86 protein-coding genes and 2 pseudogenes (1 of these 88 running past the window's edge) are annotated in these 115,343 nt (G+C 66.3%); 44 read left to right on the forward strand and 44 right to left on the reverse strand.

The genetic code is table 11. From position 1 onward, the window contains the following. The 5 genes and pseudogenes from EQZ23_RS19685 to EQZ23_RS00585 form a co-directional block, all read right to left on the reverse strand. Nucleotides 1–432, reverse strand: a pseudogene (locus EQZ23_RS19685) (TolC family protein); the annotation flags it as partial. After that, on the reverse strand, nucleotides 429–623 hold the full coding sequence (locus tag EQZ23_RS20130; RefSeq protein WP_164913347.1) for an efflux RND transporter permease subunit: 195 nt from the start codon (nucleotides 621–623) through the stop codon (nucleotides 429–431). The pseudogene EQZ23_RS19685 and the gene EQZ23_RS20130, both read right to left, overlap by 4 nt. Then, nucleotides 530–1,075, reverse strand: a complete 546-nt coding sequence (locus EQZ23_RS19695; RefSeq protein ID WP_164913348.1) for a TolC family protein — start codon at nucleotides 1,073–1,075, stop codon at nucleotides 530–532. Before EQZ23_RS19695 ends, EQZ23_RS20130 begins: the two co-directional genes overlap by 94 nt. After that, nucleotides 1,072–2,406 carry an efflux RND transporter permease subunit gene (locus EQZ23_RS20535; protein WP_346427802.1) on the reverse strand — a complete coding sequence of 445 codons (1,335 nt, stop codon included), beginning with the start codon at nucleotides 2,404–2,406 and terminating at the stop codon, nucleotides 1,072–1,074. The genes EQZ23_RS19695 and EQZ23_RS20535 overlap by 4 nt, the downstream gene beginning before the upstream one ends. 47 nt (nucleotides 2,407–2,453) lie before the next feature. Further along, nucleotides 2,454–3,353, reverse strand: coding sequence for an efflux RND transporter permease subunit (locus tag EQZ23_RS00585; protein WP_346427803.1), 900 nt, complete (start codon nucleotides 3,351–3,353; stop codon nucleotides 2,454–2,456). 45 nt (nucleotides 3,354–3,398) lie between these two features. Between EQZ23_RS00585 and EQZ23_RS00590 the strand changes: the two genes are divergently transcribed. Next, entirely contained in the window at nucleotides 3,399–4,133 is a 735-nt protein-coding gene (locus EQZ23_RS00590; RefSeq protein WP_240663083.1) for a hypothetical protein, read from the forward strand. 9 nt (nucleotides 4,134–4,142) lie between these two features. Here the strand turns inward: EQZ23_RS00590 and EQZ23_RS00595 are convergent, their stop codons facing one another. Then, on the reverse strand, nucleotides 4,143–5,444 hold the full coding sequence (locus tag EQZ23_RS00595; protein WP_128452565.1) for an SLC13 family permease: 1,302 nt from the start codon (nucleotides 5,442–5,444) through the stop codon (nucleotides 4,143–4,145). Between the two features lie 95 nt (nucleotides 5,445–5,539). Between EQZ23_RS00595 and EQZ23_RS00600 the strand changes: the two genes are divergently transcribed. The 3 genes from EQZ23_RS00600 to EQZ23_RS00610 all read left to right on the forward strand — a co-directional run bounded on the left by EQZ23_RS00600 (nucleotide 5,540) and on the right by EQZ23_RS00610 (nucleotide 8,910). Next, nucleotides 5,540–6,442: a hypothetical protein gene (locus EQZ23_RS00600; protein WP_128452566.1), complete on the forward strand. Its 903-nt coding sequence runs from the start codon at nucleotides 5,540–5,542 to the stop codon at nucleotides 6,440–6,442. 34 nt (nucleotides 6,443–6,476) lie between these two features. Continuing rightward, nucleotides 6,477–7,757, forward strand: coding sequence for a DUF4118 domain-containing protein (locus tag EQZ23_RS00605; RefSeq protein ID WP_164913350.1), 1,281 nt, complete (start codon nucleotides 6,477–6,479; stop codon nucleotides 7,755–7,757). Nucleotides 7,758–7,845: 88 nt separating this feature from the next. Next, nucleotides 7,846–8,910, forward strand: coding sequence for an endonuclease/exonuclease/phosphatase family protein (locus EQZ23_RS00610; RefSeq protein ID WP_240663084.1), 1,065 nt, complete (start codon nucleotides 7,846–7,848; stop codon nucleotides 8,908–8,910). A 66-nt stretch (nucleotides 8,911–8,976) separates the two neighbouring features. Here the strand turns inward: EQZ23_RS00610 and EQZ23_RS00615 are convergent, their stop codons facing one another. The 3 genes from EQZ23_RS00615 to EQZ23_RS00625 form a co-directional block, all read right to left on the reverse strand. Then, on the reverse strand, nucleotides 8,977–10,260 hold the full coding sequence (locus EQZ23_RS00615) for a mechanosensitive ion channel domain-containing protein (protein ID WP_128452568.1): 1,284 nt from the start codon (nucleotides 10,258–10,260) through the stop codon (nucleotides 8,977–8,979). Between the two features lie 321 nt (nucleotides 10,261–10,581). Then, a complete protein-coding gene (locus EQZ23_RS00620; RefSeq protein ID WP_128452569.1) occupies nucleotides 10,582–11,826 on the reverse strand; it encodes a DUF2254 domain-containing protein in 1,245 nt (414 codons plus the stop codon). A 57-nt stretch (nucleotides 11,827–11,883) separates the two neighbouring features. Next, entirely contained in the window at nucleotides 11,884–12,942 is a 1,059-nt protein-coding gene (locus EQZ23_RS00625) for a potassium channel family protein (protein WP_128452570.1), read from the reverse strand. Nucleotides 12,943–13,362: 420 nt separating this feature from the next. Between EQZ23_RS00625 and EQZ23_RS20435 the strand changes: the two are divergent. Together EQZ23_RS20435 and EQZ23_RS20440 are read left to right on the forward strand one after the other, a co-directional pair. After that, nucleotides 13,363–13,734 (forward strand): annotated as a pseudogene (locus tag EQZ23_RS20435) (glycerate kinase); the annotation flags it as partial. Between the two features lie 105 nt (nucleotides 13,735–13,839). Beyond that, nucleotides 13,840–14,193 (forward strand): histidine phosphatase family protein, encoded by a 354-nt coding sequence (locus EQZ23_RS20440; protein WP_276318452.1) that lies wholly within the window; start codon nucleotides 13,840–13,842, stop codon nucleotides 14,191–14,193. On the opposite strand, the gene EQZ23_RS00635 is transcribed toward EQZ23_RS20440, so the two are convergent. From EQZ23_RS00635 to EQZ23_RS00665, 7 genes are all read right to left on the reverse strand, one after another. After that, nucleotides 14,181–14,729 (reverse strand): DUF882 domain-containing protein, encoded by a 549-nt coding sequence (locus EQZ23_RS00635; RefSeq protein ID WP_240663085.1) that lies wholly within the window; start codon nucleotides 14,727–14,729, stop codon nucleotides 14,181–14,183. The genes EQZ23_RS20440 and EQZ23_RS00635 overlap by 13 nt on opposite strands. Before the next feature lie 180 nt (nucleotides 14,730–14,909). Then, on the reverse strand, nucleotides 14,910–16,202 hold the full coding sequence (locus EQZ23_RS00640) for an MFS transporter (protein ID WP_128452571.1): 1,293 nt from the start codon (nucleotides 16,200–16,202) through the stop codon (nucleotides 14,910–14,912). 30 nt (nucleotides 16,203–16,232) lie between these two features. Then, complete coding sequence (locus EQZ23_RS00645; RefSeq protein WP_240663086.1) at nucleotides 16,233–17,624, reverse strand: mannitol dehydrogenase family protein; 1,392 nt, start codon at nucleotides 17,622–17,624, stop codon at nucleotides 16,233–16,235. Continuing rightward, nucleotides 17,621–19,033, reverse strand: a complete 1,413-nt coding sequence (gene uxaC, locus EQZ23_RS00650; RefSeq protein ID WP_128452572.1) for a glucuronate isomerase — start codon at nucleotides 19,031–19,033, stop codon at nucleotides 17,621–17,623. Before uxaC ends, EQZ23_RS00645 begins: the two co-directional genes overlap by 4 nt. Then, nucleotides 19,030–20,211 (reverse strand): mannonate dehydratase, encoded by a 1,182-nt coding sequence (gene uxuA / locus EQZ23_RS00655; protein WP_128452573.1) that lies wholly within the window; start codon nucleotides 20,209–20,211, stop codon nucleotides 19,030–19,032. The genes uxaC and uxuA (EQZ23_RS00655) overlap by 4 nt, the downstream gene beginning before the upstream one ends. Nucleotides 20,212–20,514: 303 nt before the next feature. Next, nucleotides 20,515–23,565 carry a TonB-dependent receptor gene (locus EQZ23_RS00660; protein WP_128452574.1) on the reverse strand — a complete coding sequence of 1,017 codons (3,051 nt, stop codon included), beginning with the start codon at nucleotides 23,563–23,565 and terminating at the stop codon, nucleotides 20,515–20,517. 244 nt (nucleotides 23,566–23,809) lie between these two features. Continuing rightward, entirely contained in the window at nucleotides 23,810–24,556 is a 747-nt protein-coding gene (locus EQZ23_RS00665; RefSeq protein ID WP_128452575.1) for a FadR/GntR family transcriptional regulator, read from the reverse strand. 279 nt (nucleotides 24,557–24,835) lie between these two features. Here EQZ23_RS00665 and EQZ23_RS00670 point away from each other — a divergent pair, with 279 nt between their 5' ends. From EQZ23_RS00670 to EQZ23_RS00695, 6 genes are read left to right on the forward strand one after another with little or no spacing between them, the layout of a single operon-like run. Then, nucleotides 24,836–26,275 carry a DUF1080 domain-containing protein gene (locus EQZ23_RS00670; RefSeq protein ID WP_240663088.1) on the forward strand — a complete coding sequence of 480 codons (1,440 nt, stop codon included), beginning with the start codon at nucleotides 24,836–24,838 and terminating at the stop codon, nucleotides 26,273–26,275. 14 nt (nucleotides 26,276–26,289) lie between these two features. Next, complete coding sequence (locus tag EQZ23_RS00675) at nucleotides 26,290–27,612, forward strand: Gfo/Idh/MocA family oxidoreductase (protein ID WP_128452576.1); 1,323 nt, start codon at nucleotides 26,290–26,292, stop codon at nucleotides 27,610–27,612. Between the two features lies 1 nt (nucleotide 27,613). Then, complete coding sequence (locus EQZ23_RS00680; RefSeq protein WP_240663089.1) at nucleotides 27,614–28,468, forward strand: FAD:protein FMN transferase; 855 nt, start codon at nucleotides 27,614–27,616, stop codon at nucleotides 28,466–28,468. Beyond that, nucleotides 28,465–29,736 carry a Gfo/Idh/MocA family oxidoreductase gene (locus tag EQZ23_RS00685; protein WP_128452577.1) on the forward strand — a complete coding sequence of 424 codons (1,272 nt, stop codon included), beginning with the start codon at nucleotides 28,465–28,467 and terminating at the stop codon, nucleotides 29,734–29,736. The genes EQZ23_RS00680 and EQZ23_RS00685 overlap by 4 nt, the downstream gene beginning before the upstream one ends. Nucleotides 29,737–29,751: 15 nt before the next feature. Next, nucleotides 29,752–30,909, forward strand: coding sequence for a Gfo/Idh/MocA family oxidoreductase (locus tag EQZ23_RS00690; protein WP_128452578.1), 1,158 nt, complete (start codon nucleotides 29,752–29,754; stop codon nucleotides 30,907–30,909). A 52-nt stretch (nucleotides 30,910–30,961) separates the two neighbouring features. Continuing rightward, nucleotides 30,962–31,141 (forward strand): hypothetical protein, encoded by a 180-nt coding sequence (locus EQZ23_RS00695; RefSeq protein ID WP_128452579.1) that lies wholly within the window; start codon nucleotides 30,962–30,964, stop codon nucleotides 31,139–31,141. A gap of 148 nt (nucleotides 31,142–31,289) precedes the next feature. Here the strand turns inward: EQZ23_RS00695 and EQZ23_RS00700 are convergent, their stop codons facing one another. Further along, nucleotides 31,290–34,553 carry a glycoside hydrolase family 2 TIM barrel-domain containing protein gene (locus tag EQZ23_RS00700; protein WP_128452580.1) on the reverse strand — a complete coding sequence of 1,088 codons (3,264 nt, stop codon included), beginning with the start codon at nucleotides 34,551–34,553 and terminating at the stop codon, nucleotides 31,290–31,292. 101 nt (nucleotides 34,554–34,654) lie between these two features. Further along, entirely contained in the window at nucleotides 34,655–37,498 is a 2,844-nt protein-coding gene (locus EQZ23_RS00705) for a TonB-dependent receptor (protein ID WP_128452581.1), read from the reverse strand. A gap of 132 nt (nucleotides 37,499–37,630) precedes the next feature. Here EQZ23_RS00705 and EQZ23_RS00710 point away from each other — a divergent pair, with 132 nt between their 5' ends. From EQZ23_RS00710 to EQZ23_RS00735, 6 genes are all read left to right on the forward strand, one after another. Next, nucleotides 37,631–39,211 carry a tryptophan halogenase family protein gene (locus EQZ23_RS00710; RefSeq protein ID WP_128452582.1) on the forward strand — a complete coding sequence of 527 codons (1,581 nt, stop codon included), beginning with the start codon at nucleotides 37,631–37,633 and terminating at the stop codon, nucleotides 39,209–39,211. Then, nucleotides 39,208–39,942, forward strand: a complete 735-nt coding sequence (locus tag EQZ23_RS00715; RefSeq protein WP_128452583.1) for a SapC family protein — start codon at nucleotides 39,208–39,210, stop codon at nucleotides 39,940–39,942. Before EQZ23_RS00710 ends, EQZ23_RS00715 begins: the two co-directional genes overlap by 4 nt. A gap of 232 nt (nucleotides 39,943–40,174) precedes the next feature. After that, complete coding sequence (locus EQZ23_RS00720; RefSeq protein ID WP_128452584.1) at nucleotides 40,175–40,918, forward strand: dienelactone hydrolase family protein; 744 nt, start codon at nucleotides 40,175–40,177, stop codon at nucleotides 40,916–40,918. 118 nt (nucleotides 40,919–41,036) lie between these two features. Further along, complete coding sequence (locus tag EQZ23_RS00725) at nucleotides 41,037–42,848, forward strand: DUF885 domain-containing protein (protein WP_128452585.1); 1,812 nt, start codon at nucleotides 41,037–41,039, stop codon at nucleotides 42,846–42,848. A 167-nt stretch (nucleotides 42,849–43,015) separates the two neighbouring features. Then, the gene (locus EQZ23_RS00730) at nucleotides 43,016–45,163 is read left to right on the forward strand and encodes a TonB-dependent receptor (protein WP_128452586.1); all 2,148 of its coding nucleotides are present in this window, start codon (nucleotides 43,016–43,018) and stop codon (nucleotides 45,161–45,163) included. A gap of 1 nt (nucleotide 45,164) precedes the next feature. Further along, nucleotides 45,165–46,259 (forward strand): PepSY-associated TM helix domain-containing protein, encoded by a 1,095-nt coding sequence (locus tag EQZ23_RS00735; RefSeq protein ID WP_128452587.1) that lies wholly within the window; start codon nucleotides 45,165–45,167, stop codon nucleotides 46,257–46,259. A gap of 48 nt (nucleotides 46,260–46,307) precedes the next feature. On the opposite strand, the gene EQZ23_RS00740 is transcribed toward EQZ23_RS00735, so the two are convergent. From EQZ23_RS00740 to EQZ23_RS00750, 3 genes are read right to left on the reverse strand one after another with little or no spacing between them, the layout of a single operon-like run. Next, a complete protein-coding gene (locus tag EQZ23_RS00740) occupies nucleotides 46,308–47,132 on the reverse strand; it encodes a CoA ester lyase (RefSeq protein ID WP_128452588.1) in 825 nt (274 codons plus the stop codon). Nucleotides 47,133–47,142: 10 nt separating this feature from the next. After that, nucleotides 47,143–47,700, reverse strand: coding sequence for an acyl-CoA thioesterase domain-containing protein (locus EQZ23_RS00745; RefSeq protein WP_128453507.1), 558 nt, complete (start codon nucleotides 47,698–47,700; stop codon nucleotides 47,143–47,145). Further along, nucleotides 47,697–48,767 (reverse strand): FUSC family protein, encoded by a 1,071-nt coding sequence (locus tag EQZ23_RS00750; protein WP_206364138.1) that lies wholly within the window; start codon nucleotides 48,765–48,767, stop codon nucleotides 47,697–47,699. Before EQZ23_RS00750 ends, EQZ23_RS00745 begins: the two co-directional genes overlap by 4 nt. A gap of 205 nt (nucleotides 48,768–48,972) precedes the next feature. Between EQZ23_RS00750 and EQZ23_RS00755 the strand changes: the two genes are divergently transcribed. Continuing rightward, on the forward strand, nucleotides 48,973–49,458 hold the full coding sequence (locus EQZ23_RS00755; protein WP_128452590.1) for a nucleoside deaminase: 486 nt from the start codon (nucleotides 48,973–48,975) through the stop codon (nucleotides 49,456–49,458). A gap of 93 nt (nucleotides 49,459–49,551) precedes the next feature. Here EQZ23_RS00755 and EQZ23_RS00760 read toward each other — a convergent pair whose 3' ends face one another. Together EQZ23_RS00760 and EQZ23_RS00765 are read right to left on the reverse strand one after the other, a co-directional pair. Continuing rightward, the gene (locus tag EQZ23_RS00760; RefSeq protein WP_128452591.1) at nucleotides 49,552–50,835 is read right to left on the reverse strand and encodes a DEAD/DEAH box helicase; all 1,284 of its coding nucleotides are present in this window, start codon (nucleotides 50,833–50,835) and stop codon (nucleotides 49,552–49,554) included. Between the two features lie 184 nt (nucleotides 50,836–51,019). Then, entirely contained in the window at nucleotides 51,020–52,795 is a 1,776-nt protein-coding gene (locus EQZ23_RS00765) for an EAL domain-containing protein (protein WP_128452592.1), read from the reverse strand. A 239-nt stretch (nucleotides 52,796–53,034) separates the two neighbouring features. On the opposite strand from EQZ23_RS00765, the gene EQZ23_RS00770 reads away from it, so the two are divergent. After that, nucleotides 53,035–54,042: a LacI family DNA-binding transcriptional regulator gene (locus EQZ23_RS00770; protein ID WP_240663091.1), complete on the forward strand. Its 1,008-nt coding sequence runs from the start codon at nucleotides 53,035–53,037 to the stop codon at nucleotides 54,040–54,042. On the opposite strand, the gene EQZ23_RS00775 is transcribed toward EQZ23_RS00770, so the two are convergent. The 3 genes from EQZ23_RS00775 to EQZ23_RS00785 all read right to left on the reverse strand — a co-directional run bounded on the left by EQZ23_RS00775 (nucleotide 54,014) and on the right by EQZ23_RS00785 (nucleotide 58,734). Further along, the gene (locus EQZ23_RS00775; RefSeq protein ID WP_276318447.1) at nucleotides 54,014–55,258 is read right to left on the reverse strand and encodes an MFS transporter; all 1,245 of its coding nucleotides are present in this window, start codon (nucleotides 55,256–55,258) and stop codon (nucleotides 54,014–54,016) included. The genes EQZ23_RS00770 and EQZ23_RS00775 overlap by 29 nt on opposite strands. Beyond that, a complete protein-coding gene (locus EQZ23_RS00780; protein ID WP_128452594.1) occupies nucleotides 55,255–57,546 on the reverse strand; it encodes a TonB-dependent receptor in 2,292 nt (763 codons plus the stop codon). The genes EQZ23_RS00775 and EQZ23_RS00780 overlap by 4 nt, the downstream gene beginning before the upstream one ends. Before the next feature lie 99 nt (nucleotides 57,547–57,645). After that, nucleotides 57,646–58,734, reverse strand: a complete 1,089-nt coding sequence (locus EQZ23_RS00785; protein WP_128452595.1) for a Gfo/Idh/MocA family oxidoreductase — start codon at nucleotides 58,732–58,734, stop codon at nucleotides 57,646–57,648. A 104-nt stretch (nucleotides 58,735–58,838) separates the two neighbouring features. Between EQZ23_RS00785 and EQZ23_RS00790 the strand changes: the two genes are divergently transcribed. From EQZ23_RS00790 to EQZ23_RS00805, 4 genes are read left to right on the forward strand one after another with little or no spacing between them, the layout of a single operon-like run. Beyond that, nucleotides 58,839–59,669, forward strand: a complete 831-nt coding sequence (locus EQZ23_RS00790; RefSeq protein ID WP_128452596.1) for an aldo/keto reductase — start codon at nucleotides 58,839–58,841, stop codon at nucleotides 59,667–59,669. After that, nucleotides 59,666–60,736 carry an LLM class flavin-dependent oxidoreductase gene (locus EQZ23_RS00795; protein WP_128452597.1) on the forward strand — a complete coding sequence of 357 codons (1,071 nt, stop codon included), beginning with the start codon at nucleotides 59,666–59,668 and terminating at the stop codon, nucleotides 60,734–60,736. The genes EQZ23_RS00790 and EQZ23_RS00795 overlap by 4 nt, the downstream gene beginning before the upstream one ends. A 28-nt stretch (nucleotides 60,737–60,764) precedes the next feature. Continuing rightward, entirely contained in the window at nucleotides 60,765–60,932 is a 168-nt protein-coding gene (locus tag EQZ23_RS00800) for a fasciclin domain-containing protein (protein ID WP_240663092.1), read from the forward strand. Between the two features lie 60 nt (nucleotides 60,933–60,992). Continuing rightward, nucleotides 60,993–61,928, forward strand: coding sequence for an FAD-dependent oxidoreductase (locus EQZ23_RS00805; protein WP_128452598.1), 936 nt, complete (start codon nucleotides 60,993–60,995; stop codon nucleotides 61,926–61,928). 8 nt (nucleotides 61,929–61,936) lie between these two features. Here the strand turns inward: EQZ23_RS00805 and EQZ23_RS00810 are convergent, their stop codons facing one another. From EQZ23_RS00810 to EQZ23_RS00825, 4 genes are all read right to left on the reverse strand, one after another. Further along, a complete protein-coding gene (locus tag EQZ23_RS00810; protein WP_240663093.1) occupies nucleotides 61,937–62,854 on the reverse strand; it encodes a Brp/Blh family beta-carotene 15,15'-dioxygenase in 918 nt (305 codons plus the stop codon). A gap of 37 nt (nucleotides 62,855–62,891) precedes the next feature. Continuing rightward, on the reverse strand, nucleotides 62,892–63,659 hold the full coding sequence (locus EQZ23_RS00815; RefSeq protein ID WP_128452600.1) for a bacteriorhodopsin-like: 768 nt from the start codon (nucleotides 63,657–63,659) through the stop codon (nucleotides 62,892–62,894). A gap of 274 nt (nucleotides 63,660–63,933) precedes the next feature. Further along, nucleotides 63,934–64,587 (reverse strand): LuxR C-terminal-related transcriptional regulator, encoded by a 654-nt coding sequence (locus tag EQZ23_RS00820; RefSeq protein WP_128452601.1) that lies wholly within the window; start codon nucleotides 64,585–64,587, stop codon nucleotides 63,934–63,936. A 232-nt stretch (nucleotides 64,588–64,819) separates the two neighbouring features. Further along, complete coding sequence (locus EQZ23_RS00825; protein WP_128452602.1) at nucleotides 64,820–65,728, reverse strand: LysR family transcriptional regulator; 909 nt, start codon at nucleotides 65,726–65,728, stop codon at nucleotides 64,820–64,822. Nucleotides 65,729–65,834: 106 nt separating this feature from the next. Here EQZ23_RS00825 and EQZ23_RS00830 point away from each other — a divergent pair, with 106 nt between their 5' ends. The 6 genes from EQZ23_RS00830 (at nucleotide 65,835) to uxuA (EQZ23_RS00850) (ending at nucleotide 74,831) form a co-directional block, all read left to right on the forward strand. Next, nucleotides 65,835–67,043, forward strand: a complete 1,209-nt coding sequence (locus EQZ23_RS00830) for an MFS transporter (protein WP_128452603.1) — start codon at nucleotides 65,835–65,837, stop codon at nucleotides 67,041–67,043. A gap of 366 nt (nucleotides 67,044–67,409) precedes the next feature. After that, on the forward strand, nucleotides 67,410–70,622 hold the full coding sequence (locus tag EQZ23_RS00835) for a TonB-dependent receptor (protein WP_128452604.1): 3,213 nt from the start codon (nucleotides 67,410–67,412) through the stop codon (nucleotides 70,620–70,622). A 112-nt stretch (nucleotides 70,623–70,734) separates the two neighbouring features. Then, the gene (locus tag EQZ23_RS20135) at nucleotides 70,735–71,451 is read left to right on the forward strand and encodes a glycosyl hydrolase 115 family protein (RefSeq protein WP_240663094.1); all 717 of its coding nucleotides are present in this window, start codon (nucleotides 70,735–70,737) and stop codon (nucleotides 71,449–71,451) included. Beyond that, nucleotides 71,343–72,488 (forward strand): hypothetical protein, encoded by a 1,146-nt coding sequence (locus EQZ23_RS00840; RefSeq protein WP_240663095.1) that lies wholly within the window; start codon nucleotides 71,343–71,345, stop codon nucleotides 72,486–72,488. Before EQZ23_RS20135 ends, EQZ23_RS00840 begins: the two co-directional genes overlap by 109 nt. 252 nt (nucleotides 72,489–72,740) lie before the next feature. Further along, a complete protein-coding gene (locus EQZ23_RS00845) occupies nucleotides 72,741–73,538 on the forward strand; it encodes an FCD domain-containing protein (protein WP_240663096.1) in 798 nt (265 codons plus the stop codon). 114 nt (nucleotides 73,539–73,652) lie between these two features. Next, complete coding sequence (gene uxuA, locus EQZ23_RS00850; protein ID WP_128452605.1) at nucleotides 73,653–74,831, forward strand: mannonate dehydratase; 1,179 nt, start codon at nucleotides 73,653–73,655, stop codon at nucleotides 74,829–74,831. Nucleotides 74,832–74,886: 55 nt separating this feature from the next. On the opposite strand, the gene EQZ23_RS19705 is transcribed toward uxuA (EQZ23_RS00850), so the two are convergent. From EQZ23_RS19705 to EQZ23_RS00865, 3 genes are read right to left on the reverse strand one after another with little or no spacing between them, the layout of a single operon-like run. Then, entirely contained in the window at nucleotides 74,887–75,504 is a 618-nt protein-coding gene (locus EQZ23_RS19705) for an outer membrane beta-barrel protein (RefSeq protein ID WP_164913352.1), read from the reverse strand. A 32-nt stretch (nucleotides 75,505–75,536) separates the two neighbouring features. Further along, nucleotides 75,537–77,198, reverse strand: coding sequence for a glycoside hydrolase family 43 protein (locus EQZ23_RS00860; RefSeq protein ID WP_128452607.1), 1,662 nt, complete (start codon nucleotides 77,196–77,198; stop codon nucleotides 75,537–75,539). An 8-nt stretch (nucleotides 77,199–77,206) separates the two neighbouring features. After that, nucleotides 77,207–79,825, reverse strand: coding sequence for a glycoside hydrolase family 9 protein (locus EQZ23_RS00865; RefSeq protein WP_240663097.1), 2,619 nt, complete (start codon nucleotides 79,823–79,825; stop codon nucleotides 77,207–77,209). 199 nt (nucleotides 79,826–80,024) lie between these two features. Here EQZ23_RS00865 and EQZ23_RS20025 point away from each other — a divergent pair, with 199 nt between their 5' ends. The 6 genes from EQZ23_RS20025 to EQZ23_RS00895 all read left to right on the forward strand — a co-directional run bounded on the left by EQZ23_RS20025 (nucleotide 80,025) and on the right by EQZ23_RS00895 (nucleotide 87,738). Beyond that, nucleotides 80,025–80,327, forward strand: coding sequence for a hypothetical protein (locus EQZ23_RS20025; RefSeq protein ID WP_206364139.1), 303 nt, complete (start codon nucleotides 80,025–80,027; stop codon nucleotides 80,325–80,327). Next, the gene (locus tag EQZ23_RS00875; RefSeq protein ID WP_128452608.1) at nucleotides 80,324–81,043 is read left to right on the forward strand and encodes an acetylxylan esterase; all 720 of its coding nucleotides are present in this window, start codon (nucleotides 80,324–80,326) and stop codon (nucleotides 81,041–81,043) included. The genes EQZ23_RS20025 and EQZ23_RS00875 overlap by 4 nt, the downstream gene beginning before the upstream one ends. 47 nt (nucleotides 81,044–81,090) lie before the next feature. Further along, nucleotides 81,091–82,542, forward strand: a complete 1,452-nt coding sequence (locus EQZ23_RS00880) for a family 43 glycosylhydrolase (RefSeq protein ID WP_128452609.1) — start codon at nucleotides 81,091–81,093, stop codon at nucleotides 82,540–82,542. 191 nt (nucleotides 82,543–82,733) lie between these two features. After that, nucleotides 82,734–85,079: a glycoside hydrolase family 95 protein gene (locus EQZ23_RS00885; protein WP_128452610.1), complete on the forward strand. Its 2,346-nt coding sequence runs from the start codon at nucleotides 82,734–82,736 to the stop codon at nucleotides 85,077–85,079. A 20-nt stretch (nucleotides 85,080–85,099) separates the two neighbouring features. Next, nucleotides 85,100–86,161, forward strand: a complete 1,062-nt coding sequence (locus EQZ23_RS00890; protein WP_346427804.1) for an alpha/beta hydrolase-fold protein — start codon at nucleotides 85,100–85,102, stop codon at nucleotides 86,159–86,161. Nucleotides 86,162–86,169: 8 nt separating this feature from the next. Next, nucleotides 86,170–87,738 (forward strand): glycoside hydrolase 43 family protein, encoded by a 1,569-nt coding sequence (locus EQZ23_RS00895; RefSeq protein WP_240663098.1) that lies wholly within the window; start codon nucleotides 86,170–86,172, stop codon nucleotides 87,736–87,738. A 5-nt stretch (nucleotides 87,739–87,743) separates the two neighbouring features. On the opposite strand, the gene EQZ23_RS00900 is transcribed toward EQZ23_RS00895, so the two are convergent. The 5 genes from EQZ23_RS00900 to EQZ23_RS00920 all read right to left on the reverse strand — a co-directional run bounded on the left by EQZ23_RS00900 (nucleotide 87,744) and on the right by EQZ23_RS00920 (nucleotide 98,993). Continuing rightward, nucleotides 87,744–89,618: an NPCBM/NEW2 domain-containing protein gene (locus EQZ23_RS00900; RefSeq protein ID WP_128453511.1), complete on the reverse strand. Its 1,875-nt coding sequence runs from the start codon at nucleotides 89,616–89,618 to the stop codon at nucleotides 87,744–87,746. Between the two features lie 14 nt (nucleotides 89,619–89,632). Further along, the gene (locus EQZ23_RS00905) at nucleotides 89,633–92,305 is read right to left on the reverse strand and encodes a glycoside hydrolase family 3 C-terminal domain-containing protein (RefSeq protein ID WP_128452613.1); all 2,673 of its coding nucleotides are present in this window, start codon (nucleotides 92,303–92,305) and stop codon (nucleotides 89,633–89,635) included. A 63-nt stretch (nucleotides 92,306–92,368) separates the two neighbouring features. After that, complete coding sequence (locus tag EQZ23_RS00910) at nucleotides 92,369–94,321, reverse strand: sialate O-acetylesterase (RefSeq protein ID WP_128452614.1); 1,953 nt, start codon at nucleotides 94,319–94,321, stop codon at nucleotides 92,369–92,371. A 19-nt stretch (nucleotides 94,322–94,340) separates the two neighbouring features. Next, entirely contained in the window at nucleotides 94,341–95,882 is a 1,542-nt protein-coding gene (locus EQZ23_RS00915) for a tryptophan halogenase family protein (RefSeq protein ID WP_128452615.1), read from the reverse strand. A 63-nt stretch (nucleotides 95,883–95,945) separates the two neighbouring features. Next, entirely contained in the window at nucleotides 95,946–98,993 is a 3,048-nt protein-coding gene (locus EQZ23_RS00920; protein ID WP_206364140.1) for a TonB-dependent receptor, read from the reverse strand. 244 nt (nucleotides 98,994–99,237) lie between these two features. Between EQZ23_RS00920 and EQZ23_RS00925 the strand changes: the two genes are divergently transcribed. Further along, a complete protein-coding gene (locus tag EQZ23_RS00925; RefSeq protein ID WP_128452616.1) occupies nucleotides 99,238–99,924 on the forward strand; it encodes a SapC family protein in 687 nt (228 codons plus the stop codon). Next, nucleotides 99,921–100,937 carry a cupin-like domain-containing protein gene (locus EQZ23_RS00930; protein WP_128452617.1) on the forward strand — a complete coding sequence of 339 codons (1,017 nt, stop codon included), beginning with the start codon at nucleotides 99,921–99,923 and terminating at the stop codon, nucleotides 100,935–100,937. The genes EQZ23_RS00925 and EQZ23_RS00930 overlap by 4 nt, the downstream gene beginning before the upstream one ends. A 17-nt stretch (nucleotides 100,938–100,954) precedes the next feature. On the opposite strand, the gene EQZ23_RS00935 is transcribed toward EQZ23_RS00930, so the two are convergent. Beyond that, nucleotides 100,955–101,518 (reverse strand): DNA-3-methyladenine glycosylase I, encoded by a 564-nt coding sequence (locus EQZ23_RS00935; RefSeq protein ID WP_128453513.1) that lies wholly within the window; start codon nucleotides 101,516–101,518, stop codon nucleotides 100,955–100,957. Nucleotides 101,519–101,781: 263 nt separating this feature from the next. Between EQZ23_RS00935 and EQZ23_RS00940 the strand changes: the two genes are divergently transcribed. Continuing rightward, nucleotides 101,782–102,972: an acyl-CoA dehydrogenase family protein gene (locus tag EQZ23_RS00940; protein WP_128452618.1), complete on the forward strand. Its 1,191-nt coding sequence runs from the start codon at nucleotides 101,782–101,784 to the stop codon at nucleotides 102,970–102,972. A 24-nt stretch (nucleotides 102,973–102,996) separates the two neighbouring features. On the opposite strand, the gene EQZ23_RS00945 is transcribed toward EQZ23_RS00940, so the two are convergent. Both EQZ23_RS00945 and EQZ23_RS00950 read right to left on the reverse strand, forming a co-directional pair. Continuing rightward, complete coding sequence (locus EQZ23_RS00945; protein ID WP_240663099.1) at nucleotides 102,997–104,319, reverse strand: ATP-binding protein; 1,323 nt, start codon at nucleotides 104,317–104,319, stop codon at nucleotides 102,997–102,999. After that, the gene (locus EQZ23_RS00950) at nucleotides 104,316–104,990 is read right to left on the reverse strand and encodes a response regulator (RefSeq protein ID WP_128452619.1); all 675 of its coding nucleotides are present in this window, start codon (nucleotides 104,988–104,990) and stop codon (nucleotides 104,316–104,318) included. Before EQZ23_RS00950 ends, EQZ23_RS00945 begins: the two co-directional genes overlap by 4 nt. A gap of 95 nt (nucleotides 104,991–105,085) precedes the next feature. Between EQZ23_RS00950 and EQZ23_RS00955 the strand changes: the two genes are divergently transcribed. From EQZ23_RS00955 to EQZ23_RS00970, 4 genes are read left to right on the forward strand one after another with little or no spacing between them, the layout of a single operon-like run. Further along, nucleotides 105,086–106,348 carry an efflux RND transporter periplasmic adaptor subunit gene (locus EQZ23_RS00955; RefSeq protein WP_128452620.1) on the forward strand — a complete coding sequence of 421 codons (1,263 nt, stop codon included), beginning with the start codon at nucleotides 105,086–105,088 and terminating at the stop codon, nucleotides 106,346–106,348. Then, entirely contained in the window at nucleotides 106,345–109,536 is a 3,192-nt protein-coding gene (locus EQZ23_RS00960) for a CusA/CzcA family heavy metal efflux RND transporter (protein ID WP_128452621.1), read from the forward strand. Before EQZ23_RS00955 ends, EQZ23_RS00960 begins: the two co-directional genes overlap by 4 nt. Beyond that, the gene (locus tag EQZ23_RS00965) at nucleotides 109,533–110,954 is read left to right on the forward strand and encodes an efflux transporter outer membrane subunit (RefSeq protein WP_128452622.1); all 1,422 of its coding nucleotides are present in this window, start codon (nucleotides 109,533–109,535) and stop codon (nucleotides 110,952–110,954) included. The genes EQZ23_RS00960 and EQZ23_RS00965 overlap by 4 nt, the downstream gene beginning before the upstream one ends. Nucleotides 110,955–110,957: 3 nt before the next feature. Beyond that, entirely contained in the window at nucleotides 110,958–111,587 is a 630-nt protein-coding gene (locus tag EQZ23_RS00970; protein WP_128452623.1) for a hypothetical protein, read from the forward strand. 91 nt (nucleotides 111,588–111,678) lie between these two features. On the opposite strand, the gene EQZ23_RS00975 is transcribed toward EQZ23_RS00970, so the two are convergent. Further along, entirely contained in the window at nucleotides 111,679–112,926 is a 1,248-nt protein-coding gene (locus tag EQZ23_RS00975) for an FAD-dependent oxidoreductase (RefSeq protein ID WP_128452624.1), read from the reverse strand. A gap of 183 nt (nucleotides 112,927–113,109) precedes the next feature. Then, nucleotides 113,110–113,565 (reverse strand): DUF3617 domain-containing protein, encoded by a 456-nt coding sequence (locus tag EQZ23_RS00980; RefSeq protein ID WP_128452625.1) that lies wholly within the window; start codon nucleotides 113,563–113,565, stop codon nucleotides 113,110–113,112. Between the two features lie 220 nt (nucleotides 113,566–113,785). Between EQZ23_RS00980 and EQZ23_RS00985 the strand changes: the two genes are divergently transcribed. Next, on the forward strand, nucleotides 113,786–114,121 hold the full coding sequence (locus tag EQZ23_RS00985; protein WP_128452626.1) for a hypothetical protein: 336 nt from the start codon (nucleotides 113,786–113,788) through the stop codon (nucleotides 114,119–114,121). A gap of 18 nt (nucleotides 114,122–114,139) precedes the next feature. Here EQZ23_RS00985 and EQZ23_RS00990 read toward each other — a convergent pair whose 3' ends face one another. Beyond that, on the reverse strand, nucleotides 114,140–115,343 hold the 3' portion of the coding sequence (locus tag EQZ23_RS00990) for a penicillin acylase family protein (RefSeq protein ID WP_128452627.1). The gene runs 992 nt beyond the window's last position; only the last 1,204 of its 2,196 coding nucleotides appear in the window; the start codon falls outside the window, past its right edge; it ends in the stop codon at nucleotides 114,140–114,142.

Here is a 115,343-nt window from a genome sequence, read left to right on the forward strand (position 1 = left end):
GGTCCCGGGGTTCGTGCCGGTACCCGGGATCGTCCCCGTGCCGCCGGTATTGCCACCGGAGCCGATCGTCGTGATCGTATTGCCGCGCCCGCTGCCCGATCGCACGCCCGACGCATCGAGGCTGATCGTCGGGAACAGGCCGGCGCGTTGTTCGCGCACGACCGCGCGCGCCTGGCGATAATTCGCGTCCGCCAGCGCGATCGACTGGTTGGCGCGGGTCGCCCGCGCGGCAAGCCCGTCGAGCACGGGGTCGCCGAACAGCTTCCACCAGCCGGCGCGATCGAGGTGATCGGCAGGGGTCGCCGCAACCCAGCCGGGCGCGGTCTTGAAGCCGGTCGGCACGGCGGCCTCGGGTCGCGCATAGTTCGGCCCGACCGCGCAGGCGGCGATCGGCAGCGCGAGCAGCGCGGTCAGCAGGTGGATCTTGCTCATGCAGTCTGTATCCGGGGAGGGGCTTCGGCGGATCGGCGCGCGCGCCGGCCGGTAAGGCGATCGAGATAGACGTAAACGACGGGGGTCGTGATCAGCGTCAGCAACTGGCTGGCGATGAGCCCGCCGATGATCGTGATGCCGAGCGGCTGGCGCAGTTCGGAGCCTTCGCCGAACCCGATCGCGAGCGGCACGACGCCGAGCGCCGCGGCCAGCTCCCGGGGTTCGTGCCGGTACCCGGGATCGTCCCCGTGCCGCCGGTATTGCCACCGGAGCCGATCGTCGTGATCGTATTGCCGCGCCCGCTGCCCGATCGCACGCCCGACGCATCGAGGCTGATCGTCGGGAACAGGCCGGCGCGTTGTTCGCGCACGACCGCGCGCGCCTGGCGATAATTCGCGTCCGCCAGCGCGATCGACTGGTTGGCGCGGGTCGCCCGCGCGGCAAGCCCGTCGAGCACGGGGTCGCCGAACAGCTTCCACCAGCCGGCGCGATCGAGGTGATCGGCAGGGGTCGCCGCAACCCAGCCGGGCGCGGTCTTGAAGCCGGTCGGCACGGCGGCCTCGGGTCGCGCATAGTTCGGCCCGACCGCGCAGGCGGCGATCGGCAGCGCGAGCAGCGCGGTCAGCAGGTGGATCTTGCTCATGCAGTCTGTATCCGGGGAGGGGCTTCGGCGGATCGGCGCGCGCGCCGGCCGGTAAGGCGATCGAGATAGACGTAAACGACGGGGGTCGTGATCAGCGTCAGCAACTGGCTGGCGATGAGCCCGCCGATGATCGTGATGCCGAGCGGCTGGCGCAGTTCGGAGCCTTCGCCGAACCCGATCGCGAGCGGCACGACGCCGAGCGCCGCGGCCAGCGTCGTCATCAGGATCGGGCGGAAGCGCAGCAGGCTCGCCTCGCGCACCGCGTCCTCCGCCGACATGCCACGATCGCGTTGCGCACTCAGCGCGAAATCGATGATCAGGATCGCGTTCTTCTTCACGATGCCGAGCAGCAGGAACACGCCGATCAGCGCGATGATCGAGAACTCCATGCCGAGCAGCTGGAGCGCGAGCACGGCCCCGAACCCGGCGGCGGGCAGCGTCGACAGCACCGTCAAGGGATGAATCATGCTCTCGTACAGCATGCCGAGCATCAGGTAGATTGTCACCAGCGCCGCGAAGATCAGCAGCGGCTGTTGAGACAACTGATCGCGGAAGCTCTGCGCGGTGCCGGCGAACGCGCCGCGCACGGTCGAGGGCATCACGATCTCGTCCTGCGCGGCGGCGATCGCGGCCTCCGCATCGCCCAGCGTCGCGCCGGGCGCGAGGTTGAATGAGATCGTCGTCGAAACCTCGCCATTGTCGTGGTTGACCGAGGCCGCGGTCGACGATTGCGTGAACCGCGCGATCGCCGACAGCGGCGTCATCGTCCGCGGTGCGGTGCTGAGCGCAGACCCGGTCGAGGGATCGCGCAGCGCCGGATTGGTGGTGCCGGCCGCAATGGTGCCGAGCGTTGCCGCATTGGACGGATCGCTCGCCGTCGACGTTGCGCCCGACGACAATGTGCCACTGCTGGTCAGCGCACTCGTCGTCTCGGTGGCGGGGGCATCGGTGCGCGCGCCGGTCGGTACATAGACGTCGGCGAGCGCGGCTGGGCCCTGGGTCGCGGTGGGCGGCCATTCGAGGATCACGCTGTACTGGTTGATGTCCTCGTAGATCGTCGCGACCTGGCGCTGGCCGAATGCGTTATAGAGCGCGTTGTCGACGTCGCGCGGCGATATGCCGAGCCGGTTGGCACTGTCGCGATCGATGTCGACGAAGCTCTCGATGCCATTCTCGGCCTGGTCGCTGTCGATGTCGGTCAGCTCGGGATGCCGCTTCATCGCCTCGACGAGTTTCGGCGCCCAGGTCTTCAGCGCGTCGTTATTGTCGGAGATCAGCGAATATTGGTAGGTCGAGTTGGACTGGCGTCCGCCCATCCGCACGTCCTGCACCGGGTTCAGGAAGACCGAGATGCCGGTGACCGGATCGAGCTTTTTCTTCAGGCGCGCGGCCGCATGCCGTCCTCGATATGGCGTTGGATATTCTCGATCATCACGATCGCGTCGTCGACCACGAAGCCGGTCGCGATCGTCAGCGCCATCAGCGTCAGATTGTTGAGGCTGTAGCCGAGCAGATACATGATCGCGCACGTCCCGATCAGCGAGATCGGCACCGCAAGACCTGCAATGATCGTCGCGCGGATCGAGTGCAGGAAGAAGAAGATCACCAGCACGACGAACACGATCGCCAGCAGCAGCTCCATCTCGACATGCGCGATCGATGACCGGATGCTCGTCGTGCGATCGGTCAGGATCGTGACGGTCAGGCCGGCGGGCAGCGCCTTTTGCAGTTCGGGCAACAGCGCCTTGATGCCGTCGACGGTCTGGATGACGTTGGCGCCGGGCTGGCGCTGGACGTTGAGGATGATCGCCGGTTCGAGGTTGGCGAGCGCGCCCAGCCGCTCGTTCTCGGCCCCGTCGGCGACGGTGGCGATATCGCGCAATCGCACGGGCGCATTGTTGGCGAAGGACACGATCAGGTTCGCGTAATCGTCGACCGTCAGCAGCTGGTCGTTGGCGTTGATCTGGTACGCGCGTGTGGGGCCGTCGAAGCTGCCCTTGGCGCTGTTGGCGTTGGCGTTGTCGATGGCGGTCCGCACGGTCGCCAGCGAGATGCCGTAGCTCGCCAGCGCCTGTGTGTCGGCCTGGATGCGGACCGCGGGCTTCTGACCGCCCGACAAATTGACCTGTCCCACGCCCGAGACCTGGCTGATCTTCTGCGCCATCCGCGTGTAGACAAGGTTCTGCGCCTCGGTCAGCGGCATCGTCTTCGAGGTGATGGCGAGCGTCAGCACCGGCGCGTCGGCGGGGTTCACCTTGGCGCGGCGTAACGATGGCACGATCACGCTGACGAACTTGCCGGAACGGGGCCTGAAGGCGACCGTTTGCCTGCCCTCGACCTGACGACCCCGGAGAATCCGCCGTTGCGCAATATCGATTTCAGTTCCTGGCAGAGCCTGCTCGCCACCATGTTCGGGTTGGCGCTGGTGACGCTGATCGGCGTCGGCATTCGCCTTTTGACGATGGTGACGATCCAGCAACGCCGGGAGCGCGCCAACCGCCAGATCAACGAGCGCCTGCGAACGCTGATCGCCGCCTACAAGACGCTGGGCGGATCGTTCACGGGCACGCTCACGGTCGACCCGGCGCACCGCCGCGACCTGCGCCAACGGAGCGTAACTGCGGTCGGGGAGGACGCGGAGGCGCTTGATCTCGGCGCGGCTGATACCGGTTCCGACCGCGCACGCCGGATCCGCGACGCGGTCGAGGCCGCGCTGTCCGACATCATTCTCCTCGGCACCGAAGAGCAGGTCCAGCTTGCCGCACAGGCCGCGCACGAGCTTGTCGCCGGACGCCCCGTGCCGACGCACGCGCTGGTCGTGTCGATGCGCGATTTCATCCGCGAAGCGCTGGATCTCGATCCTATGCCACGCGACCTGGCGTTGCCGGCACAGGGTCCGACGCGACCCTCGAGTTCGGGCGGACGCGGGAAAGGCGAGCAAGGCAAGGCGGAGTCGGCAAGGGGTGGCGGCGGCGGCGGAATGGGAATGGGCGGCGGCTCCGGTGCGACGCCAGCGGACGACCCGCAGCCGAGCGAACCGTCCAGTCCGCGCAGCTAAAGGACAGGCCTAGAACGGGAAAAAGATACGCGTGGCGCTGATCGCGACGACCGCGGTGATCAGGTTGAGCGGGAGCCCCACGCGCAGGAAGTCGGTGTAGCGATAGCGTCCGAGCTGATAGACGATGACGTTGGTCTGGTAGCCGAACGGGGTCGCGAACGAGGCGCTGCCGGCGATCATGACCACGACCAGGAAGGGACGGGGGCTGACCCCGAGGCTTTCCGCCAACGCTACCGCGACCGGCGTTACCAATACCGCGACTGTCGCGTTCGAAAGCAGTTCGGTCAGCACCATCGTCAGGCCGTAGAGCACGATGAGGGCGGTCAGCGGACTGACCCCTTCGAGCGACGATATGAGCGTGGTCGTGGCGGCGCTGGCCAACCCGCTTTGCGCCATCGCGATTCCCAGCACGACCATCCCGGCGATCAGGATCAGGATCTGCGGGCGAAGGCCGCCGTAAGCCTGATCGGCCGAGATGACGCGCAGGAGGATCAGCAGCACCGCGCCCGCGAACGCCGTCGCGGCGATCGGCGCGACGTTCAGCGCGGCCAGCAGGATAGCCCCGACGAACGTCGCCAGCGCGATGGCGGCCTTGGCCGGCTGAAACGGACGGCGTTCGGCGAACACTTCGGCATCGCCCACCTGTCCGCCGGCGGCGTCGATCGTCGTATCCGGACGCCCATCGTCGGGATCGAGCATCCGCGTTCCCATCAACTTGCCGCTGAACAGCAGTAGATAGAGACCGCCGACCAGGGCGACGGGCAAGCCTACGGGCGTGATCTCGAAGATGCCGAAACGGCTTTGCCCGGCGATGCGCGCCATGTCGTCGACCAGCAGGTTCGTCGACGTTCCGAGCAGGGTGCAGCATCCGCCGAGGATCGTGATGTACGATAACGGCATCAGATAGCGTTTGGCAGATAGCTGCAGGCTCGCGGCGACGTCCTTGACGACGGGGGCGGTCAGCACGACGATCGGGGTGCTGTTCAACACGCTGGAGAATAGTCCGGCGATCACCAGCAACAGCCAGACCCCCGTCGCGCCGAGGCGGCGGCACATCCCGACGGCGGCCTCGATCGCGCGATCGAGCAATCCGGACAGTTCGAGCGCATAGGAAATGACGAAGAGCGAGGCGAGCGCGATGATCGCGGGGCTGGCGAAGGCACCCTGGACATCGACCGGGCGAACCACGCCGGTCATCAGCAAGACGGCTGCCCCTGCGAGCGCAACGACGTCGGCGCGAACCTTGTCCCAGATCAGCGCGGCCACCACGCAACCCAGCACGAGCAGTGTAACGATCTGGTCGAGCGTCATAAACGCCTCATCGGCAACCAGAAAACGGCGCTTCTCGTTTTGACCTTCATGCCACGCGGTATGGAGCATCGCGAGATTTTTGCTACAGTTCGCTGATGCATGAGCCATCCCCCCGCACCAGTCGCCTTGTCGTCGCCGGCTCGGCCGCCGCGTTCATCCTCCTTGGCGGTGGCGGATTCCTGCTCGGGCGCAGCACCGCGCCGACTCCTCCGCCGCCAGCCATAACCCCAGCGGCGGTACCAGTTGCAGCACCCGTGGCCGTGCCCGAGGCGCCCGTCGCCCGCGTGCTTTCTCGCGCGGATATCATCGAGATCGCCAATGCCGCTGCCGATGCGACCTCTTCGGGCGCAAAGATGCCCAAGCGAGTCGCCGCCGCGGAGGGCGCACAGTTCGAGGTGGACCTGCCGTTCGGTTGCGACGGCCCGGCGGCTGAAACCAGCCGTGAGCCGTTCAGATGGCGGTATGATGGCGAATCGTCGTCGCTCAGGATCTCCGTCGCACCTGCCGTGTTCGATCCGGGCGAATGGTTGGGCAAGCCGTTATCTGGCAGTGCCGGCACGACGTCCCCCGCCGCAAGCGAAGAGGCCATCGAGGGCTTCTGGATTGCGAGACCGTGGTCGTCGCGAGGTACATGCGAAGCTGGGTCGCCCACGACCGTTCCGCTCGGCATCGACGCCGTGACGCTTCCCGGTCAGACGCTGGGGCTCGCGCAGATTTTCACCGACCAGGACTCGAAAAACGCTAGACGAAGCGGCAAGCCTTACGAAAGCGTACGCCGGATCGGCGAGAACGATCTGAAGATCGATCAGGGATTGCGGGTCCGGCTTCGCGGGCGCGTCGCGCGTTTCCCCGATGGATCGACGGTTCGGTGTCGTCAGCCCGCCGGCAAGGAGCAACGTCCGATTTGCCTGGTTGCCGTGAGCTTCGACGATGTCGGTATCGAGAATCCTTCGACGCAGGATACGATCGCGACCTGGGCATCGGCGAGCCGGACGTGACGCCGATGACCATCGTCGCGAAGTCCGCTGCCGCATGAGCGGTTACGACGAGACCGGTCCGAAGCCACAAACCGCCGTCTCCGAAGTCGAGAAGAGCCCCGAGACCCGTATCCTGGCCGCGGTCAGTGGGTCGGGGAGCGGTCAGCGGGTGGTGGAGATCGCAGCCGATCTGGCCGCCGCGCTGGACGCGAGTTGGCATGCCGTCTTTATCGAGACGCCCAAGTCGGCCCGCGATCCGGCGGTTGCACGGCGGGCGGCAGACGCGCTGTCTTTTGCGGTTCGCCATGGTGCCACGGTCAGCAACGAACCCGACGATGACGTCGTCAGCGGCCTTGTGGCGCATTTAACGGCCATGCCGGCGGACCATCTGGTGATCGGAACCCCGTCTGCGGCAGGTCCCGATCGCTGGCTCCGGCGATCGGTGATGGCGTCGGTCCAAAAGCGATTTCCAGCGCTTACCCTCCACATCGCTCCCGCTGCGGACCTGGCGACCAAGAGCGGCGGTGTGCCGGACGCTGCCCCAAAGCCGAAGCCCGATCTACGGCAGCATCTCTGGGCGCTTGGTCTCGTGGCGATCACGCTTGGCCTTGCTGAGTTGGTCAGCATGCTCCTCGGCGGACGACCGCTGAACCTGTTGTTCCTGTTTCCGGTGATCGCCGCCGCAGCACGCTTCGGGTTGGCTCCGGCCCTGACCGCGACCGTGGCGTCGGTGCTCGGTTTTGATGTCTTCCTGCTCCAACCGCGTTTTCATCTCGAGCCGGCGGCACCGATCATGGTGGTAACGCTGGCCGCGCTACTGGCGGTTGCAGTCTATACGAGCCTCGTGACCCAGGCGCTCCGCGACCGGGTAGCGCTCAGCGATCGTAGCGCGAAGGAAAATGCCCAAATCGCTACATTCTCGCAGATTCTCGCGCGCGCGGCGGACTGGGAAGAAACCGCGGGCGCGATCTGTGAAGAGTTTGCCGCCGTGCTGAAAGCCGAGGTGGCGGTCTTTCGCGAAAACGGCGGCAAGCTGGAGCGTGTCGGCGCGACGATGGAGCCGCTGGTGTGGGGACCGATCGATCAGGCGGCGCTCGAATGGTGCTGGGAACGGGGCGAAGCGGCAGGGCGGGGAACGGCTGCGGTCGCCTCCGCGGAATGGCGGCTCGAACCTTTGCGCACGTCGCTCGGCACGCTGGCTGTCGTGGCCTTTGCGCGTCCCGATGGTCGTGATCCGATCCGGGCCGATCGGGGCGTGTTGTTCAACACCTTGATCAGCCAGGCGGCGCTGGCGCACGAACGGCTGATTCTCGAGGATCGCCTCCGACTTGGGTGATAGCGCCCGACGGGACCGAAATCCGGTGCCGGTCGTTGGCCGTCATGTGCTCCGCGGTCTTCGTCGTCTTCACTTGAAATATCTGGCAGTGATCGGTCTGCTCGCGTGTTCGACGGGGTGTGCGACGCTGCCGCCGGCGCTGATGCAAGAATGCTTGCCGTCCTCGGGGGAGCCGGTGTCGATCTCTGCCGACGGCACCCACGCCAGCACGACGTTCGACGTCCTGACGTTCAATATCGAGGGTTTGGGTTGGCCGGCACGCGGGAAACGCGGTCCGGCGCTGGAGCAGATAAGCGCTGCACTCAGGCGGATGGAGGCGCGGGGTGACGCGCCGGATATCGTCATGGTGCAGGAAATGTTCAGCAAGGCCGCGGTCCGCGCCGTCACGGGCATCGACTATCCCAACATGGTTTCGGGGCCGTCGCGCACGCAAGCCAAGAGCTTGCCGGGGACGGATCGGATGCAGGGGCCGTACCGGTGGAAGAAGGGCGAACTGGGCCTGCACATGGTCGGCTCGGGCCTGGCCATCCTGAGCCGGTATCCGATCCTGGAAACGCGATCGGAACCGTTCGGGCGTCGGCGGTGCGCCGGTCTGGACTGCCTCAGCAACAAGGGTGTGTTGTACGCGCGCGTGGCTATCCCCGGCGTTCCCGGCGCGATCAACCTCTTCAACACCCACCTCAATTCGCAGCGCTCCTCGCGCGTGTCGCCCCGGCGTCATGCCCGCGCGCATCGTCTGCAGGTCGAGGAACTCGGCGCCTTCATCTCGGCGGTGGGGGACCAGAATGTCCCGACGATCCTCGGCGGCGACTTTAACATGAAGGACTCGGCCCTCCGGTTCGAACGATTCCGGAACGTGACGGAGCCGTTCGAGATCGTGCAGGAATGGTGCACGGCCAACCCGCTGCCCTGCGATACGCGGATATCATGGGACGGTGACGAGCCCTGGATGGACACCCAGGATCTCCAGCTCTTCGAGAGCGGCTCGACCGTCGTGGTGACCCCGATCCGCGTCCAAGCGGTCTTCGACGGTTCGGCCGACAGCCCTCGATTGTCGGATCACGACGGTTTCCGGGTTACCTACCGAGCGACTTGGCCAGCGCGCCTTTCTCCGCGGACGGGCGGTATGAAAGCCTTGCCGAGTTGTAGCTGAGAGCACAGAGCGGGGATGACAGGTGTCACCCGCGGTGCTGGCAAGTGCTTCGTATCGGCGGACCCGCTATCCTTCGTGCCGTTCGGTCTTTGTTGCCGGCTGCTGCCCAGGGTGGAAGCGCAGATCGCGCTGCGGCACCGGCATGGTAACGCCGTGTTCCTTGAACAGATCCCAGATGCGAAAGAACACGTCGCTGGTGACGTTGCCCACGCCCGCCTCGGGGCTGTCGATCCAGATCCGCAGATCGAACTCTACCCCATTGTCGCCGAATTCCTTGATCCAGCAGACCGGAGCCGGGTCCTTGAGGACGCGCGGCGAGATGGTCGCGGCCTCCACGGCGAGCCGTTGCGCCAGCCGCAGATCGCAATCGAACGACACCCGAAACCCGACATGAACCCTGACGTCGCGGCTGGAGAAGGACCAGTTCTCGACCTCGTCGGTCATCAGCCGCTCGTTCGGGATCAGATGCTCCTTGCCGTCCCTGGTCAGCACCGAGACCGCGCGGACACCGATCTTGTTGACCCACCCGAAGGTATCGCCGACCGCGATGACGTCGCCGGGCTTGATCGACCGGTCGAGCAGCAGGATCAGACCCGCGATTAGATTGCCGAGCGTCTTCTGCAACCCGAAGCCGATCGCCAGACCGAACGCCCCCGAGAACACGGCAAGCGCGGTCAGGTCGATGCCGAGAAGGTCGATGCCGACGAAAATCGCGACCGTGACGACCGCGATTTGGGCGAGTTTCTGGAACAGCACGCGTTGCGCCGCGTCGAGGAGACGGGACTGTCCGATCCAGCGCAGGATCGAAGCGAGCAGGGCGCGGGCGGCAAGGAACAGCACGAGCGACAAGCCGACCGCGTTGACGATGTCGAGCAGCGAGATGCGGCGGCTGCCGACGCCCATGCTGGCGCGGTCCAACCCCGCGATCAATGGAGCAAGGCCGCCGAGGCGACTTGCGAGCACGATGACGAGCAGCGCGAGCGAAATCAGCGACGCCGCCCTGCTTTGCAGACCAAGCGCTCGGGCGACCTCATAGGCTAGTGCCGCAACTGCGATACCGAGGCCGGCGGCCAGCACGAGATCCGCGCCGGGGTCCAGTCCGCGGATGCCGAGGAAAGCGGTCAGAACGAGTGCGGTCACGCCGGACCGTGTGAGCGCCATTAGTCGCGGCGATATCACGCTGGCATGTCTCGGCGCCAAGGCGGGGATGAGGTATCGACAGGCAAGACGCCCCGCGACGACGCCCAGCAGCAGCGCGACGCTCAGGATCGCGACGGCAGCGATCAGGTCGTGGAACGGCAATGCCGCCCATCGATCCAAAAAGGGCTGCCACCAGGCGTCGTGTTCCAATCCGTCCTCCAATGCGAGCTATTCAGCGCCGTTCGCCGGAGTATTACAACGCCTAGCGAGTCTGTTAGCCAGACTTGGCGCTCCGGTCAGCCCCTGTCGCAGCCTTGACGGTTTTGGGTAGGCGCGCTTTCTTGCACGGTTAAGGGCAGCGTGTCTGCCTGTTCCGGGGCCGAGCTCACGCTGCGTATCAGGCCCAGAACGACACCTCCGGACACAGATTTTCCGTCGCCGGCCCGACCAACGCACAAACCGGTCCGTATCACTAACGAACACCCGCCCGATGCTACGGCATTTTGGTCCTGTTCGAACAACCCGATTTGGCTAGCGTCCGCTCATGCGCATGGCCTGACGGTCGCCATCGAAGGCGAGGGCCTCTGCCGCGCGAAGTTTAGCGGCGTCTGCATGGCGGCGAGCGGTTTCGCCGAACACGTCCGGCGCATGGGTTGCGAGACCGTTCAGGGTCGCGATCAGACGCAACTGCACCTCGATGATGGATGCCCCGTCCCGCGCGATCGGGCGGAAGAAGTCGTCGAACATGTCATCGACCTCAAGGGCAGGCGCGTGCACGCGAAGATGCGCCGCCTCTGCCCCTCGTTTGGTGTCGACCAAGTCGGACAGGACCCGCTGACCCGCCCCCAACACGCGGATGGCGGTTCCCGGATCGTTGACGGCTGGGGACAAGGCGCGGGACGCGATTTCGGACAAGACGATCAGGCCAAAGCGGGGATCCTGTTCGAATTCCCGGTCGGTCAGGATCGAGAACGTCTTTTCGATGGCCGCTCGAACCTGGTCGTCGATCGCACCGGCGACGTGCGCCAAGGCCCGTTCGGTGAAGACGAATGCGCCCGGGAGTTCGGCGATGTGGATCGTCAGCGTATGCTTGTCTGCGATCCGCGCTAGCCCGGCGACGTCGATGTGCGCGACGTAACCGGTTTCGGCCGGATATACCGGCGACGTTTCGGACGGGACGGCGACCGGTGGTTGCGCGCCGAGATGCGGTGCTTCGGCCCAGGCCTGCATGGCCCGACGCGCGATCGTTTCGACCCGCTCGATCGTATCGCGAACCCGGCCGAAGCTGGAGAGGTGCTGGATCCAGCGCAGCAGCGTGATGGCGATCACCGCGACGATCACGATCGTCGCGAAGAACAGCACGACGCGTCCTTCCGCGCCGTACAGGCCGGTCGTGAGTGCGATGATGCCGACGATACTGAACAGGAACGTACCGACGAACGTCGACAGCGCGTTCTGCGTGAAGCGATCGTCGACCAGCAACTGGGTCGCGCGCGGGGTAACGGTGCTCGTCGCCGATCCGTAAGCGGTCACCGAGGCGGACAGCGCGAAGGTCGTGACCGCCAGCATGCTCGATGCCAGGATCGTCAGGATGTTGTCGACCGCCTTTCCGCCGACCCGGAGGCTGAGTTCGTAGGGAATGAATGGCGCGATCCAGGCGGCGACCAAAGCCGTCACGATCGCCGCGACGCTGAACAGCGACGCACGAAACCAGATGCGCTTGGTAATCTGGCGAAGGATATAGAAGCCGTGGCTTGCCAGATACTTGCCCGCCATGCCGTCGATCCTTTTTGAAGTGTGCAGTTGTTGCTGCGGTCAGACGAAGCGGAAGTCTTATCGATCCGTGGTCGGGGCGGATGTCGGGGCAGGGGGATTGCGGGGGACGACTTCGACGATCAGGTCGCCAGCCTCCAGGCGGTGCGCTTCGGGTTCCCAGAAGCCGAAGTCCTGCTGCCCGCGATAGATCCGGTGGCCGAGCCCCGTCGCGATCCCGGCCAGCGGCTTGCCGACCTCGTCCGCGGTCACTGTGCGCTCGCGTAGTGCGACCCGGCCACCCGTCGCGGCAAGGTCGGCCATGTAATCCGCAATGTGCGGACCGTGCGTCGAACCCGCGAGCAGGAGCCCGGCGAAACTGGCCGGATTGATGACCACGGTCGCGCCCGCCTGATGCGCGATCGCTTCGTTGTCCTCGGACCGGATGACCACGCTGATCGGCAGGTCGGGCGCGATCCGGCGCGCCGTCAGCACGATGAGGATCGAGGTGTCGTCGCGCCCTGCGGAGACGATCAGCGCCCGCGCACTCGCGATCCGGGCGGCTTCCAGCGCGGCATTGCGCGTCGCGTTGCCCTCCATCACCGTCGTACCGCAAGCCTCCGCGGTGCGTAGCGCAGCGGCATTTTCGTCGACCACGACGATCATCCCCGGATCCGCGCCGCGCCGGACGAGTTCGCTGACCGCCTCGGATCCGCTGGTCCCGAAACCCGCGACCACGACATGGCCTTTGAGGTGTCGCTGGATCACCGACATACGCCATTTCTCCCAAACGCCCTTGAGCAGGAAATCATACGCCGTCCCCAGAAAGATAAGCCATACGAACAGCCGGATCGGCGTGACCACGAACGTATCGAACATCCGCGCCTGCTGCGTTACCGGCACGATGTCGCCGTACCCGACCGTCGTCACGGTGATCATCGTGAAATACAGGATGTCCGCGAACGTCACCGGCGCGCCCGAGTTCTGGCGCAGGCCATCCCGATCGAACCAGTGGACCGCCAGCGCGATGCCGATCAGCCCCAGTGCGACGAGCGCGCGCCACGACAAAGCCAGCCACGCCGGGGTTCGGCTCTGGCGACGCAGGCGGTAGTGGACGGTGTCGGCATCGTCGGAGTGCATGCGATGCTTGTGCTACGCGAACGCAACGATGTGAAGGTGTGGACGGTTTGCAATCGAAACCGTGTGTCGGTTGTAAGCGGTTTCGCACCACGTAGTCGTCCCTGCATCACGGAAAAGCGGGGGCGCGCGCCGTCGCGCCGTTCGTCGGCCCCATTTTGGCGTGTCGCATAATACTACGAATTTTCAGCGAGATACGGAACGTCGCCTGACAGCGCCATGGCAGGCGCAGGCAAAAGGCGGGGGGGCATGATGAAGACGTTGATCGCGGTACCGCGGCTAGGCGGTGCCTTGCGCCGTCTCATCGGCCAAAGAGCATCCGCGTCTCGCTTATCTGACGCTTCGTCGACGCGGTCGGCGATCTTTCAGGATTACACCGGTCGTAGCCGCGCATGCGCATCGTGATCGCCCCCGTCGGGGTTTAAAGAGAATCTCGATGCCGAGAATGTGGCGTCGGCGATCGCCCGGGGAATCTTGCGGGCCTGCCCGGACGCCGATGTCGTCGAGTTGCCGCTTGCCGACGGGGCCGAGGGGACTGCGCGCACCGTGGCGCTGATGACCGGTGGTTCGGTGAAGGATGTCCGGGTCACGGGCCCCGTCGGTGACTGGATCGACGCCGCCCCCGCGCTGCTCGGCGGCGAAGAGCCTGTTGCCGCCGTCGAGATCGCGATGGCCGCAGGGTTGAAACTCGTTCCCCGTGAACAGCGCGATCCCTGTCGGACGACCATGCGAGGCGTCGGCGAACTTATCGCGCTCGATGCCGGCGTGTCGCGGATCCTCGTCGAGTGTGGTGACACTGGCGTCAATTCGCGCGCTAGTCGAGCGCGATGGCGGAACCTTCGCGTTGCTCAGCGAGGTTGGCAAGGGGGCCGTGGCCCGCCTGTCACTGCCGGTTCGCCGATGAGCCGACTATACCTGATTCGTCATGGCGAATCCGTTTGGAATGCGACGCGACGTTTGCGGGGGCAGGCCGATCCTGACCTCTCACCCCGCGGCGAAAGCCAGGCCCGCGAGCTCGCGACCGTCTTACCGCCCCAACTTCCCCGCGACGCGATCTGCTCCGATCTTCAGCGCGCGAGCCGCACCGCCGCCTTGCTGGGACTCGACGCTCAGCCGGACCGACGGTGGCGTGAAATCGGTGTCGGCGAATGGGAGGGCCAGGACACCGATGACTTGCGCACGCGTGATCCCGCGTGTTGGCGGGCGTGGCGGGCGGGCGACTTCACACCGCGGTACTCGGTTCAGCTCCAATGACGCAGTGCGCCCGTATCCATGTGCACGAACCCGTCGCTCGGGTAGTAGCCGACGCCCCCACCGCGCAGCGACAAGGCTGCGCTTCTGAGATGACTGAGCCCCACCCCGGGGATCGCGATGTCGGTCGCTTTGCCGAGCATGTGCTGGCTCTTGCTGGCGACGCCGTGCGACCGGGCATGGAGCGCGCGGTTGGTCTTCGGGCTCCGATACCCCGACACCAGCTTCAGCGCCTTGCGCGGGGGGACGTCGAGCCGATCACGGACCCGTACCAGCAGGTCGAGGAGGCCGGGATCTATTTTACGCGTCGCTCCCGTACGCCAATCGCGCATGGCGTGGTTGAGTTCGGCGAGGCCGTCCGCGCGATAGCGGCCATTGGCGAAGAAGCACGCGTCGTAGCGTTCGCCGTTGTGCGGATTGACCAGCACGAGCCGGCGTTCGGGCGCGCGCGCGGAAACCCGTTCCGACAAGGCGGCGGTCACGAGCGCGGCGACACCGCCGTTGATCAGATCGCGGCGGGAAAACAAGGCGTTGGACAAAGGTCGGTTCCGGTCAAAGAGTGGCCACGACCTTAGGGCATGACAATGTGCGTGTTCCTTAATCGTGCGCGCTTTCGTCGCATCGATTCCACCGTTCGCCTGATTGTCGGCCGCTGGCGGGGGCGGGAGGGCATGCTGGGCATGGTCACGTCTGTTGCTGCGGCGCGACGCTGCGAGGCTTCAGCCAGGTTTTGCATCTTCCAGATTCGGCAGCAGAAGATGGACGATGGCGAGTGCTATGAAATAGGCGATGCCGGCCCAGATAAACACCGGGACGTAGCTGCCGACGGTTTCGAGCACGTGCCCGACGTAGCGCGCCATGATCATCCCGCCGACCGCACCCGCGGCGCCGCCGATACCCATGACGGAGGCGACCGAACTCTTGGGGAAGGTGTCGGAGACCATCGTATACAGGTTCGACGACCATCCTTGATGCGCCGCCGCGGCAACGCCGATGATCGCGACGGCGGCGAACAGGCTGGAGACGGTACTGGCCAGCATGATCGGCAGCACCAGCACGGCGGAGGCGAGCAGCGCCAGTTTGCGGCCTGCGTTGACGCTATAGCCGCGCTTGATCAGCGCCGACGACAGCCAGCCGCCGCCGATGCTGCCCACGTCCGCTAGCAGATAGACGGCGATCAGCGGTGGGCCAAAGGTCTTGAGGTCCAGGCCGTGGCGCTTGGCGAAGAAGTCCGGTAGCCAGAACAGGAAGAGATACCAGACCGGATCCGTCAGGAATTTCGCGGTGATGAAGGCCCAGGTGCCGCGATAGCGGAACAGGCGGCGCCATGGGATCGGTGCAGTGCCGGCGTCGTTCTGCTGATCGGCCTGGATATAGGCAAGCTCCTGCTTCGATACGCGCGGATGATGTTCCGGCGCACGGTAGACGATCAGCCATGCCACCAGCCAGACAAAGCCGAGCATCCCCGTCACGAGGAATGCCGCGCGCCAGCCATAGGCCAGCGTGATGATCGGGACGACGATCGGTGTGGCGATCGCGCCGACGTTGGCGCCGGCGTTCAGGATGCCTGCTGCCAGCGCGCGTTCCTTCTTTGGAAACCATTCGGCGACCGACTTGATCGCGGCCGGGAAGTTCGCGGCCTCGCCGAGCCCGAGCGCGAAGCGAGCGATCGAGAAGCCGCCGGGACTCCGTACAAAAGCATGCACCAAGGCGGCAAGGCTCCACACCGTGATCGCCGCGGCATAGCCCATCTTGGACCCGATCTTGTCGATCAACGGCCCGCAGGCGAGCAGGCCGATCGCATAGGCCGCCTGGAACCAGAACACGATCATGCCATAGTCGATCTCGGTCCAACCCAGTTCGCCCTGCAGGGTGGGCTTGAGGATGCCGATGACCTGACGGTCGATGTAATTGATCGTCGTGGCGAAGAAGAGCAGCGCGCAGATGACCCAGCGGACATTGCCTCCGGCCTTTTGCGGGCCAGGATCCGTCGCCTGTGTTGAACCGTCCACGCTCGCTCTCCCTTGCGGTTTGTCCGCCTGTTATCGTCTGTCGAATGTCGCCATTCTCTCGGCGAGTATCACGTTGTCCTGCACGCGCGGCCGCCAAACCCCGGCCAGCAGACCGCGTTCGCCGACGATCGCATCGACGATGCCGTCGCGCCCTGCCAAGTCCCATGCCGCTGCCAGCCCCGCCGCGCGCGGGTCGTCGACGGGGCCGCCATCGCCGCGAACGTGCAGCATCCAGGCAGCCAGCGCAGACAATGTTTCGGGGCAGGTCCGTCCGCGCAGGCGATTGGCCTCGAGCGAGGCGAGCCAGCGCTGGGGGATCTTCTGCGATCCGTCGCTCCCGATCTGGCGCAGCGCGTGACGTAGCGTCGAATTGGCAAAGCGGGCCAGCAACGCGTCGGCATACGCAGTCAGATCCTGTCCCGGCGCGGGATCCAGGCCTGCCGCAGCCTCGTCGCGCATCAGGCGCTCGACGGTCGGGCCGATCACGGGATCGCTTATCGCTTCGTGGACATAAGCCAGACCGCGGTGCAACCCGAGATACGCGAGCGCGGAATGCGCGCCGTTGAGCATACGCAGCTTTGCTGTTTCATACGGCGCGACATTGGCGACGATCTGCGCGCCGACCGCGTCCCAGCGCGGGCGACGGCCGGCGAAGTCGTCTTCGATGACCCATTGGGCAAAGGGTTCGGTCAGGACGGCCGCTTCGTCGCGAACGCCGAGCCTCGCCTCGACCGTATCGAGATCGGTAAGCGTGACGGCGGGCACGATGCGGTCGACCATCGTTGACGGACAGGTGCATTCGCTTGCGAACCAACTGCCGAGGGTCGGATCGATATGGTCGAGCCACGCGCCGAGCGAGGCCGCGAGCGCGCGGCCATTGTCGGCAACGTTGTCGCACGAGAGCAGGGTCAGTCCACCGGTCCCGGCGTCCCGACGACCGGCGAACGCCAGCGCGAGGTGGTTGTAGAGCGTGCCGCCCGCCCGTTCCACAGCGGCAAGGTCGAGCGATCCGTCCGGGCGACGGTGATAGCCTTTCTCGGTCACCGTCATGGTCACGATCGCCGTGTCGGGCGAGACGAGCGTGCGGTGGAGATCGTCGTTCGTGGTCGATGCGACGATCACGTCGCGAACCGATCCGATCAGCCGCGTTTGCGGAGCGTCCGTAGCGGTCTCGGTCACCGTGAACAGGCCGTCCTGCGGGTTGAGCATATCGCGGGCGGCAGGGGAACTCAGCGATGCGCCGACGATGCCCCAGTCGCGGTCGCCAGCCGCCATGGCGCGATCGGTGAAGACTGCTTGATGCGCGCGGGTGAAAGCGCCGATGCCGAGATGGACTATGCCGATACGCTGGGCCATGCGGTCATAGTCGAAGCGCGCCACGCTCGCCGGCAGCCGGTCGATCGTGGCGGCGGACAGCCTCACAGGCGGTAGGCCCGGCGCGCAAGCCCGACGGTCAACTCCTGCGCGAGATCGGCGGCCTCCCAATCCGCCAGCCGGTGCTCGGCGACGAGGCGGGCGAGAAACGCACAGTCGACGCGGCGTGCGACGTCGTGGCGCGCGGGGATCGACAGGAACGCGCGCGTGTCGTCGTTGAACCCGACGGTGTTGTAGAAGCCGGCAGTCTCGGTCGTCATCTCGCGGAAGCGACGCATGCCCTCGGGTGAGTCGTGAAACCACCAGGCGGGCCCGAGCCGCAGGCAGGGATAATGACCGGCGAGCGGCGCGAGTTCACGCGCATAGGTGGATTCGTCGAGCGTGAAGAGAATGATGGTGAGGGTCGGGTCGTTGCCCACCACGTCGAGCATCGGGCGCAGGCCGTTGACGAAGTCGACACGGCCGGGAATGTCGGCGCCGCGGTCGCGTCCATGGCTGGCGAACAGGCGCGCGTTGTGATTGCGGACGCTGCCGGGATGGATCTGCATGACCATGCCGTCCTCGATCGACATGCGCGCCATCTCGGTCAGCATCTGCGCGCGGAACAGCTCGGCATCGGCAGGAATCGGGTCGGGACGGATCACGCGCTCGAACAACGCCGCCGCGTTGCCCGCATCTAGGTTCGCGGTACGCGCGGTCGGGTGGCCGTGATCAGTCGCGGTCGCCCCCGCAGCGCGAAAGTCCGCGCGGCGCTTTCGGTGGGCGGCGAGATAGCCGGGCCAGGTCCAGACGTCCTCGCCGGTCAGGGCCGCGAACCGCTCCATCGTCGGGTGGAACGCTTCGTGTTCGACGTCGATCACGCCATCGGGGCGGTAGGTCGTCACGACGCGGCCCGTCCAGCCCGAGTCGCGGATCGCGCGGTGCGCGTCGAGCGGATCGTCGGCGCCTTCGGTCGTCGCGAGAAATTCGATCCCGAACCGCTCGAACAGCGCACGCGGGCGAAAGGCGTCGGTCGCAAGACGCTCGGCGATGCCGTCGAAATACAGGTCGCTCGTCGAGGCATCCAGCGCCACGTCGAAACCCAGGACCTCGGCAAAGACGTGATCGAGCCACGCCTGCGACGGGGTGCCGCGAAACAGATGGTAATGACTGGCGAGCGTGCGCCAGGCTTGGCGCGGGTCGGTGTCGGGCACGCCCTCCCGTGACGGTACGCCCAGTCGATCAAGCGCGATGCCTTGGCTGTAGAGCATCCGGAACAGGTAGTGATCGGGCGCCAGCAACAGGGTGGTCGCGTCGCGCCACGGTTCGTTCGTCGCGAACCAGCGCGGATCGGTATGGCCATGCGGCGAGACGATCGGCAGCGTGGCGATCTCGGCATACAGCGCGCGCGCGATCGACCGCTGGTCCGGATCGCTGGAGAACAGTCGATCGGGCGATAGGCGAAGCGGGCGGCTCACGCTTGTGCCGTCATATGCCGTGCCGCCATATGCGCGATCCCACGTTCCAGGCCACGCAGTTCGGCAAGCCCGCGCATACGCCCGAGCAGCGAATAACCTGGCAGCGTGTGCTTCGAGAGGTCGTCGAGCATCTGGTGGCCGTGATCTGGGCGCATCGGGATCGAACGCCCCTCGCGCGTCTGCAAAGTATGAATGGCGGCGACCAGCGTGGCTATGTCGGCGTCACCAGCGAGATGCGCGGCCTCATGGAAGGCGTCATCGGGTTCGCGCTGGACCGACCGCAGGTGAAGGAAGCCGATCCGATCGCCCAGCCGTTCGATCATGCCCGGCAGGTCGTTGTCCGCACGAGCGCCGAACGAACCGGCGCAGAAGCACAGGCCGTTGGAGGGGTTGGGCACCCGCGCGAACAGGGTTGTGACATCGGCCTCGGTACTGACCACGCGAGGCAGGCCGAACAACGCGAAGGGCGGGTCGTCGGGATGCACCACCAGCCGCATGCCGAGCTCGTCGGCCAGCGGGCAGACCGCCTCCAGGAATGCGATGTGATGAGCGCGAAGTCCCTCGGCATCGATGGCGTCATACTGCGCCAGCGCGTCGCGGAACCGGTCGGCCGTGAAGGTCTCCTCGCTGCCGGGGAGACCGGCGATGATCGTCTTCTCGAGCAGGCGGCGTGCTTCCGTATCCATCCCGGCGAACCGGCGTTCGGCCCTCTCGACCAGCGCGGGGGAGTAATCATGTTCGGCGCCCGAGCGTCGCAGGATGTGGATGTCGAAGACGGCCGCCGCTTCCAACTCGAAGCGGAGCGCGCGCGCGCCGTCGGGCATCGCCCAAGCCAGGTCGGTGCGTGTCCAGTCGATAACCGGCATGAAGTTATAGGTCACCGTGCGAATGTTGCACGCGGCCAGATTGGCCAGGCTTTGCCGATAATTGTCGATCAGCACATCCCAGTCGGTACCGCGTGTCTTGATTGCTTCGTGCACCGGCAGGCTCTCGACCACCGACCAAACAAGCCCGGCCGCCTCGATCTCGGCTTGGCGCATGGCGATCGCATCCCGCGGCCAGACCTCGCCATTGGCGATCTCGTGCAGTGCGGTCACGATGCCGCTTGCGCCGGCCTGGCGAATATCGCGCAACGTTACCGGATCGGAGGGACCGAACCAACGCATCGTCTCAATCATTGACACCCGGCTTCCTCTCTCGGTTGCGCGAACCTTACGGTCAGCTGCAGTGCATGCCTGTTTAGCAATCCCAAATCTATTAGGCCAGATATGATAAAGCGGTCAGGCCAATTTATAGGACGTTTCCGTTGGCTGGGTGATCGGGAAACCGCGCTGAGTCGGCGACCAGTACAGCCCGCGAAGATCGCCGCTGATACGCGCGGGGATAGAAAATCGGGTGCGCCGCGATATCGTGCGGCGCACCCCTAGTTTGACGACGTCGGCAATGGGGAGCGCCGATGTCGATCGGGGAAACTTGAGTATTCAGAACTGGAAATTGACCGCCAAAGCGTAGGTGCGGCCGAAATAGGAGGTGTAAAGGGGGTCTTGGCGTGTCGTGTCTACGGTCAGGCGGTTGGTCTCGTTCGTGATGTTGGAGACCTCGGCGATCAGCTTGATATGTTCGTTGAGGTTGTACGAGGCGGAGGCGTCGACGAAGATCGAACTGGCGTTCGAGGTCGAATCCGCATCGACCGAGCCGCTTGGAACCGCCGTCAGGAACGCCGAGCGGTAGTTCACCGTCGAGCGGATGCTGAACTTGTCGTCCTCGTAATACAGCGTCCCGCTCGCCGTTTCCGGCGACAGGCCGACCAGCGGCGCGGTGCGCGAAAGCGTCGGCGATATGACGTAATCGATGTTCGAACGGACCCGCGTGAAGTTGCCGAGGGCGCCGAAATTCTTCAACACGCCCGGCAGGAAGGTGAAGGGCAACTGGACGTTCACCTCGAACCCGCGCAGCGGCCCGCCTTGGGTGTTGTTGCTGCGCTGAACCGTGAACACGTCGGTCGGGCGCAGCTGCGTACCGTTGAGCAGAGTCAGCGGCAGGCCGATGTCCTGGAAGGCGACAGCCTGGCTCGTCGTCTGGATGTAGCTTTCGATGTTCTTGTAGAAATACGCGACCGAAATCAGCGAACCCTTGGCGAAATACCATTCGAGCGCCGCATCGAACGTGTTGGCACGGATCGGCTCGAGGAACGGGTTGCTGAAGGATGCGGTCTGGATGACGAGGTTCGCGGAGCCTGCGGGGATCAACTGGCCGTACGCCGGCCGTGACATGACACGGGCGACCGAAGCGCGCGCGATCAGTTCCGGCGTGATGTCCAGCGCGAGGTTCGCCGACGGCAGCCAGTCGTCATAGCTGCGGCCGACCTCCGATATCACGAAACGCGACGGGTAGAGCGACCCGGCAGGTGCCGCCGAGGTGATTGGGCCATAGGTGTCGAGGCTGGTATGGACGTAGCGGACGCCGGCATCACCGCGCAGCGCGAAGGGCAGGGAATTGGCGGTGTTGAACTTCACCATGGCGTAGCCCGAGCCGTATTTCTCGTAGACGCCGCCAAACGTGCCCTTTGCGCATTCGAGGCTGCAATAGACATAGCTGTCGAGGCCGACCGCATCGCGGAACTTCTCCGGATCGATCGAGACGAAATCCTGCAACAGGCCGTCCAGATTGCTGCCCACGCCCTTGGTCACGGTGGTCAAGCTTGCGAGCGTGACGCCCGCCGGCAGTTCGAGCGGCGTGTTGGTGGCAAGCTGACGCTCACGCGCGGTATATTTGTTCGTGCGATACTGGCCGCCGACCTGAATCGTGAAGTCGGGTGCGGCCTCCCATTCGCCGTTGAGTTCGAACGTCTTGCTGGTGATCGTGTTGCGGCGGATGAAATTCGACAGCTGTCCGCGCTGGTCGCCGTTCGCGAGCGGGGGGCCGTATTGGAACAGCGCAGGATTGGTCGCGTCGATCCCGTAGCCGATCTTGGGAATGTCGGGATTGTCGCGGAAATCGATCGAGAAATCGCGCGTGTCGTTCGCATCGATCGCGACTTGCAGGCGATCCACGTCGAGCCGCGACTGGTTGATCCCGGCCAGGCCATAGACCCGGACGGTGTCCGAGAAGCGGTGGTCGAAGTTCAGATTGACCTGCCGATAGGTCGAGGTGAATTTTTCCTGCTGCATCTCCGAGCGCAAGTCGACGCCGTCGAATAGACCGTGAACCAGCGACCCGTTGTCATCGACCTCGATCTCGCGGACCGACGTCAGGGGCTGGCCATTGTTGGAGATCGCGCGTCCGAACGACCGTGCATCGAAATACGTGTCGAGCCGGTCGACCTTGAACCGCGAATACAGGCCATCGAGCGATATATCGGTATTGTCGCTGGGCTTCCATTGCAGCGTCAAGGTGCCGGCGAGCCGCTCCTGATCCTGGCTGCTCTTCACTGGGCGTGGCAGGCGCGGCAGGTAGACGCCGCCGCCCGGACGACCGTTCACCCCGGTCCGGCTCATGATGTAATCATAGGCGGCGGCGTTGCCGGTGCGGGGATTGCCGGTGCTGCAATTGTTGGCGTCAGCGCCGATCGCCGAGCCGTTGGGCTGGGTGTAGCCGGCGAGGGGGCTGTTCGTCGCCGCACCGCGATAGGTGTAGCCTACGGGCGTGCAGAACGGGAAGATCACGCCGGCGTTCGGGGTGCCGGCGGGCTGCGCCTGGCCATAGACCGTGGTTGGCACGACATCGACCGCCGAATAGGCATATTCATCGATACGCCGCTTCGAATAGGCGACGCTGCCGAGAATGCCGAACGTATCGCCGAACTTCTTGGAAACGAGCGCGGACAGGCGCGGATCGACCTTCTTGCTGATATCGTTGTAGATACCGCGCGCGGTGCCGGTGAGGACGAAATCCTTTTTCTGGTCGAACGGCTTGGGCGCGCGAAGATCGACGGTCGCGCCGAGCGACCCTTCCTCGACATCCGCCGACAGCGTCTTGCGCACCGACAAGGCCGAGAAGATCTCGGTCGGGAAGGTCACGAAATCGAACGAGCGGCCGGTCGCGACGCCGCCGCGGATGTCGCTGCCGCTGACCTGCGACACGCCTTCCATGCCGTTGATGCGTACCCGCGTGAATTGCGAGCCGAGGCCGCGGACCGAGATGTTGCGGCCCTCGCCGCCATCACCGCGCGACAGCGCGACGCCGGGGATGCGCTGCATCGACTCGGCGAGGTTGGAGTCGGGGAACTTGCCGATGTCCTCCGCGACGATGCTGTCGATCGCGGCGGTTTCGTTGCGTTTCTGGTTCAGGGCATTGTTCAGCGCGGCGCGAAACCCGGTCACGACAATATCGGCATTCTCTGTGTCCGCAGCCTGCGACGGATCGGCGGGATTAGAGGGGGCGGCGGGATCAGGTGGGCTCGTCTGACTGTCCGCCGGCTGCGGCATCTGGCTGCCCGCAGTCTGCTGGGCCATGACAGGCGCGGCGATGAATAGGCTGACGATGCTCGTCGAGATAAGCAGTTTCCGCTTATCGAAGCTCTTACGGCTCAAAGACCCTCTCCCGATAGGCCGGGCGCGCCGAATTGACGCTGTCCGACATTTTGCCGCCTTAGTTTTCTAAGGTCGGCGTAATTCGTCAGGTATCATCGCGATTTTAATATGACAATGCTGAATCATTTGGTCAGGCAGATTGTTTGACGACCAACTTGCAGCATCAGCGCTGATGGAGTCAGGAGAGGCTCGAATTTGGTTGTGGGGGCTTGGTAGCAGTCGGGGCAGGTGAGTCCCTGTCCGGTCAGACCGAGCGGCGGGCCAGGGCGCGTCGGCGCTGGTCGGTCGCCGCGCGCGCGCGCTCGACGGCTTCGGTCTCGGTAACGTCGAGCAGGTGGTCGATCACGCGCGCAAGATGATCGCGCATCGCGTTGCGCGCGTCGACCGGCGAGCGGGCCTCCAGCGCACTGAGAATCCGACCATGTTCGATCATGCGGTTCTCGGTACCGAGGCTTCCGGCCTTCGCCAGCACTTTGCGCGCGAGCGGCGAGCGGAACCGCATGTCCCAGAAATCGGTGACGGCCGAGATGATCACGGCGTTACCCGTCGCCTCCGCGATCGCGATGTGGAATCGGCGATCGGCGTCTTCGGCCGCCACCGTGTCGTCCTGATCCATCTCCGCCAATATGCCGCGCAATTCCAGCAACTGCTGCTCGTTTATCTCGGTTGCGGCGACGGCGGCGACCTCGCCTTCGAGGAGACGGCGCGCCTCGGTGATCTCGAACGCGCCGATGTCGAGTTCCTGTTCCGAGTCGTTCGACGAGGATGCCAGCACGAACACGCCCGATCCCTTGCGGGCCTCGACCATGCCCTTCATCTCGAGCGCGATCATCGCCTCGCGGATCGTCGGCCGGCTGACCTTGAACCGCTCGGTCAGGTCGCGTTCGGCGGGCAGACGGGCGCCAACCTGGTATACGCCGTTCGCGATGTCTGTGATGATCGCCTGTACGATCTTGCGGTAGAGTTTACCGCCGCCTTCAGCGCCTTGCATTGCGTTCCTCGTTCGATGCGCGACCGTCCGAACGTCGGCGCTGCTCCCTACATCGCCCTGCGTGGCGCAGCGTCAAGTCCTGTCGAGCCGAAAAGCACCGGGTTGCCTGATAATAATGCCTTACAATCCTGTTGCATGTGGCCCGACCACAATTTAGGGTCGGTTCAGGAGAGGCCGTACGACAGTGTACATGTCGGCGGTGAACGATGTGAGACAACCGGATTCGTCCGGAGAGGGTCGCCCAACCCGCGCTCGCAGAAAAGAGAAAAGGGGAGGCGGATGGCTCGAGCGCTCGCAATTCTGACCTTGGCGGCGGCGCCATTGATGACGCAGACATCGGTGTATGCTGCACCCCCGGGTCCTGCAGCATCGGCGCAGCAATCCGCCACCAACCAGGCAGGCACCAACCAGGCAAAGGCGCCGTGGCGCGACGTGACCCCGCGCGAAGGGCTCGCCGGCTGGCGGGCGACCGGCGGCAAGGCAAGCTATGCGTTCGAGAATGGCGAGCTGATCGGGCGCGCCGAGCCGGGCAAGACCAACAGCTGGCTCGTGTCCGAGGCGCAATATGGCGACTTCATCATCGAGTTCGACGCGAAGACCGATCCGGCGCTCAATTCCGGCATGATGATCCGCGGCCAGAGCCGATCGGATTACCGCGACGGCGTGGTGCACGGATATCAGGCCGAGATCGATCCGTCGTCGCGCCGCTGGAGTGCCGGGCTGTACGACGAGCAGCGGCGGCAGTGGCTCTATACGCTGGGTCGTAACGAGGCGGCACGCCAGACCTTCCGCTCGGGTGACTGGAACCACTATCGTGTCGAGGCGATCGGCAACCGCCTGCGAACGTGGATCAACGGCGTGCCTGCCGCCGATGTGGTCGACGACGTCGACGCACGCGGTTTCATCGCCTTCCAGGTCCACGCCATTCCCGATGCGGAGGCTGCACGGCATCCCGAAGTGCGGTTCCGCAAGGTCCGCATGATCACCGAGGCGCCGGCGCGGTTCGCAATGCCCGCAACGGGGCTTCCCGAGCAGGGATGGCTGACCAACCGCCTGTCCGAGGGCGAGCAGCGCGCGGGTTGGAAATTGCTGTGGGACGGGAAGACCGGTGCCGGCTGGCGTAGCGTCAAAGGCCAGAAGTTTCCGGCATCGGGCTGGTCGATGGCCGACGGCGCGTTGCGCGTCGAGGGCGGCGGGGGCGGCGGCGGGGGCGATATCGCGACGACCCGCGACTACCGCGATTTCGAACTGTCGATCGATTTCAAACTGACGCCCGGCGCCAATAGCGGGATCAAGTATTTCGTCGATGCGGGCCTGCTCAAAAAGGGCGAGTCGATCGGTCTGGAATATCAGTTGCTCGACGACGAGCGGCATCCCGATGCCAAGATGGGGCGCGACGGCAACCGGACGCTCGGGTCGCTCTACGACCTGATCGCGGCGAAGAACCTGTCGGATCCCGACAGCCCGGGCAAACGGATCAATCCGCCGGGCTCCTGGAACCGCGCGGTGATCGTCGTGCGGGGCGCGCATGTCGAGCATTGGCTGAACGGCTTCAAGATGGTCGAATACGACCGTGGATCGCCGGCCTTCCGCGCGCTGGTGGCGCAGAGCAAATATGCCGGTGTGCCCGGTTTCGGCGAGGGCAAGCAGGGACCGATCCTGCTGCAGGATCACGGCGACCGGGTGGAATTCCGGTCGATCAAGTTGCGCGAACTCTGAAGGGGGATGGATCGATGGACCGTCGGACGATGATCAAGGGCGCGGGCGCCACGGTAGGGCTCGGGCTCGGCGTGGCGATGAGTGCGCGCAGCTATGCGCGGATCAAGGGGGCGAACGACCGACTGAGCGTCGCCGTGATCGGGGTGAACGGACGCGGCCAGGCGCATATGGGCGCGTTCACGAAGGTGCCGAACGTCGAGATCACGCATTTCTGCGACGTGGACTCGGCGGTGCTGGCCAAGCGTGCGGGCGAATTCGCGGCGCGCGGCAATCCCGCGCCCAAGACCGAAGGCGATTACCGCCGCGTGTTCGACTACAAGGCGGTGGACATCGTCACGATCGCGACCCCGGACCACTGGCATGCCAAGCTCGCGGTCGACGGGATGAAATCGGGCCATCACGTCTATTGCGAAAAGCCGATCGGCATCGCGCCCGCCGAGGGCGAGGCGATGATCGCCGTGCAGAAAAGCACCAAGCGCGTCCTGCAGGTCGGCAACCAGCAGCGATCGAGCCCCGAGACGCGGCAGCTGCTCGCGCTCGTCCAGGCCGGCGAGCTGGGCGACGTCTACGAGGCGCAGACCTGGTATGCGAACAACCGCAAGACGATCGGCAAGGGGCAGGTGACGCAGCCGCCGGCCAATCTCGACTGGGCGATGTGGCAGGGGCCACGGCCGCGCGCGCCGTACCGGTCGAACCTTGTCCCCTATAACTGGCACTGGTTCTGGCAATATGGGACCGGCGAGATCTGCAACAACGCGATGCACGAACTCGACGTCGCGCGGTGGCTGATGGGGGTGACCTATCCGAAGACCGTCTCCGCGCAGGGTGCCAAGCGCTTCCATGCCGGCGACGACTGGGAGATGTATGATTCGCTCGCGCTGGATCTGAACTACGACAATGACCGCGTGATCCGCTGGAACGGGCAGAGCTGCAATGCGATGCTGACCTATGGGCGGGGGCGCGGTGTCCTGCTGCTGGGTACCAAGGGATCCGCGGTGGTCGATCGCAACGGGTTCGAACTCTACGACCTGGCGGGCAAGTCGGTCCGGCAGGTGATGGCCAAGGCGAGCTCGGAGACGACCGGCACGGTGGGGGAAGGCATCCTCGACGTCTATCATGCGGGCAACTTCGTCGACGTGATCCGCGGCCGCGCGGCCACGCTCAATTCGCCGATCGCCGAGGGGCATATCAGCACGACGCTCTGCCATCTGGGCAACATGGCGTACCGCACCGACAGCGTGCTGACCGTCGACCCGACGACCGGCAAGCCGAGCAGCGCCGAGGCGATGAAATTGTGGTCGGTCGCGTACGAACCCGGCTGGGAGGTCAAGGCCTGACGTGAGCATCGCCGCGCAGGTCGAGCGCTTCGTCGCGATGGGGACACGGATCGAGCTGCACGTGTTCGGCGCGGGGTCTGCGGATGCGCTGGTCGCGGCACGGCGCGCGATCGAGGCGGCCGACGATGCGTTGACGATCCATCGACCCTCGCCGACGACCGCGGTCAACGACGATCTTCTCGCGGGGCGGGGCGTCGCGGTCGACGATCCGCTGCTGATCGCGGCGCTGGTCGCGGTGCAGGACGCGCATGGGCTGACCGGCGGGGTGTTCGATCCTGCCGCCGACCACCGGTTCGGCGGGGCGGGGTGGGGCAACGTGGTGTTCGACCCGCGGACGGCACGGATCTCCGCGACGCGACCGCTCGCCCTGGATTTCGGCGGGTTCGGCAAGGGGTTCGCGCTCGACCGGGCGAGCGCGGCGTTGCGTGAAGCAGGCGTCGTCTCCGCGTGTCTGTCGGCGGGAGAGAGCTCGCTGGCGGTGATCGGCGAGCATCCGCTCGGCGGCGGCTGGCCGTTCGCGATCCCGCATCCGGTGCGGGCGGACACGGTGCTGGTCGAGCTCGAACTGATTGATGAGGCGCTGTCGATCTCGACGACGGTGGGTGCGGGGACGCAGGCGCCCGAGCGGGCGGCGATGATCCGGCCGAGCGACGGTGCGATCGTCACCGCAGCGCGCTGTGCGGTGGCCGTCGATCGCAACGGTGGTCGCGCCGAGGCGCTGAGCACGGCGCTGTTGGTCGCGGATACCGATCAGGCGCGACGGCTGCTGGACGGTGGGCCGGGCCGGCGTTTCCTGTATGATCTTTCCAAAGAGGCGGCGCCGACCGTCGACGTAACGAGGATGCAAGCGGCATGACCGACAAGGATTTCGACCTCACGCGGCGATCGTTCATCGATCGCGTGATGATGGCGACCGCGGGCGCGGGGATGGCGGCGGCGGCACCCTGGGCGGTGTCCGCAGCGTCGGCGGCAGGTGCCGATCCGGTGAAGACGAACCCGGTCCGGATCGGCGTGATCGGCACCGGGGATCGCGGCCGTACGCTGATCCAGAACATCGCCAAGACGCGCAACTGCACCGTCGTGTCGATCTGCGATACCTATGCGCCGAACCTGGCGAAGGCGCGGCAGTGGATCGGCCCGACGACGCGCAGTTTCAACGATCACCGCGCGATGCTCGACGCGGGCGGGATCGATGCGGTGGTGATCGCGACCCCGCTCGACATGCACGCGCGGCACAGCTTCGATGCGTTCGATGCCGGGCTGCACGTATGGTGCGAAAAGGCGATGGCGCGGACGATCGCCGATTGCGGTGCGATGGTGACGCGCTCGAAGGCGGCGAACAGGGTGCTCCAGATCGGCCACCAGCGGATGTTCCACCCAACCTATCTGAACGCCCTGAAGCGCGCCAAGGCCGGCGAGATCGGCTTGCTGACCCAGATCCGTGCAAGCTGGCATCGCAACAACGCGTGGCGCAGGAAGGTGCCGGCCGATGCCACCGATCGCCAGATCAACTGGCGCCTGTACCGCGACAGCTCGGCAGGCTTGATGACCGAACTGGCGACGCACCAGCTTCAGGTCGGCAACTGGTTCTTCGACGCGCCGCCGACGCGAGTGATCGGCTCGGGCAGCATCTGCTTCTGGAAGGACGGCCGCGAGGTCTACGACCATGTCGCGCTGATCTACGAATATACCGGTGGGCGAAAGTTCATCTACACCTCGCTGCTGAACAACGCGCGTTATGGCTGCGAGGAGCAGATCCAGGGTAGCAAGGGCACGATCGAGCCCGAACTCGGCCGCATCTATCAGGAGGTGCCGGCCAAGGTGCTGGCGCTGCAGCGGATGCAGAAGGACGTCGCGCGTGGGCACAAGCGCACCGTGCCGATCGGCGGCGCCACCTGGTTCCCCGAATTGCCCGTGACGACGCCCGGCGAGTCGCTCGGCTGGGGCGAATATGACGAGACGATGCTGCAGTTCGAGGGCTTTGCCGAGGCGGTGCGCGCAGGCAAGCCGCTGCCCGGGCTGTTGCGCCAGGCCTATCAGGCGAGCGTCGCATCGCTGCTCGGCGAACAGGCGATGGACCGCGGCGAAGCGATGACCTGGCCGACGAATCTGGTCGCGATCTGACAAGGGGAATTAGCTGTGACCGATACCAACCGACGCGCAATCCTCGGGCTCGGCCTGACCGCCGGCCTCGCCGCCGGGTTTGCCGCCGACGCCTTCGCGCAGTCCGCCACGCGGGGCGATGCACCGACCGAAGGCGCGGTCGCCCGACCTGCGCCGGACGCGAAATACCGCGTGCCGTTTGCCGTGATCGGGATGGACCACAACCACATCTACGGCATCACGGATGCGATCATCCGCGGCGGCGGGGTGCTCACCACCTTCTACGCGACCGATCCGAAACAGATCGCGATGTTCCGGAAGCGCTACGGCGACGTGAAGCTGGCGCGGTCCGAACAGGAGATTCTCGACGACCGCACGATCAAGCTGGTGTGCAGCGCGGCGATCCCGAGCCTGCGCGCGCCGCTGGGCATCCGGGTGATGCGTGCGGGCAAGGATTATCTCAGCGACAAGGCGGCGGTGACGACGCTGAAGCAGCTTGCCGACGTGCGCCGCGCGATCAAGGAAACCGGGCGCAAATACGGGATCATGTATTCCGAACGCCTCGAGGTGCCGGCCGCGGTGATGGCGGGGCAGCTCGTCCATGACGGCGCGATCGGTCGCGTGATCCAGACCGTGAACCTCGCGCCGCACCGCCTGTCCGCCGCGAGCCGTCCCGACTGGTTCTGGGACCCGGCGCAGAACGGCGGCATCCTGACCGATGTCGGCAGCCACCAGGCCGACCAGTTCGTCTATCTGACGGGCACCAAGCGCGCGCAGGTGCTGGCTTCGCAGACCGGCAATTTCGGCAATCCCGCGCATCCCAAGTTCGAGGATTTCGGCGACATGATGCTGAGCGGCGATGGCGGCTCCGGCTATGTCCGCGTCGACTGGTTCACGCCCGACGGCCTGCCGACCTGGGGCGACGGTCGCCTCTTCATCCTCGGTACCGAGGGCTATATCGAGCTGCGCAAATATGTGGATATCGCCGGGCGTCCGGGTGGCAATCATCTGCTGATCGCCGACAAGAAGGGGACGCGCTATCTCGATTGCTCGAAGGTGCCGCTGCCGTTCGGGCCGCAGTTCGTGACCGATATCGTCGAACACACGTCGGTGGCGCAGGATCAGGAGGGCGCGCTGCTTGCGGCCGAACTCGTGCTGACTGCGGAGGCCCGCGCGACGCCGGCAAGACGGTGAACCGGTAGGCGCGCAGATCGACCAGCGCCCGTCAACCAAGCGGCTGTCGCCGATGAGCGACTATCGGCTGCTCCGGCTGGCGAGCGCCGTCGACCGGTCCAGCAAAAGCGGCGTTCGGCTCGACCGCGGCTATGCGCGGCTGTTCAAGGGGCGCTTCTTTCGCGCCGCGCCGAACGCACCCGACCCTAGGGACGTCGATTACGGCTACGGCTCGATCATGGTCTCGTTCTAAGACGTTCCGCCGAGCCGACCGATCTTTTCGAGGCTAGGGTCGAGCCTGTCGGGGTCTGGACGCTCGGCTGCATCCGGCATCGGAATGCCGTCGCAGCACGAGCGTCAGAACCCGATATCCGCCGCACGCTACCGGGTCGGCGCGCGCATCATTCCCCCGTTAACGCCGTCGCCGGCTTTGCGAGGTTCGGGCTGGTGCCCTGTCCCGCGAACGGTGTCAGGCGGAACGTCACGGCAGTGGGCGCAAGCGGAACGCGGTAGGCGGCGAGCGGTTTGCCGAATTCGCTCCACTGCGTATCGCCTCCGACGCCCCACTGCGCCGCGTCGACCAGCAGCGTGACCTGTCCGTGCGGGACCACGTCGGTCGATTTCCACGTGCCCGGCGTCTTGCGGTCTAGGTCCGCGTAGGGGAACGCCAGCGCGTTCATCATCAGCGGTCGATCGCCCTCGACGCGTACGCCGCCTGCCGCGCCCGACAGTTCCATCCAGCGCACGTCGACCTTGTTGCCGGTCTCCTGCGGTCGGATGTAGTCATGGTTCTGCGCAGCGATCGCGCCACGCCACAGGCCGATCGGTGCCGACGTCTTGCGGTCGACATAGCTCTCGTGCGGGCCGCGGCCATACCATTCGACCGTCGTCATCTCGGTCGGCATCGCAAAGGCCATGCCGACGCGGAACGGACCGGGAAGGTCCTGCTTGATCGGCGTGAAGCGGCCGGAGACCCCGACCGACCCGTCCGCCGCCATCGTGTAGCGCGTCTCGAAACTGGCCGCGCCATCGCCGAGATCGTACGTCGTCACGATCGCGTTGGCGCCGCGATCGGCGGTGACCGAGCGCACGGTACGCGTGTCGCTCATCGTCTTCCACATCGCGAGTTGCTTGTCGGTGCCGATACCGATGTCGTTGTCGGTCAGGGCGCGCCAGAAATGCGGTTGCCCACCGCTGGCGAGCATACGGCCATCCTTGTCGTAGCGGACCAGCAGCCCGGTCTTGCGATCGATCTCGAGCGATGCGCCACTCGCGGCCAAGGTCAGGCTGCCGTTGCCCTGGCGGACCGCCACCGCATTGGTACCCGATGCCGCGACTGGCGCCGCCTCCGACGAAGCGGACAGCGCGAACTGCTCGAAGCCGATGACGGTCCCGCCCGGCACCAGCGGCACCGCGCCGTCCTTGGCGTGGACCGTGACGGTGACGAAATACTCGGCGCCCGGCCGCCGCGTCACCGCCGCGAGCGGCAACGTGATCGTCTCGGCGGAACGCGCAGGCGTCTTCAGGCCGGGCAGCTTGCCCGATGCGACCGCGATGCCGTTCTCCTCCACGGTCCAGTCCATGTCGAAGCCGGACAGGTCGCGGAAGTCGTGCCGGTTGCGCACCGTCACCTTGCCGGTGGCGGGGTCGAAGCCGTCGAACTGGACCGGCGCGTAGACCTTGCGCAGTTCGTAGAAGGCGGGATTGGGCGTGCGGTCGGCCTGAAGCAGGCCATCGCCGAACTCGATGTCGCCGCCCGGATTGGGGCCATATTCGCTGCCGTCGCCCCAATAGCGCTTACCGTCCTTGGTATAGCGATACATCGACTGGTCGACCCAATCCCACACGAATCCGCCCTGCAGCTTGTTCGGGTGTGCGTAGATCGTGTCCCAATATTCCTTCAGGTCGCCACCGGAATTGCCCATCATGTGCCCGTATTCGCACTGGATCATCGGCTGCTTGAAATTCCAGTTGGTTGCGTAATCCTCCATCTTCACCACCGGATCGTACATCGGCGCATAGATATCGGCATAGTAATTGGGGCGATGGTCGGTGACGCCGTCGAAGGTGCCCCAGCCGAGATAGCTGATCAGGCGGTTCGGATCGCGTGCCTTCGCGGCGGCCGCGGCGGCCTCGAAATTGGGGCCGATGCCCGCCTCGTTGCCGAGCGACCAGAAGATGATCGACGGGTGGTTCTTGTCGCGCTCGACCATGTTGACGACGCGGCTGACATGCGCGTCCTTCCACGCCGGATCGAAGCCGACCTGAAACTTGGCGCGGGATTCTGGTTGCCGGTTGCCCTGCTCCATATAGGCGTGGCTCTCGATATCCGCCTCGTCCATCACGTAGAGTCCGTAGCGATCGGCGAGCTCGTAGATGTACGGGTCGTTCGGATAGTGCGAGGTGCGGAGCGCGTTGATGTTGGCGCCCTTCATCAACCGGATGTCGTGCTCCATCGATTCATGGCTGACGACATGGAACGTCTCGGGATCATGCTCGTGGCGGTTGACGCCGCGGATCGTGATCGGCTTGCCGTTGACGCTGACCAGCCCGTTCTTGATCGCCACGGTGCGAAAGCCGATCGACTGCGCGGTCGACTGGACGATCCGGCCCTTGGCGTCGGTCAATTCCACGACCAGGCGGTAGAGATTGGGCGTCTCGGCCGTCCACGGCTTCACGGCGGGAACACGACCGGCCAGCGTGACGGTGCGTTCGTCCTTGCCGGCGGGCACGGCAACGCGGCCCGCCAGAACCTGGCGGTCGCCGTCCATCAGCACGTAGCGCGCCGTGCTGGCGAGACCCGGCGTCACCGCGAGATCGAGACCGAGCACGCCGTCGCGGTAATCGTCGGACAGCCCGGCATGGACGAACGTATCGCGCACGCGGGTGCGCGGCGCGACCATCAGGAACACCTCGCGCTCGATCCCCGACACGCGCCAGAAATCCTGATCCTCGAGGTAGCTGCCATCGGACCAGCGATGGATCTGGATCGCGATACTGTTGCGACCCGGCTTCAGATAGCGGGTGACGTCGAACTCGCTCGGCAGCTTCGAGTCTTCGGAATAGCCGACATTCTGGCCGTTCACCCAGACCTCATAGGCCGAGCCCGCGGCACCGATATGAAGGATGACGTCCTGGCCCTGCCAGCCCGGCGCGATCTGCACGTCGCGGCGGTACGAACCGACCGGGTTGGTCGCGTGGGGGATCAGCGGGCGATTGGCGGGGAAGGGGTAGGTGATGTTGTTGTAGCGCGCCTGGTCATAGCCTTCGGTCTGCCAGTCGGCCGGAACCTTGATCGTCTTCCAGCCGGACACGTCGTAGTCGGGGCGCTCGAACCCGGTCGGCACCGCGTCGGAGCTGGGCGAGAACTGGAAGTGCCAGGCGCCGTTCAGGGACAGGAACCGCGTAGATTTCGTGCGATCGCCGGAGAGGGCGGCAGCGCGCGTCTCGAACGGGAAACCGGTGGCGCGCGCGGGCATCTTGCCACGCGCGAACACCGCGGGGTTTTCCCAATCGGGGCGGCTTGGATCGATCTGGACCGGCTGGACCCGCGGCGGCTGCGCGCCCGGGAGTTCGGCGGGAAGTTGGGCGCGTGCGGCACCGATGGCGGCGAAATCACCGACCGCGACGATCGCGACCGCACCGAGGAAACCGAATTTTTTCATGTCGAGATCTGGTCCTTGTCAGCCGCTTGCATCGCCAGCGTATATGGCGCGGGCGGGATCGTCACCGGATCCCGCCCCCGCGCTAGTCTCGTAACGGGGTATCAGAAGGAGAAGCGAACGCCTGCGTCGTAGCGTGGTCCGAAATTCTGGTACGTCAGCACCTGGTTGTTGAACCGGCCGGTCGTGATGTACTTGGCGTTGAACAGGTTCGTGCCCTCCAGGAAGACCTGCGCGAACGGGGTGACGTTGACGGCGACGCTGCCATCGAACTGCCCGTAGGTGCGCACGAAGACCGGCTCGTTGCCGGGGCCACCCGCCAGCGTCTGCAGGAACCGTTCGCGACGATTATAGGCCATGCGTGCCGAGATGCCGTATTTCTCGTAGAACACGGTGGCATTCTGGGAATTGCCGATCCCTTCGGCTGCGAACGACTGGCCGACCTGGGTGACGTCGAACTCCCGGTTGGTCTTCACGAACGTGGCATTCGCCTGCACGCCGAAACCGCTCAACACGCTCGGCAGCCAGTCGAACGTGTGGACCAGGTTGAGTTCCAGTCCCTTGACCTTGAGCGATTCCGCGTTGCGCGGCCGGCGTACGCTGAACTTCGCGGTGTTCGGGCCGACGATCAGCCCGCCGACCGGAATGTTGCCGGCATTGGCGATCGGGAACAGTTCCTCGCCAAAGCTCTGGACGATGAAGTCGTCGATCGTCTTGTGGAACACCGCCGCCGACAGCGTCGTCGTCCGGGTTGGATACCATTCCAGCGACGCGTCGTAGTTCGTCGCGCGATAGGGCTTCAGTCCCGGGTTGCCGCCGCTGGCGGTCAGCGTGGCGGGGCGCAGCGTGTCGTAGTTGAGGCTCGGGGCGAGATCCCCGATCGCCGGGCGGGTCAGCGTCTTGTACGCGGCCAGGCGAAGCTGGAACTTCGGCGTGAAGCTGAGCTTGGCATTCAGGTTGGGCAGGAAATTATTGTAGGTCGTTCGCTGGTTGATCGCCACCGCGGCGCGGTTATTGGCGAACACGCCGTTATAGGTGGTCGGGTCGCCCTGCACGGGCAGGAGGTCGGTCAGCTGGAGCTGCTGGCCGCTCGATTGCAGTTCCGTATACTCGTACCGTGCGCCGACGTTGATGAACCAGGGCAGACCGGCGACCTCGCCGTCCAGGTCCATGTCCGCATAGCTGGCGTACACCACTTCCTTGACGCGATTGGACGGCTGTCGCGATACCGCATAGCCGTTGCTCGCGGCGAACAGGGCGGCGGTCGTACCGACCGGCTGGTTCCGCGCGCGGTCCAGCGCCGCCGTCGCCGTCGCGCTGGTCAGGAATTCGAAATAGCGGTTGGCATCGAACGTCAGGAACTGGCCCGGCACAGACCCACTGCCGGCGCCCAGCGAATTCAGCGTGTACGGGCTCAGCAACGAGGCGTCCGCGGAGGTCGAATAGCCGCAATACACGCAGCCGATATTGGGGTCGGAGGTAATCGGTACGTTGGTCTTGTCGCGCGAGGTGCGGGTCAGGCCGAAGCGAAGCGTATCGATGATCCCCCAGCCGGGCTTCCAGTCGGTGTTCCACCGATATTCGGTGACCTTTTCGGTGACATCGTTGCCGTTGATCCCGGCGATGTGCGTCAGTCCGCCCGCCGCATTGGTGAGCGCGCCGGCGTTGTAGCCGAAGGTGGAGGGAATCTGGTCGGGGCCTGCCGCGGTGAACGAATAGCTCGTCGGCGTTCCGATCACGGCGAAATAGCTCTTGCCGCCACCGGCGTTCTTCGCGCGCGACCATGTCGCGTCGAAGACCATGTGGACGGTGTCGCTGGGCCGCCACTCGGTGTTGAAACCGGCCTCGTACGTCTTGGTCTCGCGGACCGAGCCGCCGGCGATGAAGTCGGCATTGCCGTTGGTGGTGAGCGACGTGATCGAGCGGTTGTCGTCGATCGTCGCCGCCGTGTAGTTCGACGGCTCGAACCAGCTGCCGAGCGCGCGGCGCGTCGTATCGCTCTTGAAGCGGTTGAACAGGCCGTCGACGGTGAACGTCAGCTCGTCGGTCGGCGCATATTGCGCGACCAGCGTTGCGCCGAGACGCGTGCGGTCGTCCTGCGTGGTCCCCACGTCCTGATTGCGCGGTGCATAGACGTTGGTGAACAGCGGCGCGTTGCTTGGCCCGACCGTGGTGTTCGGGATGTAGCCGTCGGTGGTGATCGACGTCACCGATGCCTTGCGACGCTGGTACGAGATCGAACCCAGCAGGCCGAGCTTGCCGTCCGCGAACGTATCGCTCAGCAGGCCGAACAGTTGCGGCGTGAACTTGTCGCTGTTCTTCTCGTAGTTCGCCTTGCCCGTGAAGACGCCCTTGAATCCCTTCAGCGCAAGCGGCTTGGGGGTCTGCAGGTTGATCGTCGCGCCGATACCGCCGCTCTGCAACGGCGCCTGCGAGCTCTTGTAGACCTGCGCACCGCTGATGAGTTCGGCGGGAAGAAGGTCGAACGAGAAGGCGCGGTTGTAATTGTCCGACGCGAAGCTTCGGCCGTTGAACAGCACCGTGTTGAAGTTCGGGCCGAGCCCGCGGACCGTCACCGACTGACCTTCGCCGTTGCTGCGATCGATCGCGACGCCCGGAATGCGCTGGAGCGATTCGGCGACGTTGGCGTCGGGAAATTTACCCAGATCCTCGGACGAGATCGCATCGAGAATGCCGGCGGCGTCGCGCTTTTGCGCGGCCGACGATTCGATGCTGCGACGGATTCCGGTGACGACGATGTCAGCCTGGCTGGCGTCGGCGGTGTTTTGATCCGGCAGAACCGTGGACTGGGTTTCGCCGGCCTGCTCACTGGGGGAGGGTGCGACTTGCGCAATCGCTGGAACGGCCGCGATCAGCGCGCCGAGCGCACTTGCGAGCCCGTACGTCGTATAAAGCCTTTTCGATTTAAGGCGCCCGTACTTGGTCATCGTCCCTCTCCCTCACTATACAACCGTAGATCCGCTTCGAATGAGCGAATTTAAATCGTTTGCTACAGTATTATCCTATAAATACAATTGAGAAAAATGGTGCTCCGACACCGTGGAATAACAGGAGGCGTGATGTCGAAGGCTGGTGGCGAGCAGGGGGCGGTTCGGACCGTGGTCGTGGTCGGAGGCGGCTCCGCCGGGTGGTTGACCGCGTGTCGGCTTGCGGCACAATCCGTTCGTAGCGGCAGTGATCTGAGTGTCTTGCTGGTCGAATCCGCGACGGTGCCGAGCGTCGGCGTCGGCGAAGGGACATGGCCGACTATGCGCAACACGCTGCGCAAGATCGGTATCGACGAAACCACGTTCATCCGGTCGTGCGACGCCACGCTGAAGCAAGGCGCGCGCTTTGCCGGCTGGACCGACGGCAGCGCCGGCGACGCCTATTACCATCCGCTCAATCCGCCGGTGGGGGTAGGGGAGATCGACGTGGCGCCCTATTGGCTCGGTTTGCCGGGATCCGATGCGCAGATCGGCGCCGAGGGGATCAGCTTTGCGGACTGGGTCGATTACCAGTCGACGTTATGCGATGCGGGGTTGGCGCCGAAGACGATCACGGCGCCCGAATATGGCGGCCATGCCAATTATGCGTATCATCTCGATGCGGGCAAGTTCGCGACGATGTTGCGCGAGCATGCGGTCGGCTCGCTTGGCGTCGAGCACGTCGTCGGCGACGTCGTCCGCGCGAACCTTGCCGACAATGGCGACATCCGGGACGTCGAACTGGTCGACGGACGGACGTTGGCGGGCGACCTGTTCGTCGACTGCTCCGGCTTTTCGGCGCTGCTGATCGGCGGTGTCTACGACGTCCCGTTCCGCAGTTGCCGGCACATCCTGTTCGCCGATCGCGCGCTTGCGATGCAGGTGCCGTATCAGGGCGAGGACGATCCGATCGCGTGCCATACGATCTCGACCGCGCAGGATGCGGGGTGGATCTGGGATATCGGTCTCTGGACGCGCCGCGGCGTCGGTCACGTGTACAGCAGCGCCTATACGAGCGACGACGAGGCCGAGGCCGCGTTGCGTCGCTATGTCGGCCCGGTAGCAGACGCGCTGCCCGTCCGCAGGATCGCCTTCGAACCCGGACACCGTGAGCGGTTCTGGCAAAACAACTGCGTCGCGATCGGCCTGTCCGCCGGGTTTCTCGAACCGCTGGAGGCCTCGGCTCTGATGCTGATCGAGACCTCGCTCGACGCGCTGGTCGATCGATTGCCGCAGACGCGCTCGGCGATGGATGCGATCGCGCGACAGTTCAACGAGACCTTCGCCCATCACTGGCAACGGATCATCGAGTTCCTGAAGCTCCATTATGTCATCACGCAGCGGCGCGACACCGCCTTCTGGCGCGACAATGCGGCGGCTGCGTCGATCCCCGAAGGGTTGCAGGAACGCCTCGATCTGTGGACCCACCATTCCCCCGCCGCGCAGGATTTCGCGCACGCCCGCGAGGTCTTTTCGTGGCCGAGCTATCAATATGTGCTCCACGGGATGCGGTTCGGTGGTCGGTATCGCGGCGCGCCGGCGACCGCCGAGGGTGCGACGGTCGCCGCGCTCGTGGCGCGTAACGACCGGGTCCGTGCCGAGCTGGTGCGAAAATCACCACGACACCGCGATCTCCTGCGCGCGGTGCGCGAGCATGGGCTCCAGCGGGTATGAGCCGCGTTCGCCCGCTCGACCGTGCCGAGCATGGGTCGCTCCACTTCGATCGTACCGTCGTCGGGCCTGCGCAGCGCCTCGTGCAGATCGGCCTGTCGGAACTCGCGCTGGCGGTCGCGGACATGCCGCTCTGTCTCGCCAAGGACGCGACTACGGGCCGGTTCAACCTCGTTGCGCTCGTCGGCCTGGTCGAGCCCGTCAATCTATTCGTCCACGACCGTCGCTTCCACGGAACCTATTGCCCGCGCGCCCTGCAATTGACCGGGTTTCGGTTGGACCGGAACGGCGTCGCGGGATTGGCGGTGGTAGACGGCGATCCGGCGATCGGCAGTACGGGCGATCCGCTGTTCCGAGATGGCGAACCGGCGCCGCTGCTGGCGGGCATCGCCGCCGCGCTGGAGCATCTGGTCGCCGACATCGGAGCCGCGCGTGACCTGGTCGATGGCTATGCCGCGCTGCGGCTGATCCGTCCGCTGCACCTTGTGCTCCAGGGTGACGACGGCAAGGAGCAGGTGATCGATGGGCTATACACGATCGGTACCGAGGCGCTGATGCAGCTACCCGCTGACGACGTCGTGCGCCTGCATCGTTCGGGCGCCCTGGCATCGGCTGCGGTGCTGACGGCGTCGCTCGCCCAGGTCGAGCGACTGTGCCAGCTTCACAACGCCCGTGGACGCCAACCGCTTCGTATCACGCGTCTGTCCCCGGACGACGGCCTTGGAGCGTTTTGAACGGACCGGGTCGAAAACGGGGTTCTTTCGGGAGTTAGCATCGGGCGGGGGCACGAAGTCCGGGCCACTACGCCTATCGATATGGTACGATAAATTCAGCCGCCAGCGCTGGCCTGACCACACCTAGAGCTCGTCGTAGCGCAATATTTTCGATCCGGTGGCTGTCCGGGGTTCACCGAGACCCTGTATGGCAAGCCGATATCGTATTCGGCATCGGTGTGAGGATAAGCGGATGATCTTGCGTAGCGACGAGACACAGGATGTCGACGTGCCCGGCAGTGGCCCGATGCGGATGCATCTGTTTCGACCGGCGATCGAGGGGCGCTTTCCCGGGCTGCTCCTGTTTTCGGAGATCTATCAGGTCACGGCGCCGATCCGTCGACTGGCGGCGATGCTTGTGGGAAACGGCCATGTCGTCGCCGTCCCCGAGGTCTATCACGAATATGAGCCGGCGGGGACGGCTCTGCAGTACGATCCGGCCGGCACGGATCGGGGCAATGCATTGAAGATCGCCAAGCCGGTTGCGGCGTTCGATGCCGACGCGGCAGCCGGCGTGACCGCGCTGCTGGCACATCCGGCGTGCAACGGCAGGCTGGGGACGTTCGGCGTCTGTCTGGGCGGCCACCTTGCCTATCGCGCGGCGCTCGATCCGCGCGTGTCCGCGTCCGCCTGCTTCTATCCCACCGACATCCATTCGGGCACGCTGGGCGAAGGGCGATCGGACGACAGCCTGCAGCGCATGGCCGAATTGAAGGCCGACATCATGTTCGTCTGGGGGCGCCAGGACCCGCATGTTCCCTATGCCGGCCGGGAGGCGATCCGCGGGCGGCTCGAAGAGGTCGGCGCGGCCTATGAGTGGCATGAGCTCAACGCACAGCACGCATTCCTGCGGGACGAGGGGCCGCGATACGATCCCGCGCTGTTCCTGCAGGCGATGGGCCTCACGCTGGAATTCTACCGTCGCACCCTGGCATGAGGTTGTAGCGACACAATTTGGGCCGCATCAACCTGAGGATTTGGCGTGTCGGTGCGTGCGGACGATTGCGTCGACCGGAGTAGCGCGCGACAAGCGGGCATTCCAACAGGAGAATCCGATGCGTCTTGCCCTTGCCTTAATGCTGCTGCCGACGTTGCCGGTCGTAAACGCTGCCGCGCCGGTCCCGGTACAGGACCAGGGTACGGCGGCGCAGGACGCGGCTTTGCTCAAATTCCTCGACGCTGCGTATGACGAGCAACTCGATCTCAGCCCGGAGTCGCTGACCCAGCTCGGGTTCAAGACGCATTACGACCGGCTCGACGACTATACCGACGCGGCCGCGCTCCGCGCGCAGGCCTTGTCGGAACGGCAGCTCAAGGCGATGCAGTCGCGCTTTCGTCCCGACCAACTGAGCGAAAGCGCGCGCGTCAGCTATCGGTTGTTCGAATATGAAGTCGAGCGCGGCCGCCAGTCGCTGCAGTTCCGCAAGCTGCGCTTTCCGGTGTCGACGAACGGCAGCCCGGCGGGCGATATCCCGGTATTGCTGATCAACAACCACAAGGTCGATACGCTGGCGGACGCACAGGCCTATATCGCTCGCCTTCGCGATACCGAGCGGGTCATGCGCGAGGTCACCGCCACGATGCGCGAACAGGCGGCAGCCGGGATCATTCCGAACAAGGTGAATTTCGCCCCGGCTCGTGCGGATGCGCGCGCCGTCCTGGTCGGGGCGCCGTTCGACGGTGGCGCGGATTCGACCCTCATGGCGGATTTCCGCAAGAAGGTCGCGGCGTTGGACGTGCCCGCCGCGACCAAGGCGACGCTGTTGCGCGATGCGAGCGCGGCACTGACCGGGCCGTTCCGCCGCGGCTACGACATGCTGTTCGCGACGCTCGACGCGATCGAGCCGCAATCGAAGGGCAATTTCGGTGCCTGGAGCCTGCCGAACGGGGCCGCGTATTACGCCGACCGACTGAAGACCTCGACCACGACCGACCTGACCGCCGACCAGATCCACGATCTCGGCCTGAAGCAGGTCGCGGCGATCCGGCAGGAGATGGAGGCGATCAAGCGCGAAGTCGGGTTCCAGGGAACGCTCGAGCAGTTCTTCGCCAAGATCCGCACCGACCCGCAGTTCAAATATCCCAACACCGCAGCGGGCCGCGAACGCTATCTCAGCGACGCCCGCGGGGTGATCGCGTCCGTGATGGCGGTGGCGCCGAAGTATTTCCGGACGTTGCCAAAGGCACCGCTGGAGGTCCGCGCGGTCGAGAAATGGCGCGAGGGCACCGCGTCGACCGCGTTCTACAACCCGCCGTCGGCGGACGGATCGCGGCCGGGAATCTATTACGTCAACCTGGTCGACATGAACCAGACGCAGAAGGTGCAGGTCGCGGGCATTGCCGCGCACGAAGGCGCCCCGGGTCATCATTTCCAGATCGCCCGCCAGCAGGAGCTGACCGGCATCCCGAAGTTCCGCAAGTTCGGGGGATACGGCGCCTATGTCGAGGGCTGGGGGCTGTATTCGGAGCGGCTGGCGAACGAAATGGGCGTCTACAAGGATCCGTATAGCCGGTTCGGGATGCTGTCGTTGCAGGTGTGGCGCGCGATCCGGCTGGTGCTCGATACCGGCATCCACTCCAAGCGCTGGACCCGCGAACAGGCGATCACGTATTTCAAGGCGAACAGCTCGGTCGCGGACACCGATATCGCACGCGAAGTCGACCGGTATTTCAACTGGCCGGGGCAGGCGACGAGCTACATGGTCGGCGAGCTGAAGATCGCCGAACTGCGCGCCCGCGCCGAGCGTGAACTGGGGTCGCGTTTCGACATTCGCGACTTCCACGAAGCCGTGCTCGATCAGGGCGCGCTGCCGCTGGACGTGCTCGACGAGCAGGTCGGCCGATACATCGCTGCGCACCGGCAATAGCGAATATTCGATGAAGCGGGGCGGTCTGCCGGGAGGGCGGACCGCCTACTGCCGTAGGGGGGGGGCTAATCGGCGCCGCCGCGGCGCTATCCATCGAACCGATCGATATGCGAACGATTTGCATTAGCGAAGATGCTTCGCTAGGGCACGCACGATCGGGGACCATGATGCGCTACAGACTATTCACCATCTCGGCGTCGCTGACCATCTGTGTTGCCGGTCCAGCTTTTGCCCAGACCTCAGCCGTGTCGTCTGCGGCCGAGGCGATCGACGAGGGGCCTTCCGATATCGTCGTGAGTGCGACGCGCAGCATCCTGCCGCCCAACGCGCTGCCGCTGACGATCGACGTGATCGACCGTGCGGCGCTCGATCAGCAGGTCGCGATCGGCGGATCGGTGGTCGATGCGGTCTCGAACCTGACGCCGTCCTTTTCGCCGACGCGGCAGAAGCTGTCGGGCGCGGGCGAGACGTTGCGCGGGCGCTCGCCGCTGTACGCGATCAACGGCATCCCGCAGTCGACGCCGCTGCGTGATGGATCGCGCGACGGCTTCACGATCGATCCGTTCTTCATCGACCGGGTCGAACTGATCTACGGATCGAACGCGTTGCAGGGGATCGGCGGCACCGGCGGGATCGTCAACCAGGTGACCGTGCAACCACCGCGTACCGAAGGCCTGTCGGGCCGCGCACTGGTGCAGGGGACGAGCGACACGGGCTTCAGCAGCGACGGCCATGGCGGCAAGGTCGCCGGGCTGCTCGCGTGGAAATCGGGACGCTTCGACGTGATGGCGGGCGGTGCGTACGACCAGCGCGGCGCGTTCTACGACGGCCACGGCAACCGGGTCGGCACCGACCTGACCCAGGGCGAGACGCAGGATTCACGGAGCTGGTCGGTGTTCGCCCGCGCCGGCTATGCGCTGACCGACACCGCACGGATCGACCTGATCGCCAATCGCTTCGAGCTGAAGGGCGGTGGAAATTACATCGCCAGCAACGGTAATTTCCGGATCAACCTGCCGACGACGTCGGTGCGCGGGACGCCGCCGGGCGATCCTGCCGAGAACCGGACCGAGAGCATCGCGCTGTCGCTGACCGACCCCGATCTGTGGGGTGGCAACCTCGTGACGCAGGTCTTCTTCAACCGGTCGCGCGATACGTTCGGCGGGGAGGTGGCGCCGATCGCGACGTTCCAGGACGTCCGGCTCGCCCCGATCGGGCAGCTTTTCGATCAGTCGCAGAACCGCTCGCGCAAATATGGCGGCAAGTTCAGCTATGAGCGCGCGGTCCCCGGGTTCGAGGCATTGACCGCGACGCTCGGCTTCGACGCGCTGTACGATCGCACCGAGCAACGCCTGATCGCGACCGACCGCGTCTGGGTGCCGCCCGCCGACTTCCGCAGCCTCGCGCCGTTCGGGCAGGTCAATCTAGCGCTGTTCGACAAGGTCTTGCGGCTTGCCGGCGGCGCCCGCTACGAGAATGTGAGGATCGTCATCGACGATTACACGACGCTCGCCTCCTACGGCAGTCACGCGGTGGCGGGGGGCAGCCCGAGCTTCAGCAAGGCGCTGTTCAACGGCGGTGTCATCGTCGAGCCGATCCCCGGCATCCGCGCCTATGGCAGCTATGCGCAAGGGTTTACCGTGCCCGACGTCGGTCGCATTTCGCGCGCGATCAACCGCGATGGGGTCGACCTCGACAGCTATGTCGACATCGCGCCGATCGTCTCGAACAACCGCGAACTCGGTGTCGAGGTAAAACGCGGACCGATGAACGCGAGCGCGACCTATTTCTGGTCGACCAGTACGCGCGGCCAGGTGCTGGTGTTCACGGGCGGCGCGTACGAGGCGCAACGCCAGCGCGTCGAAATACAGGGTATCGAAGTGAACCTCGAGGCGCGTATGCCGGTGCCGGGGCTGACGCTGTCGACCGGCTTCGCGCATCTGGTCGGGCGGACGGACTCTGATGACGACGGCAAGGTCGATATCGATCTGGACGGGGCCAATATCTCGCCCGATCGACTGAACTTCGCTGCGAGCTATGTACGCGGGAAAGTGTCCGCGCGCGTACAGCAGCAATTCTATCTGTCGCGCAAATATGAGGGGCTGCCCGCGGCGAACGATTTCGGCGGGTACACCGTCACCGACGCCAGCATACGCTATGCCTTGCCCGTCGGCGCGCTGACGTTGAGCGCGCAGAACATCTTCGATCATTTCTACATCGATTATTACAGCGACACGGTGCGGCCGACCGACAACGCGCATTTCTTCGCCGGGCGCGGGCGCAATTTCACGCTTGGCTGGGACGTCAGGTTCTAGGATGGGATTGCTCGATACGCTGCATCGCTGGACCGGCGGGTTCCTCGGGCTGATCCTTGCGATCCTGGGGCTGACCGGCGCGATCCTGGTCCACCGCGACGCGTGGATCATGCTGCCGCATGCCGGCGATGCGCAGATCCAGACGACGCATGTGATCGCGGCGACCACCGAGCGGCTGATGGCGGACCCCGCGACGCGACCGCAGAGCATCACGTTCGCGAACGCCAATCTCGGGCTCGACCGGCTCGATTTCGGCAAGGGGGCAGGGGCCTATACCGACCAGGCCGGTACGATCGTCAGCCAGTGGCAGTCGCAATGGGCGCGGCCCGAATTGTGGCTGTTCGACCTGCATCATCATCTGTTTTCGGGCGACACCGGCGAGACGATCATCGGTATCGCGGGCGTGGCGGGGCTGTTCTTCGTGGTGACGGGGACGATCCTGTGGTGGCGGACGCGCAAGACGTTCGCGTTCCGCCTGGTGCCCAAGCGGCTCAGCCGTCCGGCGATCGTGCGGCATCACCGCGATCTCGGGATCGTCGCGGCGCCGTTGCTGATCCTGTCGTTGCTGACCGGCGCGACATTGGTGTTTCGGCCGATCAGCGCGCTGTTCCTCGGCCCCGGCGCGCCGGCGACGATCGATGCGGCGTTGCGGGCGCCGAAAGGGCCGAAGGTCGCGCTCGCCAGCCATCTCGACTGGCGCGGGATGACCGTCGCGGCGCGCGCGCGCTTTCCCGACGCCGAACTGCGCAGCCTGTCGCTGCCGCGCAAGGAAAGCGGGCTCGTCACGATCCGGATGAAGCGACCGCAGGAATGGCTGCCGAACGGCCGGACGACGCTGTGGTTCGCGGCGGATGACGGACGTCTGATCGGTGCGCGCGATGCGGCGTCGTTGTCGACCGTCGTGGCCGCATATAACCTCCTGTATCCGCTGCACGCGGGGAAGGTCGGTGGGCTCGGCTACCGCCTGGTGATGACGCTGTCGGGCCTGGCCCTCTTCTTGCTCGGCACGCTGAGCGTGTGGAGCTTCTGGTTCAAGCGGCCGGCCAAGGCAAAGCGCCAGGTGCCACGTCGCCCGCGTGTCGCAGAAGGGCGCTGAGCCATGCCCCTGGTCAACGCGGACCCTGCGTAGCCCGGCTATTGTGCGCTATCGGCCGGATTGGAACGCCGCATGGGTTTGGAGAAGGCGGCGGGCACGGTCGATGACGGGTTTGTCGATCAGTTTGCCGTCCACCGCGACGGCCCCGAACGCGCCGTCGATCGCGGCGATGACGCGGGTCGCCCATTCCACATCGGCGTCGGAGGGGAGGAAGGCGGCGTTGACGATTCCCACCTGGCGCGGGTGGACGCACAGTTTTCCACCGAAGCCGAAGCGACGGGCATGGTCGGTGTCGCGGGACAGCGCTTCGTCGTCCGCCAGATCGGTCGAGACCCCGTCGACCGGTGCGGCAAGCCCGGCGTTGCGCGAGTGAAGGACGATCTGCGTCCGCACCGGGTCGATCTCCGCACCGTCGCCGTCGATCCCCGCGTCGGCCTGGAAATCCACCGTGCCGAACGACAGCCGCACAAGCCCGGGGGCGGTGACGAGATCGGCCAGATTGAGGATCCCCGAGACGGTTTCGACCAGCGCATGGAGCGGCTTGCCGGCAGCGGCCTCATGCATTGCCGCAAAGTCTGACGCGCGCTCGGCCTTGGGCAGCATCAGCCCGGCGACCCCCGGCAAGCTTGAAAGCGCGCGGACGTCGTCGGCGTGCCATTCGGTATCGAGGCTGTTGACGCGGACGACGAAGCGCGGCTCCGTCAGGCTGGCGAGCGCATCGTGGATCGTATCGCGCGCGGCGACCTTGCGGTCGGGGAGGACCGCGTCTTCGAGATCGATCACCACCATGTTCGCGCCGCTCGCACGCGCCTTTTCGAAACGCTCGGCGCGATCGCCGGGGACGAACAGGATACTGCGGGCGGCAAGGGTCATGAAAGATCCTTTAGAGGCCGGATACGGGATCGCGGCGGAAGGTCTGGGAATAGGCCGGCACGCGGCATGGCCGGATATCGAAGGCGGACGGCTGGCCGAGGAACGCGACGGCCTGCGCAGACCGGTCCGCGTAATCGCCTGCGAGTATGTCGAGCGAGCGCAGCGCCTCCGGCGACGGGAGAGCGGGCATCGCGACCGCATGCTCCAGGCCCGCTTCCGGTCGTTGGAACGACGCGGCCAGCGTCAGGATCGTCGCGCCGTTCTGGCTTGCGGTGACGCGGCGGTTGGCGAACGACTTGCCGTCGAAGTCGCGCTCGACCCGGAAGATGATCGGTTGCGTCTCGGTGCCGGCGCGCAGGAAATAGGCGTGCATGCTGTGCGCCACGGCTGGTCCGTCGACCGAGCGCTGCGCCGCCATCAGCGCCTGCGCGACGACCTGCCCGCCAAAGACGCGCGCGTTTGCGCCGGGCCGCTGCGGTCCGCGGAACAGGTCGGTATCGAGCGGTTCGAGGTTGAGCAGCGCGACCAGTTCGGCGGCGAGGTCGGGCGTCGATGGGGGGGCGGTCAGCGCTGGCTGGCGGCGAGCGCCTTGGTTGGGGCGATCTCGTCGACGCGACCGGCGAGGTCGAGCAGGTCGCGGTGCAGCCGACCCGCGGCGAACGCCAACCCGAACACGCGGCCCGATGCGTCGAAATCCAGGGTCGCAGCCGCGTCGCTCCGGCGGAACAGATCGAGCGCAGTACCGAAACTGCGATAGCAGGCCTCGACGTCGCCCCGATCGACCTTTCCACGCGTGCGCAGCGCCTCCGAACACCGTGTCGCCAGCGCCGCATGCGCGGTCAGCATCGCCGCCGACGGCCTGGCGAGCGCGGCCATCGCCGCGGGTGGCAGCGGCTCGTCGAGCGCGCGACCGCTGAGCACCAGATCGTTGCGGATCCGCCAGAGCGTGCGCGGTACGGCGGCGGGAATGCCGTGATCGGCAAGCCGCGACGCGCGCTCGCGGTCGGCATCCTTCATCGCCAGCTCGACCGCGGCCAGCGCTTGACGGAGCGCGCCGTGTTCGGGGGACGAGGGCAGCGCGAGCCCGGCGGTCAGCGCGTCGGCCTGCGCGCGCAGCATCCGTTCGATATGGCTGAGCACCGCCAGCGTGCGCGTGATGACCACGCCGTGCGAGCGCGCGGGCAGGATCAGCATCGCCGCCAGCACGCCGATCATGCCGCCCAGGCCGATCTCGATGATGCGATCGCGGACGAAGATCTCCACCGAGGCGCCCGGCGGTGCGCTGAGCAGCATGATCGCGGCGGTGACCGGCGCGATCCGCAACCGCGGCCGGATCGACGCAATCAGCGCCGCGATGCCGGTGACGGTGACGAGCACCAGCCCGAGCTCGATCGTGTCGGTCAGCCCGAGCGCCGCGCCGAGGCCGCCGAGAACCGCGCCCAGCAATGTCCCCAGCAACCGATCGGTCGCGGCGCCGAGCGTGCCGCCGATCGACGCCTGCATCACGATCAGCACGGTGAACACCGCCCAATATCCCTCGTGCAGGCCAAGCGTCTTGTAGGCCGCGAACGCCGCCGCGGTCGCGACGATCACGCGGACCGTCTGGCGCAGGCTGTCCGCATTCGCCTTGATCAAGTCGCCGGGCCTGAATTCGAATGTCAGTGCTTTTTCCTTTTGGTCGTCAGCGCAATGTCCAGACCCCCGTAACGCTCGCGGCGCCAACCGTAAAATCCATGCCTGGGCACGTGGCCCGATCGTCTGGGACTTGGCGCGTTCGGTATCGCTTTCGGATCCATTCGCCGGCGCGACCGCTTTTGTCTCGCAAACGAGGATGGAAAGCATGAACGACAACGACCTTCGGTATCTACGCCGGTGCGTGGATCTGGCGAGCGAGGCGGTGGACGCGGGCGATCAGCCGTTCGGCTCGGTTCTCGTGTCTCGCGACGGCCAGATCGTGTTCGAGGACCGCAACCGCACCGGTGGCGGCGATCCTACCCGGCATCCGGAGTTCGCCATCGTCCGCTGGGCCGCGGAGCACCTGTCCGCCGAAGAGCGACGCGAGGCGATCGTCTACACCTCGGGCGAACATTGCGCGATGTGCGCGGCGGCGCATGGTTTGGCGGGCATGGGCAGAATCGTCTACGCGACATCCTCGGTCCAGCTCGGCGAATGGTTGCGCGACCTGGGCGAGCCGCAACTCGGCATCGCACCGTTGCGGATCACCGAAGTGGTGCCGGGGGCAATCGTCGAGGGGCCGGTCCTGGCGTTCGCCGACGAGGTCCGCGCGCTGCACGCGCGTGCCCGAGCCCGACAGGCCCGGGGCTGATAGGACGGCCAGCCCGTTTGCCGCCACCGACAGGACGGCGTCGTCCTGCCGGGTCTCGAATCATCCCGTCAGGCCGCCTTGGCAGGCGTCCCGTCAGGCCGCCTTGGCAGCCATCCGCGCGGCGAGCTTCTCTTCCTCGGTCCACACTTTCCGCTCACGCACGGGCTTGGCCGGCTTGATCTGCTTGACCGGGCCACCGCCCAGCACCGGGGCGCGCTTGGTCGAGTGGCGTGCGACTTCGCAATGCCATTCGTGATCGTCCTGCACGGTCAAGGTGCGCCCGATCTCGCGCTCCACATCATGCAGCCAGGCGCGCTGCTCGGCGTCGCACAGCGTGATCGCGAAACCGCTGCGCCCGGCACGGCCGGTGCGGCCGATGCGGTGGACATAGCTCTCGGGCAGGCTCGGCAGGTCATGGTTGAAGACGTGCGTCACCGTGTCGACGTCGATGCCGCGTGCTGCGATATCGGTCGCGACGAGAACCTGCACGGTGCCCGCGCGGAACGCGTCGAGCGCACGCTCGCGCTGGCCCTGCGACTTGTTGCCGTGCAGCGCCTCGGCGGTGATGCCCGCCTCGCCGATGAACGCGCAGACGTCGTTCGCGATGTTCTTCTGCAACGTGAAGACGACCGCCTGGCCCATGTTCGGAGTCTGGAGCAGCGCCAGCAGCGCCGCCTTCTTGTCGGCTGCGTCGAGGAACATCACCGACTGGTCGATCCGGTCGACCGTGGTCGAGGGCGGGGCGATCTCGACCTTGGCCGGATCGCGCAGCAGGCTCTCGGCCAGCGCGGCGATCGACTTCGGCATCGTCGCCGAGAACAGCAAGGTGTGGCGATCCTTCGGCAGCGTCGCGACGATTCGCTCGATCGGCTTGGCGAACCCCATGTCAAGCATCTGGTCGGCCTCGTCGAGCACCAGCGCCTCGAGCTGCGACAGGTCGCACAGGCCCTGCTCGACCAGATCCAGCAAGCGTCCCGGTGCCGCGACGATGATGTCGACGCCCGCCTCGAGCGCCTTGACCTGATGGAACTGGCTGACCCCGCCAAAGATCGTCATCACGTTTGGCTTGATGTGACGGCCGAAGCTTTCGAAGCCGGCGGCGATCTGCGACACAAGTTCGCGCGTCGGCGCGAGGACCAGCACGCGCGCGCCGCCCTTTGGCGCGGGGCGGGGATCGGCGGCAAGGCGATGGAGCAGCGGCAGCGCGAACGCTGCGGTCTTGCCGGTCCCGGTCTGCGCCATGCCGAGCATGTCTCGGCCGTCGAGCAGCATCGGGATCGACTGCGCCTGGATCGGCGTCGGGTTGGTATAGCCCTCCTCGGCGAGCGCCTGCAGCAATGCGGGCGCGAGCGAGAGATCGGCGAAAGTCATGGTCATTGTCACGCGGCGCCTCCAGCGCTGAGCTAAAGCTGCGCCTGGTCGGGCTTAGCGTCTTGAGCGCGGGCAGGTAGGTTTTATGCTGCACTGCGTCAATCCGCAAAGCCGGGGGGCGGGCGGTTTGACGGTCGGTGTCTCTTTTACGTCGCGTGACGCAGACCGTCTGCGACGCGCGCGATGCGTCCTACGCGACCAACTGGGACGACGTACCCTGTCGCTTGTCGAGCCACGCGACGAGCTGCTCGGCTTCCATCGGTCGCGCGAACCAGAAGCCCTGCGCCTCCTCGCACTTCAGTTCGGTCAAGATGGCTGCGGCTTCGGCCGTCTCGATTCCCTCTGCGACCACCAGATAGCCCAGCCGGTGTGCGAGGCCGATCATCGTCTCGACGAGCACGAAGTCGGGCCCGCGCGGCTCGGTGAGGTTGCGAATGAACGCCTGATCGATCTTGAGGACCCGGGCCGGCAACTGCTGGAGATAGGCAAGGCTGCTATGGCCTGTCCCGAAGTCGTCGATCGCAAGGCGGAGCCCTGCCGCATCCAAAGCGCGCAGTACGGCCATGGCCTTGTCCGGCTGCTCCATGATCGCGCTTTCGGTAAGTTCGATCTCCAGTTGATCGGGGCGTAGACCGCGCTTCAGCAGGCCGAGCTGAAGACGCTGGACGAAATCGGCCTCGCCGAGATTGGCTGCCGAAATGTTCACCGACAGCGCGACCGCGTTGCCCGTTTCCTCCCAACCGGCAAGCCGATCCATCGCCGCGTCGACCACCCATTGTGTCGTCTGTCGCGCCAGCGAGGTCTGTTCGATGATCGGGATGAACTCGGCCGGGGATACTTCGCCGAGCCGGGGGTGCCGCCACCGCAGCAGTGCTTCGGCGCCGACGCATCTGCCGGTCTTCAGGTCGATCCGCGGCTGATACACGAGGCGCAACTGGTCGCTCCCCTCCAGCGCGGTGCCGAAGTCGCGCAGCAGGCTGTACTGCCGTTGTTGCGCGGTATCGCTCGACGACGAATACAGCGCGATCGCGCTGTCCGCGCATCGGGCGTCCCGCGCGGCGCTGGCCGCACCGCGCAGCACGTCGTCGGCCGGCATCTCGCCGAGGATGAACGGGCGTACGCCGATCGCGACGTTGGTGACGAACCGGACCGAAGACGAGGCCTGGATCTGCTCGAATTCGGATTGAAGCGCCTGCAAATAGGCGACCTGCTCGATGCCCGGCGGCGACAGAAACGCCATTTGCGCAGGGCCGACATGATAGGCCGACCGCGTGGGCTTGAGGATCTTGAGCAGCGATCGGGTGGCTTCGCGGATCATTTCGTCGACACGGGCGCCGCCCAGAACGCGCGTGATCCTGCTGATCTGATCGTCGCGCGCCAGATCCACGACGACGGCAAGGCGCGGTTCGCCGGGATAATCCCGGGCCAAGTCGATGAGGTCGTCGCGGAACTGCGTGCGCGTGGGAAGCCCGCTGACGGGATCAACGTGGCCGAACGCATGCTGCAACTCGATCTGCGCCATGACCATCGCGGCGAGATCGACGAGCGCGGCCAACTCGGCCGGAGTCGCCTGTCGCGGTTCGGTTCCCAGGACGCACAACGCGCCGAGGCCATAACCGTCGTTGGTGATCAACGGGGCTCCGGCGTAAAATCGCGTCCCTGCGCGACCCAACGCGCTGTCGGCGTAATAAGGATCGGCCCGCAAGTCTTCGATCACCAGCAATTTGCTCGATTCGGTGACTTGGGCACAGGGCGCCCCGTCGCGGGGGAGGCTGGTATGATCCACGCCGACCCGCGATTTGAACCATTGCCGGTCGCGATCGGTCAGGGAAACCGCGGCAACCGGCAGACCGAAGATCTGGCTCGCCATCCGGGTGATCCGGTCGAAGCTCTCGGTTGATGAGGTGTCGAGCAGCTTCAGCTGGTACAGCGCATCCAGCCTGGCTTCTTCCTGATAGTCTCGCACGCGATACTCCTTGCGCGTCAATTATAAATTTGAAACCTTAATGTTTTCTCTAATTGTTAAAATGATCGACGTTTGGCGGCATCCTGTTTCGACAGGCGCCGTTCGCTCTGTCGAAGCCGATCGGCTGCTATCGTCCTGCGTCTTTCTCGCGATTAATGGCCGGCCTACCCAGATTCAGTCCGCTTTGCTTTGACGCTGTGGCGAAATGTTTCCATCTTGGGTGCATGGGAGAGAGCGGCGTGCGACCAACTATACACGACGTGTCGCGGCTTGCCGGCGTTTCGATCAAGACTGTCTCGCGCGTGCTCAACAACGAGCCTCGCGTGTCGGAGGCGACGCGGGCGCGGGTAACGGCGGCGTTCGCGACGCTCAAATACCGGCCGAACATGGCGGCACGGACATTGGCGGGGCATCGCAGCTTCCAGATCGCGCTCGCGTGCGACAATCCCAGCCCCCATTACGTCTACGAAATGCAGTCCGGCATCCGCGATCGCTGCCTGCTCGACGGCGTGCGGATGATCGCACAGCCCTATGACCATGATTCCGACCGGCTGATCGACGATATCGAGAGCCTGATCGACGGTTCGGGCGTCGACGGACTGATCCTGACGCCACCCGCGACCGACTATCCCGAAGTGCTGGCGCTCATGGCGCGTCGCGAAGTGCGGTTCGTCCGCGTCTCGCCGGGTACGGACCTCGATCTGACCGCGTCAGTGTTCATCGACAATGTCGGCGCGGCGACCGTGATGACGCGGCATCTGCTAGCGCTCGGTCATCGGCGGATCGGCTTCATTGCGGGGCATGCAGACTATGCGACCAGTGCGCAGCGGCTTGCAGGATATTGCGCCGCTTTGGACGAAGCTGAGATCGCGTTCGACACCGTCCTCGTACGACCCGGCAACTATGACTTCGCATCAGGCGCCGACGCGACCGAGGCGCTGCTGGCGCTTCGCCTGCCGCCCACCGCGATCTTCGCCTCGAACGACGACATGGCGGCGGGTGCGCTCAGCGTCGCGCACCGGCGTGGGCTTGCGGTGCCGGCTGACGTGTCGATCGCAGGCTTTGGCGACGATGCGATCTCGCGGTTCGTATGGCCCGCCCTGACGACGATCCGCCAGCCGACGCGCACGCTCGGCTACAAGGCGGCGGATCTCCTGCTCGCCGCGGAGTTCGCGGTAGAGCGCATCGAAGTGCCGTTCGAACTGACCCGCCGCGATTCTACCGGGCCGGTTCGATCCGCGGGATGAGCAGCTGGATGAACCCCAGCGCCAGCAGATAGCTGACCGCGCAGATCGCCAGCATCGGCGCATAGCCAAAGCCATGGCCAAGCGACCAGGCGGATAGCTGGATCATGCCGATCGATCCCATGTTGCCACAGAACGCGGCGATCCCGATCGTCGAGCCAACCGAGCGCGCCGGCATCACGTCGGTGGTCAGCGCAAAGACGTTGGTCGAAAACCCCTGATGCGCGAACAGCCCCAGGCCGAGCACGAGCGCCGCGGTCCACGGGCTTTGCAGCGACAGCACGATCGGCACCGGGATGATCAGCACCGCATACAGGAGCAGCGTGGATTTGCGGGCACGGTCGAGGCTCCAGCCGCGCGCCATCAGCCGTGTCGGCAACCAGCCGCCGGTGAGCGCGCCGCACGCCGCAAGCGCATAGACGAGCGCGACGGGGAGTCCGACCTGCCCCTGCGGCAGTCCGAACAGCCGGTGGAAGAGATCGGGCAACCACGAGAGCATAAAGAACCAGACCTGATCCGACAGCACTTTGGCGACGGCGATGGCAAGCGTCCGGCGATCCTTGAACAGGTCGATCCAGCGGATCGGCGCGGGGCCGCCGGTCTCGGCGATCGCGGCGGGCATCTTGAACGCGAACCATGCCGCGACCCAGACCAATCCCAGGCCGCCGGCGACGAGGAACGCCGCGCGCCAGCCAAATGCGATCGCCAGCGCCGGGATGACGAGCGGGGTAATCACCGCACCGACATTGGGCGCGGTGTTGCCGATCCCCAGTGCGATGGAGCGGTCCTTGGGGCCGAAATAGGTGGCGGCGGATTTCACCGCGGCCGGCGTGCCGATCGACTCCGCCGCGCCGAGCACGACGCGTGCGCCGATGAAACCGGTCACGCCCGACACGAAGGCGTGCGCCATGCCGGCGAGGCTCCACACGAAGACCCCCGCCGCGAAGCCGATGCGGAGGCCGACCCGGTCGATGAACCAGCCGGTCCCGAGAAACGCGACCGCGGCGGCGAACTGGAACGCCGAGGCCATGTTGCCGTAATCCTGATCCGACCAGCCGAACTCCTGCTCGAGGGTCGGTTTCAGCAGCGCCAGGATCTGACGGTCGACGTAATTCAGCATGATCGCGAAGAACACGAGGGCGACGACCACCCAGCGCGCTTTCGACTGGGCGGGGGCGGGGGCGGGGGCGGGGGCGGGGGTCTGCACCGTTTCCGTCAAAAGTTCAGCCTTGCGGTGATGCCGGCGTAGCGATCCGCCTCGCGCGGGATGATGTAGCGATAGGCGCCACCGGGCCCGCCGCTGACGATCGACGAGGCGAAGCTGGTGTCGAGCACGTTCTTCACCTGGAGCACGATCCTGAAGGCGTCCTTCGCATCGACGATACCGGCCGAGAGATCGAGCAGGCCGTATGCCTTGATCGTCGTCGCGTCGCGGATCGCGGCGCTGGCGTCGAACTGCGAGATCTGGCTGGACTGGTAGGAGCCCTGCGCGCCGACCGTGAAGTCGATGCTGCTGCCGGTGCGGATGCGGTAGTCGCCGCCGAGCGATCCCTTCCACCGCGGTGCGTAGCCGAGTTGCGTGCCCGCAGGCACGACGCCGGTGGTCGAGCCGTTGGTCGGGATCTTGAACTGGTCGACATGCGCGTCGGTATAGGCCAGCCCGCCCGAAATGTTGAGATCGCGGACCGGACGGTAGAGCAGGTCGAGCTCGGCGCCACGGGTCGAAATATCGCCCGCGTTGGTGAAGCGGGTGACGAGTACGCCGGCCACCACGTCCGGGTTGTTCGCCTGGAAATTGTGATATTTGGCGTAATAGGCCGCGAGGTTCACCACCAGCTTGCCGCCGAACAGCGTGTTCTTCAGGCCGACCTCATAACTGTCCGCGGTCTCCGGATCGATCACGTTGGTGCCGGTCGCGCCGAGATTGTAGAAGATGTTGAACGCCGGCCCCTTATAGCCGCGCGAATAGGTCGCGTAGCCGGTCGACTGCGGCGCCAGGTCGAATTGCAGCCCGCCCTTGCCGGACCAGTTGGTGTTGGTGGTCTTGCCCGCGAACGGCCCGAAGCTGGGGTTGATACCCGGCCCGGCGAGTGTCGCGATGCGGCTGTGGAACACGTCGAGCTGGTCGCTGGTGTAGCGCACACCGGCGATCGCGCGGAACCGATCGGTGAGGTTGAAGACGCCCTGCCCGAAGAATGCGAGGTTCTTGAAGGTCGAGCCGAACACGGCGGTGCCGGTCGGCCGGGTGACCGTCGTGCCCGCGGCCGAGCAGGGGGTGAGCACGGTCGGCGTCGGCGTGGCGGTGCAGACGATGTCGTCGCGGCGGAACGTCCGTTCGGTGAAGGCGCGTGAGTAAAACGCGCCGACCACGTAGCTGAAGAACTGGTTCGACGGCGACGCGATCCGGACTTCCTGCGTGAAGGTGTTGCTGACCTGCGGCCCGAAATCGTGGAGCTGGTTGGCGCCGACATAGGCGGTGGGCAGCCAGTCGCCGTCGCGGATCTCGGTATTGTCGTATTCGCGGTAGGAGCCGATGTACGTCACCGTCTGCGTGCCGAGCGTCGCGTCGGCCTGCAGCGAAACGCCCCAGCTCTTCTCGTCGGTATGCGTAATGAGATCCTGGTTGACCGTGCGCGATTTGTTGCCGTTGCGGTCGGGCAGGACGCTCGCGGTGAGGCCAGCAGTCGGCGTGGTGCCGATGATCTCGGCGCAGCAATCGTCGTTGCTCCGGCGATAATCGCCGATCAGCGTGAAGGTCAGGTCGGGCGTGGCGTCGGCAACGACCATGCCACGGAAGCCGTAATGCTCGTACCCGTTCACGCGGCGGTTATCGTGCGCGACGTTGCGGATATTGCCCGCGTAATTGCCGTAGAACCCGGTGAAGCGGCTCTTGATCGTATCGCTCAACGGAATGTCGAGCGCGGCGCGCGTGCGATATTCGTTGCCGTTGCCGGTGAAGAAGGAGCCCTCGACCGACCCGGCGAGCACGTTGCCGGGACGCTGGGTGACGATGTTGATGACGCCGGCGCTCGTGTTCTTGCCGAACAACGTGCCCTGCGGCCCGCGCAGCACTTCGATCCGGTCGATGTCGATCAGGTCGCTGAATGCTTCGCCGGCGCGGCTGTAGACGACGCCGTCGACGACCGTGGAGATCGATGGCTCGCCCGCGACCGAGAAGGTCGAGGTGCCGACGCCGCGCAGGAACAGCGACTGGTTGATGGTCGTGCCCGATTTGCGGAAGTTAAGCGTCGGCACGAGATATTGCGCGCCTTCGAGGTTCACCGCGCCCTGCGCTGCGATCTGCGCGCCCGAGATAACCGACACCGCGACCGGGACATCCTGGAGTCGCTCCGAGCGCTTCTGCGCGGTGACTACGATTTCTCCCGGCACGGACGCATCGGGCGCGCTCGGGGCAGCGGCTTGCGGCGGTGTTGCGTCCTGCGCCCATGCCGGCGCGCATAGCCCCGTGGCCACGGCCACCCCCGTCAGCAACCAATGCGTTTTCATGCGCGTCCCCTCCACAATTCCTACTTCAATGGTAGGTTATACAGTGTCTCACGCTGTCATACACGATTTCGCCTTGGGGCATGCAAAGTATGGCTTCATTCAGAACCCCAGTTCGCTCATCGCCACCACGCGCTTCGTCCGGGCGCTGATCTCGGCGGCGGTACCGATCGCGACCGCCATCAGCCCGTCGCGCGCGGTAACCTCGACGTCGATTTCACCGCGCACCGCGGCGATGAACTTCTGATGCTGGTAGAAGGTCGAGCCGTGATGGCTGCCGACGTCTAGTGCGGTTTGGTCCACTTCGATCACCTGCCGCTCGACCTGTTTCGGATTGAGGAAGCCGGTGCGCGGGCTGAACACCAGCGCGCCTTCGGGGATAAGCACGTCGAGCCGGGCTGCGTCGCCGACCGCGGTGATCTCCTCCTGGTTCTCGGCGCCGTCCGCAAACATCGACAGGTCGAGCATCGCGCGGACGCCGTTGGCGAAATCCACGGTCGTGTAGCTGTTGTCGATTATGTCGGGCCGTTCGCCGTCATAGCGCTCGTCGACATGGTTCACGTCCATCGCGCCAGAGCAATAGACGCGGACCGGTTCCGACCGGACGATCAGCCGCATCAGGTCGAAGAAGTGGCAGCATTTCTCGACCATGGTCCCGCCGGTGTTGCGGCTGAAGCGGTTCCAGTCGCCGACCTTGGGCAGGAACGGGAAGCGGTGTTCGCGGATCGACAGCATCCGCAAGGCGCCGATCCGGCCGCCATGCACCTGGTCGATGAACGCCGCGGCGGGCGGCATGTAGCGATATTCCATCGCGGTCCAGAACGGCCGCGTCATCTGCGCGGCACGGTCGACGACCCAGCGCGCATCATCCAGCGTCGTCGCCAGCGGCTTCTCGCACAGGATCGCCACGTCCGCATCGAACAGCGGCTCCAGCACGGTGCGGTGCGTATAATTCGGGCTGGCGACGATCACCGCATCGACCAGCCCGCTGCGGGCAAGCGCCGCCGCATCGGCAAATTCCTGCACGCCATCGCCGCGCGGACCCAGCGCATCGCGCGCCCAGCCGAGCGAAACGCTCACCGGATCGGCGATCGCGGTGACGACCGCGCCGGGGGTGACGGCGAGGTTCTGGAGATGCTCGACCCCCATCATGCCGGTCCCGACCAGCCCATAACGTACTTGCTCGACCAAGCGTATTACCCCTATTCGTGACAGCGATGTCGCACCTTGATCCTACACCTAAAGCCATTCCCCTCGGCAAGAGCGGAATCCTTGTCAGCCCGATAGCCTGGGGCATGTGGCGGTTCGCCGGAGTGGGCGTCGCCGAAGGACGCGCGCTGATCGAGGCGGCGTTCGATGCGGGCGTCACGCTGTTCGACACCGCCGACATCTATGGTTTCGACGGCGCCGGCGGGTTCGGCGACGCGGAAGTGCTGCTTGGCCGGATCTTCGCAGACTCGGCCGGTCTGCGCGCGCGGATGATCCTGTCGACCAAGGGCGGCATCCTCCCCCCGCTGCCGTATGATTCGAGCCCGGCCTATCTGGCGAAGGCGCTCGACGCCTCGCTGATGCGGCTCGGGGTCGAGCAGGTCGATCTCTACCAGATCCATCGCCCGGATATCCTGACGCACCCGCAGGAAGCGGCGCGTGCGCTCGAGGATATGGTCACGGCGGGCAAGGTGCGTGCGGTCGGCGTGTCGAACTACACGCCCGCGCAGGCACAGGCGCTGGCGTCGTTCCTGACCATTCCCCTCGTCAGCCATCAGCCGGAATTTTCCCCGCTCCATCTTGAGCCGCTCGAAAACGGGCTGTTCGACCAGGCGATGGAGCGCGACATGGCGGTGCTCGCCTGGTCGCCGCTGGGCGGTGGCCGGCTCGGCGTGCCCGCCGACGCGCGCAGCGCAGCGGTGGCAGCGGCACTCGATCGCAAGGCGGCCGAGACGGGCGCGAGCCGGTCGGCCGCTGCGTATAGCTGGATCATGGCGCATCCGGTGCGCGCGATCCCGATCGTCGGCACGCAGAACCCGGCGCGCATCGCCGAACTGGCAAAGGCGTTCACAATCACGTGGACCCGGCAGGACTGGTACGATGTGCTGATCGCGGCGCGCGGCGAGGCGCTGCCATGACCAGATCCTGCGAAGTCAGCTGGTTCTCGGCGCTGTGCGACGACGATTACGAGTTTCTCGGCGTGCCCGATCCCCGGCTGCAATCGAGCTGGGAGCATTGCCGCGACATCGTCCTCCAGGCGGAGACGGGCGGCTACGACAATATCCTGCTCCCGTCCGGTTATGCGCTCGGCCTCGACACGACCGCGTTCGCCGCGGCGATCGCGCCGATGCTCCGGCGGATGGCGCTGTTGATGGCGGTGCGCGTCGGCGAAAGCTGGCCGCCGCAACTCGCGCGCCAAATCGCGACGATCGACCGGATGCTCGGTGGGCGGCTTAACATCAACATCATCTCGTCGGACCTGCCCGGCGAGACGCTCGCCTCCGCCCCGCGCTATGCCCGCACGGTCGAGCTGATGCGGATCCTCAAGACGCTGCTGAACGGCGAGCCGCTCGATCACGACGGCGAGTTCTGGAAACTGAAGCTCGATCCGCCGCGGATCGGCACCGCCTCGGGCAAGGCGCCGTTGCTGTACTTCGGCGGGCTGTCACCGGACGCGCGCGAGGCGGCGGCGAAGGAATGCGACGTCTATCTGATGTGGCCCGACACGCGCGAGAAGGTCGCCGAGATCATCGCCGACATGACCGCGCGCGCCGCTCGTCACGGCCGCACGCTGCGCTTCGGGTACCGCGCGCACGTCATCGTCCGCGACACCGAGGAGGAGGCACGGGTATACGCCGACCGCCTTCTCTCGAAGCTGGATGCCGAGCAGGGCGCGGCGATCCGTGCCAAGTCGCTGGATTCAGGGTCTGCCGGCGTCGCGGCGCAGGCGGCCCTGCGTGAGGGCGCATCGGCCGATGGCTATGCCGAGGACAATCTGTGGACCGGCATCGGACGCGCGCGATCGGGGTGTGGCGCGGCGATCGTCGGCGATCCCGACCAGGTGCTCGCCAAGCTCGGCATGTATCAGGATATGGGGATCGAGGCGTTCATCCTCTCCGGCTATCCGCACGCCGCGGAAGCCGACCTGTTCGCACGCCACGTCTTGCCGCGGATGACACACGCGCCGCTATTCGGTCGTGACTGACGCGTGAGTAGCTAGGGCACCGGCTCGGGTGCGCGATACGGCTCAAAGGTCATATCGAACCGGCACTGGCGCGACCGTGCATGTCGACGGCACCGACGGGGTCACCGTCAACGGCGCACGCGTCGTCACGGCAGACATCGCATGCACCAACGGCGTGATCCATGCGATCGACACGGTTCTGCTACCAACCGGTTGATCGTCATGTATATTCGATACCGGGCCGTGGCTGTCCCGGTATCGTTGGTCGGAGACGCGCGTGAAGGTTGCGATCGTGGGTGCGGGTATCGCGGGACTGTCCTGCGCGGTGCGTCTTCAGCAGGACCGCTGCACGGTCACGCTGTTCGACAAGGGCCGTGGCGCCGGTGGCCGCATGGCGACGCGGCGGATCGACACACTCGCGGGCGAAGTCGCGTTCGATCACGGCGCACAATATCTGACGATGCGAGCCCCTGCTTTCGTCGCGGAGATGCGTGCGTGGGAGTCGGCCGGCGTCGTCGCGCCCTGGCCCGCAGCGGGGCCCGATGCCTGGGTCGGAACGCCCGGCATGAACGCGATCGTCAAGCATCTCGCGGCACGGACGGACGTGCGCTGGAACTATCGCGTCACCGATGTACGCAAGACGGCAGCGGGGTGGTCGGTCGACCCTGACGCGACAGGCGCGCTGTTCGATGCCGTCGTCATCGCGACCCCCGCGGAGCAGGCCGCGCCGTTGCTCGCTCCGCATGATCCGGCAATGGCGAGCGAAGCGCTGGGCTGTCGGTCGGCACCCTGCTGGACGGCGATGTTCGGTTTCGACACCCCGCTGGCGATTCCGGACGACGTGCTGAGGGATGCCGGGATCATCGGCTGGGCCGCGCGAAACAGCGCGAAGCCGGGACGCCGTGCACCGGAATCCTGGGTCGTCCAGGCAACGCCGGACTGGTCGAGACAACATCTGGAGGAGTCCGTCGAGACCGTGATCGATCAGCTGCAGGCGGCTTTGGCGGCGCATAGTAACGCCGCGCTGCCCACACCGATCGTGCGCACCGGCCATCGTTGGCGCTATGCGCGCACAGCGGGGCTCGATCTCGGCTCTCTATGGAATGCCAGCGAGCAGATCGGCGCGGCCGGCGACTGGCTGCTGGCGCCGCGGATCGAAAGCGCGTGGCTATCCGGTCGCCACCTCGCCGAGCAGATCATGGGCCGCGCCTGAGCCGTGCTTCAGATTGCGTGAGGCTGAAAAGCGTCACGCGCCAGCCGCCGCTCGATCCATTGCGAAAATGCCAGATGCGGAACCGCGACGGTCGCCAGCAGCTGGAACGCCTGCGCGGTCAGGTCGGTGGGGAGAAATCGCGCAAGGCTCGTCGCGAAGACCACCCAGCCGCCGATCGCCGCCACCGACAAGGCCGCACCCGTCGCCAGCCACCAGCGCTGCGAAACCGCGCCCAGCGTGATCCGGGCATCGGCCAGATGACGCGGGGAGTGCAGGAACACGAAGAACAGTGCGAACCCGGCCACTGGCGGCACGATGATCAGGCCGATGATCGCAACCGCCGTCGCCGCAGCCCATTCGCGGGCGCCGCTCCGCCATGCGTCGCCGATGCCGACGATCGTGACCAGCAGCGCGACCGGCGCAACCGCGATCAGCGATCGCGCGACCGTCTCGCCACCGGGGCCGCCGACCATGGCGACGAACAGCCGCGCGACCTCGGCCGGGTGGCCGATCGCCGGCGCCGCGATGATCGCGGTGCCCGCCGCGACCTTGAGCAACGGCTCGTCGAGCATCGTCCAGTCCTCGCCGAAATGAACCGAGGCGATCGTGACGAACAGGACCAGCGCAACCAGCGGGCAGACCACCCACAGCACCGCCATGGCGATGGCGATCCCGACATACCCACCGACCGCGAGCCCGAGGGCATGGCGCCCGAGGCGACCTGCGCGCGCAAGCAACGCGATGTCGTAGGCGCCGTGCGGCATCCCGCCGCCGATGAACACGATCGTCGCGATCAGCGTCGCGCCCGGTCCTGCGAGCGATAAACCCGCCGCCTGCGCGACGCCAAGGTAGACGGCGGCAAACCAGAAGCTGACGTGCACGACACCGCCGCGCCCCTGCGAGGCGCGGCGGTTTACGGCGGTCACGGCAGCGGATGCCGCGACCTCGACGGAGGTGTTCGGCTCAATGGGCGTTGACAGCGACACCATGCGCCTCGACCTGCGACTTGCGGACGGAGATCATGTAGATCAGCACGCCGACGCCGGCCTTCGCGACGATGTCCGCGATCGTATAGCCGAGCTGGATGACGGTCGTCGCGGTCGCGCCGGTGATGCCGGCAAAGGGAGCCATGTAGACGATCGGATAGAAGCCCCATGACGCGAAGGTCAGCAAGCGGGCCTTGCGTACCAGGTCACGCGCGACGGCCGGCTGCTGCTCGATCGACTCGCCCAGCCCGCGGAACAGTTCCCAGACGATGTAGACGAACGGAATCGAAGACAGCGTACCCCACAGGGCGCGGGTCGGGATGTCGGTCGCGATCTCGCCCGGATAGCCCAAGATGATCATCAGCGCCGCGGCGGACCCGAGGCGGACGGTCTTCGACGAGGTCTGTTCGGGCGATAATCGCATCACCAGCACCAGTTCGATCAGCAGCAGCGGTACGGTGAGCAGCCAGTCGACATAGCGATACGCGTCGTTGAACGCGAAACCGGTACCCGAGATAATCCCGTCCTTGAGCGAATAGGACTCGCTCCAGCTCTCGAAGATCCGCAGGTAATGATATGCCGCGATCGCCGTCACCAGCCCCGAGATGGTCACGGCGGTGCGATAGGCCGGTGCCACCTGCGATCGGCACAGCCACAGGAAGGCGGTCGTCGCGGCCATCGTCGCGAACGTGAATGAAAACGCGTTATATATCAGCGAGAACTGGAACGGGGTTATGCTGTCCATGAAGGTCTCCATCACCTTGCTGTGCCGCGCCCGCTACGCTGGCGAACCGGCCTTGTTGCGGGAGAGCGAGGGCCGATGGGGCAATCGGTTTCGGTCCACCCGGGGATGGCGCCACAGCGACTTCAAAGGGTAACGGAGGGAATTCCACCCAAGTCGCGGAGCCGATGGCTAACACGGTCTGCGACCCAGCCGCTGTGACGACCGACACCGGGATACGCCTGGGTGGGGCAGGGTGCGATACGGACCTTGGCCCATGTCCGGCCTGTACTTGCGCTTAAAGTCCGGCCTCGACCGCGAGCCGGATCAGGTCCGCGGTGGTGGTCAGCCCGAGCCGGTCCATCAGGATCGCGCGGTGCATCTTGACCGTCTTCTCCGCCAGCCCGAGCTCGGCGGCGATCTGTTTGTTGAGCATACCCTGCGCGACGAATCTCAGCACCTGGCCTTGCCGCGGCGACAGCGCCTTGACCAGCTCCGCCGCGCGAATCCGCCGCATGCTGGTCGGCGGCGCCGCGTTGGTATCGATCTCGATCTGCGAACCGAGGAAGTAGAGCAGGCGATCCTCCTCGTCATACAGCGGCGCGACGAGCACGGCGTTGCGGAAGGGTTGCCCGTTGCGCTTGTAATTGAGGATCTCGACCAGCACCGGCTTGTGCTCCCGCACGCCGCGACGGATTTCCTCGGACAGCCAGGGTTCGGTCGCCGGGCCCGAGAGGAACCGGCAATTGCGACCGACGACCTCGTCCGCGGGATAGCCGGTCAGGTCGCAGAACGGCTGGTTGCACGCGACGATCGGGTTGTCGGGCAGTCGGGGGTCGCTGATGACCGAGGGAATCGGACTATCGGTGACGAGCCGTACGAGCCGCTGGTTTGACCTTGCTTCGGCGCTGTCGACGGACCTGGCATCGGCCAATACGGAATCGATTGTCATCTTCCACCGCCCCCCTCGGCACCTGATCGCAGGCCTGCGCCCTTTGGGGAAGCGATAACATGGTTTCCTGCACCGAGCCTAAGACGATGTTCGCGGGCAAGACGACTTGGGTAAACTATGAGCGCGCCATCCCCTCCGAATAGGCGGTCGCCGCGACGACCGTTCGACCTGGTCGAGGCGTTTTGTTGTTGCGATAGCCTGTCCGACTTGAAGGCGCGGACCGAGCGCTGCTTCAGCCGATGCGCAGCCCTTCGGCCAAGCCCTCGACGAACGCGTCGACCTTTGGGTTGAGTTGGCGACTTCGTGGCCAGACCAGATGCAGCGGCAGGCCAGCGGTCGCGCGCTCGGGAAGGATCTCGACCAGTTCGCCGCGGCGGAGTTCGTCGCGGATCAGCCATGTCGCCAGTTGCGCAATGCCGAATCCGGCCCGGACCGCGCCGACCTGGGCCTCCGCACTGCCCAGCGTCATGCGGCCGGGGATCGCTCGCTGCTCGACGGTGCCGCCGTCATAGCCGAAGCGCCAGTCGATCGTGCTGCCGTCGCCGCGCCCGTACAAGATGCAGTCATGGTCGGCGAGCGCCTCGACCGATGCCGGTGTATCGCGGCGTGCGAGATAATCCGGTGCGGCGCAGAAGATGAGGTGCTCATGGCCGAGTGCGCGACGCCCCAGGCCGTTGCCGCCGACGTCGGATGCGCTGATCCGGACGGCGACGTCGACGCCCTCCTCGATCACGTCGACGAAACGATCGGTAAAGCTGATCTCGGGACGCAAGTTCGGATGGCGCCGGCAGAAGTCCAGCAGCACCGGCATCACCTGGATACGACCGAACGCAACCGGGACGTTGATCTTCAGCCGCCCGACGGGCTCGGTCTTGTGCGCGGCAAGCACCGCCTCCGCATCGCCCAGGTCGGCCAGCACGCGCACGCAGGTGGAATAGAACGCCGCACCCTGGTCCGTCAGCGACAGGCGCCGCGTGGTGCGCTCGAACAGGCGGCTGCCGAGCCGCGCCTCGAGCCGTGCGACGCCCTTGCTGATCGCCGAGCTGGTCAGGTTCAGGCGCTCTGCCGCAGCGGTGAAGCTGCCGCTATCGGCGGAGACGACGAACGCCTCGATGCCCTTCAGGCGTTCGGACGGGATCATGGCGCGAGCGTATTGCGGAATATCCGTCGCGGCAATGTGGAATTAATGCCGCAGGCGTGAATTTCGATCGCTCCTATGTAGGCGAGCTTCAACAGGAGTTCCGCCGATGCCCGTTTCCGTCCCGCACCCGCTCACCAGATCGAGCACGGTCATCGCGCCGGGCAACGGCTTGGCCGTCCTGTTGCTGGCGGTGTCCGCGTTCGTGATCGTCACCACCGAATTCATCATCGTCGGTCTGTTGCCGAGCTTGTCGCGCGACCTCGGGATTTCGATTTCGGCCGCGGGACAGTTGGTGACGTTGTTCGCCTTCACCGTGATGCTGTTCGGACCCGTGCTGACCGCGATGCTTTCGCATTTCGAGCGCAAGCGGTTGTTCGTCGTCATCCTGCTGATCTTCGCCGCGTCGAACGCGCTGGCCGCGGCGGCGCCCGATATCTGGGTGCTGGGGCTCGGGCGCTTCCTGCCCGCGCTCGCGCTGCCGGTGTTCTGGGGTACCGCGAGCGAGACCGCCGGCGAACTGGCCGGACCAGAAAAGGCCGGCAAGGCGGTTGCCAACGTCTATCTCGGCATTTCCGGGGCGATGGTGTTCGGTATTCCGCTCGGCACGCTCGCCTCGAACGCATTCGGCTGGCGCGGGACTTTCTGGGGCCTGTCCGGCCTGTCGCTGGTGATGGCGGTGCTGCTGCTTGCGGTCATGCCGACGCTCGCACGGCCCAAGCGCGTCCGCCTCGCGGATCAGGCGCGCATCCTCAAGGATCCGTTCTTCCTCGGCAACGTCGTGCTGTCGGTGGTCGTCTTCACCGCGATGTTCACCGCCTACACCTATCTCGCCGACACGCTGGAGCACATCGCGCTGATACCGGCGGGGCAGGTGGGATGGTGGCTGATGGGCTTCGGGATCGTCGGTCTCGCCGGCAATTGGCTCGGCGGGTATTTCGTCGCCCGCAATCCGCTCAACGTAACGCTGGTCGCGGTACTGGTGCTGGCCCTCGGCGTCGCCGCCACCGCACCACTGGCGCTGTATCACGGCTGGCTGATCGCCGCGCTTGCGGTCTGGGGTCTTGCCAACACCGCGTTGTATCCGATCTGCCAGGTGCGCGTGATGCAGTCGGCGACGCATGCGCAGGCGCTGGCCGGGACGCTAAACGTCTCGATGGCGAATGCGGGGATCGGGCTTGGCGCGGTGATCGGCGGGGCGGTGATCCAGCATTGGGGGCTCGCGACGATCGGCTATGTCGCCGCCGGCATCGCGCTGGTCGGGGCGGCAATGATCCCGTTCATCGCCCGTCTGCAAGCGAAGGGCGCGGACGCCTGACCTCGTGGCTAGGAATCGCACGATATGGGCGGGTCGAATGTCACCGCCCCAATTGGTCATATAGATCAGGCGAAAGATATCGCTACCGCGCGGCAGGCTGTCTGCTCAGCCGCGCGAAATCGTGTCGCATTGGCCTAACCGAACTGCCTTGACTCCCTGACCAACGACCGTAGGGTACCGCTATCAACGAGCTGCTTAGACAGACGTGATCGGGAGCAGGGTGATCAGGCACAGTCCATTGTCAGTTCAAATACCGCTTCATGCGCCGCACTCCCTGCGTGCCGTGACGTCCCGAGTATTTCGAAAACCATAAGAATATCGCGTCTCGCCGCAACGACGGCGAGGTTCCAGAGAGGATCCTGAACCATGACACCCTATAAAACGGTACCTCGTTTGACGCGCGCGGCGCTGTTGTGCGCGACGACGATGGCGGCGCTGTGCGCGACCCTGGCAACGGCGCAAACCATCCCGCCGACGCAGGATCCGTCACCGCCTGTGGCGCAGGACGCTGCGCCCCCCGCAGCGGACCCCGCAGCGGACCCCGTCGCTCCGGCGCCCGCGGCCCCGCCGGCAGCAGGCTTGCCCAGCGCCGACCAGGTTCCGGGTACTGTCGACGCGACCGATAATGCCGACATCGTCGTCACCGGCTATCGCTCGAGCCTTGCCAAGTCGACCAATGCGAAGCGCGCGGCGACGGGCTTCACGGATTCGATCTTTGCCGAAGATATCGGCAAGTTCCCCGACACGAACATCGCGGAATCCTTCAACCGCATTCCCGGCATCACGATCACCCGCGACGTGACCGGTGAGGGCACGAACGTCGCGATCCGTGGGCTTGGCTCGAACTTCACCAACGTGACGCTCAACGGCGCGACGATCGCGGTGGCGTCGTCGGGGGCGACCGATGCGCAGGGCACCGACCGTTCGGTCGACCTCAGCTTCTTCCCGACCGACCTGTTCACCAAGCTGACCGTCAACAAGAGCTATACCGCGGACCTTCTCGAAGGCGGTGCGGCCGGTAACGTCGATCTGCGGTCGGCGCGGCCGTTCGATCGTGCGACGTCGTTCCTCGCCTATAACGTGCAGGGGACCAAGCAGTCGCCCGAAGACCGGATCGGTGCGCGCGGCTCGCTGATCGGCAGCTGGCGCAACGACACGTTCGGCATCCTGGCGGGCGTCTCGGCGCAGCGCCTGTTCACCGACACGCGCGGGTTCGAGACGATCGGTTATACCAATCCGGCATTGACCGCAGCGCAGTGTGGTGCCGCGTCGGGCTGCAACTCGACCGCCGGCGGCAACTGGACGATCCCGGCCGTCGTGCCGGCCGGCGCGGGCGCGGGTCTCGTGGCGGGTACGCCGATCACCAGCGCGTTCCTGCTCGCGAACAATCCGGGCGCGACGATCCAGCAGATCGACAACGCGCTGCTGCCGCGGCTCGGGCGCTCGACCAGCATCCGTGGTCCACGCGACCGGATCAATGCGATCATGAGCGCCGAATGGCAGCCGACCGATACGCTGCATTTCTACGTCGACGGGCTGTACGGGTACAAGAAGAACGAACTGATCCGCGAGAACATGGCGTGGATCGTCCGCAACGGCGCGATCATTCCGACCAACCTGACGTTCGACAAGGCGGATTGCACGGTGGGCTGCGTCGTTACCGGCGGCACCTTCGCCAACGCGCAGTTCTTCAACGAATTCCGGCCCTACACCGAGACGACGAAGCTCTTCAGCATCAATCCCGGCGGTGAATGGGAGATTTCCGACACGCTGAAGCTCAACCTCCAGGCCAATTACGCGCGTTCGACCTTCCACCGCGAAAGTCCGTCGGTCGGCCTGACGACGCCGCTGGGTGTTGGTAACACGGTCACGTACACAAATGACGGCGGTATCCCGACCATCCAGAGCGGGCTGGACATCAATGATCCGGCCAATTTCGGCTGGAACGCAGGCAGTCGCGTCAATATCCAGGACGAGCGGCGGCTTAACACGAGCAAGGGCGGGCGCGGCGATCTGACCTGGGGTAGCAAGGCACTTAATCTAAAGGTCGGCGGTGCGTTCGACGACGTGTTTCGTCGAATCCGCGGATACGATAACAGTCAGGCATGGCAGAACGCGGTCTGCGGCAACAATCCCAACGTATTTGTTGGTTCGCCCAATTCGCAACCGCCCTGCGAAGGCCTTAACGCGCCCGGCGCAGCCCCGGCCGGCTATCCGACCTATCCTGGCTATGGCACCGGATCGACCGCAGGCATGACCGGGCCGGTGAGCTATGGGGGGTCGCTGATCCCGAACTCGGCAGCACCGTCCTATCTGACGCCCGGTCCGGCAGGGTTCGTGACGGTGGACTGGCCGAAGTTCGCAGCCGCCAGCAACTATGATTTCTATCACGACAACGCCCCTGAGACGGGTGCTGCCAATACCGGCGCGAGCGGCGGGGCGATCCGCGAAGTCGTGAAATCGGCGTTCGCGACGGTGAACGGCGAGCAGGAACTGGGCGGCAACATGCTGCGGTTCAACGTCGGCATGCGCTACGTCAACACGATCCAGACGATCACCGGGCGCGTGTCGTTGCCGGATCCGCGCAACACGACGTCCACCGGCGCCGCGCTGCCGGATGGCAGCCGCTATCCGAACCTCGTCAGCAACGTCTCGACCCGCAACGTCTATGCGAAGTGGCTGCCGGCCGCGACCTTTGCCTACGACGTCAGCGAGCACGCCGTCGTTCGCGTCGCCGGCTCGCGGACGATGACCCGACCCGACCCGTCGGCGCAGTTGCCGGGCGTCAATTTCGGTGCGCCGTCGGCCGATCAGGCATCGATCGGCAACCCCGCACTGAAGCCCTATCTCTCGACCAACCTCGATCTGGGCTTCGAATATTATACCGGCCGTGAGGGCGTCGTCAGCTTCAACGCCTTCCGCAAGTCGATCGAGGGGTTCACCAATACGGCGATCAGCACCGTGCCGTTCGGTGATCTGGCGCAATACGGCATCACCTACGACACGTTGAATCCGACGCAGCAGATCGCACTCAACTCGCGCGGCGGCCCTAGCGCCGCGCAGGTTCAGGTCACGTCGCAGGTCAACGTGCCCAACAAGCTGACGATCAACGGCCTTGAGTTCCAGTGGGTCCAGCCGCTCGACTTCATCACCAAGCACATCGGCGTCACCGGCTTCGGCTTCAACGCCAATGCGACGGTCGTCGATCAGCGCAGCGATGGGCCGGCCCAGGCGTTCGGCGTGGCGCCGTTCACCTACAACATCACCGGCTATTACGAGAAGAACGGCGTGATGCTGCGCGTGTCGACGACGTCGCGCGAAGGATCGCAGAACAGCGGCGCGGCACAGAACGGCATCCCGGCGGCGGCGTTGTTCGGCACGGACTATACGACCTACGACTTCTCGTCGTCGTTCGATCTGGACAAGATCTTCGGTCTCGCGGGTGCGCCGCAGCTGACGATCAACGTCGCGAACTTCACCGATGCGACGCTGCGCTCGTACTTCCAGTTCGAGAACGCGACCTTCACGCAGTACAAGCCGGGTCGTCAGTTCCTGATCGGTCTGCGCGGTACCTTCTAGTATGTCTGGCTAGTATGTCTGGCTAGTATGTCTGGCTAGTATGTCTGGCTAGTATGTCTGGCAGGGCGGTCGTGAGCCGGCTGCCCTGTCCGGCGCTCGCGGAGATAAAACGATGATCACGCGCCGTAACATGATGGGCGGCGCGGTGGCCGCCGGGTTGATGGCCTCGCCTCTGGCCGCCGCGGTGCGGTTCGACCGGCGCACGCGCGGGTTCGACATTACGCAGAAGGGCGGGGGCGTCGTGCCCGTGTTCGTCGAGCCGGACGACCTGCCCGGAGTCCGGCGGGCCGCGGGCGATCTGGCTGCGGATATCGGTCGCGTGACCGGCACCGCGGCGCAGGTCGTCGGCGATCGTGCGCGTCTGCCGGCGCGGATGATCCTGGTCGGGTCGATCGGCCACAGCCCGCTGATCGATCGGATGATCGCCAGCGGCAAACTCGACGTCGCCGGCATTCGCGATAAATGGGAGTCGTTCGTCGTCGCGACGATCGCCGATCCTTTGCCGGGTGTCACAGAGGTGCTGGTGATCGTCGGCAGCGACAAGCGCGGCGCGATCTACGGTGCCTACGAGTTGTCACGCATGATCGGCGTTTCGCCCTGGTATTGGTGGGCGGACGTGCCCGTCGTCCGGCAAGCGCACCTGAGCATCGCGCATGGCCGCTATGTCCAGGGATCGCCCGCCGTGAAGTATCGCGGTATCTTTCTGAACGACGAGGCGCCGTGCCTGTCCGGCTGGACCACGGAGAAGTCCGGCGGCGCTTCAAATACGATCACGAACTGCGCGACACCTACAATCACGTCCTCGCCGGCGGCAAATGGAACCACCTGATGGACCAGACGCATATCGGCTATTTCGACTGGTATCCGCCCGAATCCGACATCATGCCCGCGGTCGCCGATCTCGATCTCGACGGCGTGACCGGCTTCGGCGTCAGCGTCGACGGGGACAGTCGCGCATGGCCCGGCTACTATCTGCCGCCGACGCTGCCGACGCTCGACAGCATCACGCGGTTGCCGACCTATCTCGACGTCTTCCCGCGCGGACTTGCCGAAGCACCGGTGACGGTGACCGCGGACCAGCCCTGGGTGACGATCCGCGAGGGCAAGGCATTCAGCGCCTCGCCGCGCGACCGGCGGTTCTGGATCGATGTCGACTGGGCGAAGGCATCGGTGGGTAAGGTGACGGCGACGATCGCGGTCAAGGGCGATACGACGATCAGCGTGCGGCTCGACGCGGTTCGCGCGACGCCGCAGCAGGAGAAGGACGCGCGCGGGGCGTTCGGCGGGCTCGCCGGTGCGTTCGCGGTGCCGGTCACTGCATTCGCGCGATCGGTGCCGGTCGGCGCGGTGCGCTGGGATACGATCCCCGATTTCGGGCGGGTCGAGGCGGCGATGTCGATCTTCCCGGTCGACGCGCAATCCTTCCCCGATCCGACGCGCGCGCCGCGCCTCGCATATCCGATCTTCCTGGCGGCGGCGGGGCGATACCGCGTCGATCTGGTCACCGGCCCGACGCTGGAGGTCATCCCCGGGCGCAAGCTGAGTGTCGCCGTCTGGCTCGACGATCAGCCGCCCGAGATCCGCACGGTCTTTACGCCCGAAGACACGGCGTCGCAGGATTTTCTCGGCGCCAAGCATGCGGTCAACACGGCCGACAACGCGCGGACGATGACGTTCGCGATCGACGCCAAGCAGCCCGGCCGCCACATGCTGACGATCGGCATGATCGACCCGACGATGGTGCTGCAGACGATCGCGATTTCGAACGAGGACCCCAAGGCGTCGTATTTCGGGCCACCGATACTGGACGTGCGGCCTGCGAAACCGGGCCAGCCGGTACTGCCCTGGGCGATCGTCCGGTCATGATGCGGCAGACTTCGCGCTCGTCGGCGTCTTGGTCACAGGTAGCGTTGCCCTCCAGCGAACGAGCATGCGACGCCCCAGGACGGCTCGCGGGGCATGTCGCGGCAGGGCGCACCGTCTTCGACAGGCGCGCGAAGTCGATCTCGGTCGAAGGGGTCGAATGAGGCGGCGGCACCTGGATTATTCGAACGTGCCCGTTCCACTCGACACTGCGGCGATGTACCATCCGCGTGAGGCATCAGATTGGGAAGTTCAGTGGTAAAGCCCGAGTCCCAGAACGCGTTGTTCGGCGTTGGAAAATATGACGCATCCGCGAAGGATCGTCTCTACCAGCGGCTGGCGCGTCGGCTGTTCGAAGAACTGATCGCGGGGACCTACGCGATCGGCGATCGGCTCCCGGCGGAACGCGAACTCGCGATCGAATACGGGGCCAGCCGGCCCGCGGTCCGAGAAGCGCTCATTGCCCTGGAAGTCCAGGGTTTTATCGAGGTTCGGGTTGGCTCGGGCGCGTATGTCTGTCGATTGCCGGGACAGGGTGAGGAGCCGGGTTTCGCCATCACGGCGTTCGAACTTACCGAAGCCCGCATCATGTTCGAGGGCGAGGCGGCGGCGTTGGCGGCCGTGCAGATCACGGATGCCGAGGTGGAGCATCTCGACGCGCTCGTCGAGGCGATGACTACCGAGAATCTGCTCGTCGAAGTCACCGAAATCGCCGACCGGAATTTTCACATGGCGATCGCGAAGGCGACCCGGAATGCGGGCGTCGTCAGGACAATCGAGGATCTGTGGCATCTGCGCTCGACATCGCCCGAATGCGCGCTCCTCCATGCCAAGGCGCGCAATGCCAAAGTCCGGCCGGTCGTCGCCGAACACGCGGCCATCGTCGAGGCGTTGCGCGCACGCGATGCGGCCGGCGCGCGCGCGGCAATGCGCGCGCATTTGACGTCGGTGATGGACCACCTCCTTTTCAAGACGGAAGAGATGGCGATGGAAGAGGCGCGGCGTGCGCTTGCGACGACTCGTCTGCGATATGGCGGCGGCGCAAACGCCTGATGCGATGTCGCGTTCTCGATCTTTTGAAGTTGTCAGACCAATTTTAGCGCTGCTATCGCCATTACTGGCTGTGCGTCGCAGCGCGGCCCCGGATGGGACGAGGATACCAAGCAGATGATGATGACCCAGACCATGCGGTGGTTTGGACCGAACGATCCGGTGCCAATCCACGCCATTCGCCAGGCCGGCGCGACCGGAATCGTCACGGCGCTGCACGAGGTCGCCAATGGGGGCGTATGGTCCGCGGATCGGATTGCCGCGCGCAAGGCCGTGATCGAGGATGCGGGCCTGGCGTGGAAGGTGGTCGAGAGCCTGCCCGTTGCCGAGGCACTGAAGACACGCTCCGGCGACTGGGCGCGGCTGATCGAAGCCTATGTCGCCAGCCTGCGAAACCTGGCGGCGCAGGGCATCGAGGTGGTGACGTATAATTTCATGCCGCTGCTCGACTGGACGCGGACCGACTTGGCCTGGGCATTGCCCGACGGCGCGCGCGCGCTTCGCTTCGAACTTCACGCGCTCGCCGTTTACGACATCCACATCTTGCGTCGTCCCGACGCCGAACGCGATTACACGGAGCAGGTCGTTGCGATCGCCGCCGAACGGTTTGCGGCGATGGACGACGAAGCGCGCACGACGCTGGAGCGGACGATCATTGCAGGCCTTCCCGGCAGCGAAGAGAGCTTCAGTTCGCCGCAACTGCTAGAGCAGATCGAAACATATGCCGATATCGACGCGGCGCAGCTTCGCGCCAACCACGTCGCCTTCCTCGAGGCCGTGTGTCCGGTTGCCGAGGCCGAGGGAATCCGGCTGGTTGTACACCCCGACGATCCGCCGTTCCCGATCTTCGGCCTGCCTCGCGTGGTCAGCACGGAGGCCGATGTGCGCGCGTTGTTCGAAGCGGTGCCATCGGCGGCGAACGGCCTGTGTTTTTGCAGTGGTTCTTTCGGTGCGCGCGCCGACAACGACCTGCCGGGCATGGTTCGACGGTTGGGCGACAGGATCGGCTTTGTGCATTTGCGATCGGTGCAGCGCGAAGCCGACGGCGCGTTTCACGAGGCCGCGCATCTCCAAGGCGATGCGAACATGCCGGCGATATTGACCGAACTGACGACTGTACAGGCGCGAACCGGCCGATCGCTGCCGATGCGGCCGGATCACGGTCACCAGATGGCGGACGATCTGACGAAGCGGACCAACCCGGGCTATTCGCTGATCGGGCGCCTGCGCGGGCTTGCCGAATTGCGCGGATTGGAAATGGGCCTAGCGTACGGCCGGGGCCGCGAGGCGTTCTAGCGTCCGAAGCTGCTCCGCCCGGATCGTCCGGGCGGAGCAGGCAGCCGCGTTCGGATCAGAAGCGAACACCCATCGCATAGGCTACCTGATGCCGGGTCGGCTTCAGGCTGGCGGTCGCACCGTCGAGTGCAGCCGATACGCGACCGTATTTGGTGTAGATATACTCCAGACGACCATAGATGCCGCCGGTGATGGCAGCCTCGACACCGCCGCCGACATGGAAACCGTCGAAGTTGCGGTGTTCGTTCTGGTCGGCGAGGATCAGTTCATAGTCGTGGTAATCGACCGAAACGCGGCCGTTTGAATAGCCGCCCTTGGCGTACAGGAGAAACGATTCACCCACGACGGTACCGATGCGGGCGCCGGCGGTGATGTTGCGAGCGGCGGGGATACACAGACGATCTTCACCGTAAAGTTCGCCGCACGCCTTGGTCGTGGAGCCATCGGTGCCGGCATAGGCGCCGATCACCAAATTGCCGTTCGTGCGGGCGTCGTAGCCGATCTCGCCGCCATAGGTCACGCCGCTCTTGCCTGCGCCTCGGCTGATGCTGTCGACGCCATCGGACAGGGTCACGCGAACATCCGGATGATCCCAGCCGGCCCGCAGTTCGATCCGGGGACCGTCGAACGACGGTACGATGTCCTGGGCAAAGGCAGACGTAATTGCGACCAATCTCGATCCATTTCCCGGAGCCGGGAGGATCCTCAGCGATACCAGGCGTAGGGACCGACCACCGTCCCGACGAACCCGCCCGCGGCCTTGGTACTCAGGAACCGGACGTCGACGTTCTCGGCCAGCGTGCTTTTTCCGGCGGCGGTCTGATAGTCGAAGGCCATGCGATCCTTGTCCGCGCGGATCGTCAGCGTGACGGGACCTGCCGTTGCGGGCGCGGAGGCGATCATCCGCTCCGTCCCCTTGTCGCTGGCATACAGAGCCACCACCGGTTTGCCTGCAATCCGCGTCATGCCGAAGAAGAGGTAGTTCAGGTCGCTCTGCATCGCGACGAGGCCCGCGCGGTCGCCGTCGGTGTCGGGCGAGAAGCGCAGCGTCGTCGAAATAGTTGCGGCATGGTGCTGCTGGCGCCGGCCAACGAACGCCGGAACACCCTTCAGGTCGCCGATCGGCGTGCCGTGACCGAGCACGAGGTCGCCGCGCTCGAGCCGGTAGAACGGCGTCTTCGGCGTGCGGACGCCGACCCATTGCATCGCCAGTTTGCTGCCGTCGAAGTCGTCGACATAGCCGAAGTCGCCGCTGGTCGGCACCGGGCCGGGGGCGCCCGCGGGGAGCCGCGGTTTCGTCCCGACGAACGGTATCGGCTGTCCCTTGGGCAGGATGATCGGCCAGCCGTCTTTCCACGCGACCGGCAGGAGGAACGTCTCGCGGCCGATATTGTAATAGTCGCCCTCGTACGGACGGACGCCCAGGAAGGTCGCATACCAGTCGCCATGCTGCGTCTGCACCAGCGTGGCGTGGCCCGCCGAGGTGATCGGATTGGCGCGCGCAGGATCGAGATCGCGCTGCGTCAGGATCGGATTGCCGGCATACGGCACGAACGGCCCGCGAAGGGACTTGGAACGCAGCACGACCTGCGAATGATTGACGCTCGTGCCGCCCTCGGCCGCGGTCAGGTAATAATAGCCGTCCTTGCGGAAGATGTGCGGGCCCTCGATCCAGACCGGCTTTTTGGAAATGTCGACGCCGCCATTGATCAGCTGCGTGCTGTCGCCGACCATCTTGCCTGCGCGCCAGTCATATTCCTGGATCCAGATCGCGCGGTGGCCGTCGTAGCGTGGCGGCTCGGCGGGCGCGCGGTTGTTGACGATATAGGCCTTGTCGCCTTCCCAGTAGATCGACGGGTCGATGCCCTCGAAAGGTAGCCAGATCGGGTTCGACCACGGCCCCGCCGGGTCCTTCGCGGTGATGACGAAATTGCCGTTGCACTCGACGCAGGTGTTGACGATGTAGAACACGCCGTCGTGATACGAGATGTCGGGCGCGAACACCGCCTGCGACGTCCGCATGCCGGTGAAGTCGAGCTGTTCGGGCCGGTCGATCGCATTGCCGATCTGCGTCCAGTTCACCAGGTCCTTCGACCGGAAGATCGGCAGGCCCGGATAATGCGCGAACGACGACAGGACGAGGTAATAGTCGTCGCCGACCCGCGTCACCGAGGGGTCGGGGTAATAGCCGGACAGGATCGGGTTGCGGTACTGGTTCGGCCCGACCGTCACCTTTTCCTGTGCGTGACCGTCATAGCTGAAGCGGCTGAACCGCGGCGCATCGCTGGCAACGGCGGGCGATGCGAGGGCGGCGGGCGATGCGAGGGCGGCACCCGAGAGCAACAGGGCAAGCGTGTGAAGTTTCATGATGGTCCTCATTGAACGGCGCCAGCGCGCATGGTTGCGGTCGGCTTGGCGCCGGCGGAGCGATTGGCGAGATCCTGCGCGGCGAGCGCCAGTTCGATCCACATCGCGCCCTCGGGAATGACATATTCGTTTTCACCCCAGAAGAACGGCCAGTCCTCGTGGTTCTCGGGCAAGTCCGGTTTCACGATCAGCACGCCCGGCACGACGCCGCCGGCGATGAACGAGAAGTCTGCGCGGTTGTTGCCGTACGCGACCTCCTTGGAGACGGTGCCGACGCCCGATACGAACGATATGTCGGACGCGGGGTGATGGCCCACCAGGAATTCCAGTCCGCGGAACACCGCGTCGGCGGGCATGATCTCCGGAAACGCCGTGTGCAGCGCATAAACGTTGAGCGCGGTCCCCAGCACGGTGCCGCTGCCCGCCCAGCCGCCGGTGGTGATCGGCACACCGAACGGGTTGGCTTTCGCCGCCGCAGCCGTTGTGGCCGCATAAGCGCGAACCGCCGGGATCATGCCGTCGCGGTAGGCAGGAGGCATGAACGGGATCGCGGCGACCGCATCACGCAGCGTGAAGGCGAAGCGTTTCTCCATCGCCGGCCATAACGACTGGACGGCGGTGGCATAGCGCGGGTCGCGGGTGGACCGCAGCAGTTCGACGGCGGCGGAGAAGTGCTCGGCTTCCAGCGGTCCCCCGGTCGTGTTGCCGTGCTGGTACAGATCGGGCGCGTGAGACTGCTCCTCCGCCCAGGTCCGCGTCGCGATATCGAGTGCCTTTTTCGACAAAGCAGGGTCGACGTCGGCCAGCGCGCGCGAGGCCGCGGCAAGTCCCGCGATCGATCCATAGTTGAGCGCCGAGGTCTTGGTCGTGAAGGCCCAGCGATCGTCGGGCGTACCGCTGCGTCCGCCCTTTTCCTCGCCGAGCTTGAGCGTCGGATCGTAGATCAGCCCATCGGTCTTGGTCGAGGCGTCGCCGAGATGGGTATATTGCGCGACGTCGGGTTCGACGATGCCGTGGATCGCATGGCCGACCGCGTCGAACTGCGCAACGAGCTGCAACGTCCCGTGGCGTATCTGCTGGAGCAGATCGGGCGTGCCGTCGGGCACGTGCATCTCGGTCTTGCGCCGTGTCCAGTCGATCGCGGTGGTGTCGCGCGCCGGACGCCAGCGTTCCCAACTGTCGGCCAGCGACCGGATCACCTGATATTGCGACTGGGTGCGGATGTCGTAGTCGCCCGCGTCGAACCATCCGCCGACCGCGAGGCCCGGGATGTGTTCGCCCGGCTTGAACTTCGTGTCGGTGGTCGGCCCCTGCGCGTAGAGATCGATATGCTCGTGGTTCACCCGCGCTTGGCGCGCATCGTCGCGGTGCGCGTCGCCGTGCCAGACGCGGTAGCCCTCGTTGACGAACATATGGTCCATCGCGACCGGAAAATAGACGTCGAGCGTCGGATGCCATGCGCCCGCATAGGCATCGGCGGCAATCCGGAACGGCGCCGTTCGGGTCGCGCCATATTCGAGCACATAGGTGCCGGGCTGCCGGACCGCGCTGAAATCGAGCTGCAGATAGGTATAGCGCAAATACTCGCCCCAGCGCTTGGCCGGCGCGGTGCGGATCGGCGTCATGCTGCCGTCCGCACCGACGCGGAGCAGGCGCGCGGGCAGCGTCCGGCGATCGTTGCGGTCGAGTTCGATCGTCGCGACTTTCCGCGCGTCGGGCGTGTAGCCGAGCTGCGAATGCGCGATCACCGGAGGACGCAGCCAACCGGGGACGCTGTTCGGCTGGATCGTCCATTCGAGGACCGTGCCGGTGCGTCCGGCGGGCAGCAGCGACCTGAGTACGAACCAGCCGTTCTGCGCCTGATTGCGACCGTCGAACAGCTGCACCTCGGCGGTGGAGCGTATCGTCACGCGCCGGGCAGGATCCTCGGGCGCAAGCACGAAGCGGGTGCCCTTGGCGATCGCGGTCGGCTCGGCACCGGGCCCTTCGGCACGGCCGCTTGCGGCGTTGCGGTCCGGCGTCGCGACCATCGCGTCGGCGGGATAGATCGGAAAGGTGCCGGTGGCGTCGTCCGCCATATAGCTGTGATGGAAATAGGCGCTGGGGAGGAATTCCAGGTTGAACCCGGCCCTGCCGGCAAGTGCGGCGGGCACCGGCTGGTCGAGGATCACCGAGACGGCGATGGCGCCGCCGCGCTGTTCCGATCGCACCCGGTATTGCCATTTATAGTCGGGATATTCGAGCGTCACCGTGATCGCACCGGTCGCCGTATCCACCTTTCGGTCCACGAGGCGACCGATCGCATCCCACTGTCCGGGGGTGGCGGACAGGCGGACATCGCCATTGGTCGCGATCCGTTCGCCCTGCTGGACGATCTCGACGCCGCTGATCTTCGAATCGGCGAACAGGCCGTCATACCAGTTGGAAAAGACGAGCACGTTGGCGGCGGGCGCTTCGTAATAGCCGGCCGCGTTCAGCGTCAGCGCCGGTGCTGTACTCGACGGCTTTGTCCGAGCGATTACGGGTGACACAGTGGCGAGCAACGTCGCCAATACGCAAAATACGGGTCTTGCCGCCATCATGGGGTCCTCTCCGAGGTCTTCGCGCGCGGTGTATCCACGTCGCATTTGCCCTAACTATAGCGCTAACAGTGCGTTGCGCCAGCCGCTGTCGACTTCGTTCGTCGATAGCGCTGCGGTCCGGGTAATCACTAGACTCGATAGCGGTATCACCATATCACTCCGACAAGGGCGCGAGAGTGGTCCGGCCAGGCCGATCGTCGGCGTGGCCGAATAACGACCCCGCAGCAGCCCCTGGGAGAAGAGGATGACCGGGCTGATCGTCGATCGTCGTGGTGCGATGCTTGCATCGATCGCTACCGGTGCGGGCTTGAACCTGAACGCTAGCGGCAGGGCGGATGCTGCGCCGTCCCCCGCAGGATCTGGCGCCGGACGCTGTTCCACGCCTCAAAAAGCGCGGCGACCGGTCGAGTTCCATCTTTACCAGGCCGGTGGCCACGGCGTCGGGCTCGGCAAGGCGGGCACCACCAGCACCGGATGGTTCGAGGATTTCATGCACCGGCGCGATGCCAACACACTGCTGGCGATGGGTGAAGGGGAACGGCCATGACGGACGTGACGAGGACGGGCCGGATCGCATGGCGGAGCGTGCCCTTGCTTGCCTTGGGCTTGCTGGCAGGGCTGCCATCGGGCGCGGTGGGGCAGGAGGCGGCCATGACCGCAGCGCTGGCGCCTCATTTCGTGCGCGTGACGCCCGGTGCGACCACGCCGGACAGCGACGGGTTCCTGCGGCGCTGGCTGTTTCTGGAGCCGATCGACAAGCCCAACCGGAGCAATTCGGGCTTCACCGGCACCTATGTCCGGCAGGCGCTGACCACACAGTATTTCCCCGGCCAGTTCGGCCCGGTCCCGCGCGATGGGCAAACGGTCGCGGCCGCCGCGCCGCTGCGGTGGCATGCGCTCGATTCGACCGCCTTCGACGTAAAGCTGTTCGACTTCGCCAGGGCGTTCGGCAAGCCGACCTATGGCGTGATCTTCTGGGCGGTGACGGTCGTCGACAGCCCGCGCGAGATGCGCGACGTGCGACTGGCGGTGGGCTCGAACTCGGCATCGATGTGGTGGTTGAACGGGAAAGAAATCGTCGGCCTCTTCAACGATCGCCGCATGGTGGTGGACGACGTGCTGTCGGACCGTCTGACGCTGCGCAAGGGCCGCAACGTGATCCGCGGCGCGGTCATCAACGGCCCGGGCCTCAGCGATTTCTGTGCCCGTTTCGTCGACGCGAACGGCCGACCGATCACCGATCTGAAGGTCGATGTCCGATGACGGCGGCCTTCACCTCCACCCCACGCAGCCGAAACAGCGGAGGCCGTATGAAGCATCTTGTCACGGTGGCCTTGGCGCTTTGCACGATCGTGGCTGTGGGTACCGCGCCGGCCATGGCGCAGTTGCAGGGTGAGACTTTCATTCACGATCCATCGACGGTGACCCTGTCGGACGGCAAATACTATACGTTCGGCACGCGCGGCGGCGGGCTTGTCTCCGAAGACGGCTGGACGTGGCATGGCGGGCCCGAACGTCCTGGCGGCGGCGTCGCCCCGGACGTCATCAAGATCGGTGACCGCTATTACATGGCCTATGCGGTCGGTGGCGGTGGCATGGGCGGCGGGCATGCCAGCCAGGTCAAGATGATGTGGACCTATTCGCTCGACCCGAAATCGCCGAAGTTCAAATTTCACGACATCGGCGTCGTCGCCGCGAGCGATGGCGTCGAGACCGCCGACGCGATCGACCCGGCGTTCCTGTATGTCGATGGCCGCCTGTGGCTGACATACGGAACCTATTTCGGGCCGATCCGCATCATCGAACTCGATCCCAAGACCGGCCTGCGCGTGGCGGGCAACCAGCCGGTCGATGTCGCGATCGACATGGAGGCCACCGCGATGATGCATCGCGACGGCTATTATTATCTGCTGGGGACGCACGGGACCTGCTGTGACGGACCGAATTCCACCTATCACATCCGCGTCGGCCGATCGCGCAAGCCCCTCGGTCCGTATGTCGATCACATGGGTACGCCGCTGCTGCGGGGTGGCGGCAAGCTGGTCGTCAGCGCGCGCGGGCGAACCATGGGACCCGGTCATTTCGGCCTGATCGACCTCGGCAAGGGCGTCGAGAAAGTCTCGATGCATTACGAGGCGGACATGGATCGCAGTGGGCGCAGCGTCTTGGGAATCGCGCCGCTTCGGTGGACCGACGGCTGGCCGGTCGCCGGCGAGAATGTCGCGCCCGGCACGTACGAGATCGCGTCGGAGCGGAGCGGCTATGCGCTGCAACTCGCGACGGATGTCGTCCGCATACCCTTCGACGCGCGCCGCAGCTTCATGGCGAAGCCGAGCGATCCGGTCGCGCCGATCGCGGACCAGACGCTCGCCGAGGAATCCGTCGGCTGGCCGAAGGGATCGATCCGGGTCGATCTTGGTGACTACATGAACCGGCCGCGCCAGCGGTGGACGATCGCGCCCGTACCCGGCGCCGGCGGCTATTTCGGCGCGCCGTTCTACAAGATCGTCATTACCGGCACCGATCGCGTGCTCGCCGCCAATGCCGCGGGCGAGGTCGAGACCGTGGCGGCCTTCACCGGCGCTGCCGAGCAATTGTGGCAGATCGATCAATTGACCGACGGCACCTATCGGATCGCACCGAAGGCGGTGCCGGGGAGAAAACCGGGCCTTGCACTGGTGGCGATCGGCGCCAGCACGCCGACGCTCGCGCCGTTCGATCCGGTCAGTCCCGCCAGCCGATGGACGTTCAGGCAACCTTAGCGGCACAGTGGCAACGGACGTCACCAATCAACCCCGCGATTACCGACACTCAACAGTTGCGCGAAGACCTAGTCGAAAGCGAGACCATGATCCTGCCGAACCAATGCTCCGTAAAGCCGCATCGACCGATCGATTGCCTGGAGCGCGTCCAACGACGTGTCCCTTCATGCTCGACCAGGGCTGACTGACCTATGCCTGGCGGTCCGTCACGGCGCGATCTGATCGAGGGGGCAGCGGCGAGCGTCGCTGCTCTTGCCTTGCCTGCGCCCACTTGGGGGGCGGCGGCGGCGGCGGCGGGGAAGGATGCGCGGCTGTGGTATCGCCAACCGGCCATCGCCTGGACCGAGGCGTTGCCGGTGGGCAATGGCCGGCTCGGGGCGATGGTGTTCGGCGGTACCGCGCGCGAGCGGTTGCAGCTCAACGAAGACACGCTGTGGACGGGCGGACCCTATGATCCGGTCAACCCGGCAGCGCAGGTTGCGCTTCCCGAGGTCCGGCGACTGATCGATGCCGGCAAGTTTGCCGAGGCGCAGGCATTGGCGAACGCGAAGCTGATGGGGATGCCCCGGACGCAGATGGCGTACCAGCCGGTCGGCGACCTGCTGCTCGACATGCCGGGGATCGGCGCGATCGCGGCGTATCGGCGCGACCTCGATCTCGACACGGCGATTGCCACGACCAGGTTCACCGCAGGCGGCACACGGTTCCGCCGCGAGGTGTTCGCCGCACCGGGCGATCAGGTGATCGTCGTACAGGTCACCGCGGATCGTCCCTTCGATATCCGCCTCGGCCTGACGTCGTCGCACCCTGGCGCGATCGTCTCGGCGAGCGCGCCGTTGCTGACGCTGAGCGGGCATAATGGCGAGCGTGCGGGTATCGCCGGGCGATTGCGGTTCGCGGCACGCGCGCGGGTGTCGATCACCGGCGGGGCGGTCGTCGCCGATGGCGATGGCCTGCACGTCCGCGGTGCGCGATCCGTCACAGTGTCGATCGCGATGGCGACGAGCTATCGCCGCTTCGACGATGTGAGTGGCGACCCCGAAGCGGCGACGCTGGCCACGCTCGATCGGGTCCAGGCTCGCGGGATCGACCATATCCGCACCGAGACGATCGCCGCGCATCGGTCGCTGTTCCGCCGTGTTACGCTGGATCTCGGCCGGACGGCTACTGCAGATCGCCCGACCGACGAGCGTATCCGCGCCAACGATGCGGCGGCCGACCCGGCGCTCGCCGCGCTCTATTTCGACTATGGCCGCTATCTGCTGATCGCGTCGTCGCGCGCCGGCAGCCAGCCCGCCAATCTCCAGGGCATCTGGAACGACCAGATCAAGCCGCCCTGGGAGTCCAAATACACCGTCAACATCAACACCGAGATGAACTATTGGCCGGCAGAGGTCACCGCGCTGGCCGAATGTACCGAGCCGCTGGTGCGGATGGTGCGCGAACTGGCCGTCACCGGCGAACGCACTGCGCAGAAGATGTACGGGGCGCGTGGCTGGGTGTGCCATCACAATACCGATCTGTGGCGTGCGACCGCGCCGATCGACGGGGCGGAGTGGGGGCTGTGGCCAACCGGCGGCGCGTGGCTGTGCACGCATCTGTGGGACCGCTACGATTACGGACGCGACCTCGCCTATCTGCGCTCGGTCTATCCGCTGATGCGCGGGGCGGCGTTGTTCTTCCTCGACACGCTCCAGACCGATCCCGCGACGGGCGCGCTGGTAACCAACCCGTCGCTATCGCCCGAGAACATCCATCCGGCGGGCGCATCGATCTGTGCCGGGCCGGCGATGGACATGCAGATCCTGCGCGACCTGTTCGATCAGGTCGGGCAGGCGGCGGCTGTGCTCAAGATCGACGCCGAATTTGCGGCCGAGACAGCGGCGGCCCGCGCGCGCCTCGCACCCGATCACATCGGCGCACAGGGCCAGCTTCAGGAGTGGCAGCGCGACTGGGACGCGGCCGCACCCGAGCCGCATCACCGCCACGTGTCGCATCTCTATGGCCTGTTCCCGAGCGACCAGATCGATCCGGACCGGACACCCGCCTTGGCACAGGCGGCGCGCCGGTCGCTCGAACTGCGCGGCGACGAGTCCACCGGTTGGGCGACCGCATGGCGTGCCAATCTGTGGGCGCGGTTGCGCGACGGCGACCACGCGCACCGTATCCTAGCCTTCCTGCTTGGCCCCGAGCGCACCTATCCCAATCTGTTCGACGCGCATCCGCCGTTCCAGATCGACGGCAATTTCGGGGGTACGCGGGCGATCGCGGAAATGCTGATGCAGAGCCGCGGTGACGAGATCCTGCTGCTGCCGGCATTGCCGGGTGCATGGCCGACCGGGTCGGTGTCCGGGTTGCGTGCGCGCGGACGATGCGCGGTCGACCTGGAGTGGCGGGGCGGCGAACTGGTCGAGGCGGTGGTCCGCGGCGAGATGGCGGGGCGCCGCGTAGTCCGGCTGGGTACCCGGCGCGTCGAGGTCGTGCTGACGCCGGGCAAGGCGGTGAAGCTTCGCGGCAACGGGCTCGCAGGCGCGTGAACAGGAAAAAAGGGATGTCCGTGAACAAGCTTATTGTCGCATTCGGCACCGCGTTGGCGATGCTGTCGATCGATCCTGCCTCAGCGCAGGTCAAGACGCCCGCGCCACCGCCCGTCGCCGGCGCACGTCCGGTGACGATCGAGCGGATTACCGTCCACTCCCCCGCGATCGAGGGCAATCTCGAAGGCGAGAGCCCGGACCGCGCCGTGCTGGTGGTGCTGCCGCCGGGCTACCGCAGCGATCCGAAACGCCGCTACCCTGTGGTCTACGCCCTTCACGGCTATTCGATCGGCGTCGAGCAGTGGATCGGCGAAATCCACGTACCGCAGACGATCGAAGGGGCGTTCGCCAAGGGCACGCGCGAAATGATCGTCGTGCTGCCCGACAGCAAGACCGCGCATAACGGCTCTTTTTACTCGAGTTCGGTGACGGTCGGCGACTTCGAGACGTTCGTCGCGCGCGATCTGGTCGGCTATATCGACGGCCATTACCGGACGATCGCGGATCGCCGCAGCCGCGGGCTCGCGGGGCATTCGATGGGTGGTTATGGCACCGCGCGGATCGGCATGAAGCACGCGGACGTGTTCGGTGCGCTCTACATGATGAGTCCGTGCTGCCTGTCGACGCGCGCGCTCGGCACGCCCGATGCGGCGACCGAGAAGGCGATCCGCGCGCTTCGCTCGCCGGCGGACAGCGCGACACTGTCCTGGGGCCTGCGCGCGCAACTCGCGACCGCGGCGGCGTGGTCGCCCAATCCCAAGGCGCCGCCGCTGTATCTCGACCTGCCGGTCAAGGACGGCGTGGCGCAGCCCGACGTCATGGCGCGCTGGGCGGCCAATGCGCCGCTCGCGATGCTCGATCAATATGTCGGGAACATGCGGCGCTATGCGGCGATCGGGATCGACGTCGGCGACCGCGACGGGCTGAAGGACGATGCCGGCAGGCTGCATGCGGCGCTGGACGCTTACGGGATCGCGAACAGCTTCGAGGTGTATCCGGGCGATCATACCAGCGGCGTCGCGGGGCGGGTCCAGGACAAGATGATGCCGTTCTTCTCGCGTGCGCTGGCGTTCGGCAAATGAGGGTGGCGGTGGCGATTGCGGCCTTCGGGTTGGTAGCCACGGCCGCGTCGGCACAGGTGTGGCAATCGGATCAGGGCGACGGGACGTTCCGCAATCCGGTGCTGTTCGCGGATTATCCCGATCCCGACATCATCCGCGTCGGCAGCGACTATTATTTCGCCACCACGACGTTCGCGAACACGCCCGGCATCACGATCCTGCACAGTCGCGATCTGGTGAACTGGACGCTCGCGACGCACCTCGTCGATCGGCTCGAGGGCAAACCCGAATACGACCTGAAGGGCGGCAACGCGTACCGGCACGGGCTCTACGCCTCCTCCTTACGCTACCATGCCGGCACCTATTATCTGGCGAACACGCCGGTCGGGCAGAAGACGCGGATCTGGTACGCGAAGGACGTGCGTGGGCCGTGGCGCTATCATGAACTGGAGCGCGAGGCCTTCGATCCGGGGCTGTTCATCGAGCCCGACGGGCGCGCGTATCTGGCGACGGCGAGCACGGCGGATGGCACGATCACGCTGCTGACGCTCGACAAGGCGCTGGCGCACGTCACGGCGTCGCGGAAAATCCATTACATCAAGGGCGCCGAAGGGTCGAAGATCATCCGGCGCGGTGCGTATTATTACATGTTCAACGCGCTGCCGCCGCGGCTTGCGCTGTCGGTCTCGCGGTCGCGCAGCCTGTTCGGGCCGTGGGAAACGCGGGACCAGATCGACGACAAGACCGGCGGGCATCAGGGGGCGCTGGTCGACATGCCCGATGGTCGGTGGTTCGGCTTCGTGATGGAGGATAGCGGCGCGATCGGGCGGATGACGAACCTCAGCCCGGTGTTCTGGCAGGACGACTGGCCGGTCTGGGGCACGCGCGACGCGCCCGGTCGCGTGCCGCGGCGGGCGGCCAAGCCGATCCCCGGGCCGATCCCCGGGGGGGCGTTTGCCGAACCTGCGACGTCGGACGATTTCGGCAGGTTGACGCTGGGGCTGCAATGGCAGTGGAACCACAATGCGGACAACGCGCGCTGGTCGCTGGCCGAGCGGCCGGGGTGGTTGCGGCTGAAGCCGACGGTCGCTCCGGGGTTCTGGAGCGCGCGCAATACGCTGGTGCAGAAGGGCCAGGGGCCCGCGAGCCGAGGCGAGGTGAAGCTCGACATCCGCCATCTCGCACCGGGCGATCGTTGCGGATTCGGTACGTTCGGGCAGTTCAGCGGGAACTTGACGGTGCAGGGCGCGGGCGGCGGCAAGGCGACGCTGGCGATGGAGGTGACCGAGGACACGGTCGCTGGGGCACGGACCGAGGTTCGTGCCACCGTGCCGCTGCCCAGGGCGAAGGCGCTGTGGTTGCGGACCGACCTGGACTTCACGACCGATCGTGCGCGCGTCGCGTATAGCCTGGACGGACGGCGATGGACTGGTCTCGGCGGCGACTTCCCGCTGGCGTTCGCGTGGCGGACGGGGACGTTCCAGGGCGAGCAGTTCGCGCTGTTCTGCTACGCGCCGACCGCGAGCCGGGGGTGGCTGGATGTCGATGCTTTCACGCTGTCGGGATTGCGCCCCGCCGCGCCCGAAAAGATCCGCTAGCCGTCTTATCGGAGCAGTGCAGCGTCCGCCCAGATCGCCGGCTGGGGCGCCGCCGCACTGCTGCCCCGTGCAACCAGTTCCACGATCCGCACACCCGCGACCTTTGCCTCAAGCGGCGCCGCGGTGTCGCCGAACGCCATCGGGCGCGATTTCGCGAGCAGGCGACCGTCGCCCCAGACCTCGAACACCGTGGTGCCGGAGCGCGGCTGGCCGGAATCGTTGATGCCGACCTTGGCGGCGAACCGCGCGTAACCCTGGTTGCGGACTTCGAGGCGGGAGTTGGCGAGCACGCCGATCCCGGTGTCGAAGTCGGTGCCGGCCACTCGCAACAGCTTGCCATAGGGGGCGCGGTCCGCTTCGGCGCCGCCCCAGCCGCCATATTGCGGGTGCTCGCCGCCGCCGCGCGTGCCGGTCCACGGCGTAATCGACTGGTAGATGGTCGGGTCCGGTTGCGGCACCACGACCCCGTCGACGGCAGGATTGACGCGACCGGTCTGCTCCGAAAGGTACAGCCCGCCGGGCAGGCGCCGCGTGCCGGTCGCGCGGAAGATCAGCGTCTCGTGCGGCGCGAGCGTCACCGCGATTTCCTTGCGGAAGCTCTGGTCCTTCTTGGTCCAGAGGTCCTTCAGGCGGACGTCGGCGGTCGGCAGCATCTTGAGCTGCTCGGCGGTCAGCACGGCCTTGGCGGGCGAGGCTGTACGGTTGAACAGTGCGACGCCCTTGCTGCCGTCGGCGAGTGTCTTGACGAAGATCTGCACCTCGCCGGACTCATAGGCGAGCACCGCCTGGTTGCCGGCCGGATCCTGGTTGAGCGCCACGATGTCCGCATTGCCGAAGATCGCGAGCAGGTCCGGCGTAAGCTTGCGCAGGTCGTAGCCGATGATCAGCGGCGAATTGACCATCGCCCATAGCGAGAAATGCGAGCGCGCCTCGGTCCGGTGCGCCGCGTCGAAATCGCCGGTGCCGACGAACAGCATGTCGGGGTCGTTCCACGATCCGGGATGCGCATAGAGCGCGCGGTGCGTCACGGTGTCGAGATTGGTCAGCATCCGCGGCCAGACCGGCTGGATGTCGTCGCTGGTGCGCGAGGTGTTGCCGACGTCCTTGCCCCAGGCGCGCACGTCGCCCGCGCCCCACAGGCATAGCGAATAGACGTAGGGGCGGTCTTTGGCGTACGTGTGCAGTGCGGTGTGGACCTGTTCGTAGAGGCGGCGGATACCGGCCACGTCCGAACCGCCGAGCGACTGCATGTCGACCAGCGGCGTCAGCGCGCGGTACAGGCCCGACTTCACGCGCGGGGCGTCTGCCGGAAGGCCGCGCGCGCCGCAGCCGTCGACCTTGATGAAGTCGAAATTCCAGTCGGCGAAGAACAGCGCGATGTCCTGGTCGACATGACCGTAGAGCCCGACCTCGCGCTCCGCGACGCTACCCTCGGGCTGGTTCTTGAAATCGGGCGTGTAGATCTGGCCGCAGCTGTTGCGGCCGATGTCCGAATAGATGCCCGCCTTCAGCCCCATTGCATGGAGGCGGTCGGTGAGCGGTCGGAAGCTGGTGTCGGCACCGGTCGCGGCAGAGGGGAAGTGGCTGGTGCGGATCATCAACCGGCCGTCCGGCTGGCGCCGCTTCAACCACCAGCCATCGTCGATGTTGACGTAGCGATAGCCGATATCGCGCAGCCTGGTATCGACCAGCGCCTGGGCGGAGGCGAGCACCTTTTCCTCGTCGACGTCGCTGTTGAAGGCGTTCCACGAGTTCCAGCCCATCGGCGGCACCGGGGCGGAGCCGTCGGTATTGGCGCTCCACTTGCCGGTCGGCGTCAGCGGGTCGGCAGTGGCTGCGAGCGGACCACACATTGCGGCCAGCGCCACGCCGATCATCATCCAGGGGGTACGCTTCACTTCGGCAATTCTTTCGACTGGCGGGCGGTGAAGCGTACGGATTGGCCCGCTGCGCCGGTTCCGGGCTGGCCCGATCCCACGGTGACGCGGTAGCGGCCCGCGGCGACCGAGCGCGTGCCATCGACGGCCACCGAACTCAGATCGCGCGGGGACAGGTCGAAGGTCACGGTGCGCGCCTCGCCGGGGCGCAGTGCGACGCGCTGGAACCCCCGCAGTGCGACCCGCGGCGTGCCCGGCCGGTCGGGGAAGTTCAGGTAAAGCTGCGCGACCTCTTCGCCCGGACGGTCGCCCTGGTTGGTAAGCCGGGTGGTAACGCGGATGCCGGTCCCGGCACCGCCACGTCCGGGCGTCACGGTCGGCGTCGTATAGCCGAACCGCGTGTAGCTGAGCCCGTGGCCGAACGGATAGACCGGCGTTCCCGCGAAGTAGCGATAGGTGCGGCCCTTCATCGCGTAATCGCCGAACGGCGGCAGGTCCGCGACGCTGCGGTAGAAGGTGAGGGGCAGGCGGCCCGACGGGTTGGTCCGCCCGGTGAGGATATTGGCGGCAGCCGTGCCCCCGGTCTCGCCCGGATACCACGCCTCCAGCACGGCGGCGGCGTTGTCCTTCGCCCAGGCGAGGTTGATCGGGCTGCCGTTCATCGCGACCAGCACGATCGGCTTGCCGGTGGCCTTCGCCTGGTCGAGCATCGCGATCTGGTCTGCGGGCAGGTCGAGCGTGGTCTTGTCGCCACCTGCGAAGCCCGGCACCGTCACCCCGGTTTCCTCCGCTTCGAGATCGGAGGTAAGGCCGACGACCGCGACCAGCACGTCCGCCGCGGCCGCTGCACGACGCAGCTCGGCGGCGGGCGAGCCGGACACGCGCTTCCACACCAGATCGATACCGGTGCCCTCGGCGCGGATCGCGTAACGTCGTCCGCCTTCGAGCTTCAGCGTCGTCATGCCGGGCAGGTCGTTCCAGCGCGCCTTGCGCCGGTCGGCGATCATCTTGCCGTCGAGCGTCAGCGTCCCACCCGAGCCCGACAGGCCGACGCGGTAGGTGCCGCTTTCCGGTGGGACGAGGAAGCCGGTCCATTCGGTGCGGTGGACGTCGGTGACGCGCGCGAGATCGAGGTTGCGATCGCCGACGTCGGGCTCGATGCGCGTGACGACCGGCTGGGCCTGATACTCGGCCGCAGCGACAAGCTTCTCGCGCGTGCCCGGCGCATATTGCGTGGGCATCGGCGTCGTCGGATTGAAATAGCGCGCGAGCAGGCCGGGCTTGCCATCGGGCGTGAGCAGCGCGGAGGTCGGCACGCGGTCGCCGTCCGTGACGGACTCGCCGAACGGCACGAGCGTGACCTGACCCGCGCCCAGCGCAGTCCGCAGCCCTTCGAGCACCGATACCGGCTGGCCCGACAACGGGGACGAGTAATTGCCGCGTAACACCCGCGTCGCGTCGCCGAGCGGCCCGATCACGGCGAGCTTCAGGCCGGGCTTGAGCGGCAGGACGCCATCGTTCTTGAGCAGCACCATCGATCGTTCGGCCGCGGCGAGGGCGAGGCGACGATGCTCGGGCGCACCGATCACGCTGGTCGGCAGTGCCTTGGGGGCGCCGGCCAGTCCGGGCAGATCGCCGGTCCGGTAGCGTGCGGCGAAAAGGCGGACGAGGCTCCGATCGACATCGGCTGGCGTGATCAGATCGCGTTGCAATGCCTCGCGGTACCGGGTTTCCAGGCCCGCGGTGTCGCCCAGGGTCTCGCCATTGCACTCGTTGTCGACGCCCGCGCGCATCGCCGCGGCGACCGCGGCGGCGCTGTCGGGGGCGTATTTATGGTTGTCGGCGATGTCCTTCACCGCGTCGCAATCGGATACGACATAGCCCTTGAAACCCCACGCCCCGCGCAGATGCTCCTTCAACAACAGGTCGCTGGCGCAGGCGGGTTGGCCGTCGATGCGGTTGTACGCGCACATCACCGACGCCGCGCGCCCGTCGACCAAGGCCGCGCGGAAGGCGGGGAGGTAGGTATCCTCCAGGTCGTGCGCCGAGACGAAGACGTTGGCAGAATGCCGCGTTCCCTCGGGGCCGCTGTGGACCGCGAAGTGCTTGGGCGTGGCGATGACCTGCGGGCGATCGGGATTGGGGCCCTGCATCCCGCGAACGAAGGCGACCCCCATCGACGCGGTCAGGAACGGATCCTCGCCATAGGTCTCCTGCCCGCGCCCCCAGCGCGGATCGCGGAAGATGTTGATGTTGGGCGACCAGGTGTCGAGCCCCGTGCCGATATGCCCGTTCCTGCCGGTCTCGCGGCCGAGCGTATGGAGCCCGCGCACCTCTTTACTGATCGCCCCTGCGACGTCCTGGACGATCGGTGCGTCGAAGGTCGCGGCAAGGCCGATCGGCTCGGGGAAATTGGTGGTCGCGAGCGGGCCGAGCGCGCCGTGCAGCGACTCGGTCCACCAGTTATACGCGGGTACGCCGAGCCGCGGGATGGCGGGCGCGACGTTGAGCAACTGCGGTAGCTTCTCGTCGAGCGTCATCCGGGCGACGATCGCGCGGGCCATCCGTTCGGCGGGATCGGTTTCGCTCTGCCGGGGCGGCGGGGCGGCAGGTTCGCGGGCGAGCACTGGCGAAAATGCGAGCACGAGCCCCGCCGTCGCGAGCGCTCTCGCCTTCATGATCCTGCGCATCGTCACTATCCCCCGTTGCGGCACGCGCGAGCGGCCATTCTTGTTCTTCGTACCCGTTCGGGCCTATCGACCCGGCGCGACCGGCACCTCGAACGTGCCGACCGGCAGCGGTGCGTCGTCGGCGAGGTTGGTCGCGGGCGCGTCGGCCCAGGCGTAGCGGACGCGAGTGGCAGGTTGGCCGTCGCCGGGCAGGGTTACGGTCGATCCGGAAACCCGGCCGGCGGCATAGCGGCAGGTGCCGACCGTGGATCCGCACAGCTCGAAGCCGATTGCCTGCGCCGAACTCCGGGCATGCAGCGCGCCCGTCACGCCGGTGAACCGGACCGTGACGCTGCCATCCGGCGCGCGCCGCGCATCGGCGACCGCCGGGCCAGACGGCGCGATCCTCTCCCCGTACACCGCGGCGCGCATGACCCGGGCGAGCCTTTGGCCGACCTCGTGCTTCTCGCCGGGGTGGATGTCGAGCGCATCGCCCAGGTCGAGCGCGACGGCGATGCCGGCATGCGGGTCGGCCGCCGCCACGCGTCGTTGGGCGTCGCGGACGTCACCCCAGCCGCTCTCGCTCGGCGCGATCGCCGGGCTGCCGTAATTGGCAAGCTGGACGATCGCGAAGCCGGTCTGGGGCGTCCCGAAACGGCGGCGCCAGTCGGCGATCAGCGCCGTCATCCGGCGATCGTACCCGGGGATGCCGGTGTCGGATTCGCCCTGATACCAGGCCATGCCGGCAAATTTCGTGCTGCCGAGCGGCGCGATCATCGCGTTGTACAGCGTGCCGGCGCCGTTGATGTCGTCCCACGGCACGCGCGGTGCCGCGCCCGCAAGCCGCTTGGCGATCGCATAGCGCCAGCCGGTGCCGAGCGGCACGCTGGTCCCGTCGGCGAACGACAGCCGCATCGAATCCGCCGGGCCGGTCATGCCGCCATACGCGTAGACGTCGTCGTCGTTGACGGTGATGACATTGCGTCCGGTCTTCAGGCTACCGGCCGGCAAGGCGTAGACGCGCGGTTGCGAGGCGAGGCTGCTGCCGCCGACGCCCACGCCGTTGACCCAGGTGCGATCGGCGTCGTCGACCATGCCCAGCACCAGGGTAGCAGGGCCGCGCGCCTGTTCGGCGGTCAGCTGCACCTCGTGCTGGTACCAGAGCATGCCGTTGTAACTGGCGAGTTCGGGCACGCCCCAGGTTTCGAAATTGGTCATCGCGGGGACGGGACGCCAATCGAGCGCGGCATCCGGCTGCCAGGGCTCGCGACCCGCTGCATCGCCGGACCCTGCGCGCCACCAGCGTTCCCAAAGGGCCGATGCCTGTCGGTTGGCGGCGGCAGGATCGCGGGCATAGAGCGCGAGGAGGTCGGCGGGATCGCCCAACCCGGCCCGACGGAGCGCGACGTCGCTCATCCACGCGCTGATCCGCGATCCGCCCCAGCTCGAATGCACCGCTCCGATCGGGACGCCCGACGTTCGGCGCAGCGCCTGGACCATGTAGAAGCACGCCGCCGAGAAGCCGGGCGCCGTGGTCGGGCCGGATACCGCCCAGGCGGGCTGTTGGGCAAACCGCGAGACGGGGGCGGCTGCGGAAACCTTCTCGACGGTCAATAGCCGGAGCTTGTCGTCGACCTCCGGATGCGCATCGGGAAACAGGCCTTGTCCCTGATCGACGCGGAGCTCCATGTTGCTTTGGCCCGAGCACAGGAACACGTCGCCGACCAGGATATCGCGCAGCACCGCAGCGCCGCTCGGAGCGGCGATCGTCAAATCGTAGGGCCCGCCGGCGGGGAGGGCGGGCAGGCTCGCCGAAAAGCTGCCGGTGCGGTCGGCCTTGGCGGTGACGCTGCGCCCGGCCAGCGTTATCATCACGGTTTCGCCCGCCGCCGCCTGTCCGGTCAGGACGATCGGCTGGCCGCGCAGGATCACCGCGTGATCGCCGAGGATCCCGTCGAGGCGCGGTGCTGCAGAGGCGGCGGTCGCGCCGATCGTGAAGAAGGCACCCAAGGCCAGGCGCGCTGTGACGGTCCGCATGTATCTGTTCCCCTGACGGCTAGAGCGACTGAAGGCCGTGCCGCTTGATCCGGTCGATCAGATCGCGGTGCCCCGGCAGGCTGCTCACCAGCCGCTGCGTCTGCGCCTGGTTGTCGTGCCGCGCGCGCCGTGCGAGCGCGACGTCGCCATCGATCGTCCCGGGCATCACCGCGGTCCGCGCGCCCATGCCGTACAGGACATATTGATAGCTGGCCGACGGGAAGACCTCCTCCGCGCGATCGAACTCGTCATGGACCCAGGGCGACTGGAACCGCCACAATTCCATCAGGCCCATCAGGCGATCGGGGATCGATTCCGGCCGGACATTGTCGCGCCAGAAATCGGTGTCGGTGCGCTTGGTCAGCGCATAATGCAGCTTGAGGAAGTCGATGATCCGGCCCCAGCGGTAGCTGGTCGTGTCGTTGAAGCGGCGCGCGACGACGTCCATCACCTCGCGGCAGGCGGGCATCTGTTCGGCGATCATCTTCGCCGACAGCTCGATCAGGACGATCGCGGACGCCTCGAGCGGTTCGAGGAATCCCGCGGCGAGCCCGACAGCGACGCAGTTCCGCACCCAGAACTGCTCGCGGTGACCGGCGCGGATCGCGAGACGCCGCGCGGTCAGGTCGCGCGCGGCAGGGCCGATATAGTCGCGCAACTCCTGCTCGGCGGCATCCGCGCTGATATGGCTGCTGGAAAAGACATGGCCGACGCCGCGTCGCGTCGGCAGGCCGATATCCCAGATCCAGCCGGCCGATTGCGCGGTCGAGATCGTGTGGCTCGCGATCGGATCGTCGGGCAGGTCGTACGGCACCTGCATCGCCAGCGCCGTGTCGCAGAACAGGACGTCGGTGCAGCTGCGGAACGGCACCTTCATCGCGCCCCCGATCAGAAGCGCGGCAAAGCCGGTGCAGTCGACGAACAGGTCGCCCGCGATCGAGATTCCCTGCTCGGTATCGAGGCTCGCGATATCGCCGCTCTCGTCGAGCCGGACCTCGGTAACGTCGGCCTTCACATGGCGGACGCCGAGCGTGTCGCAGCAATGCCGCTGGAGGAAGTGCGAGAATTTGCCCGCGTCGAGGTGATAGGCGTAGTTCGCATGGCCGTCATATTCGGGCGTCGCGATTGTCTTGGGACCGAGCCCTTCGTCGCAGATCCGACCCTGCGGCGTAACCGTGTCGCAGAACGTCGTGCCGCCCTCGTCCGCCAGCCAGTGCGGCGCCAGGTTCACTTGGCCGAACTGCTGCGGGAGCATCAATGGATGGTAATAGCCGTCGTCCGGGGTGCCCGTGGTCCAGCGATTGAACCGTGCGCCCTGCTTGAACGACGCATCGCATTGCCGGAAGAGTTCGGTCTCCGACACGCCCATGCGCTTCAGCGTGGTGCGCAGCGTCGGCCAGGTCCCTTCGCCGACGCCGATCGTCGGCACGTTGGGCGATTCGACCAGGGTCACCGTGAAGCCGTGCTGGCGGCGCGCCTGATGCTTGGCCGCGATGACGCCTGCGGTCAGCCACCCTGCGGTGCCGCCACCGACGATAACGATATTCTGAATTTCGTGCATGGTGCAGCGTAATCGAAAAGAGGCGGAGCACGAACAGGTCGTGCTCCGCCAGGGGGGAGGGGGTCAGAAGCGGTAGCGGATACCGGCTGTGTAGCGGCGGCCGTAATCAAACACGTCGAGCAGCTGGTTGTCGTAGCGCCCGTGCGTGCTTTGCTGGTTGTTGTTGATGTTCAGCGCTTCGCCAAACACGCTGAAGTGCTTGTTGATGTCGTAGCTCGTCGTCAGATCGATCTGGAAGCTCTGGTTGACGAAGGTCGGCTCCGCACCGAACGAACCGGTATTCTGGTTCTGGCCGAACTGGAGCAGATACTTGTCGCGCCAGTTGAGCGCGGTGCGGAACTGGAACCCACCCTTGTCGTAGAAGCCGACGAAGTTCGCCGAATTCGCCAGGCCCGTCACCGCAAAGCCGGTCTGCGAGATGTTCTTGTCGTCATAGGGCCGGTTGGTGTTCACGAACGTCGCATTGGCCTGGAAGCCGAAGCCGGTGTCGCCGAAGACCTGCTGCCAGGCGAGCTCGACGCCGCGTACGGTGGCGTCGGGGCCGTTGACCTGCTGCGTGACGGCGAAGCTGGCGGGCTGGCCGGTGGTCGGGTCGACAAGGCCGTTGATCGTCTGCCGCGTCACGCCGCCGACCACGAAGTTGCTGACGTTCTTCAGGAAGAAGCCGACCGACAGATACGAGTTGCGGCGATAATACCATTCCGCGCCGATATCGAAATTGTCGGCGAGATACGGCTTGAGGTTCGGGTTGCCGCCGCTTGCCGACAGCGCGCCGATGCGCTGGCCGTTGCCGACGTTGAGCACCGGGTTCAGCAGCGCGAGCGACGGACGGGTCAGCGTCCGCGAGGCGTCGAACCGGAGGATCAGATTGTCCGTCAGCTCCAGCTTCGCATCCATGCTGGGCAGCAGGTACGAGTAGGAGCTGTTGCTCGTGACGCCTTGCACGTCGGTATAGGTCGGAATGCTCAGCAGCGTCCGGTCGGCCGTGCTGGTCACCAGCGAGGTGGGCAGGCGACCCTGTCCGGTCGAGACCAGGTTGGTGTTCTCGTTGCGCACGCCCGCGTTGAACGTGAACGGCAGGCTGCCGATTTCGGTCTTGAAGTTGACGCTGAAGTACAGTGACCACGTCCGCTCGCGCACCCGCAGCACGCTGCCGGGATCGACCGCCTCGTCGAAGGTCCCGGTGAAGCCGGTCACGTTCCCGTAGTTGAATCCCGGCACGTTCTGCGCCTGCGGATTGCCGAGGCTGGTCAGGTAATTCTGGTACGCGATCGGGCTGAACACGAACACCGATGGCGGCAGGCTGCCGTCGAACCCCGGGATGAAGTTGTTGAGGCTGACCGACCCCTGGTACAGGCTGCCCGGCAGCGGCGCGACGCCCGAGGTGCCGGCAGAGGGCGCACCGTAACCGGCATAGGCCTGCCAGAAATTGTTGGTGAAGGTGCTGGTGTTCCGGAAGTTGAACGTGTCCTGGTAGAATTGGCCACCGGCCTTGATCGTCAGGTCGTCCTGCTTCCAGGTGGCGTTGCCGCGGAACTGCATCAGCTCATCGGTATTGCGCTGCGTCTGGTTGACCGCGACGTGCGTGCCGATCACCGAGGTATCCGCCCAAGCGGCGGTGTTGCCGGCCGGACCAAAGTTGCTGATCGTCGGGAACGCACCGCTGCTGTTGCCGTCGACCGTGAACTGCAGCGTGTTGCCGAGCGCACTGCCATAGCCGATGTCGCCATTCTGGCTGCCGATGACGTTGCCCGGGTTCCGCCAGCTCTTGGCATAGGACCCGTCGGCCTCCAGCGTCAGATTGTCGGTCGCGTCGTATTTGACGTTGAGCCCGGTCTGGTTGGTCTGGAGAATCTCCGTGTTACGCGCAGACGTGAAGTCGGTCGGCGTGCCGGCCTGCGTGAAGTCGACCGCGGTTCCGTTGCCGTCGAGCGTCACGTTGCGCAGGTCGCCCTGGTTGAACCAGACGCCAAACGCGTAATTGTTCTGGACGATTTCCTGGCGCGAGAAATTATTGTCCAGCGTGACCATCAGGTCGTCGGTCGGATGATATTGGAACGCGACCCGGGCGTCGACGCGCTCGTCCTTCACGCGCTGTTGTTCCGCGCCATATTGCTGCGGGAACCAGCCGGGCAGATTCTGGCGATTGTTCGGATTGGCGTAGGCCGCCGACGTCGTATCGCTGGTCGGCGAACACGCCCCGGCGCCCGCGTTCCCGGTGAGCTGGCACGGTGCGAAATTGCCGCCCGGCCAACCGGACACATACACGCGGTTGGTATCGGTATCGCGCCGCGTGTAGATGACATCGGCCAGTACGCCGAACGTCTCGTCGGCGGTGGTATCGCTGATCAGCAGGCCCGCGGTCGGCACGATCCTGCCCGCCCGCTCCTGGATCGAACCCGAGCCCGTGGCGGCGAGGCGGAAGCCGGGATGATCGAATGGCTTAGGGAACTGGATGTCCACCGTCGCGCCGATCGAGCTCGACGACAGCGACACGTCGGGCGTCTTCAGCACGCTCAACTGGCCGATGAAATCGACGCCCACGGTGCTGAAATCGATCTGGCGACCACCGGTGGCGGTCGAAATGCGACGACCGTCGTACAAGGTGGTGTTGAAATCGCCGCCGAAGCCGCGAACGGTGATGCCCGTCGGCTCACCGCGCGAACCCGAGCGCTGGATCGACACGCCGGGCAGGCGCTGCAACGCAGCCGCAACGTTCGAATCCGGGAATTTGCCGATATCCTCGGCAGATATGACGTCGACTACGCCCGAAGACGTGCGTTTCAGGTCGAGGTTGCGCTGCAACGAGCCGCGCAGGCCGGTGATGACGATCTCGTCGCCTTCGCCGGTTGCGTTGCCTTGCGAAGCGTCGGGTGCCGTCGCTGTGTCCTGCGGTTGCCCGGACTGCGCCGCGGTGGTCGTGTTCGCGGTGGACGGAACAGCGGGCTGCGGCGCGGTCGGCTGAACGGTGGTGTTGTTCTGCGGAGTACCCTGGTCCTGCGCGAGCGCAGGGATCGACCACATCAACGCCATGACGCTGGTGGCACAGGCAAGCGTATTCTTTGGCCGCGATAAACTGCGAAGGCCCAAATCACGAAAGTTCGTGGTCATATCCAGTCATCCCCTCATGCACCGTCGCTCCGCTCTTCTTCTGAGAAGCGTGCGCGACCAAATCTACTGATGGGCGAATCAGGTAGTTTTCCTACCGTTCCGGCCATCACCGTTAGCGCTCCCATCATACGCAGGCCGGTTGCAGTTGCAAGCATTTGTATGAGTCATCGCGCCGTGCCTTTGCAACGGCGCCGTGCTGTGCGATCTGATCGGGTAACGACGATCATAACGGAGGGAGGAACGGATGCCGGCCTGGGAAATGCTGAACCATGCGCAGCATGCGTCACTTCGCGTCTCGCGGACCTGTGACGGCCAAAGGCATTTCGCGCAGATCGTCGCCGACGAGTTCCTGCAGGCCGCGCCCTATTATCCCATCCTCTTCACGAAGCATCCGGAGACCGGTGCGTTCTACGCCGGCGTCGTGATGGGCCTCGAGCCGGGTCATAACCTGATGACGAAGGAGGGTGTGCTCGCGGATTATCGTCCTGCCGATCTGGAGCGGCAGGGCTTCTATATTGCCGACGGCCAGTTGGTCGTGGATCGCGAGCATCCGGTGTTCGTCGCGCCCGACGGCCAGGCGGTTTTCGAGATCAATGGCGACGCAGCGCTACCATTAAAACGCGTCCAGCACGCGTTGCACGTGTTGGAGACAGGCCTTCCCGAAACCGACGCGTTGATCGAGCGCCTGCTGGCCCACCGCCTGCTGGAACCGATCGACGTCTCGATGTCGTTCGACGACGGCGAGAGCCTGACCCTCGAAGGGCTGTACACGATCAGCCTCGATGCTCTGCACGCGCTGCCCGACGCGGCCGCACTCGACCTGTTCCACAGGGGCGACCTGCAACTCGCCTATGCGCAGACCGGGTCGGTGCGCCATCTGCGGACGCTGGGACGACGCCGGAACGACCGGCTGGCAGACATCGCCCGATGATCCACGAGGCGCCCGCGAACGCTTTGCGCGACCCGGACAATTTCCGGACGCTCGTCATGGAACGGGGCCAACCCGCGATGCTCCGCGGTGCGGCGCGCGGTTGGCCGATGCTAGCCGGTAGCGCGGCAACGGGCGACGACCTGGCCGGGGTCGTCGAGCAGTTCCGGCGCTTCGATACTGGACGCCTGGCAGAGGTGTTCGTCGGCAAACCGGAGATCGCGGCGCGGTACGCTTACGATGCGTCGATGGCCGGCTTCAATTTCGATCGCAGCATGATCCCGTTCGGCGACGCGCTGACGCAGATCCTCGCGAGCGCCTGCGAGCCCGGGCAACCCAGCATGTACATGGGGTCGCTGGCGGCAGAGACGTACTTCCCGGGTATCGAGGAGACGACGCGGCTGCCGTTCGTGCCGGTCGCCGTCCGTCCGCGGTTCTGGATCGGTCACGCGTCCACCGTCGCCTGCCATTACGACACGATGGACAATGTCGCGTGCGTGACGGCGGGGCGGCGTCGCTTCACGCTGTTTCCGCCCGATGCGATCAAGGATCTGTACGTCGGGCCGATTGACCACACGCTGGCCGGACAGCCGATCAGCCTCGCCGTGGGCAGCGAGCCGGGCGATCCGCGGTATCCGAAGTTCGCGCAGGCGAGGGATCGGGCGCTGGTCGTCGAACTCGATCCCGGCGACGCCCTATATATCCCGAAGCTGTGGTGGCATCAGGTCGAGGCGCTCAGCGACGTCAATGTCCTCGTCAATTTCTGGTGGGACGGTTTTGCGGCAGGGCCGGACCAGCCCTACACGGCGATGCTGATGTCGATGCTCGCGATCGCCGAACGCCCGCTTGCCGAGCGCGAGGCGTGGCGCGCATGGTTCGATCATTACGTGTTCCGCCCGGACGGTCACCCGCTCGCCTTCCTGCCGACCGAACGGCACGGCGTGCTCGGGGCGCAATCGAAGGACAATTACGCGCGGATCCGCACGCTCGTCATGCGGCTATTGCGCGGCGGCTGACCTCGATCTGCGCCGCATCATCCAGCGGCTCGCCGGAAACAGTCTGTCTCGTGGTCGTCGACCAGCCCGCACGCCTGCATCCATGCATAGACGATGACCGGCCCGACGAACTTGAACCCGCGCTGCTTGAGCGCCGCGGACAGGGCTTCGGACGCGGGCGACCGGGTCAGCGCCTTCTCGCCGTCGCCGACGACCGGGGAGCCGTCGACGAAGCCCCAGACGAAATCGGCAAAGTCTTCACCGGCATCACGCATCGACAGGTACGCGCGCGCGTTGCCGATCGTCGCCTCGATCTTGGCGCGAGAGCGGACGATGCCGGCATTGTCGAGCATGGTCGCGACGTCGTCCTCGCCGAACCGTGCGACGGTCTCCGGATCGAAGCCCGCGAACGCCGCGCGAAACGCGTCGCGCTTCCGGAGGATCGTAATCCATGCGAGCCCGGCCTGAAACCCGTCGAGCATCAGCTTTTCCCACAGCGCACGCGGATCGCGCTCGGGCACGCCCCATTCGGCATCGTGATATTCGGCGAGCAACGGATCGCTCCGTGCCCAGCGGCAGCGCGTAACGCCGGCAAGCGTCATGTCGGTCACGGCGAGGTCTGATCGGGGCTTGGCATATTCCCCGCGACGATGCGCGATCTGCACCGCGCTGTCGATACGAGGCGCATATGACCAGCCCGGAATGGATCGGAACTTGCCAGTGGCTGATGCGGTGGCGAAGGTGACGAGAGGGCACGCCGATGACGGTGCATCGGGCCCAGAGAGGATTCGCTGGACGCCATGCCGACTAATTGCCTGTCCGCCACGTTTGCGCACGTATCTCACGACCACGATGGAGGGCTGTCGTGAGTCAGGATCCAACCGCACGAGCGGTAACGATCGGGGATCGGGTCGAGCGGTTCGTGCGCGATGTCGTCGTACCGTTCGAGCGCGACCCGCGGCGTGGCCCGCATGGTCCGTCGGATGATCTCGTCCATGAGATGCGCGGTCTGGCCAGCACGGCCGGCGTGCTGACGCCGCACATCCTGGGTGACGGCGAGCACCTGACCCAGGCCGAGACCGCGTATGTGCTGATCCGCTCGGGCCTGTCGCCGCTCGGTCCGCTGGCCTGCAACACGATGGCGCCCGACGAGGGCAGTATGTACCTGATCGGCAAGGCGGGCACGACGGCGCAGAAGGAGCGTTTCCTGGCGCCGATGATCGCCGGCCATGCGCGGTCGGCGTTCTTCATGACCGAGCCGGCGGCGGACGGGGGCGCGGGTTCCGATCCGTCGATGATGCAGACGACCGCGCGGCTCGATGGCAACCACTGGGTGATCGATGGGCGCAAGGCGTTCATCACCGGGGCGGACGGTGCCAGGGTCGGCATCGTCATGGCGCGTACCGACGCGGGGGACGGTAAGCTCGCGGCGACGATGTTCCTGGTCGACCTGCCCGATCCAGCGATCCGCATCGAACGCGTGCTCGATACGATCGACAGTTCGATGCCGGGCGGTCACGCGGTGATCGCGATCGACGGTCTGCGGGTTTCGGCAGACGCGATCCTCGGCGCGCCTCACGAGGGGTTTCGCTACGCCCAGGTACGGCTGTCGCCGGCGCGACTGTCGCATTGCATGCGCTGGCTCGGGGCGTGCATCCGCGCCAACGAGATCGCCACCGACTATGCCTGTCGTCGTCACGCATTCGGCAAGCCGCTGATCGATCACGAAGGCGTCGGCTTCATGCTGGCCGAGAATATGATTGACCTCCGCCAGGCCGAGCTGATGATCGACTGGTGCGCCGGCGTGCTCGATACCGGATCGCTCGGGACCGCGGAAAGTTCGATGGCGAAGGTCGCGGTGTCGGAGGCGCTCATGCGGATCGCCGATCGCTGCGTGCAAGTGATGGGCGGTACGGGCGTGACCGGCGATACGATCGTCGAGCAGGTATTCCGCGAGGTACGCGCCTTCCGCATCTACGACGGCCCGACCGAAGTCCATAAATGGAGCCTGGCCAAGAAGATCAAACGCGACTGGAAGGCGGCACAGGACTGCTAAGTCCAGGTTTGACCAAGGCTTGGTTCAGGACGAGCTAGGACCGAGTGTCATGGTGAAACGCAGCCCCCTGCCGCCGGGACCGGTCGCGACGTCGAGGACACCGTGGTGCGCGCGCGCGACCCGGTCGACGATCGACAGGCCGATCCCCGAGCCTTCGGAACGGGAGCCGTCGGCGCGCCAGAAGCGGTCCTTCAGCCGTGTGAGTTGGTCCGGCGCGACGCCGTCGCCATTGTCGGTGACGCCGATGCAGGGACCCGGTCCGACCTGGACGACGATCGCGGTGCCTGGAGGGGTGTGGCGTACGGCATTGTCGACCAGGTTCTCCAGCGCGAGGATGATCGCGGCGGGATAGCCGGTGATGCCGATGCCCGACGATCGGTCGTCGAGCGCGATCGTTCGTCCGCCTGTGATGATTGGCGGCGCGCGACCGGCAACCACCGTTGCGGCCAATGCGCCGAGGTCCAGCGGTTCGCCGTCCTCCTCGACCGGTCGTTCGAGATCGGCGAGCGCGAGCAGTTGCGTTACCACGCGGGCGGCGCGGTCGACCGATGCGAGCAGTGCCGCCTTCACCGTCGCGTCGTCGACCGCGTCTGCGCGCAAGCGAATTACCGCGAGCGGCGTGCGCAGTTCGTGGGCGATGTCCGCGGCGAACGCGGCTTGCGTACGAAAGCCCTCCTCGAGCCGGTCGAGCGCTTCGTTGGTCGCGACGGCCAGCGGCTCGACTTCGGTCGGCAGCGTCCCGCGCGGCAGCCGCGTGTCGAGCGAATGCGGGCCGATCGCGGCGGCCGTCGCCGATACCGCCTTCATCCGCCGGGTGAGGCGTCGCGTGAGCAGCGTGCCGATCAGCGGCACGAGCGCAGCGATCGGCAGGACGAGCAGCGCGAACCGCTTGAGGAACGCGCTGACGATATCGTCGGTGACGACTTCGGGCGCCGCGCTGTCCTGCGACGCGACGATCCAGCGGCCCCCTCGCGCCGGCAGGCTGTAGGCTTCGATGACCCCGCGCCGGAAGAAGTGCGCGCTACGATCCATCGGCGCCGCGGCAATGATGTGCGGGCGGGCGGGCCCCCTTGCCATAAGGACGAAGCGGTTTCGGTCGACGACCGCTATCGCCATGCCGTCGGTCAGCGCGTCGCTGCGCAGCGGGGCGGACGCGGGGAGGGCGCTCGCGACGGTGGCGGCCTGCTGGCGGAGCAACCTTCGCTGATAATGGTCGGCGGTGCTGTGCAGCAGCATCGCGACGCCGAACGACAGCGCGACCGAGGCGACCAGCGCGGTGACGACATGGAGTGCGACGAACTGGCCCAACAGCGACCTGGGCAGGGATCGCGGCAGGCGGACGATCACGGCTTGCAGACGATCATGTAGCCGAGTCCGCGCACCGTCTCGATCCGGGCGCCGCTGTCCGCATCGTCGAGTTTCTTGCGCAGGCGGTGGACATAGACCTCGACCGCGTTCGAGCCGAGTTCGCCGCCGAGCCCGAACAAATGATCCTCGGCGATCCGCTTCGGCACGACATTGCCGGCGCGCCGCAGCAGTAGTTCGAGCAGTTCGGTCTCGCGCACCGACAGCGCGATCGCCGCATCCGCGACCCGCACCAGCCGCGTTTCGAGATCGAAGCTCAGTCGCCCGCACGTCAGCGACCGGCCGATATAGCCGCCCTGCCGGCGCAGGACGGCGAGCGGGCGGGCGTGGAGCTCGTCGACGTCGAACGGCTTTACCACGTAATCGTCGGCGCCTTCGTTGAGACCGCGGATCCGTGCGTCGATCGTGCCGCGTGCCGTGAGGATCAGTACCGGGCGCGTATCACTGCGTGCGCGGATGCGGCGCAGCAGCGTCAGCCCATCCTCGTCGGGCAGGCCGAGATCGAGCAGGACCGCGGCGTAATCGCCGTGCTGGAGATACGCGTCCGCCTCGTCGCCGCTGCGCGCGAGATCCACCGCGAAGCCGCGCGGCGCCAGCGCTGCGATGAGCGCCTGTGCCAGCTCGCGGTCGTCCTCGATCAGCAATACCCGCATCGATCGTCGCCTCGTCTAGGTGCGGTGCAGCATCCGTAAGCGCGCTGTAAGCGAGCGATCCTATCGGCTCCAGTCTAATCCCCAAGGGGCTGATTATGCACGCGACGACGACACCCGATACGCTTCCTCCGGCCCGCACGCTGTCGCGGGCCTCGCAATTGCGCTGGCTGGGGATCGCCGCAGGGGCGATCGTCGCCGTCGTGCTGCTCGTGCTGTTGATCGGCAAGCTTACGCATCACGAGGCGCCACCTGCTCCGGTGACACCCCCGGGTACGTTCAGGCCTTCGAAGGACCAGATGGCCGGGCTGACGACGATGCGCGTCGGTTATGGCACGTCCGATGCGCGGACGCTGGCAAGCGGCGCGATCACGGTCGATGGCGACCGGAGCACACCGGTGCTGATGCCCTATTCGGGGCAGGTCGTGCGGGTGCTCGCGGATGCCGGGCAGCACGTGACGCAGGGCCAGCCGCTGCTGCTCGTCAAGACGAGCGATTTCGTCGATGCGCGCAGCGGGCTGTTCGCGGCGCGCGCGGCCGCGCAGAACGCGCAGGCACAGCTTGCGACCGTCGAGCGAACCGCGGACCGCGAGCGGCTGATCTACGAGACCGCGGGCGGTGCGCTGAAGGATTACCAGCAGGCGAAGACCGATCTGGCGGCCGCGCAGGCGACCGCGCGCACGGCGCAGGCGTCGCTCGGCGCGGCGCGCGACAAGTTGTCGATCCTCGGCAAGTCGCAGGGCGAGATCGCGCGGCTGGAAAATGTCGGCGAAGTCGCAGGGATCCATGACGTGACCACGCTGCATGCGCCGATCTCCGGGCTGATCGCGTCGCGCGACGTATCCGCGGGGCAGTATCTGTCGCAGGGTGGCGACAAGCCGGTGATGACGATCACCGATCCGTCGCGCGTCTGGCTGATCGCGCAGCTCGCGGAGGGCGATGCGAGCGCGGTGCATCGCGGCGACAGCGTGACGGTGACGACGCCCGCGCTGCCGGGGCGCAGCTTCCACGCGACGATCGATCTGGTCGGCGCCGCGCTCGATCCACAGAGCCACCGCCTGCCGGTGCGTGCGACGATCGCCAATCCGGACGGCACGCTGAAACCGCAGATGTTCGCGCGCTTCTCGATCGAACGTGCGCATGAGGGCGACGCGCTGCTGGTGCCCGCCGCCGCAGTGATCCACGAGGGCGACGATGCGCGCGTGTGGCTGGTGCGACCCGACGGGTTGCTGGTCGCGCGCACCGTGACCGCGGGCGAGGAGCAGGACGGCAACGTTTCGATCATCGCGGGCCTCAAACCCGGCGAGCGGATCGTCACCGCGGGCGCGCTGTTCGTCAACGAAGCGGGTCTCGGCGAATGAACCGGATCGTCGAATTCGCGCTGCGTCAGCGGCTGCTGATCGTCGGCATCTTCGTCGCCATGCTGGTGGCGGGGGGCGTCGGCTTCTACAATCTCAACATCGAGGCCTATCCCGATCCGGTCCCGCCGATGGTCGAGATCATCACGCAGACGCACGGGCTGTCCGCCGAGGAGATGGAGCGCAACGTCACCATCCCGATCGAGGTCGGCATGGCGGGCATCCCGCATCTGACCGCGATCCGCGCAATCTCGCTGTTCGGCCTGTCGGACATCAAGATCCAGTTCAGCTACGATCTGACCAACGATGCGGCCAAGCAACAGGTCATCAACCGCCTGTCGCAGCTTCCGCCGCTGCAGGGTGGCGCACAGCCGACGCTGTCCCCGACCAGCCCGGTCGGCGAGATCTACCGCTACAAGATCACCGCGCCCAAGGGCTATTCGGTGATGGATCTCAAGACGTTGCAGGACTGGGTCCTCCAGCGCCGGTTCAAGCGGATTCCGGGCGTGATCGACGTCACCGGTTGGGGCGGCAAGCTGCGCACCTATGACGTCGTGATCGACAACGACCGGCTCGCTGCGCACAACGTGACCGTCGCGCAGGTACTGGCCGCACTCGGCAAGAGCGACGGCAATGTCGGCGGGCAGACGATCAATTTCGGCGCGCAGGCGGCGATCGTCCGCGGCATCGGCCTGATCCAGTCGGTCGGCGGCATCGAGAACGTGCTCGTCGGCACCGGCGGCGGCCAGCCGGTATTGCTGAAGGACGTCGCGCACGTCCGCATCGGCAATGCGCCGCGGCTCGGCATCGCCGGCTACGACGACCAGGACGACATCGTCCAGGGCATCGTCCTGATGCAGCGCGGCGCACAATCGATGCCGACGATCCTGGCGGTGCAGAAGGAAGTCGCCGACATCAATGCGTCGGGCATCCTGCCGCCGGGCGTCCATCTCGACCGCGTGTACGATCGCTCGGACCTGATCCACCTGACCATTCACACCGTGCTCGAGAACATGGTGGTCGGCATCCTGCTGATCTTCGCGCTCCAGTGGATCTTCCTCGGCAATCTGCGCAGCGCGATCATCGTCTCGGCGACGATCCCGTTCGCGCTCGCCTTCGCGATCCTGATCCTGGTGTTGCAGGGCGAGAGCGCGAACCTGCTCTCGGTCGGCGCGCTCGATTTCGGGCTCGTGGTCGACGCCTGCGTGATCATGGTCGAGAACATCTTCCGCCACATGGTCGAACGATCCGCGCACGTCGAAAACGGCCACCTTGATGGAAGAGGGGGGCACTACACGCTGGCAAACCGCTTCTCGGCGGTGCTCGGCGCCAGCTCCGAGGTGAGCCGCGGGATCTTCTTTGCCGCCGCGATCATCATCGCCAGCTTCCTGCCGCTGTTCACGCTGACCGGCGTCGAGGGCCATATCTTCGGGCCGATGGCGAAGACCTATGCCTATGCGATCACCGGCGGGCTGATCGCGACCTTCACGGTCGCGCCGGTGCTGGCGACGCTGCTGCTGCCTGACAAGCTCTCCGAAGTGGAGACGTGGATCGTCGGCAAGCTGCGCAGCGCCTACGAGCCGGCGGCCGCGTTCGCACTCGGCAACCGGGTCGTCGCGATCGGTGGCGCTGCGTTGCTGATGCTGCTCGCAGTGGTCGGCGTGCGCTCGCTCGGGATCGAGTTCCTGCCGCATCTCGAAGAGGGCAACATGTATATCCGCGCGACGCTGCCCGCCTCGGTCAGCCTCGAGGCGGGGCAGCCGGTCGTCAACGGCGTCCGCCGCATCCTGATGCAATATCCCGAAGTGCAGGCGGTGCTCTCCGCGCATGGCCGCCCCGATGACGGGACGGACTCGACGGGCTTCTTCAACGCCGAATATTTCGTGCCCCTGAAGCCGTTCGACACCTGGCCGAGCGGCGTGACGAAGGAGACGCTGACCGACGAGCTCTCGAAACGGCTATCGGCCAAATATCCCGGCGTCGACTTCTCGTTCTCGCAGATCATCGAGGACAATGTCGAGGAGGCCGCGTCGGGCGTGAAGGGCGCGAACTCGATCAAGCTGTTCGGCCCCGATCTCGCGACGCTCGAGAAATATGCCGACCAGATCAAGGCGCAGATGGGCAAGGTCCGCGGGATCGAGGATCTCGGCGTGTTCCAGTCGCTCGGCCAGCCGACCGTGCGGATCGACGTCGATCGCGCGCGCGCGTCGCGCTACGGGCTGACCCCCGACGACATCAACGCGACCGTCGCCGCGGCGATCGGCGGGCAGTCGAACGTCGACCTGTACGAGAAGGGCACCGACCGGCACTTCCCGATCGTCGTGCGGCTGAAACCCGAACAGCGCGACACGATCGACGCGATCCGCCGGATCACGGTCGGCGCACCATCGCCGGATGGCACGAGCACGATCCAGGTGCCGTTGTCGGAGGTCGCCGACGTGAAGCTGACGAGCGGCGCGTCGTTCATCTACCGCGAGCATCAGGAGCGCTATATCCCGATCAAGTTCTCGGTGCGCGGTCGCGATCTGGGCGGTGCGGTCGACGAGGCGCGGGCGCGGATCACGCGGACCGTGCATCTGTCGCCCGGCTATCATCTCGAATGGGCGGGCGAGCTCGACAACCTCAACAACGCGGTCGCGCGGCTCGAGGTGGTGGTGCCGATCAGCCTGCTGGTGATCCTGCTGCTGCTCTACGCCAATTTCGGTTCGATCCGCGACAGCCTGCTGGCATTCTCGGCGATCCCGATGGCGATCATCGGCGGCGTGCTGGCGCTGTCGCTGACGGGCACGGCGTTCAGCATCTCGTCGGCGATCGGCTTCGTCGCGCTGTTCGGGATCGCGGTAATGGACGGCATTCTGGTGGTCACGACGTATAATCATGCGGTCGACGAGGGGCTCGCGCGCGAGCATGCGCTGGCGACCACGGTCCGCCACAGCCTGCGCCCGGTGGTGATGACCTGTCTGGTGGCGGCGATCGGCCTGCTCCCCGCCGCGCTGTCGAGCGGGATCGGTAGTCAGGTGCAGAAGCCGCTCGCGCTGGTGGTGGTCGGGGGCATGACGCTCGCGCCGATCCTGATCCTGCTGGTGCTGCCGGTGCTGATCGATCGCTTCTCGAAGCGCGTACCGCCCGAGGATCGCGGCGCGCATGGGCGTGACGTCGGTCATCACCCGCATATGGAAGTCCAGGCATGAAGCGTCTCGCCATCCTCCTGCTCGCGGGAACCACCGGCGCCTGCACGATGGGCCCGCGAAACCTCGACGCGCATGCCAGCCTGCCGCCGGTCCCTGCACCGCAGACCATCGCGCCAGCCAGCGGCGCGGCACAGGCGACCACGCTCGCAACCGTGCCGGCCGCGTGGTGGCACAGCTTCGGCAGCGCACAACTCGACATTTTGGTCGACGAAGCGCAGGCGCATGCGACCGATATCGCGGTCGCCGAGGCGACCTTGCGGCAATATCGCGAGCAGGGTTCTGCGACCGCGGGTTCGGCGCTGCCGCAGGTCGACGCCGGCTATCAGGCGCAGCGCACGCGAATCTCGAACGCGCTGTCGCCGGCGGTCGCGGACCAGAACCAGCAACTCTATACGCTGCACACCGCGCAGGTGACGGTGAGCTACGATCCGGACCTGTTCGGCGGCACGCAGTCGAAGATCCGATCCGCGCGCGCGGCGACCGAGACGCAGCGGCAGCGATTGGCGGCGGCACAGACGACGGTGATCGCCAATCTGGTCGAGGCAGTGATCCAGCGTGGCTCGCTCGCCGATCAGATCGCGGCCGCGCAGACGGGGATCGCGGTCAACCGCGACATCCTTCAGACGCTCGTCAAGCGTCAGCAGCTCGGCGCGGTCGGGGCTGCCGATGTCGCGACGCAACAGGCTGCGCTGGCGACTGCCGAGGGCGCACTGCCGCCGCTGGTGCGTGCCGAGGCGCATCAGCGCGTGGTGATCGCGACGCTGATCGGGCGGGCGGCGGGATCGAACCTGCCGCCGTTGCCGACGCTCGCGTCGCTGAGCTTGCCGCGCGATCTGCCAATGGTGGTCCCGTCCGATCTCGTCGCGCGCCGGCCGGACGTGCTGGCGGCGCGCGCGCAACTCGAAGGGGCAGGGGCCGATGTCGGCACCGCGATCGCCGCGCGATTGCCGACGATCACGCTCAGCGGCGAGGCCGGCGGCACCGCGGAACGGTTCGGCGACATGGTCAAGAGCGGCAACCCGTTCTGGGCGCTGATCGGTGGGATTACGCAGCCGATCTTTCACGCCGGTGCGCTCCGCCATCAGCAGCGTGCCGCCGAATCCGCGCTCGAAGGGGCGAAGGCGCAATATCGTGCCGCTGTTCTGCAAGCGTTTGGCGACGTATCCGATGCGCTGACCGGCCTGCGGACCGACGCCGATGCGCTGGATGCCGCGACCCGCGCGACCGATGCGTCGGGCCGCGCGCTGGGGTTCGTCCGGCGTCAGTTGGCGCTCGGCGATGTCGGGACGCCCGCCTTGCTCAACGCGACCGCGACCGATGCGCAGGCGCGATCGCAGGCGGTCCAGGCGCGGGCGGCGCGGCTGTCCGACACGGTGGCGTTGTTCCAGGCCGCGGGTGGCGGTGTTTCGGGAGGGTGATCGATGGGTGGCATAACCGGCGCGACGAGCGGCAAGTTCGTCCTGATGGCGGCGACGCTGTTGTTCCACGGCAGGGTCGACAACGCACGCACCCTTGTCGCAATCGTGCCAGGCGCGCCGCATTCGGCGATCGGCGCAACGCTGGCCGACCGGATCATACACCGCGACCGGGTCAAGATCGGCATTCGCGCGGCGTATCTCTACGCGCCGATCGCCGCCGTCGAGCCCGCCCCCGCGCCGGGTGCCGACCTGCGCATCGGCCAGGATATCCTCGACGCCAGCCCGATCGAGATCGACTTCCGGCACCATGAACTTCGCCTGTTGCTGCCTGACGAGGCATCGCGCGCCGAACGCGGCATGCGCGCGATTCCGGTCACGCACCAGGCGGACGGCACGATGACGGTGCCGCTGACGCTCGACACGGCACCACCGATGCCCGCGATACTCGATCTCGCGCACGCCACCGACGTGACCGCGCCGACCAACGCCACCGCCGTCGCGCTGGGTCGTTCGGCCCTCGAGAACGCGGTCGTCGTGCGCGGCGGCACGCCGTCGATCGGACTCGCGGCGTTCAAGGACATGCGGGTGATCTTCGACCTCGGCCATGACCGGATATGGATCGCGACCGCCTAAGCCTGGCTGCGCGTAACGATGCGCAGGACGCTCGACCGAACCGATCGCGTCGCTCGTCGGACATTGGCGGCGTGCGGCAGTCGGTCGGCGCTCACGCCATCCGGGCAGCCGTCTCCTTCAAGGGGATGGTGGGCGATGCCAGATCGGCGTGATCGGTCGGCACAAGCAGGCCGATCAGCGCCCGACCCTGGACATAGTCTCGGGTCGCGTTGACGCAGTCGAGTGCGACGATGCGGCCCGCCTTGCAGTAGATCAGCGCAAAGGCGCGGGTCGCCGGATCACCGCGTACGATCACCGCGTCGTGACCGGTCGAAAGCCCGACCGTCTGCAGCTTCAGATCATACTGGTTGGACCAGAACCAGGGGACGGCATGATAGGGTTGCGGATCGCCGGTAATCGCCCGCGCGGCGACGTTCGCCTGGTCGGACGCGTTCTGGACCGATTCCAGGCGGATGACGGCGCCGCCCGCAAACGCGTTGGCGTGCGCCGCGCAATCGCCGATCGCAAAGACGTCGGGCAGGCTGGTGCGGCAGAACGCGTCGACCAGTACGCCGTTTTCACCCTCGGCGCCTGCTGCGAGAAGCGGCGCGACGGCAGGTTCGATGCCGATGCCGACGATCACCATCTCGCACGCCAGTATCTCGCCGTCGATAAGACGCACGCCACTGGCCGCGCCGTCGCGTTCCTCGATGCACGCGACCTTGGCCTCTAGCCGGATATCCACGCCGTGCGCCCGGTGCTCGGCTTCGAAGAACCGCGACAGAGGTTCGCCGGCGACGCGCGCCAGGACCCGGTCGAGTGCTTCGAGGACCGTGACGTGCTTGCCGAGCTTGGTGAGGACGGCCGCCGCCTCGAGCCCGATATAGCCGCCGCCGACCACGACCACGCGGGAGACGCCGGGCAATTCGGCGATCATCCGGTCGACGTCCGCGCGATTGCGGACCGCGTGGACACCGCGCAACGAATGCCCGGTACAAGACAGCCGTCGCGGCGTTCCGCCCGTGGCCCAGACCAGCGATCCGTAGCCGATCGTCGAACCGCCGCCGAGCGTGACGGTCTTTGCGGCGGGATCGACGCCGGTGGCGCGACGTCCGGGCAGCAGCGTGATCCCGCGCTCGTCCCAAAAGGCGGGCGGACGGATCAGGATGCGATCGAACGGCTTGTCCCCCGACAGATACTCCTTCGACAACGGCGGTCGTTCATAGGGATAGTCGGCTTCGTCGCCGAGCAGCGCGACTGTGCCGCCGAATTTGCGTTGGCGCAGCGCGACCGCGGCCTGCGCACCGGCGTGGCCCGCGCCGACGATCAGAACGTCGAAAGAGGAAGTCGTCTGCGTCATCGATACCTCGTCGCCACGCCGCTCGGCGCAGATCGCTGCTGCGGCTGTCGATCCGAGAGGACCGCCCGCTTGGGTGGCGATACTATCCGGCACGTCCGCGCGCGTCACGCTCCCGTTCTGCCGAAGGCGCGGCGGCTGTCGATCATCGGCGGCCAGTTCAAGGTCGCGTCCCGAACGGCGAGACTATTTGCGGCAGGCGCCTGCCACATGCCTGGCGGTCTGATCGATAGTGATCGCTAGCGGACCCTTGGGGGCTTGTCCGGCCATCTTCAGTCGTCCGGTGAGTCCGTTGACGGTATAGGTGCCGGCGCGCGTGATATTCATCGGCCCACCCTTTTTCTGTGGGCATGTGAGCGTCTGCGCGTAGCGACCGCCGGCGATCTGCAGGGTGTCTACCCGACATTGCGCCTTGGGGTCGGGCACCAGCAACGCCGCGACGCCGGTCTCCGCCGACACGGGCGTCACGCACTTGTGCTCTGTCTTGGAGCGGCCCTTCATCATCTTCAACAGGAAGCCCGGTGCGCCGGGTATGACAAGATCTACCGCGGTGGAGACGATGTCCCAACGGCCCGGCGCGATGCTTTGGGCGGAGGCCGCGGCCGGAAGGACGAGGAGAACAGGAACGAGATATTTGCGCATGCCTCCACCCTGACGCAGGTTAGGGCGCGTTGCAACCGGGTTCGCTGGCGCTCGTACCTACGAAAAAGTACCCGATCGTCGATACTTACGCGATTGATGGCGCGAAGGTCGTCGTTCGGGTCAGTCGACGGCGTACCGGCTTGACGGGCGTCGGCAGGCCCCTTGCGCTGCGGCCCGCAATGATTTGCACGAAACGCCTGCCAGCGCTTAGGGTGGCGTCATGGAAAACACCCCACCGTCGCTCGACCTGTTCACCCTTCTCGAAATCGCGCTGGAGGAGCGCGACGAGGCCGCCGAGGCGTTCGATATCTTCAAGCAGGATGCCGTGATGGCGCATGCGCCGGAAGCGGGCCACGAACCGGCCGTGACGAGCGAGGACGCAGCGGATGCGGCGGCCGAAGAAGTCGACGGCTTCAGCGCGGAAGTGAACGGCCTGCTGCAGCGCGCGTCGGACGAGGAACTGTCCGCTGCCTACCGTCAATCGGGCGGCGAGGTCGGCAACACCGTGGCCGAGGCATTGCTCGGCGAACTCAAGCGCCGCAACCTGGGTATCTGAACTGACCAGTTCCTCCGATCACTGTCCGGGGCGGTAGCGGCGTTCTACATGCCCCTTCAGTTCGTCGGGATGGAAATACACCGGGCGTAGATCGCCGCGTGCGTACCGCGGTGCCTGGTCGGCGAAGTGGGGCGAGGCAATGTCGCCACTCTGCCCGCCGGCCATGATCGCGGACGCCTTCACCCGGGGTCCGAACTCCACGACCGCGACGAAGCTGTTGCCGCTGGTGCCGTAATAGCGCTTCGTTCCCGGCCAGGGCTTTGCGCCGAACGACGCCAGGCTGCCCCATTGGGCCGAGGTGAACGGCACCGGGATCGAGGCCTTGGCATCGTCGAAATGCGGGGCGATCGCGTCATCGAGCCGCTGGAACCGGTTGATGTCCTGCCAGAGCGTCCGCCAATCGCCAAAATCGCGGCGGAGCCGGTCCACGGCGGCCGTCAACGCGGCGAGCTTTGCATCGGGACCGACCCGCGTGGCGATATAGTCCGGGACGTTGAGCCGCTCGGCTTGTGCGAAACTGCCGACCTCGCGCCACAAGTGATCGCCCCAGAACACCGCCAGGCTGGTCGCGGTGGACGTGTAGCTCCAGCGGAAGTCCCATGATTTGAGCACCGCGATCGGCGCCTCCAGGTCCTTGCGACGCGGGTCGGCGGCGGGGAGGGCAGTCCAGGCGGCGACCAGTCCGGGTACCAATCGGGCGAACGCGGGCAGATACGGATCGAACGCCGCCCCCCGCAGCGTATCGGCCGTCCAGCCGGACTTGCCCGTCAGCAATAGATCGGCATGCACGCCACGCGCATTGCCCCCGACCTGATCCATGTAGCGGGGATAGTCCGCCGGCTTGGGGCTGTCGGGGCCAGCGGCGCTCCATGGCCAGTCGTTGGTGTTGTGCGCCCAGCCCGTGCGCGGGTTGAGCACGCTCGGCAAGCTCGGCAGCGTATGGAGTCCGCGCCAGTCAGTCGCGGGGTCGCTGCCGTCGACCGGACGCGTGTAATCGAAGCGATCGTCGCGCACCGGCATGAACTGCGGCATCAGGAAGGCGATCTCGCCCTTGCTGTCGGCGAACAGCGTGTCGTTCGAGGAGTTCGCCTTGCGTTCGGCGACCGTCAGATAGTGTGCGAGATCGGTCGCCTTGGTCCGCAGATAGCTTTGTTCGAGCGCGGGGACGGGTTTCCACATCAATGCGGTCGCGATCCAGCGTCCCGCCTTCATGGCGACGATC

This window comes from Sphingomonas sp. UV9, from assembly GCF_004101245.1.
Lineage (GTDB): Bacteria > Pseudomonadota > Alphaproteobacteria > Sphingomonadales > Sphingomonadaceae > Sphingomonas.

Coding starts and splice junctions, on each gene's coding strand:
- EQZ23_RS19695 (WP_164913348.1), bottom strand. CDS start 1,075: ATGAGCAAGATCCACCTGCTGACCGCGCTGCTCGCGCTGCCGATCGCC.
- EQZ23_RS00595 (WP_128452565.1), bottom strand. CDS start 5,444: ATGACGCTCGACCAGATCGTTACACTGCTCGTGCTGGGTTGCGTGGTG.
- EQZ23_RS00600 (WP_128452566.1), top strand. CDS start 5,540: ATGCATGAGCCATCCCCCCGCACCAGTCGCCTTGTCGTCGCCGGCTCG.
- EQZ23_RS00605 (WP_164913350.1), top strand. CDS start 6,477: ATGAGCGGTTACGACGAGACCGGTCCGAAGCCACAAACCGCCGTCTCC.
- EQZ23_RS00620 (WP_128452569.1), bottom strand. CDS start 11,826: ATGGCGGGCAAGTATCTGGCAAGCCACGGCTTCTATATCCTTCGCCAG.
- EQZ23_RS00625 (WP_128452570.1), bottom strand. CDS start 12,942: ATGCACTCCGACGATGCCGACACCGTCCACTACCGCCTGCGTCGCCAG.
- EQZ23_RS20440 (WP_276318452.1), top strand. CDS start 13,840: ATGAGCCGACTATACCTGATTCGTCATGGCGAATCCGTTTGGAATGCG.
- uxuA (WP_128452573.1), bottom strand. CDS start 20,211: ATGATTGAGACGATGCGTTGGTTCGGTCCCTCCGATCCGGTAACGTTG.
- EQZ23_RS00665 (WP_128452575.1), bottom strand. CDS start 24,556: ATGCAAGGCGCTGAAGGCGGCGGTAAACTCTACCGCAAGATCGTACAG.
- EQZ23_RS00670 (WP_240663088.1), top strand. CDS start 24,836: ATGGCTCGAGCGCTCGCAATTCTGACCTTGGCGGCGGCGCCATTGATG.
- EQZ23_RS00675 (WP_128452576.1), top strand. CDS start 26,290: ATGGACCGTCGGACGATGATCAAGGGCGCGGGCGCCACGGTAGGGCTC.
- EQZ23_RS00685 (WP_128452577.1), top strand. CDS start 28,465: ATGACCGACAAGGATTTCGACCTCACGCGGCGATCGTTCATCGATCGC.
- EQZ23_RS00695 (WP_128452579.1), top strand. CDS start 30,962: ATGAGCGACTATCGGCTGCTCCGGCTGGCGAGCGCCGTCGACCGGTCC.
- EQZ23_RS00700 (WP_128452580.1), bottom strand. CDS start 34,553: ATGAAAAAATTCGGTTTCCTCGGTGCGGTCGCGATCGTCGCGGTCGGT.
- EQZ23_RS00705 (WP_128452581.1), bottom strand. CDS start 37,498: ATGACCAAGTACGGGCGCCTTAAATCGAAAAGGCTTTATACGACGTAC.
- EQZ23_RS00710 (WP_128452582.1), top strand. CDS start 37,631: ATGTCGAAGGCTGGTGGCGAGCAGGGGGCGGTTCGGACCGTGGTCGTG.
- EQZ23_RS00715 (WP_128452583.1), top strand. CDS start 39,208: ATGAGCCGCGTTCGCCCGCTCGACCGTGCCGAGCATGGGTCGCTCCAC.
- EQZ23_RS00720 (WP_128452584.1), top strand. CDS start 40,175: ATGATCTTGCGTAGCGACGAGACACAGGATGTCGACGTGCCCGGCAGT.
- EQZ23_RS00725 (WP_128452585.1), top strand. CDS start 41,037: ATGCGTCTTGCCCTTGCCTTAATGCTGCTGCCGACGTTGCCGGTCGTA.
- EQZ23_RS00730 (WP_128452586.1), top strand. CDS start 43,016: ATGCGCTACAGACTATTCACCATCTCGGCGTCGCTGACCATCTGTGTT.
- EQZ23_RS00735 (WP_128452587.1), top strand. CDS start 45,165: ATGGGATTGCTCGATACGCTGCATCGCTGGACCGGCGGGTTCCTCGGG.
- EQZ23_RS00740 (WP_128452588.1), bottom strand. CDS start 47,132: ATGACCCTTGCCGCCCGCAGTATCCTGTTCGTCCCCGGCGATCGCGCC.
- EQZ23_RS00755 (WP_128452590.1), top strand. CDS start 48,973: ATGAACGACAACGACCTTCGGTATCTACGCCGGTGCGTGGATCTGGCG.
- EQZ23_RS00760 (WP_128452591.1), bottom strand. CDS start 50,835: ATGACCATGACTTTCGCCGATCTCTCGCTCGCGCCCGCATTGCTGCAG.
- EQZ23_RS00780 (WP_128452594.1), bottom strand. CDS start 57,546: ATGAAAACGCATTGGTTGCTGACGGGGGTGGCCGTGGCCACGGGGCTA.
- EQZ23_RS00790 (WP_128452596.1), top strand. CDS start 58,839: ATGTGGCGGTTCGCCGGAGTGGGCGTCGCCGAAGGACGCGCGCTGATC.
- EQZ23_RS00795 (WP_128452597.1), top strand. CDS start 59,666: ATGACCAGATCCTGCGAAGTCAGCTGGTTCTCGGCGCTGTGCGACGAC.
- EQZ23_RS00815 (WP_128452600.1), bottom strand. CDS start 63,659: ATGGACAGCATAACCCCGTTCCAGTTCTCGCTGATATATAACGCGTTT.
- EQZ23_RS00820 (WP_128452601.1), bottom strand. CDS start 64,587: ATGACAATCGATTCCGTATTGGCCGATGCCAGGTCCGTCGACAGCGCC.
- EQZ23_RS00825 (WP_128452602.1), bottom strand. CDS start 65,728: ATGATCCCGTCCGAACGCCTGAAGGGCATCGAGGCGTTCGTCGTCTCC.
- EQZ23_RS00830 (WP_128452603.1), top strand. CDS start 65,835: ATGCCCGTTTCCGTCCCGCACCCGCTCACCAGATCGAGCACGGTCATC.
- EQZ23_RS00835 (WP_128452604.1), top strand. CDS start 67,410: ATGACACCCTATAAAACGGTACCTCGTTTGACGCGCGCGGCGCTGTTG.
- EQZ23_RS20135 (WP_240663094.1), top strand. CDS start 70,735: ATGATCACGCGCCGTAACATGATGGGCGGCGCGGTGGCCGCCGGGTTG.
- uxuA (WP_128452605.1), top strand. CDS start 73,653: ATGATGATGACCCAGACCATGCGGTGGTTTGGACCGAACGATCCGGTG.
- EQZ23_RS00860 (WP_128452607.1), bottom strand. CDS start 77,198: ATGAAACTTCACACGCTTGCCCTGTTGCTCTCGGGTGCCGCCCTCGCA.
- EQZ23_RS00865 (WP_240663097.1), bottom strand. CDS start 79,825: ATGCGACGTGGATACACCGCGCGCGAAGACCTCGGAGAGGACCCCATG.
- EQZ23_RS20025 (WP_206364139.1), top strand. CDS start 80,025: ATGACCGGGCTGATCGTCGATCGTCGTGGTGCGATGCTTGCATCGATC.
- EQZ23_RS00875 (WP_128452608.1), top strand. CDS start 80,324: ATGACGGACGTGACGAGGACGGGCCGGATCGCATGGCGGAGCGTGCCC.
- EQZ23_RS00880 (WP_128452609.1), top strand. CDS start 81,091: ATGAAGCATCTTGTCACGGTGGCCTTGGCGCTTTGCACGATCGTGGCT.
- EQZ23_RS00885 (WP_128452610.1), top strand. CDS start 82,734: ATGCCTGGCGGTCCGTCACGGCGCGATCTGATCGAGGGGGCAGCGGCG.
- EQZ23_RS00900 (WP_128453511.1), bottom strand. CDS start 89,618: ATGATGATCGGCGTGGCGCTGGCCGCAATGTGTGGTCCGCTCGCAGCC.
- EQZ23_RS00905 (WP_128452613.1), bottom strand. CDS start 92,305: ATGCGCAGGATCATGAAGGCGAGAGCGCTCGCGACGGCGGGGCTCGTG.
- EQZ23_RS00910 (WP_128452614.1), bottom strand. CDS start 94,321: ATGCGGACCGTCACAGCGCGCCTGGCCTTGGGTGCCTTCTTCACGATC.
- EQZ23_RS00915 (WP_128452615.1), bottom strand. CDS start 95,882: ATGCACGAAATTCAGAATATCGTTATCGTCGGTGGCGGCACCGCAGGG.
- EQZ23_RS00920 (WP_206364140.1), bottom strand. CDS start 98,993: ATGACCACGAACTTTCGTGATTTGGGCCTTCGCAGTTTATCGCGGCCA.
- EQZ23_RS00925 (WP_128452616.1), top strand. CDS start 99,238: ATGCCGGCCTGGGAAATGCTGAACCATGCGCAGCATGCGTCACTTCGC.
- EQZ23_RS00930 (WP_128452617.1), top strand. CDS start 99,921: ATGATCCACGAGGCGCCCGCGAACGCTTTGCGCGACCCGGACAATTTC.
- EQZ23_RS00935 (WP_128453513.1), bottom strand. CDS start 101,518: ATGACGCTTGCCGGCGTTACGCGCTGCCGCTGGGCACGGAGCGATCCG.
- EQZ23_RS00950 (WP_128452619.1), bottom strand. CDS start 104,990: ATGCGGGTATTGCTGATCGAGGACGACCGCGAGCTGGCACAGGCGCTC.
- EQZ23_RS00955 (WP_128452620.1), top strand. CDS start 105,086: ATGCACGCGACGACGACACCCGATACGCTTCCTCCGGCCCGCACGCTG.
- EQZ23_RS00960 (WP_128452621.1), top strand. CDS start 106,345: ATGAACCGGATCGTCGAATTCGCGCTGCGTCAGCGGCTGCTGATCGTC.
- EQZ23_RS00965 (WP_128452622.1), top strand. CDS start 109,533: ATGAAGCGTCTCGCCATCCTCCTGCTCGCGGGAACCACCGGCGCCTGC.
- EQZ23_RS00970 (WP_128452623.1), top strand. CDS start 110,958: ATGGGTGGCATAACCGGCGCGACGAGCGGCAAGTTCGTCCTGATGGCG.
- EQZ23_RS00975 (WP_128452624.1), bottom strand. CDS start 112,926: ATGACGCAGACGACTTCCTCTTTCGACGTTCTGATCGTCGGCGCGGGC.
- EQZ23_RS00980 (WP_128452625.1), bottom strand. CDS start 113,565: ATGCGCAAATATCTCGTTCCTGTTCTCCTCGTCCTTCCGGCCGCGGCC.
- EQZ23_RS00985 (WP_128452626.1), top strand. CDS start 113,786: ATGGAAAACACCCCACCGTCGCTCGACCTGTTCACCCTTCTCGAAATC.